General features: G+C 34.9%; 97 protein-coding genes and 1 riboswitch (2 of these 98 cut by a window edge). Of the genes, 85 read left to right on the top strand and 12 right to left on the bottom strand.

The features are described 5' to 3' along the window. Both F5ESL0230_RS03215 and F5ESL0230_RS03220 read left to right on the top strand, forming a co-directional pair. On the top strand, positions 1-7,274 hold the 3' portion of the coding sequence (locus F5ESL0230_RS03215) for an SLAP domain-containing protein (RefSeq protein ID WP_122021558.1). The gene continues 4,699 nt to the left of window position 1, outside the view; only the last 7,274 of its 11,973 coding nucleotides appear in the window; its start codon lies off the left edge, out of view; its stop codon occupies positions 7,272-7,274. Between the two features lie 930 nt (positions 7,275-8,204). Further along, positions 8,205-18,080 (top strand): SLAP domain-containing protein, encoded by a 9,876-nt coding sequence (locus F5ESL0230_RS03220; protein WP_158593052.1) that lies wholly within the window; start codon positions 8,205-8,207, stop codon positions 18,078-18,080. Between the two features lie 131 nt (positions 18,081-18,211). Here F5ESL0230_RS03220 and F5ESL0230_RS03225 read toward each other — a convergent pair whose 3' ends face one another. The 3 genes from F5ESL0230_RS03225 to rpsD form a co-directional block, all read right to left on the bottom strand. Beyond that, entirely contained in the window at positions 18,212-19,519 is a 1,308-nt protein-coding gene (locus F5ESL0230_RS03225) for a replication-associated recombination protein A (protein WP_122021560.1), read from the bottom strand. After that, complete coding sequence (locus F5ESL0230_RS03230) at positions 19,519-19,992, bottom strand: YueI family protein (RefSeq protein WP_122021561.1); 474 nt, start codon at positions 19,990-19,992, stop codon at positions 19,519-19,521. Before F5ESL0230_RS03230 ends, F5ESL0230_RS03225 begins: the two co-directional genes overlap by 1 nt. Positions 19,993-20,063: 71 nt before the next feature. Further along, positions 20,064-20,675, bottom strand: coding sequence for a 30S ribosomal protein S4 (rpsD, locus tag F5ESL0230_RS03235; RefSeq protein ID WP_090091726.1), 612 nt, complete (start codon positions 20,673-20,675; stop codon positions 20,064-20,066). A 372-nt stretch (positions 20,676-21,047) separates the two neighbouring features. Here rpsD and ezrA point away from each other — a divergent pair, with 372 nt between their 5' ends. Continuing rightward, complete coding sequence (ezrA, locus tag F5ESL0230_RS03240) at positions 21,048-22,763, top strand: septation ring formation regulator EzrA (RefSeq protein WP_122021562.1); 1,716 nt, start codon at positions 21,048-21,050, stop codon at positions 22,761-22,763. Positions 22,764-23,385: 622 nt separating this feature from the next. Here the strand turns inward: ezrA and F5ESL0230_RS03245 are convergent. Continuing rightward, positions 23,386-23,874, bottom strand: a complete 489-nt coding sequence (locus F5ESL0230_RS03245) for a hypothetical protein (RefSeq protein WP_122021563.1) — start codon at positions 23,872-23,874, stop codon at positions 23,386-23,388. A gap of 712 nt (positions 23,875-24,586) precedes the next feature. On the opposite strand from F5ESL0230_RS03245, the gene F5ESL0230_RS03250 reads away from it, so the two are divergent. The 9 genes from F5ESL0230_RS03250 (at position 24,587) to mreD (ending at position 35,007) form a co-directional block, all read left to right on the top strand. Beyond that, positions 24,587-25,744 (top strand): cysteine desulfurase family protein, encoded by a 1,158-nt coding sequence (locus F5ESL0230_RS03250; RefSeq protein ID WP_122021564.1) that lies wholly within the window; start codon positions 24,587-24,589, stop codon positions 25,742-25,744. Positions 25,745-25,750: 6 nt separating this feature from the next. Continuing rightward, positions 25,751-26,968, top strand: a complete 1,218-nt coding sequence (gene thiI, locus F5ESL0230_RS03255) for a tRNA uracil 4-sulfurtransferase ThiI (RefSeq protein WP_122021565.1) — start codon at positions 25,751-25,753, stop codon at positions 26,966-26,968. A 269-nt stretch (positions 26,969-27,237) separates the two neighbouring features. Next, a complete protein-coding gene (locus F5ESL0230_RS03260) occupies positions 27,238-29,877 on the top strand; it encodes a valine--tRNA ligase (protein WP_122021566.1) in 2,640 nt (879 codons plus the stop codon). Between the two features lies 1 nt (position 29,878). Next, positions 29,879-31,159, top strand: a complete 1,281-nt coding sequence (locus F5ESL0230_RS03265; protein ID WP_122021567.1) for a folylpolyglutamate synthase/dihydrofolate synthase family protein — start codon at positions 29,879-29,881, stop codon at positions 31,157-31,159. Continuing rightward, on the top strand, positions 31,137-31,814 hold the full coding sequence (locus F5ESL0230_RS03270) for an HAD family phosphatase (RefSeq protein ID WP_122021568.1): 678 nt from the start codon (positions 31,137-31,139) through the stop codon (positions 31,812-31,814). Before F5ESL0230_RS03265 ends, F5ESL0230_RS03270 begins: the two co-directional genes overlap by 23 nt. A 37-nt stretch (positions 31,815-31,851) precedes the next feature. Further along, a complete protein-coding gene (locus F5ESL0230_RS03275; protein ID WP_122021569.1) occupies positions 31,852-32,475 on the top strand; it encodes a RadC family protein in 624 nt (207 codons plus the stop codon). 97 nt (positions 32,476-32,572) lie between these two features. Beyond that, a complete protein-coding gene (locus tag F5ESL0230_RS03280) occupies positions 32,573-33,577 on the top strand; it encodes a rod shape-determining protein (protein ID WP_122021570.1) in 1,005 nt (334 codons plus the stop codon). 48 nt (positions 33,578-33,625) lie between these two features. Continuing rightward, complete coding sequence (gene mreC, locus F5ESL0230_RS03285; RefSeq protein ID WP_122021571.1) at positions 33,626-34,477, top strand: rod shape-determining protein MreC; 852 nt, start codon at positions 33,626-33,628, stop codon at positions 34,475-34,477. Continuing rightward, a complete protein-coding gene (mreD, locus tag F5ESL0230_RS03290; RefSeq protein ID WP_122021572.1) occupies positions 34,477-35,007 on the top strand; it encodes a rod shape-determining protein MreD in 531 nt (176 codons plus the stop codon). The genes mreC and mreD overlap by 1 nt, the downstream gene beginning before the upstream one ends. Positions 35,008-35,034: 27 nt before the next feature. Here mreD and F5ESL0230_RS03295 read toward each other — a convergent pair whose 3' ends face one another. Next, positions 35,035-35,166, bottom strand: coding sequence for a DUF4044 domain-containing protein (locus F5ESL0230_RS03295; RefSeq protein ID WP_090091749.1), 132 nt, complete (start codon positions 35,164-35,166; stop codon positions 35,035-35,037). A gap of 98 nt (positions 35,167-35,264) precedes the next feature. Between F5ESL0230_RS03295 and F5ESL0230_RS03300 the strand changes: the two genes are divergently transcribed. From F5ESL0230_RS03300 to F5ESL0230_RS08615, 34 genes are all read left to right on the top strand, one after another. Continuing rightward, positions 35,265-35,591, top strand: a complete 327-nt coding sequence (locus tag F5ESL0230_RS03300; RefSeq protein WP_118896404.1) for a DUF3397 domain-containing protein — start codon at positions 35,265-35,267, stop codon at positions 35,589-35,591. Between the two features lie 147 nt (positions 35,592-35,738). After that, complete coding sequence (mraZ, locus tag F5ESL0230_RS03305; RefSeq protein WP_122021573.1) at positions 35,739-36,170, top strand: division/cell wall cluster transcriptional repressor MraZ; 432 nt, start codon at positions 35,739-35,741, stop codon at positions 36,168-36,170. 6 nt (positions 36,171-36,176) lie between these two features. Next, positions 36,177-37,124 (top strand): 16S rRNA (cytosine(1402)-N(4))-methyltransferase RsmH, encoded by a 948-nt coding sequence (gene rsmH / locus F5ESL0230_RS03310; protein WP_122021574.1) that lies wholly within the window; start codon positions 36,177-36,179, stop codon positions 37,122-37,124. Between the two features lie 15 nt (positions 37,125-37,139). After that, positions 37,140-37,502 (top strand): cell division protein FtsL, encoded by a 363-nt coding sequence (gene ftsL / locus F5ESL0230_RS03315; protein WP_122021575.1) that lies wholly within the window; start codon positions 37,140-37,142, stop codon positions 37,500-37,502. Beyond that, positions 37,502-39,667 carry a penicillin-binding protein gene (locus tag F5ESL0230_RS03320; protein WP_122021576.1) on the top strand — a complete coding sequence of 722 codons (2,166 nt, stop codon included), beginning with the start codon at positions 37,502-37,504 and terminating at the stop codon, positions 39,665-39,667. The genes ftsL and F5ESL0230_RS03320 overlap by 1 nt, the downstream gene beginning before the upstream one ends. Positions 39,668-39,672: 5 nt before the next feature. Next, positions 39,673-40,635 carry a phospho-N-acetylmuramoyl-pentapeptide-transferase gene (mraY, locus tag F5ESL0230_RS03325; RefSeq protein ID WP_122021577.1) on the top strand — a complete coding sequence of 321 codons (963 nt, stop codon included), beginning with the start codon at positions 39,673-39,675 and terminating at the stop codon, positions 40,633-40,635. Between the two features lie 4 nt (positions 40,636-40,639). Further along, on the top strand, positions 40,640-42,022 hold the full coding sequence (gene murD / locus F5ESL0230_RS03330; protein ID WP_122021578.1) for a UDP-N-acetylmuramoyl-L-alanine--D-glutamate ligase: 1,383 nt from the start codon (positions 40,640-40,642) through the stop codon (positions 42,020-42,022). Continuing rightward, complete coding sequence (gene murG / locus F5ESL0230_RS03335; RefSeq protein WP_122021579.1) at positions 42,019-43,119, top strand: undecaprenyldiphospho-muramoylpentapeptide beta-N-acetylglucosaminyltransferase; 1,101 nt, start codon at positions 42,019-42,021, stop codon at positions 43,117-43,119. The genes murD and murG overlap by 4 nt, the downstream gene beginning before the upstream one ends. Before the next feature lie 17 nt (positions 43,120-43,136). Further along, the gene (locus tag F5ESL0230_RS03340; RefSeq protein WP_122021580.1) at positions 43,137-43,988 is read left to right on the top strand and encodes a cell division protein FtsQ/DivIB; all 852 of its coding nucleotides are present in this window, start codon (positions 43,137-43,139) and stop codon (positions 43,986-43,988) included. 61 nt (positions 43,989-44,049) lie between these two features. Further along, positions 44,050-45,396 (top strand): cell division protein FtsA, encoded by a 1,347-nt coding sequence (gene ftsA, locus F5ESL0230_RS03345; RefSeq protein ID WP_122021581.1) that lies wholly within the window; start codon positions 44,050-44,052, stop codon positions 45,394-45,396. Between the two features lie 15 nt (positions 45,397-45,411). Next, positions 45,412-46,737: a cell division protein FtsZ gene (gene ftsZ, locus F5ESL0230_RS03350; RefSeq protein WP_122021582.1), complete on the top strand. Its 1,326-nt coding sequence runs from the start codon at positions 45,412-45,414 to the stop codon at positions 46,735-46,737. A 13-nt stretch (positions 46,738-46,750) separates the two neighbouring features. Next, on the top strand, positions 46,751-47,191 hold the full coding sequence (locus F5ESL0230_RS03355) for a cell division protein SepF (protein WP_090091771.1): 441 nt from the start codon (positions 46,751-46,753) through the stop codon (positions 47,189-47,191). Beyond that, positions 47,188-47,493, top strand: coding sequence for a YggT family protein (locus F5ESL0230_RS03360; RefSeq protein WP_090091773.1), 306 nt, complete (start codon positions 47,188-47,190; stop codon positions 47,491-47,493). The genes F5ESL0230_RS03355 and F5ESL0230_RS03360 overlap by 4 nt, the downstream gene beginning before the upstream one ends. 175 nt (positions 47,494-47,668) lie before the next feature. Further along, positions 47,669-48,481 (top strand): RNA-binding protein, encoded by an 813-nt coding sequence (locus tag F5ESL0230_RS03365; protein ID WP_122021583.1) that lies wholly within the window; start codon positions 47,669-47,671, stop codon positions 48,479-48,481. Continuing rightward, on the top strand, positions 48,457-49,227 hold the full coding sequence (locus tag F5ESL0230_RS03370; RefSeq protein ID WP_122021584.1) for a DivIVA domain-containing protein: 771 nt from the start codon (positions 48,457-48,459) through the stop codon (positions 49,225-49,227). The genes F5ESL0230_RS03365 and F5ESL0230_RS03370 overlap by 25 nt, the downstream gene beginning before the upstream one ends. A 221-nt stretch (positions 49,228-49,448) precedes the next feature. Beyond that, entirely contained in the window at positions 49,449-52,238 is a 2,790-nt protein-coding gene (gene ileS / locus F5ESL0230_RS03375; protein WP_122021585.1) for an isoleucine--tRNA ligase, read from the top strand. Further along, a complete protein-coding gene (locus F5ESL0230_RS03380) occupies positions 52,238-52,447 on the top strand; it encodes a cold-shock protein (RefSeq protein ID WP_090091777.1) in 210 nt (69 codons plus the stop codon). The genes ileS and F5ESL0230_RS03380 overlap by 1 nt, the downstream gene beginning before the upstream one ends. 13 nt (positions 52,448-52,460) lie before the next feature. Continuing rightward, the gene (locus F5ESL0230_RS03385) at positions 52,461-53,024 is read left to right on the top strand and encodes an NUDIX hydrolase (RefSeq protein ID WP_122021586.1); all 564 of its coding nucleotides are present in this window, start codon (positions 52,461-52,463) and stop codon (positions 53,022-53,024) included. A gap of 1 nt (position 53,025) precedes the next feature. Then, positions 53,026-53,343: a hypothetical protein gene (locus F5ESL0230_RS03390; protein WP_122021587.1), complete on the top strand. Its 318-nt coding sequence runs from the start codon at positions 53,026-53,028 to the stop codon at positions 53,341-53,343. Positions 53,344-53,357: 14 nt separating this feature from the next. Continuing rightward, a complete protein-coding gene (locus F5ESL0230_RS03395; RefSeq protein WP_122021588.1) occupies positions 53,358-54,053 on the top strand; it encodes a 5'-methylthioadenosine/adenosylhomocysteine nucleosidase in 696 nt (231 codons plus the stop codon). A gap of 3 nt (positions 54,054-54,056) precedes the next feature. Continuing rightward, the gene (locus tag F5ESL0230_RS03400; protein ID WP_122021589.1) at positions 54,057-55,211 is read left to right on the top strand and encodes a cysteine desulfurase family protein; all 1,155 of its coding nucleotides are present in this window, start codon (positions 54,057-54,059) and stop codon (positions 55,209-55,211) included. Positions 55,212-55,259: 48 nt separating this feature from the next. Continuing rightward, complete coding sequence (locus F5ESL0230_RS03405) at positions 55,260-55,601, top strand: DUF1831 domain-containing protein (protein WP_122021590.1); 342 nt, start codon at positions 55,260-55,262, stop codon at positions 55,599-55,601. A gap of 6 nt (positions 55,602-55,607) precedes the next feature. After that, a complete protein-coding gene (gene mnmA / locus F5ESL0230_RS03410) occupies positions 55,608-56,729 on the top strand; it encodes a tRNA 2-thiouridine(34) synthase MnmA (RefSeq protein WP_228150126.1) in 1,122 nt (373 codons plus the stop codon). Between the two features lie 175 nt (positions 56,730-56,904). Next, positions 56,905-57,558: a histidine phosphatase family protein gene (locus F5ESL0230_RS03415; protein ID WP_122021591.1), complete on the top strand. Its 654-nt coding sequence runs from the start codon at positions 56,905-56,907 to the stop codon at positions 57,556-57,558. Then, positions 57,558-58,205, top strand: coding sequence for a tetratricopeptide repeat protein (locus tag F5ESL0230_RS03420; RefSeq protein ID WP_369931597.1), 648 nt, complete (start codon positions 57,558-57,560; stop codon positions 58,203-58,205). The genes F5ESL0230_RS03415 and F5ESL0230_RS03420 overlap by 1 nt, the downstream gene beginning before the upstream one ends. After that, positions 58,198-60,552: an ATP-dependent RecD-like DNA helicase gene (locus F5ESL0230_RS03425; RefSeq protein ID WP_122021593.1), complete on the top strand. Its 2,355-nt coding sequence runs from the start codon at positions 58,198-58,200 to the stop codon at positions 60,550-60,552. The genes F5ESL0230_RS03420 and F5ESL0230_RS03425 overlap by 8 nt, the downstream gene beginning before the upstream one ends. Positions 60,553-60,570: 18 nt before the next feature. Beyond that, positions 60,571-60,960: a DUF1828 domain-containing protein gene (locus F5ESL0230_RS03430; RefSeq protein WP_122021594.1), complete on the top strand. Its 390-nt coding sequence runs from the start codon at positions 60,571-60,573 to the stop codon at positions 60,958-60,960. 122 nt (positions 60,961-61,082) lie between these two features. Beyond that, positions 61,083-62,315, top strand: a complete 1,233-nt coding sequence (locus F5ESL0230_RS03435) for an MFS transporter (protein ID WP_122022036.1) — start codon at positions 61,083-61,085, stop codon at positions 62,313-62,315. 142 nt (positions 62,316-62,457) lie between these two features. Continuing rightward, positions 62,458-62,970 (top strand): GNAT family N-acetyltransferase, encoded by a 513-nt coding sequence (locus tag F5ESL0230_RS03440; RefSeq protein ID WP_369931598.1) that lies wholly within the window; start codon positions 62,458-62,460, stop codon positions 62,968-62,970. Between the two features lie 163 nt (positions 62,971-63,133). Next, entirely contained in the window at positions 63,134-64,198 is a 1,065-nt protein-coding gene (locus F5ESL0230_RS03445) for an SLAP domain-containing protein (RefSeq protein ID WP_122021596.1), read from the top strand. Between the two features lie 374 nt (positions 64,199-64,572). Beyond that, positions 64,573-65,196 carry a peptidoglycan-binding protein gene (locus F5ESL0230_RS03450; RefSeq protein ID WP_122022037.1) on the top strand — a complete coding sequence of 208 codons (624 nt, stop codon included), beginning with the start codon at positions 64,573-64,575 and terminating at the stop codon, positions 65,194-65,196. A 12-nt stretch (positions 65,197-65,208) separates the two neighbouring features. Next, the gene (locus tag F5ESL0230_RS03455) at positions 65,209-65,844 is read left to right on the top strand and encodes a hypothetical protein (RefSeq protein ID WP_122021597.1); all 636 of its coding nucleotides are present in this window, start codon (positions 65,209-65,211) and stop codon (positions 65,842-65,844) included. Positions 65,845-65,970: 126 nt separating this feature from the next. Then, positions 65,971-67,413, top strand: coding sequence for an SLAP domain-containing protein (locus F5ESL0230_RS03460; protein WP_122021598.1), 1,443 nt, complete (start codon positions 65,971-65,973; stop codon positions 67,411-67,413). A gap of 506 nt (positions 67,414-67,919) precedes the next feature. Continuing rightward, complete coding sequence (locus tag F5ESL0230_RS08615; RefSeq protein WP_255409261.1) at positions 67,920-68,045, top strand: hypothetical protein; 126 nt, start codon at positions 67,920-67,922, stop codon at positions 68,043-68,045. 160 nt (positions 68,046-68,205) lie between these two features. Here F5ESL0230_RS08615 and F5ESL0230_RS03465 read toward each other — a convergent pair whose 3' ends face one another. The 4 genes from F5ESL0230_RS03465 to def all read right to left on the bottom strand — a co-directional run bounded on the left by F5ESL0230_RS03465 (position 68,206) and on the right by def (position 71,853). Beyond that, positions 68,206-69,156 (bottom strand): diacylglycerol kinase family protein, encoded by a 951-nt coding sequence (locus F5ESL0230_RS03465; RefSeq protein WP_122021599.1) that lies wholly within the window; start codon positions 69,154-69,156, stop codon positions 68,206-68,208. 32 nt (positions 69,157-69,188) lie between these two features. Then, positions 69,189-70,868, bottom strand: a complete 1,680-nt coding sequence (rnjA, locus tag F5ESL0230_RS03470; RefSeq protein ID WP_122021600.1) for a ribonuclease J1 — start codon at positions 70,866-70,868, stop codon at positions 69,189-69,191. 12 nt (positions 70,869-70,880) lie between these two features. Next, the gene (locus F5ESL0230_RS03475) at positions 70,881-71,102 is read right to left on the bottom strand and encodes a DNA-dependent RNA polymerase subunit epsilon (RefSeq protein ID WP_122021601.1); all 222 of its coding nucleotides are present in this window, start codon (positions 71,100-71,102) and stop codon (positions 70,881-70,883) included. Between the two features lie 196 nt (positions 71,103-71,298). Further along, a complete protein-coding gene (gene def / locus F5ESL0230_RS03480) occupies positions 71,299-71,853 on the bottom strand; it encodes a peptide deformylase (protein ID WP_122021602.1) in 555 nt (184 codons plus the stop codon). Positions 71,854-72,110: 257 nt separating this feature from the next. On the opposite strand from def, the gene typA reads away from it, so the two are divergent. The 9 genes from typA (at position 72,111) to holA (ending at position 81,805) form a co-directional block, all read left to right on the top strand. After that, on the top strand, positions 72,111-73,952 hold the full coding sequence (typA, locus tag F5ESL0230_RS03485; protein ID WP_090091814.1) for a translational GTPase TypA: 1,842 nt from the start codon (positions 72,111-72,113) through the stop codon (positions 73,950-73,952). A gap of 88 nt (positions 73,953-74,040) precedes the next feature. Continuing rightward, positions 74,041-75,219: an FtsW/RodA/SpoVE family cell cycle protein gene (locus tag F5ESL0230_RS03490; protein WP_122021603.1), complete on the top strand. Its 1,179-nt coding sequence runs from the start codon at positions 74,041-74,043 to the stop codon at positions 75,217-75,219. Further along, positions 75,216-75,548 (top strand): YlbG family protein, encoded by a 333-nt coding sequence (locus tag F5ESL0230_RS03495; RefSeq protein WP_118896430.1) that lies wholly within the window; start codon positions 75,216-75,218, stop codon positions 75,546-75,548. The genes F5ESL0230_RS03490 and F5ESL0230_RS03495 overlap by 4 nt, the downstream gene beginning before the upstream one ends. A gap of 2 nt (positions 75,549-75,550) precedes the next feature. Next, positions 75,551-76,102 (top strand): 16S rRNA (guanine(966)-N(2))-methyltransferase RsmD, encoded by a 552-nt coding sequence (gene rsmD, locus F5ESL0230_RS03500; protein ID WP_122021604.1) that lies wholly within the window; start codon positions 75,551-75,553, stop codon positions 76,100-76,102. After that, complete coding sequence (coaD, locus tag F5ESL0230_RS03505; RefSeq protein WP_122021605.1) at positions 76,102-76,596, top strand: pantetheine-phosphate adenylyltransferase; 495 nt, start codon at positions 76,102-76,104, stop codon at positions 76,594-76,596. The genes rsmD and coaD overlap by 1 nt, the downstream gene beginning before the upstream one ends. Next, positions 76,589-77,638 carry a SepM family pheromone-processing serine protease gene (locus tag F5ESL0230_RS03510; protein ID WP_122021606.1) on the top strand — a complete coding sequence of 350 codons (1,050 nt, stop codon included), beginning with the start codon at positions 76,589-76,591 and terminating at the stop codon, positions 77,636-77,638. The genes coaD and F5ESL0230_RS03510 overlap by 8 nt, the downstream gene beginning before the upstream one ends. 61 nt (positions 77,639-77,699) lie before the next feature. Next, on the top strand, positions 77,700-78,410 hold the full coding sequence (locus F5ESL0230_RS03515) for a helix-hairpin-helix domain-containing protein (RefSeq protein ID WP_122021607.1): 711 nt from the start codon (positions 77,700-77,702) through the stop codon (positions 78,408-78,410). After that, on the top strand, positions 78,379-80,658 hold the full coding sequence (locus F5ESL0230_RS03520; RefSeq protein WP_122021608.1) for a DNA internalization-related competence protein ComEC/Rec2: 2,280 nt from the start codon (positions 78,379-78,381) through the stop codon (positions 80,656-80,658). Before F5ESL0230_RS03515 ends, F5ESL0230_RS03520 begins: the two co-directional genes overlap by 32 nt. Positions 80,659-80,818: 160 nt before the next feature. Then, positions 80,819-81,805, top strand: a complete 987-nt coding sequence (gene holA / locus F5ESL0230_RS03525; protein WP_122021609.1) for a DNA polymerase III subunit delta — start codon at positions 80,819-80,821, stop codon at positions 81,803-81,805. Positions 81,806-81,852: 47 nt separating this feature from the next. On the opposite strand, the gene rpsT is transcribed toward holA, so the two are convergent. After that, positions 81,853-82,104 carry a 30S ribosomal protein S20 gene (gene rpsT / locus F5ESL0230_RS03530; RefSeq protein ID WP_090091831.1) on the bottom strand — a complete coding sequence of 84 codons (252 nt, stop codon included), beginning with the start codon at positions 82,102-82,104 and terminating at the stop codon, positions 81,853-81,855. Between the two features lie 198 nt (positions 82,105-82,302). On the opposite strand from rpsT, the gene rpsO reads away from it, so the two are divergent. The 7 genes from rpsO (at position 82,303) to yihA (ending at position 90,147) form a co-directional block, all read left to right on the top strand. After that, on the top strand, positions 82,303-82,572 hold the full coding sequence (gene rpsO, locus F5ESL0230_RS03535) for a 30S ribosomal protein S15 (protein ID WP_090091833.1): 270 nt from the start codon (positions 82,303-82,305) through the stop codon (positions 82,570-82,572). A 154-nt stretch (positions 82,573-82,726) separates the two neighbouring features. Further along, on the top strand, positions 82,727-84,493 hold the full coding sequence (locus tag F5ESL0230_RS03540; protein ID WP_122021610.1) for a ribonuclease J: 1,767 nt from the start codon (positions 82,727-82,729) through the stop codon (positions 84,491-84,493). A gap of 2 nt (positions 84,494-84,495) precedes the next feature. Then, positions 84,496-85,329, top strand: coding sequence for a tetratricopeptide repeat protein (locus F5ESL0230_RS03545; RefSeq protein ID WP_122021611.1), 834 nt, complete (start codon positions 84,496-84,498; stop codon positions 85,327-85,329). A 183-nt stretch (positions 85,330-85,512) separates the two neighbouring features. Next, on the top strand, positions 85,513-86,703 hold the full coding sequence (gene tuf, locus F5ESL0230_RS03550) for an elongation factor Tu (RefSeq protein WP_090091838.1): 1,191 nt from the start codon (positions 85,513-85,515) through the stop codon (positions 86,701-86,703). 143 nt (positions 86,704-86,846) lie between these two features. Beyond that, positions 86,847-88,172 (top strand): trigger factor, encoded by a 1,326-nt coding sequence (gene tig, locus F5ESL0230_RS03555; protein WP_122021612.1) that lies wholly within the window; start codon positions 86,847-86,849, stop codon positions 88,170-88,172. A 123-nt stretch (positions 88,173-88,295) separates the two neighbouring features. After that, positions 88,296-89,573, top strand: coding sequence for an ATP-dependent Clp protease ATP-binding subunit ClpX (gene clpX / locus F5ESL0230_RS03560; protein ID WP_122021613.1), 1,278 nt, complete (start codon positions 88,296-88,298; stop codon positions 89,571-89,573). After that, positions 89,563-90,147, top strand: coding sequence for a ribosome biogenesis GTP-binding protein YihA/YsxC (gene yihA / locus F5ESL0230_RS03565; protein WP_122021614.1), 585 nt, complete (start codon positions 89,563-89,565; stop codon positions 90,145-90,147). Before clpX ends, yihA begins: the two co-directional genes overlap by 11 nt. A gap of 39 nt (positions 90,148-90,186) precedes the next feature. Here yihA and F5ESL0230_RS08620 read toward each other — a convergent pair whose 3' ends face one another. Next, positions 90,187-90,300, bottom strand: coding sequence for an SPJ_0845 family protein (locus tag F5ESL0230_RS08620; RefSeq protein WP_255409262.1), 114 nt, complete (start codon positions 90,298-90,300; stop codon positions 90,187-90,189). A gap of 176 nt (positions 90,301-90,476) precedes the next feature. Between F5ESL0230_RS08620 and uvrC the strand changes: the two genes are divergently transcribed. The 8 genes from uvrC (at position 90,477) to F5ESL0230_RS03605 (ending at position 99,488) form a co-directional block, all read left to right on the top strand. Further along, complete coding sequence (uvrC, locus tag F5ESL0230_RS03570) at positions 90,477-92,279, top strand: excinuclease ABC subunit UvrC (RefSeq protein WP_122021615.1); 1,803 nt, start codon at positions 90,477-90,479, stop codon at positions 92,277-92,279. Positions 92,280-92,352: 73 nt separating this feature from the next. Continuing rightward, positions 92,353-93,657 (top strand): GTPase ObgE, encoded by a 1,305-nt coding sequence (gene obgE, locus F5ESL0230_RS03575; RefSeq protein WP_122021616.1) that lies wholly within the window; start codon positions 92,353-92,355, stop codon positions 93,655-93,657. Between the two features lie 23 nt (positions 93,658-93,680). Further along, positions 93,681-95,600 (top strand): acyltransferase family protein, encoded by a 1,920-nt coding sequence (locus F5ESL0230_RS03580; RefSeq protein ID WP_122021617.1) that lies wholly within the window; start codon positions 93,681-93,683, stop codon positions 95,598-95,600. Between the two features lie 12 nt (positions 95,601-95,612). After that, a complete protein-coding gene (gene rnz / locus F5ESL0230_RS03585; protein ID WP_122021618.1) occupies positions 95,613-96,551 on the top strand; it encodes a ribonuclease Z in 939 nt (312 codons plus the stop codon). Continuing rightward, positions 96,548-97,342, top strand: a complete 795-nt coding sequence (locus F5ESL0230_RS03590; RefSeq protein WP_122021619.1) for an SDR family oxidoreductase — start codon at positions 96,548-96,550, stop codon at positions 97,340-97,342. The genes rnz and F5ESL0230_RS03590 overlap by 4 nt, the downstream gene beginning before the upstream one ends. 8 nt (positions 97,343-97,350) lie before the next feature. Beyond that, positions 97,351-97,572 carry a lipopolysaccharide assembly protein LapA domain-containing protein gene (locus F5ESL0230_RS03595; protein ID WP_090091853.1) on the top strand — a complete coding sequence of 74 codons (222 nt, stop codon included), beginning with the start codon at positions 97,351-97,353 and terminating at the stop codon, positions 97,570-97,572. A 111-nt stretch (positions 97,573-97,683) separates the two neighbouring features. Continuing rightward, the gene (gene rpmF, locus F5ESL0230_RS03600; RefSeq protein ID WP_090091854.1) at positions 97,684-97,875 is read left to right on the top strand and encodes a 50S ribosomal protein L32; all 192 of its coding nucleotides are present in this window, start codon (positions 97,684-97,686) and stop codon (positions 97,873-97,875) included. Positions 97,876-97,943: 68 nt separating this feature from the next. Then, positions 97,944-99,488 (top strand): bifunctional UDP-sugar hydrolase/5'-nucleotidase, encoded by a 1,545-nt coding sequence (locus tag F5ESL0230_RS03605; RefSeq protein ID WP_122021620.1) that lies wholly within the window; start codon positions 97,944-97,946, stop codon positions 99,486-99,488. 30 nt (positions 99,489-99,518) lie between these two features. Here F5ESL0230_RS03605 and F5ESL0230_RS03610 read toward each other — a convergent pair whose 3' ends face one another. Next, on the bottom strand, positions 99,519-99,725 hold the full coding sequence (locus F5ESL0230_RS03610) for a DUF2929 family protein (protein ID WP_118896447.1): 207 nt from the start codon (positions 99,723-99,725) through the stop codon (positions 99,519-99,521). Between the two features lie 107 nt (positions 99,726-99,832). Between F5ESL0230_RS03610 and F5ESL0230_RS03615 the strand changes: the two genes are divergently transcribed. The 15 genes from F5ESL0230_RS03615 to F5ESL0230_RS03685 all read left to right on the top strand — a co-directional run. Continuing rightward, positions 99,833-102,961: a DNA polymerase III subunit alpha gene (locus F5ESL0230_RS03615; protein WP_122021621.1), complete on the top strand. Its 3,129-nt coding sequence runs from the start codon at positions 99,833-99,835 to the stop codon at positions 102,959-102,961. A gap of 156 nt (positions 102,962-103,117) precedes the next feature. Continuing rightward, positions 103,118-104,077: a 6-phosphofructokinase gene (pfkA, locus tag F5ESL0230_RS03620; protein ID WP_090091861.1), complete on the top strand. Its 960-nt coding sequence runs from the start codon at positions 103,118-103,120 to the stop codon at positions 104,075-104,077. 24 nt (positions 104,078-104,101) lie between these two features. Then, positions 104,102-105,871 (top strand): pyruvate kinase, encoded by a 1,770-nt coding sequence (pyk, locus tag F5ESL0230_RS03625; RefSeq protein ID WP_122021622.1) that lies wholly within the window; start codon positions 104,102-104,104, stop codon positions 105,869-105,871. 158 nt (positions 105,872-106,029) lie between these two features. Then, positions 106,030-106,917, top strand: a complete 888-nt coding sequence (locus F5ESL0230_RS03630) for a S1 RNA-binding domain-containing protein (RefSeq protein WP_122021623.1) — start codon at positions 106,030-106,032, stop codon at positions 106,915-106,917. Continuing rightward, a complete protein-coding gene (gene xerD / locus F5ESL0230_RS03635) occupies positions 106,910-107,809 on the top strand; it encodes a site-specific tyrosine recombinase XerD (RefSeq protein WP_122021624.1) in 900 nt (299 codons plus the stop codon). Before F5ESL0230_RS03630 ends, xerD begins: the two co-directional genes overlap by 8 nt. Positions 107,810-107,817: 8 nt before the next feature. Further along, on the top strand, positions 107,818-108,174 hold the full coding sequence (locus F5ESL0230_RS03640) for a reductase (RefSeq protein WP_122021625.1): 357 nt from the start codon (positions 107,818-107,820) through the stop codon (positions 108,172-108,174). Then, positions 108,171-108,908, top strand: coding sequence for a ScpA family protein (locus F5ESL0230_RS03645; RefSeq protein ID WP_199688762.1), 738 nt, complete (start codon positions 108,171-108,173; stop codon positions 108,906-108,908). The genes F5ESL0230_RS03640 and F5ESL0230_RS03645 overlap by 4 nt, the downstream gene beginning before the upstream one ends. Further along, entirely contained in the window at positions 108,898-109,503 is a 606-nt protein-coding gene (gene scpB / locus F5ESL0230_RS03650) for an SMC-Scp complex subunit ScpB (protein ID WP_122021627.1), read from the top strand. Before F5ESL0230_RS03645 ends, scpB begins: the two co-directional genes overlap by 11 nt. A 2-nt stretch (positions 109,504-109,505) precedes the next feature. After that, positions 109,506-110,225 carry a pseudouridine synthase gene (locus F5ESL0230_RS03655; RefSeq protein WP_122021628.1) on the top strand — a complete coding sequence of 240 codons (720 nt, stop codon included), beginning with the start codon at positions 109,506-109,508 and terminating at the stop codon, positions 110,223-110,225. Positions 110,226-110,253: 28 nt separating this feature from the next. Beyond that, a riboswitch (FMN riboswitch) is annotated at positions 110,254-110,368 on the top strand. A gap of 19 nt (positions 110,369-110,387) precedes the next feature. Then, complete coding sequence (locus F5ESL0230_RS03660; RefSeq protein ID WP_122021629.1) at positions 110,388-111,137, top strand: ECF transporter S component; 750 nt, start codon at positions 110,388-110,390, stop codon at positions 111,135-111,137. A 104-nt stretch (positions 111,138-111,241) separates the two neighbouring features. Continuing rightward, the gene (locus F5ESL0230_RS03665; RefSeq protein WP_122021630.1) at positions 111,242-111,691 is read left to right on the top strand and encodes a LysM domain-containing protein; all 450 of its coding nucleotides are present in this window, start codon (positions 111,242-111,244) and stop codon (positions 111,689-111,691) included. Positions 111,692-111,732: 41 nt separating this feature from the next. Next, on the top strand, positions 111,733-112,419 hold the full coding sequence (gene cmk / locus F5ESL0230_RS03670; protein WP_122021631.1) for a (d)CMP kinase: 687 nt from the start codon (positions 111,733-111,735) through the stop codon (positions 112,417-112,419). A gap of 60 nt (positions 112,420-112,479) precedes the next feature. Continuing rightward, complete coding sequence (rpsA, locus tag F5ESL0230_RS03675; protein WP_090091879.1) at positions 112,480-113,685, top strand: 30S ribosomal protein S1; 1,206 nt, start codon at positions 112,480-112,482, stop codon at positions 113,683-113,685. A gap of 64 nt (positions 113,686-113,749) precedes the next feature. Next, positions 113,750-115,060 carry a ribosome biogenesis GTPase Der gene (der, locus tag F5ESL0230_RS03680; protein ID WP_090091880.1) on the top strand — a complete coding sequence of 437 codons (1,311 nt, stop codon included), beginning with the start codon at positions 113,750-113,752 and terminating at the stop codon, positions 115,058-115,060. Positions 115,061-115,242: 182 nt separating this feature from the next. Further along, positions 115,243-115,343: the start of an HU family DNA-binding protein gene (locus F5ESL0230_RS03685; protein WP_090091881.1), read on the top strand. The gene runs 175 nt beyond the window's last position; 101 of the gene's 276 nt are visible here — the first part of the coding sequence; it begins with the start codon at positions 115,243-115,245; its stop codon lies off the right edge, out of view.

The following is a 115,343-nucleotide window of genomic DNA, read 5'->3' on the forward strand; positions in this document are numbered from 1 at the left end:
CTAAAGAACAAATTGAGGCAAAAACTGACACTGAATTATCGACAACTGATAAAGCTAATTATAAGAATTTGATTGATCAACATGAAAAAGCTGGTGAAATTAGCATTAACGCTGCTGATAAGGATAATGTTGATAATGCTGAGAATCTGGCTGAGCAGCAAATTGATAAGGACTTAGCTGCAGCTGAACTTGATGCCGCCAAGTCTCGGGCAAGTAAAGCTGTCAACGATCAATATCAAACAGATTTAAACACAATTAATGATTCTAAATTAGACGATCAAGCGAAAAAAGATTACATTAACAGTTTAAATCAAATTAAAGACGATGGTTTGGCGCAAATTAATACTGAACAGAGTCTTGATATGGTTAACCAGGCTAAGGCTGATACTATCAAAGGAATGGATCAACTGGTAGCTGGAATTAGTGATGATAAAGTTGCTCAAGAACTTGAGCAGCATAGAAAGACGGCAAGAGCCGATCTTGACCAAGCTGCTCAAGCAGTTCGGCAACATATTGAGCAAGATCCTAACTTATCGGATAATGAAAAGAATAAGTATTATCAGGATATTGACGTTGTGGTCGCAGATACTAACCGGGCTATTAATAGTGCTACGGATGGGTCTGCAGTTGATACTGCTGTAAGAGCAGGTAAAGGTAAATTAACACAAATTCAAGCTCAAGCTGACTTGCAATCAGCCAAAGAAGCTGCCCAGCATGACTTATTGGTAGAGCAGGGTAAAGTTATTAACCAAATTAATGCTTTGAAGAATATCAATAGTGATGAAAAGAATAGTTTAGTTAATCAGGTTAATGGGATTTACGATAATGCCAAGCAAGAGATTGATTCCCAAGACACGATTCAGCAAGTAGTTAAGTCTAGAGACCAAGGCATTGCTAAGATGGATGAGGTTGTTAAAGGTGCCCGTGATCGTGATCTTGCTGCAACAATTGATGCTGACTTAGGTAAGTTAGATGCTGCTGCCGAAAATGCTATTGCTGAAATCAATAATTCAACGTTGCCTAATACGGCTAAAACTCAGGTACAAAAGGACATTGAGTCTGCCCGTGATCAGGCTAAAGAGCAGGTCAAGAACTCTATTACTTCAGAAACTGCTAATGAAGCAGAGGCAACTGGTGAAACTAACATTAATCGGATTAAGAATGATGCTCTAAAACAAGACTTGGATGCTGCGAAAACTGCTGGTAAAAAGGCAGTTGACGATGCGGCAGAAGCAGCTAAAAATCGGATTAATGCTCAATTCGATAAACTTACTGACGCTGAAAAACTAGCAGCACAAAATGCTAAAGAAAAAGCACTTGGGGCTATTGATGACGATAAGACTAAAGCTGATCAGGCTATTGACCGGGCTATTTCTAAGACGGATATTAATAATTTAGTGACTGATGCAACTAATAACATTAACCAAGCAGAAAATGATTTCAACTTGGATATTATTAAGTTGCAAGCTAACAATGCAATTAGCCAACATGCCGAAGATGCAAAAGCAGGACTTGATCCAACCAATACCAATCAAAAAGCCACTATTGACGCTATTAATAATATCGTCAACGATGCTGAAAATAGCATTAATGGAACTACAGATGCTAATACCATTAGATTTATTAAAGAGGGTGCAATCAGTGCTATTGATGGTATTAAGCAGAGTGCGCAAGACCAAGCTTTAGCAGAAGCCAAAAGTAAAGCAATTGCCGAGTTAGACAAGGCTTTGAAGGGTGACGCGCAGGCTAATCCATCTGTTAGTGGAATTAAGGATAAAATTGCAGCCTTACATGAGTTATCTCCTGAGCAAAAGCAACAGTTTACCGACCAGGCCCAAGCTGCTCATGATCAAGCTGTTAATGAAATTAATGGGTCCAATTCTCTAACTGATATCAATGCTAATAAAGTTGCTGGATTGGCTAATATTGGTCAGGCATTAACTGATGCAACTTTGCAAAATGCTAAGGCAAAAGCTTCTAAAGACTTAAATCAATATGCTACAGAAGCTAAAGGTAGTTATGCCAATTCTACTAACTTGGATGATAAGCAAAAGCAGGCCTTAGATAAGCGGATTAACGACACCGTCGCTAATGCTCAGGCAGAGTTAAAACGCCCAATTACAGATACCACCGCAAAAGTTGATGCTATTGTGTCTGCTGCTAAGGGAGCCATTGACGGAATCAAAGCTGATGCGCAAGATACAAGCAATTTAAACAAAAATAAAGAGTCAGCTATCAACCGTTTAGAGGATGAGGCAAATAGACTCAGACAAAGGGTGAATGATGGCGGTATTAACCATACATTGGATACCGCACAAAGTAATCAATTACTTGCGGAAATTACTGCTGCCCTAAACGCTGGCAAGCAAGCCATTAATGCTGTTAAATCTGAAGCGGATCCAGCTAAGGCTGCAGCGGATTTAGTTACTGCTGAAGCAACTGGAATGGGTAAACTTGCCGCTGTTGATGCCCACATTACTTATGAAGAAACATTGACTGCTGATTTGCAACGAATTACTGCTGCCGCTACAGCAGCTAAACAAAAAGCCCATGATATTGCGCAAAATTCGACAGTAGAAGATAAAGCTAAATTAGAAGCTGAAATGGTCCGGCAAATTGAAGCCGAAGCTGCTAAAGCCTCTGCTGCTATTAATAAAGCTAAGACTGATGCGCGCAACAATAATGACCAAAATCCAACGGTTGAAATGAATAAGCAAACTGCTGCTGGTGAAGCCGCAATCGCACACTTAACGGAAAGCTTTGAGAAGAAGAGCGAAGCAATCAATACTTTGGTTGGTCATGCTAATGAAGTTAAAGATAATTTAAAAAATTACGGTACCAATAATGATGATTCGGCCCATCCATATTTGAGTGAAAAGGATCTTGCCGATGGACGTCAAGCTGTTAATGACGCTTTACAACACGGTATTACTGACATTCTTGGTACGCCAGTTCCTGAAAATGCTGATGTAAATCAGATAGATCAGATAGTTGATGGTGCATTGACTGCTGCTAAAACTAAGGTTGATCAAGCGACGTATCCAACCCAACTTTTAGCAGAGAAGAATAAGCAACTTGCCGCCATTAAAGCCGCAGCAGAAAAGGCTAAGAATTATATTGATAGTAAGAAAACTACAGAGGCTAATCCCAATGGCCTAGATGCAGATACTATCAATAATTTAAAAGGCCAAGTTGAAACTATTCTGGAAAATACGCTAGAGCTGATTAATAATGTTCAGATTAAAGATAATAATTTAGCTGCTGCTATATCTGAAGTTCAACAGAAAGAACAGGGGCCAAAAAAAGGGCAAAATGTGCCATTTAATTATGGAGAAAGTGGTTTTGATGCAATTAGAAAGTTAGCTGACCAAACAATCGCTGATATCAATAAAAAGATAGAAGCGATTGGGCAACTAGACCAATACAGGAAACAAAAAATTGCAAGCTTACCAAATATTCAAAATCGTCAAGACTATATTGATCAGATTAACCAAGAATTTGAATCTAAAAAATCACTGATTAATGCTGTTTCAAATAAGGATGATCTTGGTAATTATGACGATCCTACTGACAAAATTGACAAAATATTAACCAAATCTAAAACAAATATTGATAAAATTGTTACCCAAGCTAACAGACAAGCTGATAATAATAAAATTATTTCTGCTTTACAAAATCACAAAAATACTGCGCAGGATATCATTAATAATTCACAATTATCTCAAGACCAAAAGACAGAAGCTAAGGGTAAGATTGATCAAGCTTTCAATGACGCTAAAAGGCTAATTGATGAAAATACGGCAAAAGTTAATGATGAAACAACCCCTAGTGCCCCAATTACTACTGATCAAATTACCGGGTGGAACAACAGTATTGATACTATTTTGGCAAGTAAAGATTATGTGACTTCTGAAAAGGACAATGCTGTTAAAGGGCTTGGTCAAGAAGTTACCGGTTTACAAAGTGGTTTAGACAGTATTGATATTGATAATTTAAATGATCAACAAAAGAAAGATTATCAGGCTAATATTGATACAATAAAGCAGTCAATTGCCAATATCAACGATATCAATCCTGATCAAACGGATAAAGACACGCTTAAAAACGCCACTGCTGAATATGTCAAAGGTCTGATTGCCTTAAACAAGTTAAAGGCTAAGATTAAACTTGATCAAGCGGCAGCAGCAGCTAAAGAGAAGGCACCAAATGGTGGAAACAGTATAGACGATGCAACCAATACTGCCAAAGGTCAGATTGATAGCCTCCCTAATGATGTTTCTCCTACTGATAAAGTGGAAGATATAATTAAGGATATTGATAAGGCTGAACATGCTGGTGAAAACGATATTAATAGTGCAGAAAACAATTCAGTTGCTGATGATGTTAAAAATCAGCGTGAAACTGCCGCAGAAGAAGTTAGGACGCATTATAATGATGCTGTAACTCAACTTGGCACAGGTGCTCATGATAATACCGATAAAGCTTTGAACAATCACAAGGATAAAGACGGCAATATCATCATACCAGGAACCTCTATTGGTGCTATCAATGATAATAAGATAGCTATTGAACGTGAAATTTCCAAGGGTGCCGTTGAAGATGCAGCCGCTAACGCTAAGACTAAGGTTGAGAGTCTTAAGCGTCCAGACGGTAGTGACTACACCAAAATTGAAAAGCAAGCCATTATTAGTCAAATTGAACAAGAGCGTAAAGCTGCCACTAAAGAAAATGGGTCAATTGACCAAAGTAAGAGCGCAGAAGATGTAACTAGTGCCCAGAATACGGCAATTGGGAATATCGAGAATGATTTAGTTCCAGGTAATATTAAAAACATCTTGGATAAGGATCCAGCAGTACAACAAGAAAGGCGCCAAAAAGCTGAAGACGAATTAAAGCAAAAGTATCAAGATACTGTTGCACAAATTCACCAAGAATTCGGTAAACAAGCAAATACTTCAAACACCGACAAGGGCTTTAATGATCATAAGCAAATCACGGGTAACACCGAACAAGAAATCAATGATAATAAGTTAGTGGCAGAAAAAGAAATTGCCAAGGGTGCTGTAGATGATATCGCTACTAATGCTAAGAATAAGGTTGATAGCCTTAAGCATAAAGACGGTAGTGACTACACCACTAATGAAAAGCAAGCAATCAAGGACCAGATTAACCAGATTGTAACTGAAGGCAAGGGTAAGATTGATAATTCGAAGACAACTGACGAAGTTGACACAAACCGTGACGCGGCCATTAACCAAATTATCCAGGATAGTACCCAAGATAGTGACGCGGCTAAGGACATTTGGACTAAAGATCCGAAGGTTCAAAATGATCAAGCTAAGCAAAAAGCTGAAGACGAATTAAAGCAAAAGCACCAAGATGCAGTTGCGCAGATTCATAAAGAATTTGGTAAAGACGCAGACACTTCAAACACCGATAAGGGCTTTAATGATCATAAGCAAATCACGGGTAATAGTGAACAAGAAATCAATGATAATAAGTTAGCGGCAGAAAAAGAAATTGCCAAGGGTGCTGTAGATGATATCGCTAATAACGCCAAGACTAAGGTTGATGGCCTTAAGCACAAAGACGGTAGTGACTACACGGCTAATGAAAAGCAAGCAATCAAGGACCAGATCGACCAGATTGTAACTGAAGGCAAGGGTAAGATTGAAGCTTCAACTACAACTGACGAAGTTGACACAAACCGTGACGCGGCCATTAACCAAATTATCCAGGATAGTACCCAAGATAGTGACGCGGCTAAGGACATTTGGACTAAAGATCCGAAGGTTCAAAATGATCAAGCTAAGCAAAAAGCTGAAGACGAATTAAAGCAAAAGCACCAAGATGCAGTTGCGCAGATTCATAAAGAATTTGGTAAAGACGCAGACACTTCAAACACCGACAAGGGCTTTAATGATCATAAGCAAATCACGGGTAACACCGAACAAGAAATCAATGATAATAAGTTAGTGGCAGAAAAAGAAATTGCCAAGGGTGCTGTAGATGACGTCGCTACTAATGCTAAGAAGAAGGTTGATAGCCTCAAGCACCAAGACGGAAGTGACTACACTACTAATGAAAAGCAAGCAATCAAGGACCAGATCGACCAGATTGTAACTGAAGGCAAGGGTAAGATTGACAAATCAACTACAACTGGCGAAGTTGACACAAACCGTGACGCGGCCATTAACCAAATTATCCAGGATAGTACCCAAGATAGTGACGCGGCTAAGGACATTTGGACTAAAGATCCGAAGGTTCAAAATGATCGAAACCATCATGATTCAGGTAATATTCCAAATGTACCAGGCACCCCAGGTACACCAGGCACCCCAGGCACCCCAGGTACACCGGTTACACCAGGTACACCAAATGACACGGCAAACAAACCGAATTCATCAGATTCTGAACCAGGTCACAATTCTTCATCTAAAGATAATGCTCATGGTGTAGATGTAACCCTAATGCACAATGCTTATCTTTATGATCAAACAGGTAGTCGTTGCAATAAGGTTATTCTAGGGGCTGGTTCTGTAGTGACAACTTATGGGGTAACAACCATTAACGGACGTCAATTCTACATTTTGCATGATCAAAATGCTGCTAATAAACAGTATTACTTGGCACTAGGTAATGTTAAATATCGTGTCCAGAAGTTAGTGCATAATGCAGCTGTCTATGACCAATATGGTAGACGGATCAACTCGGCAGGATTACTACGTAAGGATAGATTAATTAATACTTACGGTAGTGCAGTTACCATTAGAGGTTCGTTATACTTTATCATTGCCAAGCATCGATACGTAAAGGCATCAAATGTTATGCTAAAGAAGATTGTTACTGAAACACAAGCAGAAGAGGTAGAACCAATCAATACCCCAACCGCTGACGCAGCTGTTGCAGTAAATGAAAAGCAAATTATGCATAATGCTTACGTTTATGATGAAAAGGGCACTCGTAGTAATCAATTAATCTTTAAGACCGGTTCAATTGTTAATACTATAGGTACTAAGACTATTAATAATCGTCTCTTCTATGTATTGGAAAACGGTATGTATATTGCAGCTGGTAATATAGATGCAAAGAAATTAAGATTGAAACACAATGCTTATCTCTATAGTCAATATGGTAATCGTCTTAACCATTCGGTTGTCAGAAAGTACAAGCTGGTTAGAACTTATGGAAGTCCAGTCAGAATTAAGAATGGTACGTATTACATTATTGCCAAGAATAAAAATATTAAGGAGGCTAACTTCATAACAAAGTAGAAATTAAGTAAAAAAGTTACTAAAAAAGGCTAATTCTCAATGTAGAATTAGCCTTTTTTTATATAATCTTAATATTAAACTTATTTAAAGCTGCCAAAGTAATAAAATATCACTATTCTAAATTTATTATTACATAAGACAAAAAATTGTAGTTATATGTATATTTTATATCTATAGAAAGGTTAATTTAAAACTAACGACCATCCACTACATTTTTGAGTAATAGCTATCAAATTTGCTGCATATCTGGTAATAAGCTAGCAAATAGTTTAACTGTTATTACCAGATTTTTGCTTATAAAATTAAGGGAAGTAACAGCTAAAAAACGTTATTATTATAAAGCTTTAGCATTTTTGGGTTTTAAAATATTTTTTATATATCGTATAGTATTGATTTGCTATTTGAAATAAAAAATAATTGTTACCAATTCAATTTAAAAGAAGCTTGTCAATAAAATATTAGCAATATACTATATTATTAATAATATATATAGTTTTAATAACCAAAATATTTTATTATTACTTTTTATCTACACGTAAAATAGTATTTTTTCACTAATTATTGTTCATCTTTTTAAAAAATATTCACATATACATATAAAATATTTATATGTATTGGTATTATATATTAAAAATATTTATATTTAAAAATATTAATTAATAAAAAATTATTATTTTTATTTTTTATATTATTATTTAAAACATTGCTATATCAATATAATATTGCATAAATAATATTAGCTATTTATAAAAAATATTATTTTTAATTAAATTATTATAAAAAATAATCAAAATAAATTATTAAAATTGATAATAAAATTTATAAGAACTACAATGTTTAAACGGTTACCGATCGGAGCCAACTAATTTGTGAAAGGATAGTTTTATGTTAGGAAAAAATAATTTTACCGAAAGACTTAGGAAGATGGAGATGCAAGCAAAGCAAGATCACTTCTCAATTCGAAAATTGAGTATTGGTGCTGCTTCTGTTTTATTAGGCTTTACTTTCTTTGGTTTAACTAGTCAAACTACCAAAGCGGATACCATTAATCCAGTACCAGCTGCTAGTGCTGCACCTAATGCAGACTCTACAGATACACAAAAGGCACAACCTGCAGCTGAGTCTGCAAATGCTCAAGCAAGTGCAAGTAAAGATGATTCTATGAATACTTCAGTAAGTATTCCCAAAACTGATTCTACAAAAGACCCAAAAAGTCCTGAATCTACAACAAATAGTAATGATAAAGCTGCTAAAACTGATTTATCAACTTACTCTGCCTTACAGTCGTTTTTAAAAGCACCTGCTACTGCTAAAGCAAGTGATACTCAACCAGATCCTAGTGATTCAGGTCAGTCAATTTCTTCTGCTGATTCTTCAGCCCAAAAATCAAATCAACCTGCAGGGAATGTTGCTCCCGATGAAAATACTGTAACCAAAACTGATAAGCCACTAGATTCATCCAATACAATTACTCAATCCAATGATAGTAAAAAGAGTGTTGCAATTAGCACCCAAGATGTTACTAGTAATGTTGCTCAGGTTCATAATTGGGACGAACTTACTAAAGCAATAGCAGATACTACTATTAGCGAAATTGATGTTATGAACGACATTTTAGACGCTCCTGTTGGTGGTACAGGCGAAAATACAATACCAATTAATTTTGTGGGTAGAAATCTTTTAATTAAGTCTAACGGTAATGGTTTAGATAGATATGTAATAGATTTCAAAGGTAATCATCCAACTGTTACAAGTGGGATCTTAAATTTAACTTTTCAAAATCTTATTTTGCATAGTGCTGATACCTATGGTGTAATTCGGTCTGACCAAGCTTCTAGTGCAATCATTAATTTTGAGAACGTGGATTTTAGTGGTTCTCAGATGATTTATGCTGGTAGTAACACTCACATTAATTTCAAAGGTACTAATACTGCTAGGACAATTGCAGTCGATGGGTTAGTAGATAATCGTCCATTATTAAGTATTTCTGGCTCGGCAAATGTTGTCGACTTTAATGGCTCTTTTACTGGGATTACTAGAAATGACAGTGTTATCGTGTTAGATGGTACGGGTAACAAGGTGATTGTTGAACCTAGTGCTAATGTTACTCTTTGGCCAGCTGGTAATTCTCCGGCAGGTGGTATCAACTTAATACCTTCCAAAGGTACCAATGCTAGGTACGGTATTATTGCGGTTGCACCTGGAAATGACAATAGCATTGATGTCAAAGGCAACTTAAAAATCAATGTTGGTAAGCTTGATTTTGATGGTATAAATGGTAGTACAGATTGGGCTCAAGCTGGAGCAATTTATATTGGAGGTAAGTCATCAACTCTTAATATTGATAGTGGTGCGTTGGTCAATGTGACTACTAATGGCAATATTACAACCTATCCGCTTGCAGCTAATAACTTGATTTCGATTAATGGGAACTTGAATATTGCCTCTAATGGTCAGTTAAATATTACTGGTCAGAATATGGGTAAGTATGCTGGGACATTAGTTAATATTGCTGGTAAAGCGGATATTAACAATGGTTCTTTAAGTATTAAGTTAGTAGGTAATGCTGGAACAGGTAACATAGTCTTACTCAATGTTCCAGGTAGTATGAATATTAATAACCCAACTTCATTAGTCTTAGATGCTCATTTAAATAAAAGCTTAGGAACAAGTATTGTAGGAAATAATGCATTTACTGTTACCAATGCGCGTCAAAAACTAGATCTTGGTTCAATAAATGGTGGAGTTATCACTCTGCCACCACTACATACTTTACAAGTTCGAAAAGGTACCCAGGGGGTTATTGTAGATCTTGTTCAATTACTTAATGGTATGAAAACATTCAACTTTGACACTTATCAAAGTATGATTTCAGATCCTAATATTAGTAGAATTTTACAATTGCCAGAATTAAAGGGGGTAGCAGCTGCTATACAAAAAGCTGCGACTACTGGAAATGTTACTTATGATAGTCTATACAAAACAATTTTTGAAAAAATATTTACTGATCCAACAGCTGTTGGCTATAATAACCTACAATTAATTCAAGCAAATCAAAGTGGCTTTTTAGATATTGATCCTAATAGTGTTGTTGTCACTACTAATGCGGATGGTTCACGTAAGATTAGTGGTAAAGTTACCAATTATAATCCCACTACCGATGGGCCTAACAGTGGTAGTCTACTTGATAAGTACCTTCCTAGTGGCACAGGGGCTTATATAATTGCTCAATATAAGGGTTCTAAATCTGGGCAGTATTTACAAGACACGAAAATTGCCAACCCGTATGGTTCTACTACTGCATCGGATTTACCCTCACAGTTTATCGCTAAAGTAAATGATGATGGAACTTTCGAATTTACTATTCCTTCAGTTGATGTAGCTCAATTAGCAAAGGGGGATGCAATTTCATTAATTCCTACAGCTAATTTTGTTAGTTACAATCCGGCTGATGTCCAAGCAGGAATTCGTCCAGTAGTTAAAGATTTAGGAATTACATCTTTAGCTGATGCTCAAGATAAAGCTGCTAAAGAAATCAATGATGCAATTGATGCTGCTAAAGCCAAGAAGCCGACCAATTTAACTTCAGATCAAAGTAAGGCATTTGATGATGTAATGACATCAACTGGTGCTGATGCAGTTAAACCGGTTAGTCCAGATCACACTGCTTCCTCTGTTTATACTGGTGATTCTGAAGCAGAAATTACTAAACGTAAGCAAGCAGCTCTTGATAAAATTGCTGCTGCACTTAAGCAATCAATCAAAAATTCAGCTATTAATGAAATAACTGATAAGGCTAATGCCGCAGATGCTGCTTATCCTGGTCAAAAACCAGTTATCGATGCTGCTAAAGATGCAGCTATTAATAATATTAATAGTATTCCAACGACTGGACCAGACGATACTGCAGATCTTGTACAAAGCAAAGTTAATACTGAAAAAACAACTGGGTTAAATGCAATTAATCAAGCAGTAACGGATTATAAAACGGGCATTAAAACTGAAATCAATGGCAAAATTGATCAAGCTAAACAAGGTATTGATAGTATTGCAGCTGACCCAATTTTAAATGCTGATGAAAAAGCAGCAATTGAAAAATTGAAGGATCAACTCAGTCGACCAACTGACATTGCTAAAGCTGGTGGTGACATCGATACTGATGCAAGCGAAGCTCAAGTTGAGCAGCATAGAAAAGAAGCGGAAGATATCATCAATGGTATCAATGCAAAAATTGATGCTATTAAAAAGGTCGAGCAAGCTGCTAAAGATCAAATTGCTAAGCATCCAGAAGACACTGATGATATTAAAGATAACTCCAATAAGGCAGTCGATGATATTATTAACGGTAAAGACCCAGACGGTTCTAAGGGTACTGATGATATTAACAATACTCATGCCACTAAACAGCAACAAAAAGTTGCAGATGATATAGGGAAAGCCGCTCAAGCCGCTAAAGATCGTGTTAATAATTCAGGCTTAAATCCAGTTGATAGAAAGCCATATCTTGATGCGATTAATGAAGCTGCTAAAGCTGCAACGGCTAAACCTGGAACAGATGGTTACGATCCAAGTAAGTCAATTTATGGTAAGAACACTGATGATGGTATTAATCAGGCTAAAACTATTGCACAAAACAAATTCAATAAAGAAGCTGCTAAAGCTGAAATTGCAGGTACTGGTAAGTTATATCAAGATGGATTAGGAATTCCTAATGATAAGACTATTGCTGATGCTGTCAAGAAAGAACAAGATAAGATTGATGCAATTGCTGATGGTACACCGGCAATTGATAATCGAGCCACTGCTGATAGTATTGAAAATACAGCTAAAGATAACTTGCTTGCAGCTGCTAAAGAAGCCGCTAAAGCTCAGGTGAAAGCGGAAGCTGATAAAGCCGAAAACAAAGATAATCTTAATGCACTAGATAAAGGCATCGATGACGCAGTAAAAGCAGCTGATACAAATATTGATAGCCATAATACAATTGATGAAATTAAACAAGATGTTATTAATGGTAAAAATGATATTTTAAATAAATATAAAGAGGCTGCTAAAGCTCAAATAAAAGCAGACTCTGATGTTGATAAGGCCGCTTTAGGTGTTACAACAAACCCAGCAATTGATAATGCGGTTAAAAATGCCAATACTTTGATTGACAATGCCGAATCTATTGATGGAGTTGGCAAAGCATTAAATACTAGTAAAAATGATGTGTTAAGTCAATTCAGAGAAGCAGCTAAATCACAAGTTAAAGCAAATGCCGATCAAGCTAAACAAGATATTGGTACAGGAACAGATACTTCAGGGATTGATAATGCATTAACTGCTGCTAGTGGTAAAATTGATGTTGATAAAGATCCTGCAGCTATCAAGCAAGATATCGCCGACGGTAAAACAGGTATTCTTGAGGCAGCTAAGAGTGCTAATAAAGCTAAATTAGATGCTTATGAAAAAGATATCGAAGATAAAATTGATAAATCTGGTTTAACTGCTGCCGGAATTGCCAATGCGAAAGCAAAAGCAAAACAGATTGTTAATAATCTGACAGATCCGCTAGGATATAATCAACAAATTGACAAAGCAGCAGATTTACCTGGAGTTAAGGATGCCTATGACAAGGGTAAAAATGCTCTAGATGCTTTACTTGGTGACTTATCGGTTGAACAAAGTAAGCAACAAGCAATAGATGATATTAAGAAAGCTCAAGAGGCTGCAAAGAATTCAATCGCAACTAAGTATCCTGATCTTAAGCCTGAAGATACTAAAGCTTTAAATGATAAAATCGATAATGCAGCTCAAACAGGTATTGATAAGATTAAGAATGAAATCAATCCTAATAATATTCCAGCTGAACATGCTGACACTATTAATAATATCAATAGTGTTGGTAAAGCTGCGGATGATTTAGCTTTGAATAAACAAAAAGCTGATGCAATTAATAAGCTTAATGCTAAAGCTGAAGCTGCTAAAAAAGCAATTGACAATATTCCAGCTGATCAGCTCAGTCCAACAAATAAAGAACACTTTAAAGATCAAATTAACGCTGATGTGGCTGATGCAACTGATAAGATTAATGCCGCTGACAAACTAGGAGTTGATCTTGCAGAGCAAGCAGGTGAAGCTAATATTAATAAAGATTTAAATGATGCTGATTTAACTGCATCTAGGGCTAAGGCTTTACAAGAATTAAAAGCTGAAAAAGATAAAGATTTGGCGGCAATTGATGCAAAAGCAGATCAAATGACACCAGATCAAGTAAAAGATCTGAAGCAAAAAATTAATGATATTTATGATCCTGCTGTTTCCCAAATTGCTGGCGACCAGACAATTGATGCAATTAATACAGATAAGACTAATGCTATTAATGGTATGAAGGGGATTGTTGATAGTATTGGCAATTCTATTGCCAAGAATCTTCAAGATGCTAAGGATAAAGCAATTAATGATCCTGATAATGGATTAGATGCGCTAGCCAAAAAAGTACGCGATAATATCAATGCCGATCCTAATTTATCTGAAACAGAAAAAGCAGATTTTGGTAAGAAAATAGATGATACATTAACTGCAGCTAAAAGTGCCGTTAATGGTGCAACTGACGAGGCAGGTGTAAAAGCTGCTGCTGCAGCAGGTCGTGATAATTTGAATCAAATTCAAACTGATGCAGACTTGCAAGCAGCTAAAAATGCTGCTAAAGCAGCATTATTAGCTGAAAAAGATAGAGTTAATACACAAATTAATGGCTTAAATACAATTGATGCTGCTGGTAAAAAAGCATTAACTGATAAAGTAAACGGTTTTTATACTGATGCAATTGGTAAGGTTGATGCTGCCAATACTATTAGTACGATTGACCAAGAAAAGCAAACTGGCCTCGATAACATGGACAATGTTTTAAAAGATGCAATGGATCTTAATCAAACAATTGCTGCTGATCAAGCTAAGTTAGATAGTGTAGCTAAAGATGCTATTGATCAAATTAATAGTTCTACTTTATCACCTGAAGATAAAGCAAACGCCCAAAAAGCGATTGAGAATATTCGCGATCAAGCTAAGAGTGATGTTGCAAAACAAGGAACTAAGGATCTAGCAAATCAAGTTGAAGCAAAGGGCGAGAGCGATATCAACGCTGCCAAAAATAACGCACTTAAAGCAGTTTTAGATCAAGCTAAGGCTAAAGCTAAAGCTGATATTGCCGAAAAAGCTCAAGCTGCTAAGGACAGAATCAATGCTGATTACAATAGTTTGCCTAAAGAGCAACAAAATGAAGCTCAAGCAGCTCATGATAAGGCAATTAGTGATATTGATAATGCTGTTGGTAAGGCCAATGCAGATATTGATAATGCTGATTCAGATCCAAATCCTAAGGGTAAAATAGATCAAATTGTCAAGGATACCACTAATGCAATCAATCAAGCTGAAAAAGATGCTAATTTAGCTGATGCTAAAGCCAAGGCCAAGGCTGAAATTCAGGCAGAAGCTGATAAAGTTAAGCCTGGATTAACTAATCAAGCAGATAAAGATGCAGTTGATACAATTGCTAATAATGCGATTAGTAAGATCGACGACCCAACAATGACTGATAGTGCAGCCGTAACTACAACTAAGGACAAGGCAATCGCTGATATTGATGCGGTTAAGGACAATGCTGGTAAGGCCGATGCAGATGCAATTAGAAAAGCTAAAGCTGATGCTATCAAAGAATTAGACAATGAATTAAATGGTAATGGTACAGCGGGTAATCCAGGAATTGCTAAACAAATTGATGGTTTAACTGGCTTAACTCCAGCAGAAAAGGCTAAGTTTAAAGAACAAGCCCAAAAAGCTCATGATGATGCTGTTGCTAATGTAAATGGTAGTGCTACAGTACCTGATATTAATGCTAGAAAGAATGAAGGGATAACTAATATTGATCAGGCTTTAACTGATGCCCAATTACAAGCGGCTAAAAATGCAGCTAAGAAAGAGCTTGATGACCACGCCAATAGTGCAATTGATGAAGCCAAAAAAGAAGGGCTCAAGCCTGAAGATGAAAACAAGGTTATTGATGATATTAATAATCATGCCAAAGATGCCAAGGATAAGATAGATAGTCCAACAACTGATACGGCAGATAAGGCTAACGGAATTAAGGATGATGCCAACAAAGCAATTGATCAAATTGTGACTGATAGTAAAGCCGCTAAGGACAAGGCTGATTTAGCTGATGCTAAAGCCAAGGCTAAGGCTGAAATTCAGGCAGAAGCTGATAAAGTTAAGCCTGGATTAACTAACCAAGCAGATAAAGATGCAGTTGATACAATTGGCAAAGATGCGATTAGTAAGATCGACGACCCAACAATGACTGATAGTGCGGCCGTAACTACAACTAAGGACAAGGCAATCGCTGATATTGATGCGGTTAAGGACAATGCTGGTAAAGCTGATGCTAAAGCAAAGGCCAAGGCTGAAATTCAGGCAGAAGCTGATAAAGTTAAGCCTGGATTAACTAACCAAGCAGATAAAGATGCAGTTGATACAATTGCCAAAGATGCGATTAGTAAGATCGACGACCCAACAATGACTGATAGTGCAGCCGTAACTACAACTAAGGACAAGGCAATCGCTGATATTGATGCGGTTAAGGACAATGCTGGTAAAGTTGATGAAGATGCAATTAGTAAAGCTAAAGCTGATGCTATCAAAGAATTAGACAATGAATTAAATGGTAATGGTACAGCAGGTAGTCCAGGAATTGCTAAACAAATTGATGGTTTAACTGGCTTAACTCCAGCAGAAAAGGCTAAGTTTAAAGAACAAGCCCAAAAAGCTCATGATGATGCTGTTGCTAATGTAAATGGTAGTGCTACAGTACCCGATATTAATGCTAGAAAGAATGAAGGGATAACTAATATTGATCAGGCTTTAACTGATGCCCAATTACAAGCGGCTAAAAATGCAGCTAAGAAAGAGCTTGATGACCACGCCAATAGTGCAATTGATGAAGCCAAAAAAGAAGGGCTCAAGCCTGAAGATGAAAACAAGGTTATTGATGATATTAATAATCATGCCAAAGATGCCAAGGATAAGATAGATAGTCCAACAACTGATACGGCAGATAAGGCTAACGGAATTAAGTATGATGCCAACAAAGCAATTGATCAAATTGTGACTGATAGTAAAGCCGCTAAGGACAAGGCTGATTTAGCTGATGCTAAAGCCAAGGCCAAGGCTGAAATTCAGGCAGAAGCTGATAAAGTTAAGCCTGGATTAACTAACCAAGCAGATAAAGATGCAGTTGATACAATTGGCAAAGATGCGATTAGTAAGATCGACGACCCAACAATGACTGATAGTGCAGCCGTAACTACAACTAAGGACAAGGCAATCGCTGATATTGATGCGGTTAAGGACAATGCTGGTAAAGCTGATGCAGATAAAACTAAGACGGATGCTGCAGCTGAGATAGCACAAAGTCACAAGGATGCTGTAGACAAATTGCACACAAACTTTGGACCAGATGCGGATACTTCAAAAACTGATAAGGCTTTTGAAGATCATAAAAATGCAACTGGATCATCGGCAGATGCTATAAACAAGGATAAATTAGCTGCTGAAAAAGAAATAGCCAAAGGTGCAGTGGCAGATGCTGCAGAGAATGCTAAGAAAAAAGTTGATGAGCTTAAGCATACTGATAAAACAGATTATACTAGTGAAGAAAAGAAAGCTATCAAGGATAAAATTGATCAAGAAGTAGGTAAAGCTAATGGGACAGTTACTACTCCTGGAACAATTGATCAAGCACCAAGTGCTACTGAAGTAAATAAAGCTCGTGATGAGGCAATTAAAAATATTGTTAATAACTTAGTACCAAATGCAGGTAACGGCAACGCCACCGGCACCGGTGGCACAGGTAACGGAGACGGAACTGGCAACGGCAATGGAACTGGTAATGGCACAGGAAACGGAACCGGTACAGGCAATGGCACAGACATTGATCAGGAAAAAGGTAAAGATATTACTTTAATTCATAATGCATATGTTTATGACAAAAATGGGCAACGTAGCAATAAGGTCGTACTTAAAGCTGGTTCGATTGTGACAACTTATGGCCTTGAAAATATTGCTGGGAGACAATATTATGTTGCTATAGATCAAGGTGCAAGTAATAGAAAATATTATATTGCAGCTGGTAATGCACAATACCTTGTACAGAAGTTAGGTCATAATTCTTATATTTATAATAAATATGGTAAGAGGATTAAAGCAGAACCAACTTTGAAGAAAGGTACGAAAGTGAAAACATATGGCGTTCCTGTAAAGATTAGGGGTAAAAAGTACTTTATAATCGCTACTAATCAGTATGTTAAAGCTGCCAATGTTCTGCGACCTCAGCTTGCTACTAAAATTGAACGTGTTGCAGTAACTTCTAATACACCAGTTGCTGACAATAATACTAAGCCATCAGTTGAAAAGACGCTTAAACATAATGCGTATATTTATGATGGGACTGGAAAACGTAGCAATAAGTTAATCTTAAATGCAGGCTCTGTAGTTAATACAACTGGTCAGAAGCAGATTAATGGGAACTCATACTATACTTTAGACAATGGTATGTACTTAGCTGCAGGAAATATTGACGGGAAAAAGTTAAGTTTAGGTCATAATGCTTATCTTTATAGTCAATATGGTAATCGGGTCGGCAAAAAGGTTTTAAAGAAAAATCATCTTGTTAAGACATACGGTAGTCCTGTTAAAATTAAGAGTAAGATGTACTATATTACAGACAATAATAAAAATGTTAAAAAAGCTAACTTTAAAGTAAAGTAGTTTCTTAATTAAGTAAAATACGCCTAAGATTTATGACTTAGGCAAATAAAAAGGGCAGAGAATTTAATTTCTCTGCCTTTTTATGTATTTTAGCTACTTAAATTTATTTAAAACGCAAGTCTAATACTTGTTTAACTATTCTGTAAGCCATTTTTTTGCATATCGTGAAGAATTTTATATTGCTTTTGCAAGCCTTTCTCAATTTTAGAATTGCCTTTAGGCATGAAATATTGTTTACCTAATAACTTATCAGGAAGATATTGTTGAGGCACCCAATCGCCAGGAAAAGAATGAGGATAAATATAATTTTTTCCATGTCCTAGATTTTTAGCACCTTGGTAGTGTGTATCTTTTAAATTATTCGGAATACTGCCATAATCCTGTGTACGTATATCGGCTAAAGCTGCATCAATTGCACTAATTGCACTATTACTTTTAGGTGACAAAGATAGTTCAATCACCGCATTAGCTAATGGTATTCTTGCTTCAGGCAAGCCTATACTTTGAGCTGTTTGAATCGCAATTACCGCATGCTGAACAGCTGCAGGATTAGCAAGACCAATATCTTCATATGCAATTACGCTGAGACGACGACAGATTGAAATCAAATCACCGGCTTCAACTAACCGAGCTAAATAATGCAGTGCAGCATCAGTATCAGAGCCGCGAATTGACTTTTGGAAGGCTGAAATGAGATCATAATGTCCGTCGCCATCAGCATCAAAATTTTGATTACGCATTTGGATTGAATTAGCCATTTCTTGTTGGTCAATTGTAAAACCTTTAGTAATATTTTTCTTTGCCGTAAGTAATTCCTGTTTGGTTGAACGAGTAGCTAATTCCAAGCCATTTAAAGTTGAACGTAAATCACCATTACCATTTTCAATTAATAATTTTTTGGCTGCAGGAGTTAACTGGACTTGATATTTGCCTAATCCATTTTCTTTGTTTGCTAAAGCGCGATCAATTGCTGCACTTATCTCATCAAATTCCAGTGGTCGCAATTCGAAAATTTGACAGCGAGAACGAATTGCAGGTGAAATTGATATATATGGATTTTCAGTAGTAGCTCCAATTAAAATGATTTCTCCTGATTCAAGCATTGGCAGTAGATAGTCCTGCTTAGTTTTATCTAAGCGGTGAATTTCGTCTAGCAGTAAAATCACAGTACCACTCATTCTGCCTTCTGTAGCTACCTGTTGCAATTGCTTTTTACCATCGGTAGCAGCGTTAAGCATGCGAAAGGCATATTTAGTTGAACCAGCAATTGCACTAGCAATACTTGTTTTACCAATGCCAGGGGGACCATAAAGAATCATTGAGGACAATAATTTTGCTTCAACCATACGCCTAATAATTTTCCCAGGTCCAATTAAGTGCGACTGACCTACAACTTCATCTAAGTTCTGAGGTCGCATTCTATAAGCTAACGGTTTCATTATTTATCCCCATTAAAAAGATGTCGCCAAAAGCCAATTTTTTTTTGCTTTGTCTTATTCTGAGGTAATGCTACTTTTTCCATTTCAGGAGCATAAACTTGTTTAATTTCAATTCTCATTTTATTAATTGCTGTTTTGGCAACAACTAAAACAGCAGTATCATCAGGATTTGTTTGAGCAGTTTCATTATTAATAAGTGTAAAAGTAATATTATATTTACTACAATTGGTTTCAATTTTACTTAAAAATTCATCTTTCACATTAGCATTTAATAAAATTTCATAGCCAATATAATCTTTAAAGTGAGACAAAAAAAGTTCCGTTAAGCTAATATCCTGAGTTTCAGCATTAGTCATTCTAACTAGAACTCGTTCACGTAAAGAACCTAAAAATCTTCTGCGTTCATCAGGCAGCGTTTGGGGACTAATACCTTGGGCAGCGTTAGCCACTCTAGTATTTAAATCTTCAGACATTAAGTGTTGTCTCCTTTCAAGTAAGAAAAAAACCCCTCCTAAATGGGAGAAGGGGCTTTCGTATAAAGAAATTAAAGTAACTTGTTGTAGTATTCAACAACTAGAGCTTCGTTAATTTCTGGTTCCATTTCATCACGTTCTGGAAGACGTACAAGAGAACCTTCTAACTTGTTCTCATCAAATGAAACAAATGATGGGCGAGCTACAGCTGCTTCAAGAGCATCCTTAACTTGTTGTAAGTTCTTTGACTTTTCCTTTAAGCTGATGATTTGACCAACCTTAACTTCATAAGAAGGAATATCAACGCGCTTACCGTCAACAGTAATGTGACCGTGGTTAACTAATTGGCGAGCTTGTTCTCTGGTGGTAGCTAAGCCTAAGCGGTAAACAAGGCTATCTAAACGGCATTCAAGTAAGCTCATAAAGTTAGTACCGTGTTCACCTTCACGAATCTTACCAGCGCGTTTAAATAATGTTCTAAATTGACGTTCGTTTAGTCCATACATCCAACGCAACTTTTGCTTTTCATGTAATTGCTCACCATATTCAGATAAGCGACCACGTGAATTAGGACCGTGTTGACCAGGAGCATAGTTACGACGACTAAGTTCCTTACCAGTACCAGAAAGTGAGATACCTAATCTTCTTGAACGTTTCCAACTTGGACCTGTATATCTTGACATAAAATCCTCCAATAAAATCTGATAACAGTTTTTGGAGTAAAATATTACATATAAGTTCAACATTCGTGCATCTTAATTTTCATTTTCGCCTGTTGCAGCGTCGGTTACTCGTTCACTAAAACGTATTAAGATGTTGACGTTCTTGTCACTTATAGCTGCAAATATTTTACACGTCCCATATTATAACGATTAAACTATGTTAAAGCAAGAAAAAGTCGTTAAGTTAGTATAATAAGGAAATTTTTATCCTTTTTGATTTAATCATGCTTTAGCTAAATTTTTTCGCCAACTAAATTCTTGTCTATTTTAATAAACTGTATAGCACAGTATTAAATAAATTTGGTATAATTGGGTTAGTTTTGGAGGAAAAATATGTCACCAACTCAGTCCATAGTTGTAATAATTACAATTTTAATCATTATTATTGTTATAGCATTTATGCTCGTTGTTAATCGAAGACAGCTACACGAAATTATTGAGCTTGATGATCTGATTGCTAAAATAGACCGAATGAACCTAGATGCAGATATTGTCAATCTTGATAAAATGGATTTAGCAGGTGAAAGTCTAACGACATTTAACACTTGGCGTAAAAGTTATGAACAAACAGCCAATAAGAGAATACCTCAAGTTCAAGAACTTCTGGATCAAGCTGCAGGGCAAAATACTTCCTATCACCTCATTAGGGCACACAAAAATATTAAACAAGCTCAAGCAATTATGCAGTCAACTTTTGAAGATGCCAAGAATACGAATGATGTTTTTACGGAATTGCTTGAATCAAACCGTGAAAATCAAATGCAGTATGAGGATTTAAATAAAAAATATCAAGAAATGCGTAAACAGGTTTTAGCTGGATCTTTTGAATATGGCTCTGCTCTTGATAAGTTAGAAGATGAACTAACTAATGTAGAGAGTGATTTTGCGGAAGCTAAAAGCTTGACTGCACAAGGGGATCAGGTTGAAGCTAAGCGAGTTCTGTCAAAAATTAGAGCGGCAATTATTTCTATTGACAATGTCTTGCCTAAAATTAGAGCTGATAGACGTGAACTTGACACAATATTTCAAAACCAGTTAAAGGAATTAACAGAAGTTTATAAGAAAATGAAAGCATCCAGGTTTTGTATTAATCAAGTTGATGTTTTAGCTGAAATCAAAAAAAATTATGAGCTGGTTGATAATGCAGGGCAGCTGTTGACCCATTTAAAAATTGAAGAATTAGACCAACAAATTAAAAGTATTAAGTCTAATATATCTGATTTATATCAACTTTTGGAGAATGAATATAAGGCGCGTCCATTTGTGGAAGACAATCAAGATAAGATTCAACGCTTGCTGTCACATCAACAGGTTGAGGCGAAAGATTTAATTCAAAAATTAAGGCACATTGATGAAAGTTATGAATTGACACATAATGAGCTCGAAGCTAGTCGTAAGCTTGAATTGGAAGTTAACGATATGAATCGTCAATATACAGTTGATACACAAAATCTTGCTGATGGTAAAGGCGTGTATTCAGAAATTAAAGCTTCATGGTTGCACATATTGGAGAGATTGCGAGTAATCAGTTCTAAACAAAAAGCGATGGCTCAAGATGTCGATGGCTTGTATGACGCTGAAAATGTTGCAATTGATTCAATTAACCGGTATAAGCAAGAAGTGTCATTGGTTTATCGACGCTTAGAACGTAAAGAATTACCTGGCATGCCTGATACTTTTGTGCAAATGTACACTTTAGTTGTTAATGAGATTGGTCATGTGGCTAAAGAGCTTAATCAAGTTCGAATTAACATGGAAAAAATTTCCAATGAATTAATTAATATCTCCGATGATGTTGAACGGTTAAAGCGTGAAGCTGATGATATTGTTAATTCGGCTAGTCTAGTTGAGTTAACTATGCAGTATTCTAATAAATATGCAACAAATAATGCAGTGAGAGTTGCACAAAAAACAGCATTACAGCTATATAGCCAAGAATATAATTATAAGGAAGCACTTGATACGATTGCGACAGCTATTGAAAGAGTAGAACCCGGTTCATATCAGCGCTTAGAAAATCTTTATTACTCAGAAAAAACAAACAGCTAATATTTAAAAGCAGACCTAATAATCTAGGTCTGTTTTTAAATAAAGAATGATTAATAAGATTTAAATCTGTTTTTCAACACATTATTATCAATAATTTAAGCCGAGGAACAGTTTTGACCCGTTTTTTAGAATCATATTATTGTACTTTTCAGATTGTTTGTTCGTTACATATAAATAAATTTCACGAGTGATTTTTTCGTTTTCGTGATCTATGCAGAGAGCCGAATAGTTGCATAACATGATTACGTTATAGGTATGAAGTACAATTGATACAGCTGAGAAATAAGGCATTTCACTAATAATGGATAACAAAAAGAAAAATATCTTAGGTCCAATTAATGGTGGTAAAGGATTAAAAATGCACACAAGACGCAATTCTGAAAGAAGCAGGCTTAAAATAAGCCTGCTTCGCTACATCTGTTATCCTTTAATAAGATAGATGAATTTTATTTTTTAGTAAAAAAGAATCCTATAAAATTAGGATTCATTAATGCCATCCGGCTTTGATTTTGCAAACTAATATTAGGGGAAAAAGATTTGTCTTAATTTAGTGAGACTTTTTGTTAACTTTATTTAATGGCTATTATGTAAAGTTGACAGTGGTCTAACTAATACTGATTGGCTATTTACCGATTTGTTGCATGTAGCCGGCACCTTTAACTTCATAAGAATAGTCATGCTTTATTTTATTTCTTGTATAGACAGTGAAATATCCCATATTGTAGTAAGACTTCATTACTCTTTTATCTTGTACTTTGCTTCTGGATAACCAGAACGAACCAATTTCTTGGTAATGATAGTTAGACTTATTCATGTCATAATAAGGTCTACCATTTTGCTTATAGCGCATTACATGCAATTTTCGAACTCCGTTTTTATTTAAACTACAACTAACTTTGCCGTCATATATAAATGCATGTTTAGTAATTTTTATATGAGTCCATTTGTTGTGTCCTTTATAGGCGTACCAATTACCTCTTAACTCTGTGGGAGTAGCATTATGTCCCACATATTTAGCCTGCAGCGTTGATGAAAATACCATTCCAGTTACGGCAAACATTAGTGTAGCAGCTAAAACTTTTAATATTTTTTTAAATTTCATTTTTTTCATTTTTTCTCCTCATTTCAACACTAAAATTTTAGCGCTTAAATAAAGCGCTATCAATTATTGATAATAAAGGGTATAGTTAAAATTACGGGTTTTATATAGAATAAATATACTATTAAATTCTAGTTGCAAGTGAGAAAGTCTTGTTGCTTAACTATATCTAACAACTTATTATATTTTTTTCTAAGTAGAAGTGGGTAAAGCGTCTATTTTACTGTAGGTTACTTCTTATTTTTCATTTGGTTTAGTTGATGAAAACTACTATAACTGGGTAGCAGTCGCTAAAAAGTATAGGGTAATGATAAAAAGTTAAGTATGTTAAAGTACAACTATGGTATTGAAGTTAACTGGTTCACCTTTGAAAGCTGATAAATTGAATAGAAGCTATTTGCTAATTGGAGCAGGTAAGGATAAATGATTATGGTGAAAAAAATATTATTAACTATCTTTTTTAAACAAGTCAGTCACTTTGGACCTTTGTCTGGAGTAACTTATTTTTGTGTGAGCTTCTATAAAAATTTTCCGATTTGTAAAAGACCATTAAGATGTTAGAATAACTATTGGCAAAAAATCCTGATGTTTCCCATTTGGGAAGCACAAAAGGGACCGAAATATCGATTTTTCACGAATTAAGTGAATTTATACGAAGTTAATTATGCTATAAAACACTGATATGAGCGAAAAGTGTAGAAATACATGGGGATGATTTTATTACATGATATATTTTGACAATAGCGCAACGACCAAAATTGATCAAGAAGTTCTAGATACTTATACTCAAGTTGCACAGAATATTTGGGGTAATCCGTCTAGTTTACATAAATTAGGTGATCGGGCATATCAATTGCTAGCAAGCTCACGTAAACAAATTGCTCAGCTGTTAGGTACTAAAACCAATGAAATTTTCTTTACTTCTGGCGGTACAGAATCAAATAATTGGGCAATTAAAGGAACGGCTTTGCAAAAACAAGCATTTGGGCATCACTTAATCACTTCTAGTGTTGAACATGCTTCAGTAGCAAATGCTTTTACTGCCTTGGAAAATTTGGGCTTTCGTGTAACCCGTTTACCCGTTGATAAAGCAGGACGCGTTAATGTCAATGATTTGCGTAATGCATTAGATTCGGAAACAACCTTAGTTTCCATTATGGGAGTTAATAATGAAATTGGTACTATTCAACCAATTGAGGAGATCAGTGATTTATTAACTAATTATCCCAATATTCATTTTCACGTTGATAATGTGCAAGCACTTGGTAAAGATATTTGGTCACAGGTTTTTACACCGCGAGTTGATTTTTCTAGTCTTTCGGCCCATAAGTTTCACGGTCCTCGGGGAACTGGTATTCTTTACAAGAAAGCGGGGAAGATGGTTTTGCCACTGCATGATGGTGGTGGTCAAGAAAAAGGTTTGCGTTCAGGTACTGAAAATTTACCCGCAATTGCAGGCATGGCTAAAGCAATACGTTTGCTTTTAGCTAATGAAAAAAGTAATGCTGTCAAAGAAGAGGCCATTAAAGATAGGATAGTTAACTATCTACAGGATAAACCAGGAATTAAAATTTTTTCACCAGTAAATGCGGGGTTTACACCGCATATTTTATGTTTTGCGCTGGAGGGAATTAGGGGTGAAACACTTGTTCATACCTTAGAAGAGCATGATATATATACGTCTACGACTTCTGCGTGTGCATCAACAAAAACTGATCAGGCAAGTACACTGGTAGCGATGCATGTGGATGATAAAGAAGCTACAAGTGCTATTCGTTTGAGTTTTGATGAAACTAATACTTTAGCTGAAGCTGATGAATTTATTAGTGTTTTTGACCAGATTTACCGTCATTTTGCCCCAATTAATCATTTAGGAGAATAAAATTTGATGAAATATACTGAAATTATGGTTCGCTATGGTGAACTTTCAACTAAAGGGAAGAATAGAAAGGATTTTATTGGTCGTTTAGCTGGTAATGTTACTAGGGTATTACGCGATTTCCCGCAAATTGAGCTTCATCCGCGTCATGATCGGATGCATATTGTCTTAAACGACGCACCTTTTGCGGAAATAGATCAGCGTTTAAAGAAAGTTTTTGGTATCCAAACGTATTCACCAACAGTTAAGGTAGAAAAAACACTGGCTAAAATTGAAGAAACTGCTCTTGCTTTGATGAAAGAGACTTACCAAGAGGGAATGACTTTCAAGGTTAATACCAAGCGTAGTGACCATAATTTTACCTATGATACCAATGAGTTAAATCAATTAGTTGGGGACTATCTTTTTAAAAATATGTCCAACTTAAAAGTAGAAATGAAACATCCTGATTTGGTATTAAGACTTGAAGTTCGTCAAGATGCAGTATATATTTCTAACCAGTTATTGCACGGTGCAGGTGGGATGCCTGTTGGAACTGGAGGTCGGGCGGTAATGATGCTTTCAGGCGGAATTGATTCTCCGGTTGCATCATACTTAGCCTTGAAGCGGGGGGTGGACATTGATATGGTTCATTTCTATAGTCCGCCATATACGACTGAGAAAGCCCTCAACAAAGCTAAAGAATTAACAGGAATATTGGCTAACTATGCAGGACGAATTAATTTTATTGCAGTTCCATTTGCCGAAATTCAAGAAACTATTAAAGAAAAGTTACCAGAAGGTTATTTGATGACAGTTCAACGTCGTTTTATGTTACGTTTAGCAGATCAAATCCGGGCTAAAAGAAAAGGACTAGCTATTTTCAATGGGGAATCTGTGGGACAAGTGGCCTCGCAAACATTGGAGTCAATGGCAGCAATTAACGATGTAACCACAACTCCGGTTGTGCGCCCAGTTGCTACAATGGATAAGACTGAAATTATTCGTTTAGCTGAACAAATTGGTACCTTTGATTTATCAATTCAACCATTTGAAGATTGTTGCACAATCTTTGCCCCACCCCGTCCTAAAACTAAGCCAAGAATTGATAAAGCACGCGAATTTGAAGCACGGCTAGATGTTGAGGGCTTAATTGAGCGCGCCCTAGCTGGTATGAAAATAACGACTATTTATCCTGGTGATAAATTCATAGCCGATAAAGCAGCAGAAGATACTGCACTGCTATAAAAAACATGCTATAATTCTATCTAAAGAAGTAATCAAGAGGTATTAATCTTATAAGTAGAGAAAGGTCCATAGTTGGTGAAAGACCGAATGAAGGTTAATTGGTAGCTTGATTTAATTGATTAGCTGAATTTAAAGTAGGCTAGTCCGGTATCAAGGTCCGTTATCACTAGATTAAGAGAAGCAATATTTTTGCTTAATGATAGGTGGTACCGCGGTTATTATATCGTCCTAGACAAGATTGTCTAGGACTTTTTTATTGGAGGAAATTTATGACAGATCTAGCACCTAAATACGATCCCCATGAGGTTGAGACTGGTAGGTATCAAGCATGGCTTGATCAAGACTTGTTTAAGCCATCAGGGGATAAAACAGCCCATCCTTATTCTATTGTAATCCCGCCACCAAATGTTACGGGAAAGTTACATTTGGGCCATGCTTGGGACACGGCAATTCAAGATACTTTAATCCGCTTTAAACGAATGCAAGGGTACGATACGCTATATTTACCTGGAATGGATCATGCTGGAATTGCTACTCAAGCTAAAGTTGAAGCTAAATTGCGTAAGCAAGGTAAAGATCGTCACCAAATGGGACGTGAAGCATTTGTTAAACAAGTTTGGGACTGGAAAGATGAGTACGCTAATATCATTAAAAGTCAATGGGCAAAGATGGGGTTGTCGCTTGATTATTCACGCGAGCGCTTTACTTTAGATGAAGGGCTATCTAAGGCTGTTAAGCGAGTTTTTGTTCAATTGTATAATGAAGGGTTGATTTATCGCGGTGAATATATTATTAATTGGGATCCGCAACTGCAAACAGCATTGAGTGATATTGAAGTTATTCACCAAGATGATAAAGGGGCTTTTTATCACATCAAGTATCCCTTTGCTGATGGCTCTGGTTTTGTCGAAATTGCAACCACTCGACCAGAAACTATGTTTGGTGATACGGCAGTAGCTGTGGCTCATGGGGATGAACGCTATAAAGACCTTGTCGGTAAGGATTTAATTTTACCAATAGTTGGACGTAAAATTCCAATTATTGAAGACCAACACGTTGATCCTGAATTTGGAACAGGACTAGTAAAAATTACGCCCGCCCATGATCCGAATGACTTTGCTGTTGGTAATCGCCACAACTTAGAACGAATTAATGTAATGAATGACGACGGGACAATGAATGAGCAAGCAGGAAAATATCAAGGCATGGATCGTTTTGCTTGTCGTGAAGCTCTAGTTAAGGACTTAAAAGAGCAGGGGTACCTTATTCAGATAAAACCAATTGTGCATTCAGTTGGTCACTCTGAACGTTCAGGTGTCCAAGTTGAACCGCGTCTTTCAACTCAATGGTTTGTGAAAATGAAGCCTTTAGCTGAAAAGGTATTGGCAAATCAAAAAACTGCCAACAAGGTTAACTTTGTTCCAGAACGATTTGAGCAAACGCTAGAGCATTGGATGGAAGATGTGCATGATTGGGTAATCTCACGCCAGCTCTGGTGGGGGCACCGCATCCCAGCTTGGTACAATAAAAAGACAGGTGAGATGTATGTTGGTGAAGAAGCACCGCATGATATTGAAAACTGGGACCAAGATACTGATGTTTTGGATACGTGGTTCTCTAGTGCTTTGTGGCCATTTTCGACAATGGGTTGGCCTGATACAACTGCCGCTGACTTTAATCGTTATTTTCCAACTAATGCCTTAGTAACTGGCTATGATATTATTTTCTTTTGGGTTTCACGCATGATTTTCCAAAGTTTACACTTTACCCATAAACGTCCATTTAAGGATGTAGTTTTACATGGCTTAATTCGCGATGAACAAGGACGCAAGATGAGTAAGTCATTGGGCAATGGGGTTGACCCAATGGATGTCGTTGATGAATATGGAGCTGATGCCTTAAGATGGTTTTTACTTAATGGGACTGCTCCAGGTCAGGATACGCGCTATAATCCAAAGAAATTATCGGCTGCGTGGAATTTTATTAATAAAATTTGGAATGCTGCTCGTTTTGTAATCATGAATTTACCAGAAAGTGCGCAGCCAGTTCATATGCCTGATACTAAGCAGTTTGATTTGGCTGACAGCTGGATTTTTGCGCAGTTAAATCATACTGTTAGTGAAGTGATTCGCTTATTCGATGAATATAAATTTGGCGAAGCTGGGCGAGAATTATATAACTTTATCTGGAATGATTTCTGTGACTGGTACATCGAAGTTTCTAAGGTTGCTTTAAACAGTAACGATGCCCAATTAAAGACTAGAAAACAAGATAATTTAATTTGGATTTTGGATCAAATTTTACGACTACTCCATCCGATTATGCCATTTGTAACTGAAAAATTATGGTTATCCATGCCACATGAAGGTAAATCAATCATGATTGCACCTTATCCAGAATTTCACGCTGAATTTGTAAATGATAAAGCCCAGCATGACATGGCTTTCTTGATTGAAATTATTAAAGCAGTGCGCAACATTCGTATGGAAGTTAATGCGCCTTTATCTTCACCAATTGATATCATGATTCAACTAGAGGATGCTAATAATGAAAAAATTTTGGCTGATAATGCTGAATATGTGAAAAACTTTTTACATCCGAAAGAATTAACGATTGCCACTGAAATTGTCGCACCTAAATTGGCTAAAACCGCTGTGGTGTCGGGAGCGCAAATTTTTATTCCGCTAGCTGATTTGGTAAACGTTGATGATGAAATTAAGCGTATGGAAAAAGAAGAAAAAGACCTTAGAGCTGAAGTTGAACGGGCAACTAAAAAATTAAGCAATGAGGGTTTTGTTGCCCATGCTCCTGCTGCTGTAATTGACAAAGAAAAAGCTAAGCTGGCTGATTATGAAAATCAACTAGCTAGTGTGCAACAGCGAATTCAAGATTTAAAAAAGAGTGAATAATGTGATTTTTAACAATTCTCAAGCCTTTTTAACTTATTTATATGCCTTGCCGAAAACCCATGAAAAAACTGATTTGACTTACATCAAGCAGGTTCTTAATTTACTAGGTAACCCGCAAAATCAAGTTAAAACAATTCATGTTACAGGTACTAATGGCAAGGGATCAACTTCGTATTATTTGAGCAACTTGTTACAAAAAGCCGGTCAAAAGACTGGCCTTTTTGTTTCGCCCTATGTTTTTGAATTTGGTGAACGAATTCAGATTAATGGTCAGTATATTAGTGAATCTGAATTACTTAGAATTGCAAACAGGGTCGAACAAGTTTTGGCACAACTGCGCCAAGATGATGCGTCTTTTTCATTAGTTACATTTGAATATGAAGTGGTACTGGCTTTTACTTATTTTGCTCAAGCTAAATGTGATTATGCCGTAATTGAAGTTGGTATTGGTGGTCAGCATGATAAGACCAATGTAATTGTACCGGAAGTCAGTATAATTACGACGGTTGGGCTTGACCATGAAGCTTTAATTGGACCAACAATTCAAGATATTGCACGTGAAAAAAGTGGCATAATTAAGTGCCAGCGACCAGTTATTTTAGGTAATGTTCCTAATGATGTATTACCGCTTATTAAGCAAAAGGCTTTAGTTGAAGCAGCTCCTTTATATCAGCTGGGCGTTGATTTTGATGTAACTCTTACTACAGCGGCAGTGTATACTGATCAAAAAAGGCAAGTAACGCTATCGCCCAGACCATTGGTTGAATGCTATGATTTAGCAGTTGCAATTAAAGCTTTTAGCCTTTTGCGGATTCCACTAGCCGATAATCAAATTGAATTAGCTCTTGATCAAACGGTTATCCCTGGGCGCTACCAAATTATTCAAAATAATCCCTTAGTTGTGCTTGATGGGGCGCATAATATTCAGGCAATGCAAAATTTATTGCATTTTGTTCACCAGCAACAACAAAGACGTCAAGGTAAAGTGCGTATTCTCATAATGTTAATGCGAGATAAAGATTTTACCCCGATTTTTTCTTTATTTGAAAAAAATGATGAGGTTCATATAACCACTATTGATTATCCTAGGGCTGCTAACAAGGCTGATTTCCCGCAGCAAATTAAAGATAAGTATCCCTACGAGGCAGATTGGCAAATTGCCTTTAAACAGCTACGTCAAAAAAGTCAGCCTAATGATATACTACTAGTAACAGGTTCGTTTTATTTGGTTGGCAATATTTTGCAATGGGAGCAAAAGTATGAAAATAAAAGGCATAAATAGTGAAATTAAAGGCGTTCTTTTTGATATGGATGGCTTATTAGTTAATTCGGAAGAATTATATTGGCAAGCAAATATCCAAGCGGCACGCAAAGCTGGGCTTAAGATGCCAGCTGATCTTTATTTGCAACTAGTTGGTGCATCAGCCACCAGTATGGCTGATTTTTATAAAAATTATTTCCAAAATGATCAGCAGAAAAGACAATTTATTCAGCAAACAGATGATTTAGTGTGGCAATGGACAGACGAAGGGAAATTAAAGTTAAAACCTGGTGTGCAAGCAATCCTTGACTATTTGCAAAAGTGCAAAATACCGATGGCAATTGTCACAAGTAATACTGAACAAGTTGTTGAACATAACTTATGGGTAACTGGTACCCGTAACTATTTTTATTTTCATTTGAATGCCGCAGATGTTAAAAATAACCAAGTCAATCCCAAACCGGCACCAGATATTTATCTTTTAGCTGCTGAAAAAATGGCTTTACCGAAAAAGAATTTATTGGCTTTTGAAGATTCATCTTCTGGATTGCAAGCAGCAGTCAATGCTGGTATTAAGTGTGTAATGATTCCTGACTTAGTACCGGCGACAAAGGAAGATCAAAAAATAGCTACGTTTATTAGATCAAGTTTTAAAGACTTTTTAGCTAAAATTTAGTTTTTTTGCGTATTAAGTAGTGAAAGGGATGATTTACATGGAAATTATTAAATCTAAGCACTATTTAATTAATACAGATTTTGAAATAATGAATAGTCTTTTTGATCAATTAACAGAACAAGGAATTACTCGCTTTGAAGAGCTCTCATCGAAACTGAAACAACTACATATTAATAATTTTAATGAGTTACTGAAATTTATTTCAAATGATGAATGTGATCAGAATATTTCTATTATTTGTGAGAATTTACTTGAGCGTCTACGCTTTGCAGTTCCTGATCGTGAAGCAGTCTTGACCTCAAGTAATGAGGTTGGGATGTATTTAACGGATAAATTAGCAGGACATAAACAAGAACAATTATGGGCAATTTATATTGACAATAGCAACCATATTGTTGCTGAAAAGTGTTTGTTTATTGGGACGCTAGATAAGTCGGTTGCACATCCAAGAGAAATTTTTCGGTGGGCAGTTATTTATGCTTGTGCGGGCTTCATAGTCGTTCATAATCATCCGAGTGGCAACTTGTTGCCGTCTAGGAGTGACATCGAATTAACTAAAAGTTTACATAGTTGTGCCGAAATGATGCATATTGATTTTTTAGATCACTTTATTGTAGGTAAGGGGCAATATTTCAGCATGCAGGAGCATCAATTGTTTTAAATTCATCTTAAACTTATTCTACAAATCTTTTTTCTGTTTCACTTTATGCTATAATTAACCAAGATTTAGAGACTGCAGTAATTAAGGAGAGATTTTCGTGTTTGGATTAGGAGCAAAAAACATTGGCATCGACTTGGGTACAGCCAATACTCTTGTTTATATGGAAGGTAAAGGTATTGTACTTAGAGAACCTTCAGTAGTAGCAAAGAATACGCAGACTAATAAAGTGATCGCGGTTGGTTCAGAAGCTAAAGAAATGATTGGTAGAACACCTGCAAGTATTGTCGCAATTCGGCCAATGAAGGATGGAGTAATTGCTGATTATGATACAACCGCCGCAATGTTGAAGTACTTCATTGAAAAAACAGTTGGTAATTCAAAGCCTTCAGCAATGATTTGTGTACCATCAGGGGTTACAGAAGTTGAAAAAAGAGCAGTTATCGATGCTGCTCGCGTGGCCGGGGCTCGTGAAGCTTTTGTAATTGAAGAACCATTTGCCGCTGCAATTGGAGCCGGGCTACCTGTAATGGATCCAACAGGTTCAATGGTAGTTGATATTGGTGGTGGAACAACGGATGTTGCAACAATTTCACTTGGTGGAATTGTTTCATCAACTTCTATTCGTCAAGCTGGCGATAAATTTAATGCCGCAATTATAAATTATGTACATTCCAACTTTAATTTATTAATTGGAGAACGTACTGCTGAAGATATTAAAATTCAAATTGGTTCTGCTTCAGTTGAAAAGGCGGAAACTATCGATTCAATTAATATTCGGGGTCGTGACCTAGTTACTGGTTTACCCAAGTCGGTTGATGTCAAAGCCGTTGATGTTGCAAAAGCAATTCAAGATGTTGTGCAAGATATTATTGTTGCTATTAAAGAGACGCTTGAGCAAACTTCTCCAGAAATTGCTGCAGATGTAATTGATCATGGAATCGTTTTAACTGGTGGAGGAGCGTTGCTAAAGAATTTACCTGATGTGATTTCAGAAGCAACTAAAGTGCCTGTATTTATTGCACAAGATCCACTTGATTGTGTTGCAATCGGTACTGGAGAATCACTTAAAAATATTGAAATAATGCGTAGAAGTCGCAAATAATATATAAAGTCGGCTCTTTTTGCCGGCTTTTTTAGGGATCAATTCCAGATGAAAAAGTTTCTACAAAATAAAAAACTATTATCAGTATGTATTGTAATTATTATTATTTTTTCGATTCTCGGCGCTAGTGTTAGTTTACGTAATAAAAGAAGTACGCCGCTAGTTATTCAAAGTTTTGGAAATGATGTAGCCGCAGTTGGTACAAGGTTGGTTGATTATCCAATTAGTTTAGTTTCGGGAACATTAAGTAATGTGCACAATCTTTTGCAAACACAAGACGAGAATAATTATTTAAAGAGTCGAGTAACGGAATTGCAGCAAACAGAAGCACGTAATTCTAGCCTTGAAACTGAAAATAAGCAATTAAAATCAGCACTGAAACTGAAAGAATCATTGACGGATTTTGATACTATTGAGGCTTCAGTCATTGCTCGCTCACCAGATAGTTGGAGTGATTTGCTTATCATAAACAAAGGAACAACTTCTGGCTTGGAAAAAAACATGGCGGTTATGTCTGGTGGAGGAGTTATTGGGCGGATTGTAGAAGTTAATGCAGCTAGCGCTAAAGTAGAGCTAATCACTACCTCCGATAAATCGGCCAATCGATTTGCTGTTGAAGCAAAAGCAGTAAATGGCAAAAAAGTGCATGGTATTATTACTGTTATTGGAACTAAAAGTTTAGCCTTTACTCAAGCCGTTGATGGGAAGAAGTTAAAGCGAGGGACTAAAGTATATACCAGTGGTATGGGTGGCAATTCACCTAAAGGATTGTTAATTGGTACGATTGCCACAACGACACATGATTCTTTTGGTCTATCTGACTTACTTAAATTGAGACCAGCCGGAGAATTAAATGATCCAACAGTGGTTTCGGTAATTAAAAGAAAGGTGACTGATTAATGCGTTCTCTGCAGAGATTTGTGTTAGCGATTGCACTTTATATTGCTTTAGTTATTAATGCCAGTTTAGCCCTTTATTTACACGAATTTTTTTCACTTGGTTCAAGTACTAATTTGTTATTACCAATAGGAGTAATGCTAATTGCTTTATTTGATGATACAAATAAAAATGAAATTTGGCTTGCGCTTGGTGCTGGAATAGTTAGTGACATTTATTTTTACGGTATTATTGGGCTCTATGCCGTTGCTTTACCTACGACATGTTGGCTTTTACAAAAGGTAGCTCGTTTTTTACCAGAAGTTTTTTGGGCAAGAATGCTAGTAATAATTATTGCTGTAGTTGGAGTAAATGCTTATAGTTGGCTAATTTTAAAAATTACTGGGGTAATAAATGTTTCTGTTTTAGATTTATTATGGAGCTTGCCCACAACGATTGGGTGGTCATTTTTATTCGCTTGTCTTACATACAAAATCTGGGGTAGTTTAGCAATTAAGTATCCGTTTTTGGTTAATTTGAATAATTATCAATAAAAAAAGTGGGAAGAGTTCCCACTTTTTTTATTCAAAAATTCCTGATGCACTAACTATTGGCATTGCAATAGCAGCTAATGTAAAAATTGCCATAAGCCAAGCCATAACAATTGTAAGTTTTTGAAAACCTGATTTTTTTTGTTTACGTTTGCGTGACATGATTAACCTCCTGCTTGAACAATATTTTATGCTACTTATTAGTTTTTTTCAAACAGTTGTTAAGCTAAAATATGGTTTAGTACTGAGGAGGCTAAAGTATGTTTTTGATATTTGGATTACCTTTACTAGGTTTAGTTTGTGCTGTTATTTTAAATAAACTATTTCCAAGAGCTAAATTTCGTGGATATGATATCTTACCCTTCTTTTTTATCTATGCTTGTCATTTAATTTCATTGAAGCAAAGTAAACCAGAATTTTTACCTTATGGTTTTTTCTTTTTTTTCATTTTAGTTATTATTTTGACAATTGCTGAGGCAATAAAAAATAAGAATATAGCACTAGATAAAATAATGCGTGAAATATGGAATTATCTAACCGTTAATACAATTTTCTGGTATATTGGTTTAATGTTTATGCTGATCTAATATATTTTAAAAAGACCGAAGATTTTAAATAATTTCGGTCTTTTGTTATTTTTTTAAAAGAAAATATAAATATTTAATGTTTTGTAACTAAAAAGTGGTAGGAAGTGGTGAATTGTGGTAAATTATTCTTTGGAAGGGGGCTAAGCCATGTTCATGGGTGAATATCATCACAATCTTGATAGCAAAGGTCGGCTAATTATACCTGCCCGTTTGCGTAATCAAATTGGTGATAAAATGATTTTCACTCGCGGCATGGAAGGCTGCATTTTTGGTTATACCACAGAAGAGTGGGCAGTCATGGAAGCAAAATTAGCCCACCTTCCATTGACTAAAAGGAATGCTCGTAGTTTTACGCGACTATTTTATTCTGGTGCAATGGAGTGCGAATTCGATAAGCAAGGACGTGTGAATCTGACCACGACTTTAAAGAAACATGCATCCTTGATTAAAGAATGTGTAATCGTTGGCGTTTCTGATCGAATAGAAATTTGGTCAAAAGAACGTTGGGATGAATTTAGTGTACAGGCTAATGAAAATTATGATGACATTGCTGAAGATTTCGATGATATTGAACTATAAATAATTATGGAATTTAAACACACCAGTGTACTTTTACACGAAACAATTGATAATTTAAAACTGAAGAATGATGGCCTGTATGTAGACGCAACATTTGGTGGCGGCGGGCATGCCAAATATTTATTAAGCAAGTTAAGCAATGGTACATTAGTTGGCTTTGATCAGGATGAGTATGCGATTCAAATGGCAAAAGCTAATTTTGCCGATGTACTAAAATCCAGTAGTAAGCCACAACTAAAGTTAGTACATAACAATTTTAGTCATGTAAAATCAGAAATGAATCAGTTAGGCTATGAAACTGGGATAGATGGTATTTATTATGACTTAGGAGTTTCTTCACCCCAATTTGATCAGGCAGGACGTGGCTTTTCGTATAGATTTAATGCTCGACTTGATATGAGAATGGATCAAAGCCAAAATCTGGATGCTTATCAGTTAATAAATAATTCAAGTCAAAAAGAATTGGCGGCTATTCTGTATAAATTTGGTGATGAAAAATATTCACGGCAAATTGCTAAAAAGATTATAGAGAATAGACAAAAAAAGCCAATCGAAACAACTTTTGAATTGGTTGAGATTATTAAGGCCGCAATTCCTGCATTTGCTAGAAGAACTGGGGGGCATCCAGCTAAAAAGACCTTTCAAGCTTTGCGGGTTGCCGTGAATCATGAACTCGAAGTATTAGAAAAATCACTTGAAGAAGCAATAGAATTACTTAAGCCAGGTGGGCGAATAAGTGTAATTACTTTTCAGTCTGATGAAGACAAAATTGTAAAAAATATCTTTAAGAAGTATTCGGAAGTTGAAGTACCGCGTGGAATGCCAATGATTCCAGATAGTATTAAACCAATCCTTAGATTGGTAAATCGCAAACCAATAACTGCTTCTTCTGAAGAGCTAAAAAATAATAACCGCTCACACAGTGCCAAGTTGCGGATTGCGGAAAAATTATAATAAAGGGAAATAACAATGGCTGATAATTTAGCAAGGGAAATAGAATATGATCCCAAAGAAGAACTTGAATCCAAACAGCAACAACACCAACCTATTACGCAACAGGAAGTCCCTTGGAGTGGATTTGAAAAAATAATATTGTTTTTAGGAACTATAATTACGATTAGTATGATGACCGTTCTTGTGTCGGCCAGTATTACTGCAACTTCAGCGCAACATGAATTAACCAGTATTCAACGCTCAGTTGATAGGGGAAAAAGTGAAGTTAGTGACTTACATCAAGAACTTGGAGAATTGACCTCAAGCTCGCGAATGAATCGAATTGCGCATAGTCAAGGACTAATTTTAATTGATAAAAACATTAGGACTATACACTAATGAATGAACAAGACAATAAAAAAAATAATCCCAATTCCAAAGCTCACGGGTACCGTATCATAGTTGGCAGATTTTTTCAGCTGGCTGTAGCTTTGGTTTTTCTTGTATTTACAGGCAGATTTTTGTATATAGGTATCTCTAAAACTGTTAATAGTCAGGATTTAACGCAAAAAACAGAACAATTATATAAGCGCAATCAAATTTTAAAAGCAACTAGAGGAACTATCTATGATTGTAACGGTTTAGCAGTTGCTCAAGATTCACACTTATATACGATTTATGCTATTTTAGATAAATCTTCAATCAATTATAAAAATAAGCCTGAATACGTGACTAATAAGACAAAAACCGCTCAAAAGTTGGCAAAGGTTTTACCTTTATCGGCTAATCAAATTTTACATTATCTTTCTCCTAAACATGTTGCTTTTCAAGTTCAGTTTGGAACTGCTGGAATGGGTCTAACTAAGAAACAAAAAGATAAAATTGAGCAGATGAAATTGCCAGGTATTAAATTTTTTGAAACGCAATCGCGTTTATATTTAAATGGAAATTTTGCCTCTCATATTATCGGAATTGCCACTCCAAAATATGACAAAAAGACCAAGTCAGAGTCCTTAGTTGGAACAATGGGACTTGAAGCGTGGTTTGATGATGTTTTATCTGGAAAGGATGGATATCAGATTTCTTCAGTTGATGCGGCTAATTATCAGATACCTAATAGTGTTCAAACATATAAGGCACCTGTTGATGGTAAAAATCTTTATTTGACAATTGATTCTCAATTACAAAATTATTTGGAAAATCGTTTATCCTATGTCCAAAGAAATTACCAACCAGTATCGATGACCGCAGTGGTGGAAGACATGAAAACTGGTAAAGTTTTAGCAGCTTCGCAACGTCCGACATTTAACCCGCAAACGAAAAAGGGAATTTCACATTCTTATCGTAATATCTTAGTACAAGATACATTCGAGCCAGGTTCAGTGTTCAAAGTGTTGACGCTAGCTGCTGCAGTCAATAGCAACAATTATCATCCCAATCAGTATTACAATTCAGGAGCAGTAACCGTTTCAGGATCAGTTATCCATGATTGGCAAGCACAAGGATGGGGTAGTATTCCCTACTCACAGGCATTTCCACGTTCTAGTAATACGGGGTTTGTTCATATTGAACAACAAATGGGAGCTAAGACGTGGCGTAATTATTTGGAAAAATTTCGGATTGGTAAAAAAACTAATGTCACTTTACCTGGTGAACAGCCTGGATTTATAACTTTTCAATCTCCAATTGATCAAGCTGTTACTAGTTTTGGCCAAGGAGTTAATGTCAATGTAATGCAGATGATGCAAGCATTTAGTAGTTTAGCTAATGATGGGCAAATGGTTAAACCACAGTTTATTGAAAAAACAACCAATTCTGCTGGTAAAGTAATAGATGGTTATCAAGTTAAAAATGTGGGTGAACCGATTTATTCAAGGAAAACCGCTCAAGTAGTTTTGTCCAATATGCAACGCGTGTTAAATAAAAAAATTGGTACTGGATCTATTTACCGCATCAATAAAGAAAGTATTGCAGCAAAAACAGGTACAGCACAAATAGCAAGATTAAAAGGTGGCGGCTATCTAAAGGGAAGTAATAATTATACCTTCTCAGTTGTTGGTGTTACGCCAGCAAAGCATCCGCGATATTGCATCTATATCACAATGAAACAGCCACAGCGAATGTCTAAGCCAGCAGAAGTTATACTGGCCTCGATATTTAAACCAATGATGAATCGTGTTATTTTAATGTCAAAAAATAGTGTGGACAAATCAATAGAGGTAAAAATTCCTAATCTACAAAATTTAACTGTTGCTGAGGCGAAGAAAAAAGCTCGTCAAACTGGCGTTAATCTGATTATCTTAGGAACAGGAAATAAAATAGCAAAACAAGCTCTTTCACAAGGAACTCAACGAGTATCTGGTAGCAATTTAATAGTACTGACAGCAGGCAATGTTAAGATGCCTAATTTGAAGGGCTGGAAAAGGGATGATTTATATCAATTATCAAGATTGATTACGAACAAAATAAATATTAGTGGGTCTGGAATAGTTTATAAGCAAAACATTACCCCAGATACTGTAATAGATCCATCAAGCAAAATTAAAGTAAAATTAAAGGAGTAGCATTTATGCTGATTATTAGCATTATCGCATTAGTTAGTTCACTAGTATTAACCGGAATTTTTCTTCCGTGGATGATTATTTTTATGTCGTCACATCATGAAGGACAAAAAATTCGTGATGAAGGCCCAAAGTGGCACCAAAAGAAATCTGGTACCCCCACAATGGGCGGTGTTGTTTTTGTAATTGCAGCCACTATTACAACTATTTGGGTTTCAATATGGCAAAATAAAATGAATAATTTGGTATATATTTTGCTAATTAGCCTACTAGGGTATGGAATTATCGGCTTTTTAGATGATGGTATTAAATTATTTTATAAGCGTAATTTGGGATTGAAAGCTTGGCAAAAGTTTGTTTTTCAAATTTTTATTGCTATTGCGATTATCTGCATTGCAATGAAAGATAATTTTAAGTTTGCACTTTTCTTGCCACTAATCGGAACTATCAGTAGTGTTGTTGTATTTACGGCTTTTGTTATTTTCTGGCTAGTTGGCTTTTCAAACGCTGTCAATTTATCTGATGGACTTGATGGTTTAGCAACTGGGTTGTCAATTATTGCCTATGCGACCTATGCTTATATTGCTTTAAAGCAAAAGAATTTTTCTATTTTAATTTTTTGTATGAGCATAATCGGTGGGTTAATCTCATTTTTTGTTTTTAATCATAAACCAGCAAAAATTTTTATGGGGGATGCAGGTTCGTTGGCACTAGGAGGCGGTCTTGCAGCTGTAAGTGTATTTTTACATCATCCTTGGTCACTCTTGCTAATTGGCATTGTCTTTGTTTGTGAAACCGCTAGTGTGATTATGCAAGTAATTTCTTATCAAACTACAGGCAAACGAATTTTTAAAATGACACCTATTCATCATCATTTTGAAATGATTGGATTTTCTGAGTGGAAAGTTGACTTTTTGTTTTGGACTGTTGGCTTAATCGGAAGTATTCTATATTTATTAATTTGGGGATAGTGTCATGAAAAAAGTTGCAAAGTATGCAAATAAAAATATATTAGTTTTAGGTTTAGGAAAAAGTGGTTTTGCAGTGAGTAGATTGCTACTTAAACTTGGTGCAAAGCTAACTTTGAATGATCAGGCAGATTTAGCTAAAAATGAATATGCTCAAAAATTAGTGCAGCTGGGTGTACGTGTAATTGGGGGTAAACATCCAGTTGAATTATTAAATCAAGAACATTTTGATTATTTTGTTAAGAATCCGGGTATCCCTTATGAAAACCCAATGGTAAAAAAGGCACAGGAAATTGGTCTGCCCATTATTACTGAACCAGAAATTGCTTTAAGTGCCAGTGAAGCACCCTACGTATGTGTGACCGGTTCAAATGGTAAAACTACAACTGTGATGCTTACGCAAGAAATTATGGAACATCATATGACTAAATTAGGTCATCACGCTTACGCAGTTGGCAATATTGGTACTCCTATCTCCGAAGTAGTAATGAAAGCTACTAGTCAAGATTTATTAATAGTAGAAATGTCCAGCTTTCAGTTACTAGGTGTAACTGATATCAATCCAGAAGTAGCGACAATTATTGATATTTATCACAATGTGCACCTTGATTATCATAAAACATTTAATAACTATGTTGATGCAAAATTAAATGTAACTAGAACGCAAACAGCTAATCATTATTTTTTGGCTAATCTTGACCAGCCTAATATTCTCAATGAAGAAAGAAAAATAACTCAAGCTCAAATCCAAACTTTTTCTGAAAACAATCAAGAAGCTGATTATTTTATTGCTGATGGTTACTTGCAAACTAAAAAGGAAAAGCTTATAAAAGCTAGTGATATGAAACTGCCAGGCATACATAACCAGCAAAATGCTCTGGTTGCCAGTGCCATTTCACATTTGATGGGGGCTGAAATTGATGACATTCGCGCAGTCTTGTCCACCTTTACAGGTGCTAAACATCGTTTACAATATGTAATGACACTAAATGAGCGTAGAATTTACAACGATTCAAAATCGACTAATATTGAAGCTGCTTCTGTTGCAATTCCCGCCTTTGATTCCCCTGAAGTTTTGATTGCTGGCGGACTTGATCGCGGATTTAATTTTGATTCCTTGATCCCTTTATTAAAAAAGCACGTTAGAGCTGTTGTCCTTTATGGTGAAACAAGGTATTTATTAGCAGATGCAGCAAGAAAAGCAGATATTAAGGAAATTGTAATTACTAGTACGCTTCAAGAAGCTGTACCCAAAGCATATGACTTAACTCTTCCAGGAGACGTTTTATTATTTTCGCCTGCTTGTGCTTCTTGGGATCAATTTAAGAATTTTGAAGATCGTGGCAACTATTTTATTAAATTTATTAAGGAATTGAAGAAAAATAAATGAGAGTTATATTTACTGGTGGTGGAACTGGCGGCCATATTTACCCAATTATGGCGATTATTGAACGCTTAAAAGAAAGAAATTTGGCAACAGATGATGAAATTTTATTTGTAGGTACTAAAAAAGGATTAGAGGCAAATATAGTTCCAGCAGCTGGGGTTAACTTTAAAACACTGGAAATTCAGGGCTTTAGTCGTAAGCACTTATTGAATAATTTTACAACTATTAAAAAGTTTATCAAAGCAACTAAAAATGCTAAAAAAATTATCAGTGAATTTAAACCTGATGTAGTAGTCGGCACAGGTGGGTATGTAAGTGGAGCAATTGTATACTCTGCTGCTAAGATGGGAATTCCAACTATGATTCATGAATCAAATTCAGTAGTTGGTGTTGCTAATAAATTTTTGGGTCATTTTGTTGATAAAATTTGTTACACATTTGATGATGCAGCTAAGCAGTTTAGTGAGAAAAAAAAACTTGTAAAAACAGGGAATCCCCGGTCACAACAAGTATTAAGATTATTGTCTGCAAGCGCAAATAATATTACAAGTAAATATGATTCTAAAATGCCCACAGTGTTAGTTTTTGGTGGTTCACGTGGAGCATTGACCATTAATAGAATTATGCTGCAATCACTAAAAAAGCTTAACCAAAAGCCATATAAAATCATTTGGGTTACCGGAATGTATTATTATGAAGAAATCAAAAAGAAATTAGCTGGTATTCAATATGATAATATTACTATTTTATCTTATGTAAAAGATATGCCGGCCTTGTTACCTAAGATGACTTGCGTTGTTTCTCGTTCTGGAGCAACCAGTATTGCTGAATTTACTGCTTTAGGTGTCCCAGCAATTTTGATTCCTAGTCCTAATGTTACACATAATCATCAAATGAAAAATGCACTTGATCTTGAAAAAGCAGGTGCAGCTACTGTAATTGCCGAAAATGATCTGAATCCTAACAATTTTATTTCGTCAATTGACCATATTTTACTGGATAGTAAATATGCTGACGCAATGAGTATTGCTTCTAAGCGATTAGGGGTTCCAAATGCTTCAGATCAGATAATTAAAGTAATGGAAGAGATTACTAAGTAATAAATAGGTGAAAACTGTTGACTAAAAAAAAGGTGACAAAGATTGATCCTGAAGAAAAATTATCTCGATATTTAAACTATCAATCTAATCAAAATAAGAGAAAAAATCAAGTAAAAATCTCTGCTTCTCTTTCTAAGTTGCATAGCGAGCGTAGGTCAGCCTTGTTCAAGCGAATGGGTTTGATTATTATTGTTTCGGTAATAGTCTTATTAGGCTTAGGTTACTATATATCTCCATTAGCCAATGTTAACAGTATCACAGTAACAGGTGAAAGTAGCCTTCCCATTAAGGAAATTGTGAACACTTCCGAAATTAAAGGCAGTGATAAGGTAATTGATTGTTTATTAAAGCAAAAAAAAATTAATAATAAGTTAGTTAATAAGTATAATGAAATAAAATTTATCAATATATATGTTGAACATTTTAATCACTTACAGTTGGAGATAAATGAATTTAAAACTATTGGGTATATAAAGAGAGAAAAAGGGTATTGTAAAATATTGTCAAATGGTAAACTAGGATCACAGTTACTTCCTTGGAATAGAGTAAGCCACAATAAACCAGTCTTTATTGATTATAACCACGAAGTTTCACTCGAAAATAATTTAAAATTATTTAATAGTCTACCAAGTAGTTTTCAAAGCCAAATAAAATTATTGAGTGGGAATACACGTCGTAAATCACAGGTGATTTTTGTCATGAAAGATGGGAATGTAGTTATTGGCGATATTTCAACACTCAAAAGCAAATTAAAGTATTATAATGAAATAAGAAATAAAGTTGGAAAAAATAGTTTAATAGATTTAGAAGTGGGTGCTTTCAGTCGCCCACTCACAGCAAATGAAAAGCGAATATATGGCTTAACATAAGCTGATTTTATGTTTCTTTTATGTTAAAATTTTAAAAGAACATAGACGGGGGGTTTAATTTTTGGACGATACAAATCTTTTAGTGGGATTGGATATAGGTACTACTACAGTAAAAGCTGTTGTTGCTGATGCAGGTAAGGTCATAGGTGCAGTTGCGGTCAATAATAAGGGCATGCGGCATGGTAATATAGTAGATATTGATGAAACAGCCAGCGCAATTAAACAAGCTTTAAAAGAAATTGCTACTAAGACCAACGCTCATATTTATCGCGTGGTAACTGGAATACCAGTTGGAATGTTGCAGTTAGAAAAAGCAAGTGATTTAATTAATGTGAGTGACAGTGGTCAAGAAGTTGGCAACAGTGATGTTAAGCGCGTTATCAGCATTGCAATTAGGTCTGGTGTAAAAAGTGATCGTGAACCAATTGCTTTTTTTCCTAATCATTTTGTGATAGATGGAACAGACGTTGTTGATGATCCCCGAAAAATGATTGCTCATTCATTAGCAGTACAAGGAATTGTCTTGACCGCGCCAACCAGCCCACTTCATAATATTAAGAAGGCAATTGAAAGAGCCGGCTATCAAAATAATTTCTTTGTTCCCACCCCGTTAGCAATCGCTAGTGTCGCTTTACAAGAAAGCGAACGAAAATTTGGCTCAATTATTCTTGACTTAGGTGGTGGAGTTACTACAGCAACGGTTATTCGCAATAATCAAATTGTCTATGCCAATGTTGACTATGAAGGTGGCAGTGACATTAGCGATGATATTTCTGTAGTTCTCAGTACTTCAAAAAAAGATGCAAATCAAATTAAGCTTGATTATGGCTATGCTAATCCAGCTTTAGCTTCTGTTAAAAATGAGTTTGCTGTTAATAGTGTTGGCTCAAATGGGCAACAAATGGTAGACGAAGTTTACTTAAGTAAAATAATTAATGCCCGCGTAATGCAAATAATTGGCCGAATAAAAAAGGGTTTGGCCCAACATGATGCATTAAAATTACCTGGTGGTGTAATCATTACCGGTGGAAGTAGTTTACTTCAGGGATATGCTGAAATCATTGCAAATGCAATGAATGTTAAGGCACGTGTTTACTATCCGGATCAAATTGGGATGCGCAACCCAGTGTATTCCGCAGCTTTCGGGATTGTCAATTATGCATATAAAATGTCAGATATTGATTTTTTGATTACTAGTTCAATATATGGAAATGATATACTTGATCAAAATGAAAAAACGGTAACAAAAAAATCAAAAAGACCGACTTCTGCTAATGAAACAAAAGTAAAAGAAGAATATAATAGACATGAGTTGTCTAAGCGAGAGACAGACTCGCAAAGCAAACTGAATAATATGCATAAAAATGAAAAAGGCATAAGGAATTTCTTTAAAAAGTTCTTTGATTAAAGGTGGTTAATTTAGATGGATTTTACATTCGATTCAGACGACAATAAAAATGCTGTCATCAAAGTAATTGGTGTTGGAGGTGCTGGTGGTAATGCGGTTAATCGAATGATCGATGATGGCGTACAAGGAGTGTCTTTTGTTGCGGCCAATACTGATGTTCAAGCTCTTAATAGCAATAAAGCAGATAATAAAATTCAATTAGGGCCCAAGTTAACTAGAGGCTTAGGTGCTGGATCACATCCAGAAGTTGGACAAAAGGCTGCTGAAGAAAGTGAACAGACGATTGAAGATTCACTTAAAGGTGCAGACATGATTTTCATTACTGCTGGTATGGGTGGCGGAACCGGAACTGGTGCCGCACCTGTAGTAGCTAAAATTGCGCGTGAAACAGGAGCTTTGACTGTTGGTGTTGTTACCCGTCCTTTTACTTTTGAAGGTCCCAAGAGATCCAAAAATGCAACAGAAGGGATTGCGCAATTAAAGCAGTACGTTGACACATTAGTAATTATTGCTAATAATCGGCTGCTTGAAATGGTTGACAAGAAGACACCAATGATGGATGCCTTTAAAGAAGCAGATAATGTATTAAAACAAGGCGTACAAGGTATCTCTGATTTAATTACCTCAACTGACTACGTCAATTTAGATTTTGCCGACGTAAAAACAGTTATGGCCAATCAAGGAGCTGCCTTAATGGGAATAGGTCGTGCAAATGGTGAAAATCGGACAGTCGAAGCTACTAAGCTTGCCATTTCTTCACCATTACTTGAGGTTTCCATTGATGGAGCAAAGCAAGTTTTACTTAATATTACAGGTGGTCCAGATTTAACCTTGTTTGAAGCACAGGATGCCTCAGAAATAGTGTCAAAAGCTGCCGGAGATGATGTCAATATTATTTTTGGTACTTCAATCAATCCAAACTTAGGTGATGAAGTAGTAGTGACAGTAATTGCCACAGGAATTAGCTCTCAAGCTGAAGAAGAAGCTTCAAAGCAACTTCCTGGTCGTAGTCATCAAGTTCAAGCTAAAGCAAAAGTCAATAATCATAGTCAAGAAAAAACAGTTATTGATGAAAATTTGCAAAATACGAATTCAGACCCTTCATTGGATCAACCTACTGTTCAACCAGCACCCAAGCATAAGGTAATGGTTGACCCTACTAGTGTATGGGGGTTGAATAGCGATGAGCAGACATCAACTCGAGTAACACCATCGATTGAAGAAAATGATCGAGAAGACTCATTTGATGATGAACCAAATAGTATTTCTCAAATTGAAACAAGTGCATTTGACGATGACACTGATGATATCCCATTTTTTAGACATCGTGGTGAAAACTAATAGGAGGTAAAAAATGTCATTCAGCAAATTAGGTAAATTTTTCGGTGTAACTGATATCGATGATGAAATTCAAGATGATGAAGAATATGAAGACACATTAAGACCTGATGATAACAGTGCATCAAATGGTGTTTACCATGATAATGTTGTCTCAATTAATTCTAGTGCAAGCGGTCACAAAAAAAGTAAGATAGTATTATACGAGCCACGAGTATATTCTGATGCTAAAGAAGTAGCACAAAATTTGTTAGATAATAAGGCCGTAATTATTAATTTTAGTCGAATGGAAGATGCTTCGGCTAAAAGAATTGTAGATTTTATTACGGGGACGGTCTATGCCTTAAATGGTAAGATACAACGAGTAGGAGATAAAATTTTTTTAGCAACCCCACCAAGATTTGTTACTGATGGCAAGATTAGTGAATTAGTCGATAAAAAAGATAACTTAGAATGATGACAGTAATGATTTATAATCTTATCAGTATTCTTGACTATCTTATTTATCTTTATAGTATTTTAATGGTAATTGATGCAATCATAAGTTGGATACCAGGACTACATGAATCAGCAGTTGCTAGAATTCTTAATCGTTTAATCGATCCCTATGTCAATCTTTTTAGAAAAGGTCCGATTGAAAGTTTATCTAATACAACGGGAATTGATATTTCATTTTTAGTTGGCGTCTTAGTACTATACTTTATTCAAAGTTATGTGATTAATTGGCTATTAAATATATTATTAAAGTTATTCGGTTAGTCTTTTCAAGTATTCTGCAACTAAAAATATATAGTTTAAAACAAACAATAAAGCATTGAACTTTTTTAGTTTAATGTTTTTTATTTGATAACAATTTTGTTTGTTAGTTATGTTATAATTATACCTACTATGTTTGCTAGCAAATTTTAAAAATATGGATTCTCGGTGAAATAATTTGGCTTTAGAAAATATTAATCAGCGAAAACACTATGTAGAAGGAATTTTAGGGGAAACTGAAAGTAGTAAACTTGTGGATAAACTACTTCATTACTATAAAAAAGCTCTTTATAGTAATCAACCAGTCTTGTCAGAATTTCTAAATCCAGGGCAAAGGGCAGTTTTAAAAATTCTTGTTGGTAGCGATATTTCTTTTCAAGAATTTGGTGGCTATCCTGCTGCTGAAAAGAAGCGTGTTCTTTTGTCTGAAGGTGCAAGTTATTCATTAGATGCTTTTCAAATAAGTATTTGTCAGATTGTTTATCCTAAAAAATTTGTTCGATTAAATCATAGTATGATTCTTGGTAGTTTAGCCAATTCAGGCATAAAAACTGAAACTTTTGGTGACATTATTACCGATAACTATGGAAATTGGCAGTTTATGGCAGATAACAAGTTACTCCCTTTTTTCCAAAGTGAGTTGCAGTATATTGGTAAAACAAAAGTCAGTATAAAGCAGCTACCACAGACCAGTGTATTAGTTCCAGCCGATGACAGTAAGATGGCAACTGTAATTGTCGCCTCTTTAAGATTAGATGCGCTTTTATCAGCAATTAGTAAGCTTAGTCGGTCACAAATAAAAGCTGCTGTTTCGGCCAAATTGGTTAAGTTAAACTGGTTTACAGTTACCGAAACTAATCTTATGCTACAAAGAGATGATGTTCTTAGTTTAAGGAAATTTGGGCGTCTGCAGATTACTGATATTGGTCAAACTAAAAAAGGTAAATATAAGGTGGTGCTAAAACTTTGGCAAGCAAAAAAATACAGATAGAACCATTAACTCCAATGGATATTCATAAACAAGAATTTAAAAAGCGAGGACTTAGTGGCTACGATCGCCATGAAGTTGATAGCTTTTTAGATCGCATTGTTAATGATTATGGAGATGCACTTGATCAGATTGCTGACTTGAAAAATGAGATAGTGCAATTACAAGGACAAGCTGATAAATTTAAAAAGCAAGTTGCAGAATATCATGCAATTGAAAGTAAAAAGCAAGCTATAATTACTGAGGCTAAAGAAAAAGCGCAAAAGATTATTGCAGATGCAACAATTGTAGCTGACAATAAAACTGCTCAAGCTCTAATTGATACAGATTATCAACGCCAACAACTTGAAACTATTAAATTCGATTATGAACGAGTTAAAAAAGAAGTAGCTGGTTATCGTAATTACATTCAAGAGCTTTTACAAAAGGCGATTGCAAACTTAGAGGATGAAAAATGGCAAAAAGCACTTGATCATTATTTTTCAACTGAGCGTTTTTATCCACCAGATGGTTCAGAGCCTTTAACTTTAACTGATGCAGATGAAGAGATTGATGAAGACGATGAGGTTGACAATGAAGCAGGGATTGAAGTAAACTTTGAGGAGAATATTGATGATTCGCATCATAGTTCGCAGCTAATTGAGGGCGATAGTCCGAATATTTCATTTAACGGTGTAGATTCAACCGGCATGAAGCATGCTGCAGATAAGGATATTATTTTCCCCGATAATTATAAGGATAATAACTAATAAACTGACAGTAAAATCGAAAAGCAAATTCAGCGAATTAGCGATGGTGTAAGGCTAATACAAAAGCTTAGAGGTTGATCAGCTGTCTGATTTGTTTATTACGTGATTTGCACGATACGCAAAATTTAAGTGGAGCTGAATAAGCTCAATTTAGGTGGTACCACGAATGAAACCTCGCCCTAATTTTGGACGAGGTTTTTTTTAACAGAAAGGAATATGAAATGAAGGTAAAAGATACACTTAACTTGGGTAAGACTAAGTTTAAAATGAGAGGCAATTTACCTGTTCGCGAAGCACAATGGGAACAAGAGTGGGATGATGATAAGCTATATGAACAACGGCTTAAATTGAACGAAGGTAAGCCAAGTTTTGATTTACATGATGGCCCTCCTTTTGCTAACGGGAATATTCATATGGGTCATGCTTTGAATAAAATTTCTAAAGACATTATTGTTCGCTTTAAGAACATGAATGGATATTATGCCCCCTTTGTTCCGGGTTGGGATACGCATGGGTTACCAATTGAACAACAACTTGCAAAAAAGGGAATTAAAAGGGAAAAGCTGGGTCGGGCTGAATACCGTCAACTTTGTGAAGAATTTGCCAAAAAAGAAGTAAAAAAACAGATGACTGATTTTAAACGATTAGGTATTCTAGCTGATTGGGACCATCCCTACATTACTTTACAACCTGAGTATGAAGCTGAAGAGATTCGCTTGTTTGGGGAAATGTATCAGAAGGGTTATATCTATAAAGGTAAAAAACCAGTTTATTGGTCACCTTCCAGTGAATCTACGTTAGCTGAAGCAGAAGTTGAATATCATGATGTAGAATCACCGTCAATTTATATTTCTTTCCCAGTTAAAGATGGCAAGGGTATCTTAAATACAACTGATACTTACTTTTTAATCTGGACAACAACACCATGGACGATTCCAGCTAATCAAGGAATTACGGTTAACCCAGCTTTTGATTATTCAGTTGTAGCGGTTAACGATAAGCGTTATGTCATTGGGACAGATCGACTGGAGTCTGTGGCTGAAGCACTAGGTTGGCATGATTATCAAGTTGTGCAACATTTAAAGGGTTCAGAAATGGATCGAATGCTAGCTACTCATCCATTATATGGTCAAGATGTTTTGCTGATGAATGCAATGCATGTAACCGCAGAAGATGGTACAGGACTGGTTCATACTGCATCAGGCTTTGGTGAAGATGATTATAATGTTGCACAGAAGTATGGCTTACCAGTCTTTAGTCCAATGGATAATAAAGGATGTTTTACTGAAGAAGTGCCCGATGCAGATTTAGTTGGCGTATTCTATGCTGATGCTAATAAATTAGTTAGTGATAAATTAAAAAAGTCCGGCAATTTGTTAAAATTGAGCTACTTTACGCACTCTTATCCTCACGACTGGCGGACTAAAAAACCAGTAATTTACCGGGCAACAACTCAATGGTTTGCTTCAATTGATAAGTGCCGCGAGCAAATTCTTGCTCAAATTAATCAAATTAATTTCATGCCATCATGGGGTAAGTTACGTTTGCATAATATGATTAAAGATCGTGGAGATTGGGTAATTTCACGGCAACGCGCTTGGGGAGTACCACTACCAATTTTTTATGCTGAAGATGATACGCCAATTGTTACACCAGAAACCATTAATCATATTGCTGAGATATTTAGTAAAGAAGGGTCCAACGCCTGGTATAAGCGTAGTGTTAAGGAATTGTTACCTGCAGGTTTCACTTCTGAACACTCACCTAATGGTGAATTTAGAAAAGAAACAGATATATTAGATGTTTGGTTTGATTCAGGGTCTTCGCATAGAGCTGTTTTAGCCCAAAGAACGAACTTACATTTTCCAGCTGATTTATATCTTGAGGGAAGTGATCAATACCGTGGTTGGTTTAACTCAAGTTTGATTACTGCAGTAGCAACTACGGAAAAAGCACCTTATCGTAGTATCTTGTCACAAGGTTTTGTGTTAGATGATCAAGGACATAAGATGTCTAAATCACTGGGTAATGTTATTGCTCCAAGTGATATCATTAAGAAAATGGGGGCCGAAATTATACGCTTATGGGTAGCTTCCGTTGATGCTACGTCTGATGTTGCCGTTTCTCAGTCAATTTTGAGTCAAACAGCCGAAAGTTACCGGAAAATACGTAATACTTTCCGGTATTTATTGGCCAATACTAGCGATTTTGATCCACATACTAATAAAGTTGCATATGAAGATTTGAATTCAATTGACCAATATATTGAAGTTCGTTTAAACGACTTAGTTCAAGATTGTCTTGCTAGTTACAACAAGTATGATTTTAATACAGTTTATAAACATATTTTTGCCTTTATTTCTAACGACTTATCGGCCTTTTACTTAGATTTTGCAAAAGATGTTTTATATATTGAAGGCAAAGATAGTCATGCTAGACGATCGATGCAAACAGTTATTTATGATGCAACTGTTAAATTAGCTAAATTATTAACCCCAATTCTACCGCATACTATGGAAGAAATTTGGTCGTTCACAAAGGAAAAAGAAGACCATATTCAATTAACCGATATGCCTAAGGTAGAGCAATATGATAATCGGGAAGAATTACTTAACAATTGGGGCGTCTTCATGAATTTACGTGATGATGTTTTGAAGGCTTTAGAAGAAGCTAGAAATAGCAAACTGATTGGAAAATCATTTGAAGCGGCAGTGACTATTTATCCAACTAAAGAAACTAAAGCGGTTCTTGATAAATTAGATGCAGATTTTAGACAAATTCTAATTGTTTCTAAATTAGTAATCACTGATAGTGCAGCTCCAGCAGAAGCGCTTAAGTTGCCAAATGGTTCCTTTGTAGTTGAACATGCAGAAGGTGAAGTGTGTCCAAGATGTCGCATGATTAGAACAGATATCGGGGCAGATAATGAATTGAGCATAATTTGTGGTCGTTGTACCAAAATTGTTAAAAATGATTATCCAGAACTAATACAAGAAGGTTTAGAAGAATAATGCGCCTAGGTACAGTAAAACAATTTGATCAAAATAGTAGCTTTGGTTTTATTGAAGATGACCAAAATCACAAATCATATTTTGTTTTTTATACGGCTATCAAAGAAGAGGGCTATCGCCGTCTTCAAGTCGGGCAAAAAGTTAAGTATCAACTGGCACAGGGGAAAAATGGTCTTCAATGTGTTAATGTTTATTTAACTAGTGTGTAGGGAAAGTGAATAGATGGATTTAACAGAAACTGAAATTTCTTCAAAACAGATATTTTCTGGTAGAATTGTTGACCTATCAGTAAGAACAGTAAAATTACCAAACAGTGAGGTTACTACTAGAGAGGTTGTAAAACATCAGCCTGCAGCTGCAGCAATTGCTGTTAATGATAAGCAAGAGATGCTTTTAGTAGAGCAATGGCGGGAACCAATTAAAGAATTGACTTTAGAAATACCTGCTGGGCTAATTGATGCAACTGATGCTAGTCCACTTGATGCTATGAAACGCGAGCTTAACGAAGAAGGTGGGTATCGCGCTGATTATTGGGAACAAATTACTGAATTTTATTCTTCTCCTGGGTTCACCAATGAAAAATTGTACTTGTTTTATTGTGATACTTTGACAAAATTACCTGAAAAAAAGCCACTTGATGCTGATGAATTCTTAACTAGTCATTGGTATAACTTAGAAGAATTAAAGCATTTAAGTGCTGAGGGCAAAATTGTTGATATCAAAACCCTTTATGCAATGAGTGTATGGGAAAATATGCTTTTAACAGGTGCCAAAGCTAAGGAATAATATGACTGAAAAACGATCTGATTACCAAAAAAAAATCAAAAATCAAAAAAGTAATGTTATTTTTGATTCGGTTAAGTCTGCTTTTAATAATGATGAAGAGGTTGTTGATGTTAATCCTGACTTTATGCGGTCAACACAAACCAATTCTAAAAGAGTAAATAATTCGCACCAAAAAAGAGAGCAACGCCGGAGTAATAATGCTCAAGAATATTTAAAAAAAGAAGACAAGGCCCTTAAACTAAAAAACAAATTAAACTTAGCAATTTTTATTGTATTGGTATTAATTATTTTGGTATTATTGGCATTGTTTCATTTATAATAAGTGAGGAAAAGATGAGAATAGCAATTATTGTCCCAATGGAAATTGAGGCAAAATATTATCGTAAATATTTTCATGCTGGTAACAAAGAAATGTTCGGATCAAGCGTATTCGAGCATTTTTGCGTTAAGCACAACGATATTTATATTGGATTAAGTGGTATTGGCAAAGTACAAGCTGCGATGAATTTAGCGAGTTTATTAACTAAGGTTGATATTGACTTGATTTTTATGACAGGAACTGCAGGTTCGCTGCAATCAAGTATTCGCAAAGGAGATTTACTTTTAGCTGATTCTTTTAGTTACCATGATGCACATAATACACTTGCTGGTAATTATGTCGAAGGACAAATTCCTGGCGAACCTGCATTGTTTGACTTAAAATCAAAGGAACAGGCAGCATTTGCAGATTTTTTACAAGAGCAAGGAATTCAATACAAAAAAGGATTAATTGTTACTGGAGATTCATTTATTGGGTCCAATGAGCAAAAAAAGAAAATTAACCAAGATTTTACTGGTGCATTAGGCGTTGAAATGGAAGGCGCCGCGTTTGCACAGGTTGCATACCATTTTCAGAAAAAACTAATTGCAATCAGGGCTATTTCAGATAATGGTGATGATAGTGCAAATGAAGATTTTGATAAATTTGCTCAAAAAGTCGGTGCCAAGGCTGCTAAGATAATTTGTGCATATATAGAAAAGATGAATTAATTAATGGATATATATCTTGATAATGCCGCAACAACACCAATGTCCCCAACGGTAATTGCTAAAATTACGCAAGAAATGAAAAAAGATTTTGGCAATCCGTCTAGTACATATGGTCTAGGGCGTGCGGCAAGACATACGGTTGACCAAGCTCGGACTAAAATTGCTAAGGTCATTAATGCAGCTGATAATGAAATAATTTTTACATCTGGTGGCTCTGAAAGTAATAATACGGCCATCTTTGGCACAGCCTATAGTAGGCAAAAAATTGGTAAAAAAATTATTACTACTAAAATTGAGCATCCATCAGTCCTTGAGCCGATAAAAAAGCTTGAGCGTGAAGGATATGAGGTAACTTATCTGGATGTAAATCATAATGGACAAATTTCACTAGTAGATTTAAAAAATGCGCTAACACCAGATACAATTCTTGTTTCAGTAATGGCAGTTAATAATGAAGTTGGCACGATTAATCCTCTAACGGAAATAGGAGCATTAGTTGCTCAAAGTAATGCATATTTTCATGTTGATGCAGTTCAGGGGTTAGGTAACATTGAACTTGATGTTAAAAAAATGAAAATTGATTTATTATCTACGTCAGCTCACAAAATTAATGGTCCTAAGTTTTTAGGCTTTTTATTTAAAAATAGCCAAATTAAGTTACCATCTCTTATTTTAGGTGGCGAACAGGAATTAAAAAGACGGGCTGGTACAGAAAATGTGCCCGCAATTGCCGGTTTTGGCGAGGCAATTAAAGAAATTGAGCAAATTGATAAAATAAAATTACAAGCAAAATATGCTCATTTTCAACATTTGATTTTAGCTGAACTTGATCAAGCAAAAATCAAATATCAAATAAATGGCGGAGCAGGTGCACATTGTTCGCATCATGTTTTGAATTTGCGAATAAATGGAGTTTCAACAACTCTTTTACAAGCAAGTTTGGATTTGGCTGGTTTTGCGGTATCTGGCGGTTCTGCTTGTACAGCAGGTTCGCTTGAACCTTCACATGTTTTAATTGCTTGTTATGGGGCAGATTCTATCCGCGTAGAGGAATCAATTCGTATATCATTTGGTCGATATAATACGGATGAAGAAATTGAATCTTTTGCTAAGCAATTAGTTAAAATTGCTAGTAAACTGCAAGTGAATGAAAATTAATTGCTTTTACAATTATTTTGACTTATTATTAGTAAGTGAGGTTAAATTATGTCAAATACAGTTATAATTAATGGTGATAATCGTGAGTATACACTTAGTTCAGATTTGAAACTTTATGCTTTAATCGATGTCGGTTTTATTAAAACTGCCAAGGGTAATTATAGTTATGAACACCCACTGTATAATGATTCACCTTATAATGCGCCAACTAAACTAAAAATTACAGTTGATAAAGATTTTTCGCATTTTACGATGGTTATTACTGATCGAAATGGTTTAAAAAAAGTAAATATTTTTAAAAACAAGCAATTAATAGCAACAGTTGAACTTTTAAATTATATTTTAAAAGATTTAATAGAGCGCAAAATTCTAGTTGAAGTAAAGGATTGATAAAAATTGACAAAAAAGACTCGAGTTGTAGTAGGAATGAGTGGAGGGGTAGACTCCTCAGTTTCAGCCCTACTACTTAAAGAGCAGGGTTACGATGTTATAGGTGTTTTTATGAAAAATTGGGATGACACTGATGATGCAGGAGTGTGCACAGTAACTGAGGACTATGAAGATGTTAAAAAGGTTGCTGATCAGATTGGGATTCCTTATTATTCAATCAATTTTGAAAAAGAATACTGGCATCGAGTTTTTGAGTATTTCTTAGATGAATACAAGAAGGGGCGTACTCCTAATCCTGATATTATGTGCAATAGTCAAATTAAATTCAAATCATTTTTGGAATTTGCTTTAAAGCTTGATGCTGATTATATTGCAATGGGCCACTATGCAAAAACATTGACCGATGTCAATGGAATTACGCATATGGTACGTCCCAAAGATGGTAATAAGGATCAAACCTATTTTTTAAGTCAATTAAGTCAAGCGCAAATTAGTAAGGTGATTTTTCCTTTAGCTAATTTGACTAAGCCCCAAGTTCGTGAGATTGCTATTAAAAGTGGGTTAGCTACTGCTAAAAAGAAAGATTCAACGGGAATTTGTTTCATAGGGGAAAGAAACTTTCGCAAATTTCTAAGTGAATTTTTACCAGCACAAGCAGGTAAAATGGTTACGCCTAAAGGTAAAGTTGTCGGTGAACATGCTGGACTAATGTATTACACAATTGGTCAACGATCTGGTCTTGGTCTTGGTTCCACTAAAGAATCAACTGCCCCCTGGTTTGTGGTAGGTAAGGACTTAAAAAATAATGAGTTAATTGTTGAACAAGGCTATGATAGTAAGTTGCTTTATGCCACCAAACTTGAAGCTAGTGATATGTCATTTTTTACTGGACAGCCTAAACGAGATTTTAAAAAGCATTGTAGTGCAAAGTTTCGTTATCGCCAAGCTGATGTAGGTGTGACAGTTGAGTATCATGCAAAAGAAAACACAGCGAGTGTTTATTTTGATGAACCAGCCCGAGCTGTTACTCCTGGTCAAGCGTTAGTTTTGTATGATGGTGAAGAATGTATGGGCGGCGGCAATATTGATTGTGCATACCAAAATAATGATAAGTTACAATTAGTTTAACGATAGTTAAGAAAGAAAAATATTGATTTTAAAAGCATCAAACTACAGTATAGATTGATGCTTTTAATTTTGCTTGTTAAATTTAAACATAAAGTTAGTTGGGTAGATGAATTAAATTTTTTCTTTGACTTATTAAATGCTAAACTAAAAGTAGAATAAGGAGAGAAAATTATTAATGCAAATTTATTTTATTCGACATGGAAAAACAGAGTGGAATAATATTAAACGATTTCAAGGAGCGCATGGGGATTCACCACTTTTACCCCAAAGCTTAATTGACATTACAAAATTAGGAAAATATTTACAAAAAGAAAAATTCGCTGCCATATATGCGAGTCCGTTAAAAAGAGCTTATGATACTGCAACTAGGCTAAAGCAAACAATGGGATTCACACATCCAGTTAACAAAGATGAGCGTTTACGCGAATTTGATTTAGGTGAACTGGAAGGACTAAAGTTTGAAGAAGCTACTTTAAAGTTTCCTGCCCAGGTAAATGACCTTTGGCAAAGACCAGATCAATATGATGGTAAAAGTATTGGTGGTGAGAATTATCTGGACGTAATTGCTCGTGGTAAAAATTTTGCCCAAGAAATCGTACAAAAATATGATCATGATGATAAAATCATTGCAGTTAGTCATGGAGCTGCATTAGGAGCAATTATGGGCGGCTTATTAGGCTATCCCTTAAATAATCTGCGCCAAAACGGCGGACTAAATAATACCAGTTTAACAATTTTAGAAACAACTAATCATTTTAATTTTAAACTAATTGTCTGGAATGAAACGAGTTTTTTAGAAAGAAAAATGGTGGAAACAGATTCATTATGATAAATAAAAAAAGTAGTCTAGCTAGTGAAAGTAATCAAACTAAAGACCAGATTCATACTCTAATTACAAAAATTGATGCGGCTCCTACTGAGACAGATAATTATCTAAAGTTAGCGACCATTCTAATCGAAAAAGGTAGTTTTGAGCAAGCGGTTCAATTGCTTGAACAAGCTAAAAAACTTGTTCAAAATCCTCAAGCTTTAGATTACGACTTAGCGGTTGGCTACTATATGCAAGGTGATTTTAATCATGCCTTAGAATTACTTAACCACATTCCTAATGATGATTTGGTATTGTATCAAAAAGCGTTAGTAATGCAGAAAGTAGGCCAGCATCAGAAGGCTCTGGCATACGCGTTGACAATTAAGCAGCTAGATGATCGTGTTTATGAATTATTAGGTGATATTTGGCTTAGTTTAGGCCAATTAGCGGAGGCACAAGCAAACTATGAAAAAATTTGTCCGACTAAAAGGGGGGCAAAAATAAATTTTTTACTTGGAATTACTGTTTTAGAACGCAATCGTGATTTGGCAGAAAAATATTTTAGTCAGGCAAAAGAAGAAGATCCCCAATTTTATCAATCTGTTCAAAAACAGTATAACGCCATTTTAAAAATGCTTAGTGATGTGGAGAAAGATAATGACTGAATTCACTGGAAAAGTAAAGCGTATCGTTTTTGAAAATGATCAAAATTTATTTAAAATATTAGATGCAACACTAATTAGTGAATTACCTGATTATGACCGGAAAGAAATTAAAATTACAGGTAATTTTGGCGATATTCAAGTGGGCGGTACATATCTTTTTCATGGTCAGCTAGTTGTTCATAATAAGTTTGGTCTACAATTTAACTGTGAAAGTTACCAGCAGTCGTTACCACATGAAAAAGATAGCCTAATTAATTTTTTAAGTTCTAGTAAATTTCCTGGAATCGGTAAAAAAGCCGCAGAAAAAATTGTTTCCGTTTTAGGTGATAATGCATTATCGGTTTTAAAGGATAAGCCAGAAAAAGTTGCCACCTTGTCTTTGACGAAAAAACAGAAGGATAGTTTGCTTAATGGTGTAAGCGCCATGGATTCCTATTCAGAAATTGTTTTAAAATTAGCACAGTATGGACTGAATAAAAAAGTTGCTAATCGCTTATATCAAATTTACCATGGTGAAACTATAAACAAGTTAAAAGAAGACCCTTATGCAGCAATTGCAGATGTTTCAGGCTATGCTTTTAAAAGTGCTGACCGCATGGGCACTAATTTAAATATTGCTAGGGATGATCCAAAAAGAATTAGCGGCGCAGTTTTTCAAATTATGCTTGATGAAGTTAATAAAGAGGGCAATACCTATATTAAATTAGCAGATCTTTTGACGCGTTCAAGTAAATTATTAGCGCTTGATCAATTTGATCAGATTGCCAACTGCATTAATAAATTACAGCATGAAGGAAAAGTTGTGGTTTCAGGTGATGAGGCAGCTTTACAAAATATTTTTCAGACGGAAAACGAAATTGCTCTGGCAATGAAAAATTTAGTTAACCGGCAAAATAGTGATCAGTTTAAAGAAAAAGATGTTCAAGCAGCAATTGAAAAAGCGGAAAAACAGTTAAAAATTGAATATGATGATACTCAAAAAATGGCAATTAAGAATGCTTTAACTAATCCGATATCAATTTTAACTGGTGGTCCGGGAACCGGTAAAACCACTATTATTAATGGAATTTTGATAGCTTTACAAAAATTAGCCGAAATTCCAGCTTCAACTTTATATAGTAGTGATCCACCATTTTTGTTAGCTGCTCCAACAGGGCGAGCAGCTAAAAGAATGGAAGAAATAACAGGGATAACTGCTAAAACAATTCATCGTTTGCTGGGATTAGGAATCGGTGAAAATGATGCAACTGATTTGAATGAACTTAACGGTGAAATTTTAATTATTGACGAAATGTCGATGGTTGATATGTTTTTATTTAAGCAATTAGTTAATAGTATTGATCAAACTAAACATATTGTTTTTGTGGGTGATAAAGACCAATTGCCATCAGTGGGACCGGGAAATGTATTTAGTGATTTAATTAAAGCTGATGTTTTTCCTACTACTGTTTTAGAGCAAATTCATAGGCAAGGCGATGATTCAAGCATTATTACTTTGGCTCATGCCATAAATGAAGGGCAAAATTCACAAATTATTTTTAAAAAAACTAAAAATTATTCTTTTATTTCTTGTCCAACACATGAAGTTGATCACGTTGTGCAACAAATTGTCGAAAAAGCTTTAAATCATTTTGATCAAGATGATATACAAGTTTTGGGCGCAATGTATCAAGGTGAAGGTGGCGTTATTAATTTGAATAACGTGATTCAGGCAATCGTAAACCCTGCCAAAGCAGAAAGTAAATTTTTAGAAATTCATGACGAAATTTTCCGAATTGGTGATCGAATTTTACAGTTACAGAATAATCCAGAAAAAGATATTTATAATGGGCAAATTGGTAAAATAGTCTCAATTGATAATACTAGTACCAAAAATTGTATGACTGCTGATTTTGATGGACGTGAAATCAGTTTTAGCAAAAAAGATATGTTTGACTTAACTAGAGCTTATGCAATTACTATTCATAAGGCACAGGGTTCTGAATTCCCATTAGTTATCTTGAGCTTAACTATGCAAAATTATGTAATGCTTAAACGAAATCTTTTATATACGGCAGTGACCCGGGCAGCCCAAAATTTAGTCTTAATTGGTGATCCACATGCTTACACAATGGCTTTAACTAATTCGGGAAATGATCGGCAAACTGGATTATGTAAGAAACTTAAGAAACAGCTAGCTAAAGATGAAGAAGCGACGTTAAGTCTTAAGGAAAAAGCAAAGATAAGAGCAACAGTAGTCAGTTCTGATTCCAAGACTTCGTATATTTTGACGCCCGAATTAATCTATTCTGGAGAAATTGACCCAATGATTGGTATGCAAGATGTCAATATTAAGCGCAAAAAATAATTAATAAGGAGTAATTTAATGACTAAGCAATCAAAAAGAGTGTGTACTGAATTAAAGCAAAAAATAATTAATTGGCTAGCTAGTAATATTAATGTATTGATATTTGATGAGAACACTATTGAAATTGCCACTTCACAAAGAGATGCACTGGGGGAAGAGGTATATTGTTTTGTTGAAAAGAAAGAAACTGCATTAAAAGTTACTGATGATGGTCGTTGTCTATTTAAACTCGACCCTAGTGCTAGTGATGAAGAATTGTTTGAATCTTGTGCCAACTTGATTTGGGAGGCAGGATTTGAAGTTAATCCTAGTACTGGTGTTATTTTTGCTGAAGTAGATTCAGAAGATTTAGTACCTAAAATTATCGAACTTGCGCGTTTACAGGTTGCAATTTCTTATTTAGTGTAAATATACTTCTGGAAGGAAATATAGTCATATTATCCTATTGTAAAAAGTGAAAAAACGAGTAGAATGTAATTCTGATGAAATAATTGAATGACAGAGAGCGTTCGTTTTGGAGGAAATAAATGATGAATACTATTAAACAGCACACTCAAGTACTAAGTAAAAATCAAAAGTGGACGATTGCATCTACTTCATCCGGATTTGCTTTAGAAAATATGGATGTGCTTTTTTTATCCTTTGCAATGAGTTCAATGATTGCTGATTTACATTTATCTGGTGGTGCTGCTGGATTAATTTCATCAGTGACCAATTTAGGTATGCTGGCTGGTGGTATTATTTTTGGTATTCTTGGTGATAAAATTGGGCGAGTGAAGACTTTTAGTCATACTGTAATTATCTTTGCAGTAGCTACGGCTTGCATGGCTTTTGCCAAGAATATTTATTTAATCTATGCATTGCGTTTTCTAGCCGGTATTGGTGCTGGTGGCGAATATGGGGTGGGGATTGCTTTGATTGCAGAAACTTTTCCGCAAGCTCAGATTGGTAAAATGACTTCGATTGCGGCCATTGGTGGCCAAGTTGGTGCCGTCTTAGCAGCTTTAATTGCCGCTTGGATTATTCCTAACGCTGGCTGGCATATGCTATTTCTAGTTGGAATTGTGCCGGTTGTACTAACAATTTTTATTAGAAAGCATCTTCATGAGAGTGAACAATTTTTAACAGCGAAGGCTAAAGAAAAAGGTTCATTGCTATCAAATGTCTTTAAAAAAATGTTTGCTACACCGCAGTTAGCATTGCAAAGTTTAGGCTTAATGTTGATGATGACAGTACAAATTGCTGGCTATTTTGGCTTAATGAATTGGTTGCCAACAATTGTCCAAAAGCAATTACATTTGAATGTTGCTAATTCCAGTTTATGGATGATTGCAACAATTATTGGGATGAGCATTGGTATGCTTACTTTTGGTTCTATTTTTGATTATTTTGGTCCTAGAAGAGCTTTTGGCATTTTCTTAGTTGGATCTGCTATTATGGTTTATACTCTCAGCTTAGCTACTAATATGCTAACTTTACTGCTAATTGGGGCAGTAGTTGGTTTCTTTTCTAACGGAATGTTTGGTGGTTACGGTGCTGTAATTAGTCGACTGTATCCAACTGAAATTAGGTCAAGTGCTAATAATATTATTGTTAATATTGGTCGGGCAATTGGTGGCTTTTCATCAGTTGTAATTGGTATTTTGATGGATCAATATAATTTAACCATTGTAATGGGTTTTTTGTCTGCTTTGTATATTATTAGTCTGATTGTTATGATTAATTTACCGGGCTTAAAGACTTTATCACGCAATAAGGCATAGTTTAATTTAGATGTATTGAGAAAAATTTTTTCTTAAATATTTCTTACTTACTTGGCTAATAATGTCATATTTGTTATGCTTTATCCTAGAGATCAAATTTAAAAATATAGAAAGTTAGGATATTATTTTACATTTTAAAAATATTAAGTGGCAAACTGAGGAATATCGAGAAGTAAAAGAATTATACGTAAAAGCTTTTCCTGAAGCTGAAAGGTTCCATACTTGGCAACTACTAGTTATGGCTTTGCGAAAAAAAGCTCGTTTTCAAGCTATTTACAACGAAACAGAATTTGTTGGTTTAATCTTTTTAGTTGAAGGAGAAACAGCGGTTTATTTAGCTTACTTAGCAATTATTTCAGATAAGCATGGTCAGGGCTATGGTACGAAAGTATTACAGGCTTTAAGAGAGAATTATTACAATAAAGATATTATTTTAGATATTGAACCAATTAATAGTAGGGCACTAAACTATAGTCAACGGGTAAAACGGCTTCATTTTTATGAACGCAATGGCTTTAAGCAAACTGGTAAAAAACTAATTGATGCTGGGGGTCAATATGCGGTTATGACTACGGGCACAGTATTTAAAGTGGAAATCCTTAATCAGTTATTACATTATATGAGTTTCGGTCTACATAAATTTAAGGTTGAATGATACCACTAATTGGATTTAGCAAGTAACATAACTTAATTTAAAGGGTAAGCAATTTTTAAAATTACTTACCCTTTTTTGCTTGCGCAATAGAAATTTATTATTTTCAAGTATAAACTATAATTTAGTAAATATATTATTTCTTTTTTATTATGAGGTATAAAAAATGAAAAAAAGCAAAAAATTAATAGTTAGTTTAGCGGCAGTTGCTTTGGCAGCCGTTCCAGTAATTACCACTAGTCTTAATCAAGTTCAGGCAGCACAAACCACTGACCAAACGCAAAATAAAATTGCAACAGACGGTACCTTAACATTAAACCACAACACGCGCATTTATAATCAAAGAGGGCAAAAATTGTACTCTTACCAGGGGAGTAATGGCTTACTTAAAAAAGGGGCGACAGTTAAGTATGCTGATCAGGTTAAAGCAATAACTAATCCGGATACAAAGCGTTACTCCTTCCATAAAGAAAATTTTCAGGACTGGTTCTATTTACCATATAAAACAATCAAGGGACAGGAATATTATAGTATTGGCCATGGTGGTTATATAAAAGCTGCTAATGTTCAAGAAATTGATAGTTATAGTTTGTATACAAATTATGCTACTGTTCGGCTAGCGAAGATAACAGAATCTGGAGTAGGCAGAAGTAATAATGCTAGAATAATTAATTCGCAAGGGAATTTTACTAATAAGTATATTAAGAAGGACTCCAAAATAGTAATTGACCGCACCTCCGATAGGGTTAGTTTAGCTGGTTCAATGGATATACTTGGTTTGTCAAATTCATATATGGAAGTATTTCGCTTAAAAAATAATAAGCAGCAATTCGTTTTGAGGGCAGATATTAAGAAAAGCTCAATACCAAGGCAAGTTATCCTACCATATAGTAATTTTACGAGTGTACGTATTATAAGGAAGAGTCCAATATATAATATTCATGGTATTCAGGATAGTGATAGTGCTTTTCCAACTATTGCAGAAGGTCACGAGACAGATGTCAAGAGTTTACGGTATATTTGGGTTCCGAGCTTAAATAAAGCAGAATTGTTTTATGAAGGAACAGAATTCTATAAAGATGCTGAGTTTAAGTATATTAAGGCTTCAGACGTTGAGTATCTTTTTGGTAAACATTTAACTCCAGTAAATACGGCAACTGATGTAACTCCAATTAACACTGCAGTTGATGTAACGCCAAAAAAAAACGATTTTGATAAGTCCAGCCTTTAAGATCAGTCATCTCAGCAGTTGTAAATACTAGCTTGGTCAGATAAGTTTTGGCAAGTTGGCGGTTTTCTTCTGGAATTAAGTGCAATTTGTTTTCGTATTTCATTAATAATGCCTTTTTTTATTATATACAATTATAAATTCAAAAAAAATTATTTATTGCCAAATTTAGTCTTGTGGCTCTATGATTTAGTAATACTTCGACTAATCTACACTATATTAAAATTATGTTGTTATATATTTAAAAAACATACACAAAATTAAAATAAGTGTTATAATGTTATTAAAAATAATGTGTAATTTATAATTACTTTTTTGAGAAATGAGGCGTAAAAATGAAATTTAAAAAAATTTTGGAAGTATGTTCTTCTGCAATTATGTTAGCAACAGTGCCAGCATCCATGATGCTGACCACTAGTACTGCGTCAGCAGAGTCGACAGCATTGCCTTCGATTTCTAAGAATGATATAGCTCCGGTTGCTAATAAAGATAATCAATCATTAAGACAAATTGCTGAAAACAATAATCTTGAGTTATCAGTAGTTGAGCAACTTAATAATAATCTTGATCCTGATACACCGATCCCTAGTGGAACACCAATTTACTTACCACAAAATGTTGAAAATGCTGCTGATTATAGTGAAGGTACAGTTAACGACAATACCATTTTAGATTTTGGCAATGATCTTTTACGATCTTATGGTCGTAATCCTGTTGGTAATCCGTATGCTAATGTTCCAGCAAGTATAAAAAGTAAGTACTATGATAATTTAAGTAGTGCAAATAGATCAGCAAAAGTATGGATTGCTTATAATGAATCAACCTATAGTTATACAGCCGTCAATGGTCAGTACTATGGGCGTTTTCAATTAACTAAGTCTTACCTTAATGGAGATTACAGTAAAGTAAATCAAGAAAAAACTGCAGATAGATATGTCAAAAATCGGTATGGTTCATGGGAAAAAGCTAAACAATTTTGGCAAGCACATCAATGGTACTAGTGAGAAAAGCATATGAAAAAAATAGTTAAAGTCTTGGTTGTTTTAACGATAGTATCGACGGGACAACTGCTGGCTACCACAAATAATACTACGGCCCAAGTTGCGCAAATAGAAAAGCCTAAGCGTGTAACTAATAAAGCTTGGACTAAGAAGTTAGCTAAAGCTGGGTATGTTTTTGTATTACCTCATGCTGGTAAAGGCGCATTATATAAGAATACAACAGCCAAGGGTGGTAAATCATACAGCCGAAAGGTATTAAAGAAGCTTGTTAAGAATCATACACTATTTAAGGTCAGAAAGCTGACAACCATTAAAAACAGTATTTCCGTTGATTTGATTTCTAAGGATGGAAAATATAAAGGTTATACCAATTATGTGAATGGTATTTATAACAAAAACCTATTTAATAAGGACTTACAACCACTAATTAATGCTGAACTAAAAGTAATGATTGCTAAAGATAATAACGAACCTACTTCGGCTTTATTAGAGCAAGCACAAACGTTAGCTAGCGAGTTAACTGGTAAGAATAAGCCAATAGCTGATACTTCAATTAAACAGTTAAACCGTTATTTAAAGCATAGAGACATATCAGAAACACCGGTACTTCTAATTGGTAAGCATCCAGGTGACTTATTAGCAAATTAAAAGAAGAGTGAGTAGCTATTTTTACTCACTTTTTTGTTTGGTCGCATAGTAGAAAACTTATTACTTTGAAGTATAAACTATAATTTAGTAAATATATTATTTCTTTTTTATTATGAGGTATAAAAAATGAAAAAAAGTAAAAAATTAATAGTTAGTTTAGCGGCAGTTGCTTTGGCAACGGTGCCAGTAATTACCACTAGTCTTAATCAAGCTCAGGCAGCACAAACAACTGACCAAACGCAAAATAAAATTGCAACAGCCGGTACCTTAACATTAAACCACAACACGCGCATTTATAATCAAAGAGGGCAGAAATTATACTCTTACCAGGGGAGTAATGGCTTACTTAAAAAAGGGACGACAGTTAAGTATGTTGATCAGGTTAAAGCAATAACTAATCCGGATACAAAGCGTTACTCGTTCCATGATGATAAATGGAATTGGTTCTACTTGCCATATAAGACAATTAGAGGGCAGGAATATTACAGCATTGGTCACGGTGGCTATATCAAAGCGGCAAATGTTGATAAAATTGATGGTGCTAGTTTGTATACAAATCAAACAACTGCCACTGTTGAGCATGTAACTCCTAATTCTAAGGGTGGATTAGATGTTTTTGATAGTCATCGAAATAATACTGGCCAAAAAATAAAAATAGGTAAAAAAGTGACTATTGATCGTGAAGCTGCACCATTTGCTTTAGATATGAATTATTATGAAATAGATGGAAATACTCCGTCAGCATTCTATGGTATAAAAAACCAAAATGAATATCTTTATACAGATAAAGTGAGAATTTCTGCACGTCAAATGTTATTGCCATATAGCAATTATACTACTGTAATGATAGGCAAAAATACTCTGGTTTACGATATTAATGGTAAACCAAAAAGCACAAATATAGTTCAAAAATATAAGGAACGGCCAGTTGATGAATTATTATATATATGGGTACCAAGTGATAATCGAGCTGAATTATTTTACAGATTAAGTGATAAACCTAATGAAGGATCGTTTAGTAATTCAACTGATTTTATTAAGGCTAATGATAATAAGTATATTTATGGGCCAAAATTAAAAGCAATAAATACAGCAGATGAAGCTAAAAATTTTGTGGCATTAGCTTCTAATGATGATAAAGAGAGTCTCCAAAGGTTGCTAGATAAAGAAACAAACATTAAAAACAGCGATCCATATAAATTTGGTAGTTACTTAGAAAAGAATACATATTTACATGCGGTTGATAATGGAAAAAAGGTTGTCCAAGAGTCACAGCCAACTCAAGCAGAAATAAATCAGGCTATTTGGAGTTTGCAAGATGCAACTGAAAAATTAAATGGAAAGAAAATAGTAGTTAAAAATATTAATAATCTAACGAAAGAAGAGACCAATCAAGTATATATGCTAGCTAAAAAGTCAATAGGAGAAGAGTATAAAGGGAAAAATATGAATATTGCAATCGAATTTAATCAAGACAGAACTAAACTTCTTCTTCATTTGTATGATAATATAACTGGTTTGAAATCGGAAAAGCAATTAAATATTTCTGATTATGTAACAAAAAAATAACAAAAAGTATACCTATATATTTTTAGGCCTTATGGCTTGCATAATTTAATTCAACAGAAATTTTTGTTTTATTACTAAATTGTTAATAAAAATACCCTAATTTCTTATACATGTAATAAATCGGAAGTATAAAAAACTAATATTGCTTTTTTGCACAGAATTCGATTAGCTTCAAGCTAAAAAATTAGCCCAGAAGTATTTCTGAAATCTGGTAATGATGCTAAAAGGACATACGAGCTGATACAATAAACAACGAATTTTAAGCTAAAAAAGTTGTTGTCTTTGTTTATTGATTAAAGTTAAACAAAAATTATTAAGTATGGCTTAGGGCAACTATTATAATTAAATAGACATGGCCAATTATTACCTAAGACTTTAAAGAGTGGGCAAAAATTAATTGTTGATATAATTGCTACTAGTGATAATTTTGGGGTAAACTTTGTACTCCTGCGTATCTAGATACATTTATTTGCAATTATGATTTTAAAAATACAGTGAGACAACAAATGACCTGGGCCAACATCTTTAATCAGTTATATGATGCACTATATTATGATAAGGACGATTATGGCGAAAGTGCTGCGAATATGATTCATTTTGGTAAAAAAGAAGATATGATAACAATAAAGTAGCATTATTTTATCAAGTTATAATTGGTGGCGGTATTTTGATGAAAGCTTCGGATGTAAAGTATCTAGCTGGTCCGGATTTACCAGTTCCTGAAAAGAAATAGTAATAAATAATTTAAATAAAAAAGCAAGAAACTTTAAAATTTCTTGCTTTTTATATTTTTTAATACCTGAACAAGTTAAATTGCTTGACGGCAAATTCTAGCTTAAAAGAGTTAAGCTTAACTTCTTCACCATCGACCTGTGCAAACTCTTTTTTATTGACAGTGACGGTAATTTTTTCTGCTTCAATATAATGAAATTGGGGATCGTGAATATGCGAACCATCCTTTAATAAGTTAATAAAAAGTTTGACTAATTTATTTAGACCAAATTTTTCAACGACTACGGTATCAATTTTATGATTGTCAATTCGAGCACTAGGTAATAGGGGAATACCACCCCCTAAATAAGGATGGTTAGTTGTAGTAACTAAAAAAGCTTTTTGATAATACCATTGTTGATGATCGCTCTTAATTTCAACATTAAAAGTGTCTTGTTTACGCAAGCCGAATAAAATATTTAGGCCATAGACAAGCTTACCTTTATCTAGCTTATTCAAGATTTTTTTTAATTCGGAAATATTGCTTAAATGATTAACACATGCATCAAAACCAATGCCAAAACTATTGGCAAAATAATAAAGTTGATTAAGATGACCATCTATTTGAAATGAGCCACAATCAACTTTATCGGGTATTAGGCTTTTCTTTAAGCGTAGCAACAAAAGTTTCGGATCAGAAGATAACTTAGCTGCTCGGGCAAAGTCATTACCAGTTCCAGCAGGTAAATAAGCAAAGGGGGTCTCGGGATTGCTTGAGCGTTTAATCCCATTAAGTGCCTCATTAAGTGAACCATCACCACCAATTACTATTAGTACTTCACCTTCATTATGTATATTGCTACCGTATTCTTGAGCAAGTTTAATCGTTTGTCCCGCATAGGTACTTTTCTTAATATCAAAATCAATATTTTCATTTATTAAGAGCAAAACCAATTGATAAAGTATTTTTTTGGCTCGTCCGTTACCGGCAGTTTCATTAACAAGCAGGTGTAATCTTAGTTTTTTGTTCATTAATCCTTATTTTTAAAGCAAAATCAGAAATTTTACTTCTTTTCAACTAGCATTGGTAAAATCATCGGTCGTCTTTTAGTTTTTGAATATAAAAAATCAGAAAGATTATCAACAATTGCCTTACGAATAATACTATCTTTGGGATTTTCAGTTTTATCCATTTCAGTTTTAAGAATATGATAAATATGTTTTTGTGTCTGACTGATTAAATCAGTAGATTCACGCATATAAACAAAGCCGCGACTTAAAACATCAGGTCCTGCTAAAACTCGTTTATGCTTATAGTCAACAGTGGCAACTACAACAACTAGACCATCTTCTGATAAAACTTGGCGATCATGAACCACTACATTCCCCACATCAGCTGTCCCGGATGTATCGACATAAACATCTCCAGCAGGAATGTGTCCAGCAATTCGTGAACCTTCTGGTCCAAAACAAATTACTTCGCCGTTCTCTAAAACAAAAGTGTGGTCTGCTGGTATCCCGGCAGCTTGTGCCAGTTCGGTATGAATTACTTGCATGCGGTATTCACCATGAACTGGAATCATATATTTAGGCTTAGTCAATCTAACCATGATTTTTAATTCTTCTTGCCCACCATGGCCAGAAGTATGTACATTATTTACTCGTCCATGGATAACAGTAGCTCCACCTTCCATTAATTTGTTAATCAGGTGGTTAACACTAAGCGTATTTCCAGGAATTGGGTTTGAAGAAAAAATAACAGTGTCTTCCGGTTGCAGACTTATTTGTCTATGAGTTCCATTTGCAATTCGAGAAAGGGCAGCTAATGGCTCACCTTGGGAACCAGTACATAAAATCATTACTTCATCAGGTGGAGTATGATTAATTTCATTAGCATCAACAATTAGCCCTTCAGGAACACTAAGATAGCCTAAATCAATGCCATTTTGTACGCCATTCTCCATACTTCGACCAAAGATTGCTACTTTACGTCCCGTATCAATTGCTGCTTGAATTGCAGTTGATACGCGATAAAGATTCGAGGCAAAGGTAGCGAAGATAATCCTGCCATGGATACCTGTAATAATGTCATGCAATGATTTGGCTACAAACCGTTCAGATTTAGTAAATTGGGCTACTTCGGCATTGGTTGAATCTGATAATAAAGCTAGCACTCCTTCATTACCTAATTGAGCCATTTGTTGAAAATTAGGTGCTGGCTGGTTCATAACAGGAGTTAAATCAAATTTAAAATCACCTGTAAAAATAACCGCACCTAATGGAGTGTGCACAGCAATTCCCAAGGTATCTGGAATTGAGTGAGTAGTTCTAAAAAAGCTAACGGATAATTTTTTGAATTTTAATACAGTATCTTCATGTTCTTCATGCAATTCTGTTGTTCGTAAGATTCCGTGCTCTTCTAATTTACCTTTGATTAAAGCAAGAGCAAATGGGGTAGCATAAACAGGAATTTCGGGTATTTTTTCAAGTAAAAAAGGTATTCCTCCGATATGATCTTCATGTCCGTGACTTACAACCAGTGCTTTGATTTTTTTTCGATTTTTGATTAGATAGGAATAGTCGGAAATAACATAATTAATACCAAGTAAATCATCTTCAGGGAATTTAATACCACAATCCATAATGACGATTTCATCTTGGTATTGAACACAATACATATTCTTGCCAATTTCGTGCAACCCCCCGATTGCTACGATAGCAACTTCATTATTTTTAATACGCACTTAAATTACTTCTTACTTTCTTTCAAAAGATGTTAATTTAAAATCAGCGTGTTCTTTTTCGTATTGCAGTGAATTGCCGGCTAATTCTTGGATGAGTTCGATATTATAGGGGGTATTGTCTTCAACCATTGTTCTAGCCGTAACCATATTTTCTGCCTCTAAATAAAGAGTTTGGGTTGTTTCACGTCGAGGATTGACAACCTTGTCTTTTTGATACAAAACTTTGTAGATCATATTTGTATTCTCCTTAATATTTTTTAAAAAACGTTCTTAATGTAGATACTCAAGGTATCTAACAGCTAGTAAGATTCTACCATAATTGTTATTTCAAGTATAGAAACAAGTTATCAGGATTAATTAAAAAAGCCGCCTGATACAAGTATAAAACTTAGAGTCTGTGAGGCTAAGATCTTAGTATTGGCGGCTTTAATTAGTAAACAATGACAGTATCGTCAGCTAGTTTAAATGGGTCTTGTTTATTAATTCGATCATAAAATAAATGTCCGCGTAAATGTTCAATTTCATGAGAAGCAACAATTGCAGGGTAATCTTTTAAATTAATTATTTTTTCAGTTCCATCAACTGTGTAATATTTTATTTTTAGTTTGTCAGGACGAGGCACATAGCCATCAATTACTTTGTCAACGCTTAAGCAGCCTTCCCCTTCACTTAAACAAGCCTGTTGAACAGATTCAGATAAAATTTCCGGATTAACAAATGTGTCTTTAAAAACTATTTCGCCCTCATTATTGGGTACAAGTAAAGCGGCCATTTGCACACTTTCTCCTACTTGTGGTGCAGCTAAACCAACACCAGCACGTAATTGGTGTTTTTGAGCAATTTTGGGATCTTGAGAATTAATTAAATATTCCATCATTCTGTCGGCTAATTTTTTATAGTGGTCACTTAAAGGGAAGGATAAAGGTTCAGCTACTTTCCGCAACACTGGATTGCCATCACGGGTTATGTCTTTCATTAAAATCAATTACATTCACTCTTTCACAAAAATTTATATATCTATATTTTTAACATAGGTTAGGCTAATTTGTCCTGTTTTTATTCTATACTAAAATTTTGATTTGAAAAAGAGGGATAAACGTTGACCGTTGTTATAGTTAGGTGTTAAAATCAATGAGCGTAAATATACAGATATGAAACACTTCGATTAGCATGTTTTTGACGTGCCGCCGAAACTGTGACCACGTCACAGTTTTTTTATTGAGGAGTGGAGGAGGAATACTTTTGTCAGAAAAAAGAAGAAACGATATTAGAAATATAGCCATTATAGCTCACGTTGACCATGGTAAAACCACTTTAGTTAATCAATTGTTGAAGCAATCTGATACTCTGTCTGAACACATGACTATAGAAGACCGAGCAATGGATTCAAATGATATTGAACGTGAGCGTGGTATTACTATTTTATCTAAGAATACTGCGGTAAAATTTGGTGACACTACCATTAATATTTTGGATACACCAGGACATGCTGATTTTGGTGGTGAAGTTGAGCGAATTATGCATATGGTTGATGGTGCCTTACTTTTAGTTGATGCATATGAAGGTACAATGCCGCAAACTCGTTTCGTTCTGAAGAAGGCACTGGAAGCTGGTGTTAAACCTGTTGTCGTTATCAATAAAATTGATCGTCCAGGAGCTCGTCCGAAAGAGGTATTAGATGAAGTACTTGAATTATTTATCGAACTCGGTGCTAACGATGAGCAATTAGACTTTCCAGTTGTTTATGCCTCAGCTTTAAATGGTACTTCTTCTTATGATGAAGATCTTTCAACCCAAAAAGAAACGATGGATCCAATTTTTGAAACTATCATTAAGACAATCCCAGCTCCTATTGATAATGTTGATGAGCCATTACAATTCCAGATTACAATGCTTGATTGGGATGATTATGTAGGCCGTATTGGTGTAGGTCGTATCTACCGCGGTCAAGTTAAAGTAGGCGATAATATCACAGTTATGAAGCGCGATGGTTCAAGTCAGAATTTCCGTGTTACTAAATTATTCGGTTTCTTTGGGCTTAAGCGTAATGAAATAACTGAAGCCAAAGCTGGTGACATTATTGCGATTAGTGGTATTAATGATATTTTTGTTGGAGAAACAATTGCTTCAGCTGAAGAACCTGAAGCATTGCCATTTCTTAAAATTGATCCACCAACCTTACAAATGGATTTTGTTGCTAGTGATTCACCTTTTGCTGGACGTGAAGGTGATAAAGTTACCCCAAAGAAATTAGAAGATCGACTAATTAAACAGACTCGGACTGATGTTTCATTGAAAGTTGAGCCCACAGATCAAATTAATGCCTGGACAGTTTCTGGACGTGGGGAATTACACCTTTCCATTTTAGTTGAAGAGCTACGTCGTGAAGGCTTCGAATTACAATTATCCCGGCCAAAGGTTATTTACCGTGAAATTGATGGTACGATGTGTGAGCCATTTGAAGCAGTTCAAGTTGATACTCCTGATGAATATGTTGGTTCGGTAATCGATTCTCTTTCCCAAAGAAAAGGTGAAATGAAGAATATGGCTTCAACCGGCAATAACCAAACTCGTTTAGATTTCTTGGTTCCATCGCGCGGATTAATCGGCTATAACAACGAATTCATGTCGCAAACAGGTGGTTATGGCATTATGAACCACAGTTTTGATTCATATAAGCCTGTGGTAAAGAATTGGGAACCTGGACGTAAAAACGGCGCTTTAGTTTCAATCAGTCAAGGTAAGTCAACTACATATTCTTTACAAACCGTTGAACAACGTGGTGAGTTATTTATTGGTGCGGGTGTTGAAGTCTATGAAGGAATGATTGTTGGTCAGTCTTCACGTGATCGCGACATTGCAGTTAACGTTATTAAGGGTAAGAATTTAACTAACACGCGGGCAGCTGGTAAGGACCATGCGGCTGCAATTAGAACACCGAAGAATATGACTTTAGAAGAAGCAATTGAATTTTTAAATGATGATGAATATTGTGAAGTAACTCCAGAATCTATTCGTCTTCGTAAAAAGATTTTAAATACTTCTGAACGACAAAAGGCTGATAAAAAGCGTAATCGTAATTAAGTAACAATATTAAAGGCACTCACTAATGAAGTGGTGTCTTTTTTGTTTTATAATTACAGAGACAACTTACTTAATAGGAGGTCTACTTGTGCGCCAAAAATTACATCATCTTGATTTTTCGATTTTGGTACCATATTTATTGCTAGTTATTTTTGGGATAATTATGGTATATTCTGCTAGTTCAAACATTATGTTAGTGAATGGTTTTAAGCCAAGTTTTTATGGTATACGGCAAGCTTGGTATGCCATAATTGCTATTTTTGTTTTTGCTAGCTTAAGTTTCTTTTTAAAATTGGAAATTTTCAAAGAGCGCAAATTTGTTATTTGCTTTTTAGAAATCAGCTTGATTTTATTACTATATTTAATTGCTTTAAAGATTATTAAAGGTTCTGACGCTGCCGTTAATGGGGCAGTTGGCTGGATTGATCTAAAAGTAATCAAAATACAGCCACTAGAAATTGCAAAACTAGCCTTGGTCATTTATTTGGCTTATTTTTTAGATCGACACGATGGCAGTTTTAGTAAGGGTAATATTGTTGAAAACTTATATCGACCTGCAATTTTAGCCGCATTTATGATGTTTTTAGTAGTTATTGAACCGGATTTAGGCGGTACGGCAATTTTAGCAATGATAGTCATTGTTATGTTCTCTTTATCAGGAATTCCGGTTAAAAATGCGTTGATTTTTTTATTTAGTATTGCTGCAACTGTTACTTTACTAGTTTTTTTAATTATTCATTGGAATCCTAAATTCTTACAAGATAATTATCAATATCAACGACTAATGTCTTTTATGCATCCATTTGAACTTGAGCAAAAGGGTGGCGCTCAATTGGTTAATTCCTATTATGCTATTCACAATGGTGGCTTGTTTGGTGTTGGTCTAGGTAATAGTATGCAAAAAAGAGGCTATTTACCGGAACCGTATACTGACTTTATTTTATCTATCGTAGCTGAAGAACTAGGTGTTATTGGTGCTTTGGTGGTATTAGGCATATTATTTTATTTAATGTGGCGGATTATGGAAGTTGGAATAAAGGCTAAGTCACAATTTAATGCGCTAGTGTGTTTTGGAATTACTACAATTATATTTACTGAAACATTATTTAATGTTGGCGCAGTTATTGGACTATTACCGATTACAGGAGTTACATTGCCATTTATTTCATATGGGGGGTCGTCCTTAATTGTTTTGTCTACGGCAATAGGACTTGCTCTTAATATAGCTGCTAACGAAAAGATAAGAAGGGAAATAGATAATAGATGAGTGTTAATCAAGACCTGGCTAATACCCAGTTAACTTCGAGACAAGGACTAATTGTTTATCTTAATTCCATAAGTAATCAATATAAGTTACGTCGTTTCGGTGATATTGTTTATTCTTCGAATAAATTGCGCTATTGTATTCTATATGTCAATCAAAATGATGTGGAAAAGATAATTACAATATTAGAGGCTCAGGATTTTGTCAATTGTATTGAAAAAACTATGGCAGATAATATTAATCTAGACAGTAAGCATATTGAACAACAAATAAGTGAAATGGCTAAGACTGCTGGAGAAGAATTAGAAAAAAATAAAGATATGGAAAATTAGCGATGAGAATTATTTCTGGTAAATTTGCAAAACGAAATTTATTTACTTTGAAGAGTCAAAAAACTAGGCCTACAAGTGATAAAGTCAAAGAATCGTTATTTAACAGTTTAGGCCAATTTTTTGCTGGTGGGCAAGTATTGGATTTATATGGCGGTAGCGGCGCATTAGCAATAGAAGCAGTCTCACGTGGCTATAGTCACGCAGCAATTGTCGATATTAACTATCAAGCAGTCGCGATAATTCGGAAAAATGTCGCCTTGACTGGTGAGGAAAACCGATTTGATGTGTATAAAATGTCAAGTAATTTAGCACTTAAGCAATTTTCTATTAAGGGACAAAAATTTGATTTGGTCTTCTTGGATCCCCCCTATGCTAAGCAGCAAATCAGTGCTGATATGCAAAAAATGGTTAGATTAGATTTGCTAGCTGAACAAGCGGTTGTTGTAGCAGAAACAGATGAAGGAAGTAATTTAGGTGAAGTTAGTGGCTTTAGTTTGGAAAAACAACATCACCTAGGACGAACGATAGTTAGCTTTTATCGAAAGGAAAAATAATGACTAAAGCACTCTTTCCTGGCAGTTTTGATCCAGTTACTAACGGACACGTTGGAATAATTAAGCAGGCAGCTAAGTTATTCGATCAAGTAGATGTATTAATAATGACTAATACTGCTAAACATTATCTTTTTTCACCTGATGAACGAGTAAATCTGGTTGAAGATGCAATAAGTAATTTATCCAACGTTCAAGTTATCAAAAGACCTGACCAACTAACAGTCAATGTTGCACGTCAATTAGATGCGACGGTAATTGTTCGCGGGGTACGAAACACAGAGGATTTCTTATATGAACAGCAAATTGCAGCCATGAATAAAGTGTTGGCACCAGAAATTGAGACAATTTTATTATTTACTCAACCTCAAGAAAGTTTTATTGCTTCAAGTATCGTTAAGGAAGTTGCGCGGTTTGAGGGAGAAGTTGAATCATTTTTACCAGCAACTGCTGCTCGGGAATTGAAGAAAAAAATGAGGTCAACTAATAATGAGTAATACGAAGCAACAAAATAAAAAAGGTAAGCAATCTACAATTAAATGGCTATTTTCAATTCTAGCAATATTGGCAATAATTATTGGCTTAAGTTGGCCAACCAATTATTATATTGAAATGCCTGGTGAGGCTGTGGCCACTAATCACTTTATTAAAAGCCAAAAAAAAGTACCCCAAAATTTTTATCTAGTTACGGTTAGTGAAACTAGTCAACCGGCATCAGTTTTTGAATATCTGCTAAGTTACACCCAAAAATTTGCTACTAGAGTACCCAAAGATGAGCTATTAGGCAATGCTACAAATAGTCAATATCAAGAATTACAAAAATGGTATATGCAAACTAGTCAGCAGAATGCCATTTATTATGCCGCTAAAAGAGCTAAGTTAAGGCCAAAGTTAAATTATGAAGGCGTCTATGTGATGCAAGTGCAAAAGAATTCTAGCTTTAAAAATAAACTTAAAGTTGGCGATACAGTCCTGGGCGCTGATCAGCATAATTTTCACTCAACTGCAGAAATGATGTCATACTTTCAAAAGAAAAAGATTGGTACAAAAGTTAAAATTAAAGTTTTACGAAACCAAAAGTACTATACTTTTTCTGGGAAAATTGTTAAAGTTGCCGGCACTGGCAAGGCCGGAATTGGCATTCAGTTAGTTGAACACATTAAAGTAACTACCAAGCCTAAACTTAAAATTGATGCTGGTGAAATTGGCGGACCATCAGCGGGCTTAATGTTTACGTTAACAAGTTATGAAATTTTTACTCAAGGTAAATTAGCTAAGGGACATAAGATAGCGGGTACTGGTACAGTTGCACCTGATGGTAAAGTTGGTGTCATTGGTGGAGTAGACAAAAAAGTTGTGGCTGCTGATAAAGCTGGAGCGGAAGTGTTTTTTGCCCCAACGGATACTTCGGTCGTTAAACAATCTGAAAGTAATTATGTAGTTGCTAAAAAAACTGCCCAAAAAATTGGGACTAAAATGAAAATAGTTCCAGTGCACACAGTCGATGATGCAATAAACTATTTGACAAATAATTATTAAAAAAAGCTCAGAAAAAATTCTGAGCTTTTTTTTCGTATATAACTTTAAGGAGGAAAGAGGAATGAATTGGGAAAAGATCAGGGATTGGCTCATTGAGCATAAGCAATACGTCATTATAGGGGTAATTTTTATTTTTATTGTATTTTGGAATAAATATGAAAATCGTGCACCAACCGTTGATGACCAGTTGGGTATTAAACAAACACATGTTCAAAAGAGTGCTTCAAATAAGCAAAAACAGCAGAAGAATGAAGTTGATAAGCCGCAATTTGTAGCAAGAAACAGTGATATAACTTGCGATATTTCAGGTGCTATTAAGCACCAAGGAGTCTATACTTTAAAAAATGGTGCAAGGTTACAGGAACTAATAACGGCAGCAGGTGGAATTGTAAGCAATGCCCAGCTAAAGAATGTAAATCGAGCATTAATTTTAAAAGATCAAGACAAGATTCACATTCCATATAAAGGTGAGAAAATCAAAATAAGTGAAATAATTATTTCTGCAAATTCAAGTCAAGGTGAAGCAGCAAGTACCTCTGCGACCGCAGTAGCAGCTACTAATTCTAATCAATCGGCTACGGGGAAAGTAAATATCAATACTGCAAACGAACAGGATTTACAAAAGCTAACTGGAATTGGTGAAAAAAAGGCAGCGCAAATAATTGCTTATCGTCAAAAAAATGGTCTTTTTAAAAGAATTGAAGATTTAAAGCAAGTTTCAGGTATTGGAGATAAAACTTTTGCAGCACTTAAAAATCAACTGGAAATTTAGGCAGCAGTTACAGCCAGGATTTTTTTTACTTACTGCGCTCTTATTTATTGACTTGAGTTTTTTAATATATCAGTGTTTCAAAATAGAACAAACAATTGTTTGTAGTTTATTCGGATTATATTTTATTTATTTATTATTAAAAAAATATTCAGCTTTAAAAAATGTATTAGCATTATTTTTGATTTTAGCAGCTGTAAGTGTAACTTTAAACAGGCACCATCCAACTTTTTCCCTTACTAGTAGTTCTTCAATTGAACTTTATCCTGATCAAGTAAACTTAAAGGATAATTGGCTTACTGGGGTAGGTAAGGTAAAAGGGACCCCAGTTTTAGTAACAGCAACTATTACGGATATGCAAAAAAAGCAACTGGAGCGTGGCTATCAAGTAGTTTTAACTAAGCTTAATGGGGAAGTTAAAAAAATTGATCAAGCAACTAATTATGGTCAATTCGATTTACGTAAATATTACTTAGGAAAAAATATAACGCAGCAGATTAATTTAAAGAGTTGTCATATTAAAACTCGAGTAGCTGGAATGATAAATTATTTACATTATTTACGCTTTTGTTTACAGTCTTATTTTAAAAAAATGCCACAATTACTATGCTTTTTTAGTAGTGAGTTGATATTAGGGGAAAATCCTAGTCAAGCTAATCAGCCGATTCTAGATAATTATCGCGATCTTGGCGTTATTCATATCTTGAGTATTTCAGGGTTACATGTAGGCATATATACTATACTTATTAGCACTATCTGCTGCTATTTTAAATTAACAGAATTTGAAACTTTTGCTTGCTGTGTGCCACTTTTATTAGGAGGAATTTTTTTTAGTAATTACCAAGCAGGCTTTATTCGGGCCAGCTTATCTTATTTTTTAAGCCAGATGTTCAAATTTCATCGCTTTCCAATTACTAAATTAGACTTACTAGGGCTGACATGCTTAGTCCATTTATTAATTGATCCACGTTTAATGATGCAAGCTGGGGCTCTTTTAAGTTATGTACTTAGTTTGGGCTTGGCTATTACAGATAAGCTACCTAATTTTAAACAGTCATTATTATTAAATATCTTTTTAGCCCCTTTGCTATTACTCTTCTTTTTCCAGTTAAATCTATTAACTGTAATTTTCAATTTGTTGATTGTGCCTTATTTTAACTACATTATACTGCCACTTACTTTTATAAATTTACTAACTTTTAGCCTTGTACCTAGCATGAGTACGGTTTTTGAAAAAATTTTAATGCTGGGAGAGCAACAAATCGGTAGCCTATCGGCTTCTAAAATTGGCCTATTAACTTTTGGTAAAATCAATTGGTGGCAATGCCTACTGCTAATTAGCTTAACAATAATTTTACTGTCTGATCAGAATGAGCCATATTTTAATCGGTTGCAACGAAAGTGGCTCTTTCAAAGTATAGGGTGGCTATACCTGATTTTGTTTTTAATAATTCATTTTCCGTTAACTGGTCAAGTAACTTTTATTGATGTTGGGCAAGGAGATAGCATTTTAATTACAACGCCTTTTCCTAGGAGAGCTTATCTGATAGATACTGGTGGTAAGCTTAATTTTAGTAAGCAAAAAGTGCAACCACAAATCAATAAAATTACGCTTCCCTTTTTAAAAGCTCAGGGAATTAGCAAACTTAATGGCATTTTTGTAACGCATAAGGATACTGACCATATTGGAGATTTAGGACCACTTATGAGTCAAATTCCAGTCGAAAGATTATATTTTGCACAAGGGTTGATGGCTAATCCTTCTTTTAAAAAGCGTATAGAAAAGCGCATAAAATTGAATCAGTTAGTGCAATTATTAGCGGGACAAGAAATTAAGGAACCACAAATTAAATTTAATATCGTTTATCCCTTTAAACCGGGACAAGGCGAAAATAAAGATTGCTTATCAATTTTTTTCAAAGTTGCAAATAAAAGCTGGTTATTTACCGGCGATTTAGACCAAGAAGGTGAACAAAAGTTGATGGCTAAATATAATTTACAGGCTAATTATTTCAAATTAGGTCATCATGGTAGTAAAACCTCGTCTAATCCTGATTTTTTACATAAATTAGCGCCAGAAATTGTCTTTATTTCAGCTGGTCGCAATAATCGCTTTGGACATCCTCATGTAGAAACTATTGCTACACTTAAAAAATTAGGCATTCCCTGGGTTTCAACACAGGATTGCGGTATGATTTCTTGGACATATGGTAAGTTTACTAAACCTAAATTTAATCGTTTTCTAAAGTAAAAATAAGTTAGCAATATTGCCGTTTTATTAACTTGGCTAAATTCTGATTTTGAATATATACTTTATTTCATCATAAATTAGGCGTGGGTTTCAACAGTAGACTATGATATGATTAATTAGATTTATACCAAATTTTAGGTTTTGATAATGGTGAGTAGCGATGACTTTACTTTCTTTATTTAAAAATTCAAGTAAGAATAATCCGCAAACGCTGATTACGGGAAATGATGCCTTTTTAAATGATTATTTGGCTGCCTCATTTACACATGAAGAAGCTTTTTCTGGCTTTGACTATCTAACTATTGATTGTGAAAATGATGGGCTAGATTTGTTGATAGCTGATTTAACTGAATCAAGTCTATTTAGTCAGAAAAAGGTAATTTTGGTGAAAAATCCATTTTTTTTAAAGGCTAAGGTTCCACAAAAATTAAAAAAGCAAACGGACCAACTACAAAAAATTTTTACTAATATTGAGCAGCTAGATGATATTGTTGTGCTAGTTGCTTCGTATGACAAACTTGATCGACGCAAAAAGTTAACGAAAACTGTCTTAAATAAGTTTAATGTTGTTGATACCACAGTAAAAAGTTACGAAGTTGGGAAAATAATTCAGGCAATTATGAATACCCAGGGTTATGAAATTTCAAGATCAGCATTACAATTGTTACTTGAACGAAGTGATCAAGTTTTAGATACTGCACTAAGTAATTTTAATAAGTTAAAGCTAGTTGCAGATAATGGCAAAATTACATCTGAATTAGTTGAAAAAAATATTGACCTTTCTTTGGCACAAAATATTTTTGCAATTTTGGAAGCTGCACTAAAACATGATTATCAAGAAGCAATTGATCGATTAGAAAATCAGTTGCGTGAAGGAACTAATCCCATCCAACTACTTGCTGTTTTTGAAAATCAGTTAGAATTAATTTTGGTAGTCAAAATTTTACAGCAGCGAAGCAGAACGGAAATGGAAATTGCTAAAACACTAGGGGTACATCCCTATCGGGTAAAGGTGGCCCTTAGCAATAAATTTGCAGTTACTCAGATAGAAAAGTTGCTTGAGCAGGCGATTGAGCTAGATTTCAATTATAAAAATGGTCAATATCGGGAAAGTGTTTTTTTGAAATTATTTATTTTAAGCATATAAAAAGCAAGAATGAACTCATTCTTGCTTTTTAATTTAGTTATACAAGTTTATTTGGCTAACTTAGCTAAGCGGCTCTTGTCACGACTAGCCTTGTTCTTATGAATAAGACCCTTTGAAGCAGCCTTATCTAATGCACGGGCAGCAGCAACATGTAATTCGGAGGCGTTTTCAGCACCAGCAGCTTGAGCAACCTTGAACTTCTTAACAGCAGTTCTTAATTGATTCAATTGAGCGGCATTGCGCTTTCTAGTAGCGTCTTGAGTTTTAACACGTTTAATAGCTGACTTGATTTGTGGCATAAAATTCACCTCCAATAATCGTAAATTCACTTAGTAAATTATACTGAAGAATAATTGCAGATGCAAGCTAATTTATACTTGCTTTTTAAAAAAATAATCTGTATTATACTATTGTTGTGAACCGTTAACGCTGTTTGCACGCTCACACCTGACGGTTAACGTTGTTAACGGCAATTATTTAATGAAAGGTGAAATATTATGGCAATTTCAAAAGCAGAAAAAGATGAAATTATTAAAAAGTTTGCGACTCATGAAGGTGATACTGGATCAACAGAAGTTCAAGTTGCAATATTAACAACAGATATTAACAATTTAACTGAACATATGCGTAATCATTCGCATGACCACCACTCATATGTTGGTTTATTGAAAAAGATCGGTCATCGCCGTAACTTGCTTCGTTATTTGCAAGATAATGATATTAATCGCTACCGTGAATTGATTAAGAAGCTTGGTTTACGTCGTTAATTTAATAAAATAAAAAGTCAGTTCGAACTAGGAACTGACTTTTTATTTTTCTCATCATTAATTTTTATGCTAGAATGAAAAAAGACACTTTTTTACGTTGTGATCGTAATGATCCATAAAATAACAATTGAATAGCAATAGAAAAGGAAATATGATGACTGATCAAGTTAAACTAATGATTTTGGGCGGCGTACGTGAGCAAGGAAAAGACATGTTTGCTGTCCAAGTAAATGACGAAATTTATATTCTTGATGCTGGTTTAAAATATCCTGATAGTACCTTGTTTGGAATTGATTTGGTTATCCCAGATCTTGATTTTTTTGAGCAGTATAGTGATCAGGTAGTTGGCATCTTTTTAACACATGGACATGCTGATTCTATCGGGGCATTGCCATATATATTACGTAAGTATGATATTCCGGTTTTTGGTTCGCAGCTCACAATTGAATTAGCAAAAATAAAAGTTAAACGTGAAAATAAGCGTCTAAAGACAAGTCTTTTTCATGTGATTGATGCAGATACAGAAATTGAATTTAAAAATTCTAATATTTCTTTCTTTCACACCACGCATTCAATTCCAGATTCTTTAGGAATTGATGTTCATACAAATGCGGGTGAGATAGTTTATACCGGTGATTTTAAATTTGATTTATCTGCAGCACCAAATTATCGGACTGATTTAGATAGATTGGCAGAAATTTCACAAAAAAATGTCTTGGCTTTGTTAAGTGACTCTTCTAATGCTGAAGCCACCTTACCAAATGTTTCGGAACAAGAAATTGGCGAATATGTGACTAATGTTTTCCGTAATGCAAAGGGAAGAGTGATTGTTGCAGCCAAAGCTTCTAATTTGATTCGTATACAGGAAGTATTAAATGCTGCTTATAGAACTGGTAAAAAAGTGTTGTTAACAGGCCGAGATGTTGCCAAAATTGTCCGTACAGCGATGGGCTTAGGTTATTTAAAAGTGCCGAAGGGGCTTTTGATACGTGTTAAAGACTTAAAGGAAATACCAGAAAATAAAGTGGTTATCCTTGAAACAGGTCAAATGGGCGAGCCCCTTAATTCATTACAGAATATGGCCAAGAAGCGCCATACGATGATTACCATTCATCCCGGAGATCTCGTTTTTATTGCAACTACTCCTTCTCATGCAGTTGAAACAACAGTAGCACAAACCAGTGATATGGTTTATCAAGCAGGTGGAAGGGTTATTGAATTAGGGCGTGCTAAAAGTACGAGTGGGCATGCTACAGGGACCGATTTACAAATGTTAATTAGTATCCTCAAGCCTAAATTTGTAATACCAGTTATTGGTGAATATCGCTTACTTGAAGCCCATAAAGACTTAGCAGTTAAAGCAGGAATAAGTCAGGAAAATGTAATAGTTACGCGTAATGGTGATTGTTTAAACTATGATTTTAAACAAGCTAAATTTTATTTGACTGACCCGGTTCCAGGTGATGATATCATGATAGATGGCTCTGGTATTGGAGATGTAGGTAATATTGTGCTACGTGACCGGGAGGTTCTTTCTGATGATGGGATTTTTATTGCAGTAGTAACTATTGATCGCCGAAAGAAAAAAATTATAGCTCAACCTCAAGTTACTAGTAGAGGTTTCGTTTATATTAAAGCAAATCGACAATTGATGCAGGATAGTGTTGAGTTAATTAAAAGCACAATTAAAAATAATTTTGAACATAAAAAGTTTGATTGGACTGAAATCAAACAGGATGTACGCAATGATTTAGAGAAGTTTTTGTACAAAAAAACTAATCGGCGACCGGTTGTTTTACCGGTGGTAATGGAAGTTAACCAAAACCGACACCGAGCTTTACAAAAACGCAACGGCAAAAATAACGATTACCACTCAGTTGATGTAAATAAATCTGGCAAGCGAATTATTAAGAAAGATTAATTATGACTACATTAAGTCAAAAAAATTTATTGCAGCTTGCAAGAAAAAATGAGTTAGATGGCAATGTGACACTAGCCATTCAAAACTTAGAAGAAGCACTACGTGATGGCTCAAGTCAAGAAATAGTTTTAATGCTTTGTGAATTATATTTAAAAGATAAGCAGGAATATGCTGCATATAGTTTGATTAAAGAAGAAAGAGATCTTTTTTCAGATAAAACTATTTTTACTGAATATAGTAAAATTTTAAAGGCTAATCATTTTGCTATTGAAGCTTTTGAAGTAACTAATTTGACCAAAGGAGAACTAGCTATTTCTGTTGAACCAGTAAGCATAACTGAACAACAAGAATTGATGCTTAAGTTTAAGCAACTACAACAGCCTACGCAATATGATTATCAGCAACTATTTAAATTAAGCTTAGCTAATTTTAAATTTTTTGCACAAAGTTTGTTAGTTGATCCAACTTTGAACTTTGCAGTAAGAATAGCACTCTGTGAAGATTTTGTACGGCTTGGTTTGAAAGATAAGATTAGCGTAGTCATTCTAGGTAATTTAGTGAAATTTATTCCAGCTGATACTAATTTATTAAAAGATGAGCCAATATATCGTGAAGTAATATCGGGCATAGGAGCAAAATATTATCATCGGCCAAGTCAATTACCAGTAGTTTTAGCTGAAGTTAACTTGATTTTAGGTAGTCTTTATCCTATGATAAATAAGTACGTTGATGAGCCTGATAGTTTCGCTAGCGATATTGCTTCTTACATTGATAACCACGATGGTAGGGGTAATCAAAAGCTGTTCGAAACAATCGAACTTAATTTGCCTAAATAATTTAAACAAAGGGGTTTACTTTTTGAAAACATTTAGTATAATAGCAAAGGATGTTTTCATTAGGCATGGCTCTATGCATTAAAATACTAGGCATTTGCCCATGAAAGTAGTACAATATTCAACAGAGAACTATCCGTTATTATCTCAACGGACTTCTTGCAAATTTACAGGAGGGTCATTTTAATGGCAGAAAAAGAACATTACGTTAGAACGAAGCCACACGTAAACATTGGTACTATTGGTCACGTTGACCATGGTAAGACCACTTTAACAGCGGCTATTACTAAAGTTTTATCAGAAAAAGGTTTGGCTAAAGCTGAAGATTATTCAGAAATCGATGCTGCACCAGAAGAAAAAGAACGTGGTATTACTATCAATACCGCTCACGTTGAGTATGAAACTGAAAAGCGTCACTATGCTCACATGGACGCTCCAGGACACGCCGACTATATCAAGAACATGATTACTGGTGCTGCTCAAATGGATGGTGCCATTTTAGTTGTTGCTGCAACTGATGGACCAATGCCACAAACTCGTGAACACATTTTACTTGCTCGTCAAGTTGGTGTTAACTACATCGTTGTCTTCTTAAATAAGACTGATTTAGTTGATGATCCAGAATTGATTGACTTGGTTGAAATGGAAGTTCGTGACTTGTTATCAGAATATGATTACCCAGGTGACGACATTCCAGTTATCCGTGGTTCAGCTTTGAAAGCTTTACAAGGTGACAAGGAACAACAAGACGTTATTATGAAGTTAATGGATACTGTTGATGAATACATTCCAACCCCAGAACGTCAAACTGATAAGCCTTTCTTAATGCCAGTTGAAGATGTATTTACAATTACTGGTCGTGGTACTGTTGCTTCAGGTCGTATTGACCGTGGTACTGTTAAGGTCGGCGATGAAGTTGAAATCGTTGGTTTAGTAGAAAAGGTTATCAAGTCAGTTGTTACTGGTTTGGAAATGTTCCACAAGACTTTAGATTCTGGTGAAGCCGGTGATAACGTTGGTGTATTGCTTCGTGGTATTGACCGTGACCAAGTTGTTCGTGGACAAGTTTTAGCTGCACCTGGCTCAATTCAAACCCACAACAAGTTCAAGGGTCAAGTTTATGTCCTGAAGAAGGAAGAAGGTGGACGTCATACTCCATTCTTCTCAGACTACCGTCCTCAATTCTATTTCCACACTACTGATATTACTGGTGAAATCGAATTGCCAGAAGGTACTGAAATGGTTATGCCTGGCGATAACACAGAATTTACTGTTACCTTAATTAAACCAGCAGCCATTGAAAAGGGTACTAAGTTTACTATCCGTGAAGGTGGTCGTACTGTTGGTGCTGGTCAGGTTACTGAAATCCTTGACTAGTTCATAAAAGGACAGTTTAAAAAGATGTACTTCTTCATAGAAGTACATCTTTTTTTGCCTAAATTTGTTTTTTTCAATCGTTTAATGTAAGATAATTTAGTATGTACGATGAAGTGATACTTGACATTGGAGGTATTTAATTAATGTCTGTAAATTGGAATAAAACTGGTGAAAATAACGGTGAACTTACTTTTGATATTCCCCAAGCTGAAGTTAAGCGTGGGTTAGACTCAGCTTTTAAGCGAGTAAAAAATAATTTACGTGTTCCTGGTTTTAGAAAAGGACATGTTTCTCGAGTAATTTTTAATCAATATTATGGTGAAGAAGCATTATATGAAGATGCGTTAAATATGGTTCTTCCAACTGCATATGCTACTGCAGTTAAAGAGGTTGGCATTGAAGCAGTAGGGCAACCACAAATTATCCCTGTTTCAATGGAAAAGGGTAAGGACTGGAGTGTAAAAGCACTTGTCAATGTTAAGCCTGAAGTTGAATTAGGTGACTACAAGGGTATTGAAGTTCCTAAACAAAATACGCGGGTATATGCTAAGGATATTGAGAATGAACTTGAGCAAGATCGCCAGAAGAATGCTGAACTTGTGCTTAAGAAAGATGCTTCTGCTAAAGGTGACACTGTAACTATTGATTATAAGGGTACAGTAGATGGCGCAGCCTTTGATGGAGGAACAGCTAATGATTACGCTCTTGAACTTGGCTCAAATACCTTTATTCCTGGCTTTGAAGATCAACTAATTGGTCATAAGGCTGGTGATGATGTAGACGTTGTAGTAACATTCCCAGAAGACTATGGTTCAAAAGATTTAGCTGGTAAGGAAGCACATTTTGCTACAAAGATTCATGAAGTTAAATCAAAGCAACTTCATAAATTAGACGATGAATTTGCTAAAGATATTGATGATTCTGTTGAAACGCTTGATGAATTAAAAGAAAAAATCAAGAAAGATTTAAAAGCTAAAAAAGAAGAAGAAGCTAAATCAGCGATTGAGCAAGCCGCAATTGAAGCAGCAGTTAACAATGCAAAGATTAAAGAAATACCTGATACGATGATTCAAGAAGATGTTAATACTCAAATGAATCAATATTTAGGTAATATGCAACGTCAAGGCATTAATCCAGAAACTTATTATAAATTAACTGGAACTACTGAAGAACAATTGCGTTCACAGTTTAGCAAGGATGCAGAAGAAAGAGTTAAGACTAACCTAGTTCTTGAAGCAATCGTTGAAAAAGAAGATATTAAAGCCTCAAAAGAAGAGATTGATAACGAAATTAAAGAGCTTGCAAAAGAGTACAATATGGATGAAAAGACTGTCCGTAATACTTTAACTGATGACATGCTTTCACACGATATCAATATTCGTAAGGCAATTGATCTTGTCACTGACAATGCAAAACAAGTTGCTAAATCCAAGATTAATGACGACGATAAGAGTTCAGACAACAAATAGAACTTAAATCGAAAGTAGAAAGGTAGTTTATTTAACTACCTTTTTATTTTTCTACAAGCAAATAATTCAAGTACCTAACATATTTATGATACTCTTAAACTTGTAGACATAAGGAGGAATAGAATGGCATCACAATTTACTGATCAAGAAGAAATTAAGTGCTCCTTTTGTGATAAAACACAAGATCAAGTTAAAAAAATGATTGCTGGTAATGGTGTTTATATTTGCAATGAATGTGTTAATTTATCTAAAAAAATTATCGACGATGAATTGAAATCAGATTCATTAAAAGAGGCAAAAGACTTACCAAAGCCGATGGAAATCAAGAAGCAGCTTGATCAATATGTTATTGGGCAAGAGAGAGCCAAGAAAATTTTGTCAGTATCTGTTTATAACCATTATAAACGGATTACCCAGATGGATATTGATTCTTCAACAGAATTGCAAAAATCAAATATTGCTCTTATTGGGCCTACTGGTTCAGGTAAGACCTATTTAGCTCAAACTTTGGCTCGTATTCTGGATGTTCCATTTGCCATAGCAGATGCAACAACTTTAACAGAAGCTGGTTATGTTGGTGAAGATGTTGAAAATATTTTACTAAAGTTATTGCAAAATGCTGATTACGACATTGAAAGAGCGCAACGTGGAATTGTGTATATAGATGAAATTGACAAAATTTCTAAAAAATCTGAAAATGTATCGATTACACGTGACGTATCTGGTGAAGGAGTGCAGCAATCGCTCTTAAAAATCTTAGAAGGCACTATTGCCTCAGTTCCACCACAAGGTGGACGTAAACATCCCCAACAAGAATTGATTCAGATTGATACCACTAATATTTTATTTATTGTTGGTGGAGCATTTGATGGGATAGAACAGATAGTTAAAGGTCGGTTAGGTAAAAAAGTTATCGGTTTTAGTGCAGAAAGTAAGTTAAATTCAATACAAGATGAAGAATGGACAGAGCACTTGACGACTGGTGATTTAGTTAAATTTGGTTTAATTCCAGAATTTATTGGACGTATACCGATTGTAGCTACCCTAAATAAATTAGATAATAAAGATTTAGTTCGTATTTTAACAGAACCCAAAAATGCTTTGGTAAAACAATATAAAAAATTATTTTCTCTTGATGATGTTGAACTAGAATTTACAGATAGTGCTTTAACAGCAATTGCTGATTTGGCAATTGAACGTAATATGGGTGCGCGTGGTTTAAGAACAATTATTGAAAATGCAATGATGAGCATTATGTATGAAATACCTAGTGAGACAGATATTGAAAGAGTTGAAATAACTGAAGATGTGATTACTAAGCAAGCTGAACCTCGAGTTGTTAGAAAAAAAGAAAGTGGTAAGCCACTTAAAGAAGAAATTAAGGTTGTAAATGATCATTAAGAGTAGTGACTATGCAATTAGTGCAGTTAAAGAAGAACAGTATCCTCAAGATAATTTAAGTGAGATTGCTTTAGCGGGTCGTTCTAATGTTGGAAAGTCCAGTTTGATTAATTCATTATTAGGACGCAAAAATTTAGCTAGAACATCTTCACAACCTGGGAAAACACAAACTTTAAATTTTTATATTGTTAATCAAGATTTTTATTTAGTAGATGTTCCAGGATATGGCTATGCGAAAGTTTCTCAGGCACAACGAGAAAAATTTGGCGAAATGATTCAAGATTACCTTGAAACTAGAGAAAACTTAAAGGGATTGATTATTTTAGTTGATTCAAGGCATGAACCTACTAAAAACGATGTTGCGATGTATAACTATGCCTTAGTTCTTGAATTGCCAATTTTGGTAGTTTGTACAAAAATTGATAAAGTAAAGAAAAGTCAGCAAAATAAAGTTATATCCAATCTAAAGAAAAATTTTGATTTAGCTCATGCTAATGTTAGTGTATTAACTTATAGCTCTGTGCAAAAAACGCATGTTAAAGAAGTATGGACTTGGATTGAACAATATTTGTAAGACTAAAGTAAATAAAAATGGCCCATTAATGAGCCATTTTTATTTTGCCTTTTTTTTATCTTTATTGCTTTTCTTTTTTTTATCTTCAGGAACTGTAGCAAACTTATCAAATAATCTTTCTAAATTGTCTTGCTTTTTAAAAGTTAATCCCATAATTATCTTCCTTTCGTTTGTCTTATTATAATAAAAAAAGAAAGATTCGGCTAGTGCTAACTTATTATTAGAAATAATTATTATTATGTAAAGTAATTGCTAATTTAAAACCCTATCCAGGCTCCCAGAAAGAAAGTTTGTGATAAAATTGATTCAGCAAATAAGGAAGTGAGTTTTTGGCAACAAAATTAATTGAAAATAAATTAAAGCTTTTGCCTGCTAAGCCAGGCTGTTATTTGATGAAAGATATAAACGGTAAGGTTATTTATGTTGGTAAGTCAAAAAATCTGAAGAGCCGCGTTCGGTCGTATTTTAAGAGTAAACAGGTTGGACGTAGGGCTGAATTAGTGCGTGAAATTCGAGATTATGACATTATCACTGTATCAACGGATAAAGAAGCATTTCTATTAGAAGTTACCTTAATTAAAAAATATCAACCCTACTATAATGTACAGTTGAAACAAGGAACAGGTTATCCTTATATTGAAATCACTAATGAACGCGATCCTCAAACTAAGTTAACTAGTATTGTGCGTAAGGATGGTGGATATTACTTTGGTCCATATCCTAATGTTTATGCGGCACAAGCAACATTAAAATTTATTCAAAAGCTTTTTCCTTTAAGAAGGTGCAATGGTAAACAGAAAAGACCATGTTTATATTATCATATGGGGCAGTGCTTAGGGGCTTGCTTTAAGGAAGTTCCCAAAGAAGAATACAGAGCACAAATTAAAAAAATCAAAAGTTTTTTAAATGGAGACATAACAGCAGTAAAACAAGATTTAAATAAGAGAATGGGTAAAGCTGCTGAAAATTTAGAATTTGAACGAGCAGCAGAAGTTCGTGATCAACTCGCATATATTGAAGAAACAGTCGAAAAGCAAAAAATAATTTCTAATGACAGTACTCAGCGTGATATTTTTAATTTTTATGTAGATAAATCATGGATTGCGATTCAAATTTTCTTTTTAAGACAGGCTAAGTTACTTAGAAGCGAAACAAGAATGTATCCCTTAACTGATGAAAGTGACCCCGAAGATGCATTTACTTCATTTATTGTGCAATTTTATGGTCAAAAAAATAGAGTATTACCAAGAGAAGTCTTAGTGCCAACTGGAATTGATAATGAAGCCTTAGGTGAAGTTTTACAAGTTCAAGTTAGAACTCCCATCAGAGGACAAAAGAAAGCATTATTAAAAATGGCAAAGGAAAATGCTAAACTTAAATTGGATGATAAGTTTAGATTGTTAGAACTTGATAACCGTAAGACTAAGGGGGCACAAAAAGAAATCTTTGATGCTTTGACTCTGCCCTATGGACATGTAATTGAAAGCTTTGATCACTCCCACATTCAAGGAACAGATCCAGTTTCAGCACTAGTGGTTTTTAAAGACGGAGAACCTGATAAAAATTCATATCGAAAGTATAAATTAAAAGGTGAAGTTGAACATCAAAACGGGGGTGATGAAGTTCGTAATACGCGTGAAGTTGTTCGTCGCCGATATAGTCGCCTTTTACGTGAACATAAAAAAATGCCTGATCTCATCTTAATGGACGGTGGACAAATTCAAATTGATGCTTGCCAGGATATTTTGCGTAATGAATTGGATTTAAAAATACCGGTTGCTGGTATGGTTAAGGATAATAAGCACCGAACAAATCATCTGCTTTATGGCGACCCAATTAATGGCATACCCATGAAATTGATTCCACTTGATCCTAAATCACAAGGATTTTATCTAATGACTAGGATTCAGGATGAAGTACACCGATTTGCCATTACTTTTCATCGGCGTACACATGCAAAAAATGCCTTATCAAGTAAGCTTGATTCAATTAAGGGAATTGGTCCAAAAAGTAGAAATAAGCTTTTAAGACAATTTGGATCTTTAAAGAAAATAAAGGAAGCAAGTATTGCAGAATTATGTTCAGCGGGATTAACTTTACCACAGGCGCAAACTGTTAAATTAACGTTGTGACGCTAATTTTATCGAATGTGCCAGAATTTTTGTGGTATAGTATTAAGGTTAGTGCAATTGGGAGGAAAAATACATGCCAACATTTGTCGATCAAACTAAGATTGAAGTTCAAGCTGGTAAAGGTGGAGATGGTATCGTTGCCTTTCGCCATGAAAAATATGTACCAAATGGCGGACCAGCCGGAGGTGATGGTGGTCGCGGTGGAAGTATTATTTTTGTTGCTGATAGTGGGTTAAGGACCTTGATGGATTTCCGTTATCGGCGCAAATTTAAGGCCGAGAATGGTGAAAACGGTCGTATAAAATCACAATATGGTCGTGGCGCTAAAGATCTCTATTTACGAGTACCGCTTGGTACAACTGTATACGACTTTAACACTAATGAAGAAATCGGAGATCTAACCGAAAATAAGCAAGAGTTAATTGTTGCTCATGGTGGTCGTGGTGGTCGTGGAAATATTCATTTTGCTAATAGTGTTAATACTGCTCCAGAAATTGCTGAAAATGGTGAACCTGGTGAAGATCGAGTTCTACGCTTAGAACTTAAAGTACTAGCCGATGTTGGTTTAGTAGGCTTTCCATCAGTAGGTAAATCGACTTTATTATCAGTAGTAACAAAAGCAAAACCTAAGATTGGGGCCTATGATTTTACTACACTTACTCCTAATTTAGGAATAGTCATTCTTCCTGATGGTCGTGATTTTTCAATAGCTGATTTACCTGGATTAATCGAAGGCGCCAGTCAAGGCGTTGGTCTTGGTATTCAGTTTTTACGTCATATTGAAAGAACTAAAGTGATTTTGCATTTGGTATCAATGGATCCAGATAATGGTCGTAGCGCAATTGAGGATTATCAAAAAATTCGTAAGGAATTGTTGTCTTATGACCAAAATCTAGGAAAAAGACGTGAAATAATTGTAGCCACGCAAATGGACTTACCTCAAGCTGCTGACAAGCTAGCTAAATTTAAGCAGGATTTAAAACAAGCTGCTATTAATGAACCGGTTTATCCAATTTCAAGTGTTACTCATCAGGGTATTGAGCAGTTGCTTAATAATACAGCCATTTTAATAGAGCAAGTCGAACAGGAACAGGCTAAAGAAAACATAAAGGTTAGCCAAGTTATTAAGGAATATCGATACGAAAAATCTAAGAAAGATGAATTCACGATCGAAAAGCTTGAAGATCATTTATTTGAAATTAAGGGTGAAGGTTTAGAAAAATTAGTTGCAAGAACCAACCTGGATTATCAAGATAGTATTATTCGTTTAGCTCGGCAATTAAAGAACTTAGGTGTAGATGAAGCACTACGTAAAAGTGGGGCTGTTGACGGTGATGACGTTGTTATTGGCACATTTAATTTTGAATTTGTTCAATAAATTTAATAGAAAAGTTTGAAAATATGGAAAAAAATCGGTTTATTACAGGATATTCTGGACTCAGAGCATTGGCAGTTATTGGGGTGATTTTATATCATCTTAATCCCGATACTTTTATTGGTGGCTATCTTGGTGTACCGATATTTTTTGTCTTATCAGGGTATTTAGTTACTTGTCAAATGTTAAAGTCATATGAAAAAGATGGTTTTTTTGATAACGTAAATTTTTATTGGAGTAGAATTAAAAAATTATATCCATCATTACTTTCGGTCTTATGGCTTTCTTCGGCGTATATATTATTATTTCAGCGCAATTTACTTGCTAATTTATGGCAAATCGTAGTTTCTAATGTACTAAGTGTTTATAACTTTTGGCAAATATTTAATGGGCAAAGTTACTTTGAACGATTTGCTGCTAATGAGTCACCTTTTGTCCATCTTTGGACAATGTCAATTAATGGGCAATTCTATCTTTTATGGCCATTGGTCGTTTATCTACTTGTCAAGTATGCAAAGAATAGAAAAGTAATGGTCAAAATGCTTTCAGGTCTTTCTCTACTTTCTGCTCTTGAAATGGCAATTATGTATCGAATTGGTGTTAATATTAATAGGATTTATTACGGTACTGACACACGTTTTTTTGCTTTAGGTATAGGAGCAGTATTAGCCGTATTATGGCCAATAAATAAATTGAAGACCGAAATTAAGCAAAGTGAAGCTTATTTTTTGGATGGCATGGGTTTTGTTGCCTTATTTATTATTTTATTGATGTTTTTTAGTCCAGCAATGAATGCTGAAGGGCCATTTCCTTATTATGGTGGGATGGTGTTATTTACGATAGCAACAACTATCTTTGTGGCTGTTATTGCTCATCCATGTAGTCACTGGAATAGATGGATGACCAATCCGGTTTTTAATTGGCTCGGTTCTAGAAGCTATGGTATATATTTATATCAATTTCCAGTTATGATCTTTTTCGAAGATAAAGTAGCTAATCTAGCTGAATATGCTTTTTTATACCATTTATTTGAAATTGCGATAATTCTTGTCTTAAGCGAATTGTCATATCGCTTTATTGAAAAGCCATTGAGTAAAATTAGTCTATCTTCCATCAAAAAATACCTAAAAAAAGTTTTAAATTTTAAGACAAAAAATTACGGTTCTAAAATCCAGGCTTTAGTAATAAGTTTAATTTTTATTTGCGGTAGTATTGCTATCATTGTTTCACCAATGGTTAAAGCTCAAGATTATAATCAGTCGCAGTTAGCTGTAAGAATTCGAAAGAATTGTCGGCAGCAAAAAAAAGATAATCAACTGGCAATTGCCAAAATAAAAAAAAGTAAGAAAAAAGATCAAAAAAGAGCTAAACTAATTAAAGTAGCTAATAAGACTGCAAAGAGCCACCCAGTCAATCGGTTATATAAAAAATATGGAATTTCACAACTTGATTTACAATTAGCACATAAAGTTCAATTAACGGCAATTGGTGATTCTGTTATGGCAAGTTCTAGTAACGATTTAACGCGGTTAATGCCTAAATCTATTATTGACGCGGCTGTTTCTAGACAAGTAAACGCATCTTTTGGGTTACTTGACCATTACAAGTCTCAGCATGTCTTAGCTGACAATGTATTAATTGCTTTAGGAACAAATGGAGCTTTTCCAATGTCTGACTTAAATCAACTAATGCAACTAATAGGATCTAAGCGGCAAGTTTTTTGGATTAATACTTATGTGCCCAATAGACCGTGGCAAAATCAGGTCAATCAATCTTTAACTAAAGCGGCTAGACGTTATCATAATTTAAATATTATTGATTGGTGCAACTATGCAAAAAGTCATCCCAATTGGTTTTATGATGATCATACTCATCCTACACCAATCGGCTCAAAATATTATAGCGCTTTTGTTGTCAAAGCAATCGTTAAGCATGCAAAATTTTAGAATGGGAAATTTATGGAGTTACAATTTTTAGGTACAGGAGCAGGGCAACCATCAAAGCAACGCAACGTATCAAGCATTGCCCTTAAAATGCTTGATGAATTAAATGAGATTTGGTTATTTGATGTAGGTGAAGCTACGCAACATCAAATTTTGCGGACTAATATTCGAATGCGCAAGATAACAAAAATATTCATTTCACATAATCATGGCGATCATATTTTTGGCCTGCCTGGCTTTTTGGCAACTAGATCATTTCAAGGCGATGTTGGTCCAATAACAATTTATGGTCCCCCAGGCTTAGAACAATTTGTTAGAACTTCTTTAAAAGTATCAAGAACAAAAATTTCCTATCCAATTAGGTTTGTACCGCTAGAAAAGGGTGGACTGATTTTTCAAGGCAATGGATTTAGAGTTTTCGCAGAAAAATTAGAACATCGAGTGCCTAGTTTTGGCTATCGCGTAGTTGAAGATCCTCATCAAGGTGAACTTTTAATGGATAAATTAGCGCAATATAATATACCTAATGGACCATTACTTGGTAAACTAAAAAATGGGGAGAAAATCGTTTTGGATGATAATACGATTTTGGATGGACACGATTTTTTAGGTCCATCTAAGGCTGGTCGGATAATTTCAATTATTTATGATACCCGTTCAACGGCAACAATTGCACAGCTAGCTAAAAATGCTGATGTCTTGATTCATGAGTCTACTTTTGCTGGTAACGAAGCAGATTTAGCGTATTCTTATTATCATTCGACTGCGGTAGAAGCGGCTAAGGTTGCGCAAGCTAATGGGGTAAAGCGTTTGTATTTAAACCATATTTCAGCTAGATACTTAGGTGCAAAAGCAAAAAAATTAGTGCAACAAGCGGAGAAGATATTCCCCAATACTAAATTGGCTAATGATTTTGATCGAGTTATAATTCCAATGAAAGGTGAAGAAAAATGAGCGATTCATTAAGAGATAAAGTGGTTGTTATTACAGGAGCTTCAAGTGGTATAGGTCATTCAATTGCCTTAGAGAGTGCTGGTCGTGGTGCTACAGTTGTTTTAATTGCAAGAAGAGAAGATGAACTTGATCATCTTGCAGCTGAGGCACATGAACTTTCTGGTGCTCCAGCTTACGCATTTGTCACTGATATGGGGGAGAGCGACGCAATTGATGCTACTTTTAAAAATATAATTAAGGTAACTAATCATATTGATTATTTAGTCAATTGCGCCGGATTTGGAAAATTTGGTAACTTTGTCGAGATGAATCGGCGCGAAATAACTGCCATGTTTCAAGTCAATGTATTGGGTTTAATGTATTTTACGAGACTAATTGGTCGAGTGATGATGGACCAAAAGGCAGGGCAAATTATAAACTTTGGTTCAATTGCTGGCAAAATTCCAACAGTTAAATCTGCGGCATACAGCGCATCAAAAGCAGCTGTTATTCAATTTTCTAATGTCTTGCGCTTAGAATTAAAACCCTTTGGCGTTAAGGTGATGACTGTTAATCCTGGTCCAGTTTATACTAACTTTTTTAATATTGCTGATAAAACTGGACATTATGTTGAAAATATTCAAGGATATATGCTTGACCCTGATGATGTTTCTTGGCAAGTGGTACATTATTTTGGTAGCAATAAGCGCGAACTAAATATTCCGATTAGTCTTGCTGTGTATGCGAAACTGTATAATTTGTTTCCAAGTATAGGTGACAAATTATCTATTAAGTATGCTTCCAGAAAGTAGTTCAACCAATGAAAAATAAAATTGATCAGTTAAAATTAATTTTAACTTTAATTCTTAGCTTGTTATCGGTAATTTTTGTAGTTATTAATACTGGCAATGTGGCAATCAATTTTGGTTTATTTAAACTCAATTTGCCCTTAATTATTATTTTAGTTTTAATGCTAATTATTGGCGTTTTAATCGGCTGGTTTTGGGGTTCAAATGGACATAATCATGATAAGAATAACTAATATATCTTGATTTATTTGGGATACAATAGTATCATTAACAAACGTGAAGTGTTTAAGGCCCTTATTAATAGTGACCGGAAAACCTAATTTACAATAAAGGAGATCAATTAAATGGCAGTTCCTAAGAGACATACTTCTAAGCAAAAGAAACGTTCACGTCGTGGTCATATCAAATTAACTGTTCCAGCAATGCATTACGATGCAACTACTGGTGAATACCGTTTGAGCCACCGCGTTTCACCTAAAGGTTATTACAAAGGTCGTCAAGTTGCTACAGAAGCTAATAGCAGTGACAACCAATAATATGAAAAAAACACCGATTATTGGTGTTTTTTTTTACCTAAAAGAATCTGTTGAGTAAGAGGAAAATGATGGAAATAGTATTTTTGAGTTCAAGTGACATTCATGGCTATATATTACCGACTGATTATCAAAATTTCGGAACTGAAGATGTTTCTTTTGGTTTAAGTCGAGTAAGTAGTGTAATTAAGTCAGAGCGAGCAAAATATGGCGCTAATAACGTTGTTGTAGCAGATACAGGAGATTGCTTACAAGGCTCTCCTTTAGCCGCATATGTTCATACAGCAGATGAGACTGCCCTAAAACAATATACTGACTTATATAATGCTATTGGCTATGATGTACGCTGTTTAGGAAATCATGATTTTAATTTTGGCCTAACTTATTTAAGACAATACATTAATTACAATCACTCAACTTTGTTAAATGCCAATATTTTAGCAAAGAAGACTGCTCAACCGGCTTTTGGTCAAGGCTACTGTATAATTACTAAAAATGGCATCAAGATAGGCATAATTGGAGTAACAACTAAACGAGTTCCTGCATGGGAACCAGCAGAGAATGTTACAGGCTTGAAATTTTTGTCTGCTTTTGATCAAGTTAGATATTATACACAAATTATACGAGCTGAAGTTGATATCTTAGCAGTTATTTACCATGGCGGCTTTGAAGCCGATATACATACTGGTCAAGCAACAGAACCAAAAACTGGTGAAAACGAGGGATATCGAATTTTAAAAGAAATTCCAGAAATTGATGTTTTTTTGACAGGTCATCAACACCAAAAAATGAGTTTAGAAGCTTTTGATACGGCAATTGTTCAACCTGGATATCGCGGAGAAGCTGTTGGTAAGGTTGTCGTTGAAATAGATGAAGACACTAAAAAAATCCAATCAACAACTGCAAGTTTAATTGATACAAAAGATTATTGCCCTGATAAAGAAATAATTTCTTTATGTTCAGATTTAAATAAGCAAACTGAAAACTGGCTTGATCAACCAATTGCTCATTTAGATGCTCCAGCCAAAATAGATAACGCTCAAAAAGCTAGACTTCAAGGAGCCCCTTTTGTCAATCTTTTACAACAAATGCAGCTATATTATACTCAGGCGGATATCTCGGCAACTGCAGTAATGAGTGAAACCGCAAAAGGATTCGAGCAAAAAGTAACAATGCGTGATATTTTGCTTAACTATCCGTATGCTAATCAGTTATGCCGTGTAAAATTAACTGGAAAAGAATTAAGACAAATTATTGAACATAGTCTTTCATTTTTAATTAAAAATGATCAAGGTAAAATTGAATTTGCTCCTAAGTATCAAAATCTACTTTTTAATTTTGATACGTTCTATCCTATAAATTATCAAGCTGAAATTGATCGTCCCATTGGGCAAAGGCTAACCAGATTAGAACTTGATGGACAAGAAATTGCAGATGGGCAAATTTACCGTTTGGCAGTCAATAATTATCGCGCAATGGGTGGCGGTTTTTATCCCGTCTATAATTTAGACAAAATTGAAGAGATATATGACAAGGATTATGTACAAATGTTTCAAGAATTTTTAACTCAGATTAAGCCGAAGATTGATTTAGTTAAAAATTATTCTTTCAAATAAAAAAGCAGGCGGTATTGCCGTCTGCTTTTTTTATTTTAAATTTGAATACTTACTTTTATCTTTAGTTGAATGAGCTGTAATTGTTGGGATAGTTGCTGCAAATAGTAGTCCAAAAATGATACCTACAACTATAGCTTCACCAAAATTAAATACGTTCTGTGTTAAAGGTGCAGCAATAAAACCAACGATTAACATATAAACAATACTCCAACCAATAGTTACAATATATCGCCCCATAAAAGTTCCCTCTTTCATAGATGAATTTTAACAAAGTTAGCGTTTGATTTCAAATCTTAAAGGTGGTTTTTGGTATACTTATATTAGTAAGAAAGGTGGCATGAAAAATGAAAATGGCTGCGCTGCAGAATATTAGTGCATTTACATTGTTAGAAAGTCCAACAAAAATTAAAGACTTGTTGCTAGCTGCCAAAAAACAAGGTTATGAGGCAATCAGCCTAACAGATATTAATGTTACTTATGGGTTAGTAAATTTTTTCGAATTAGCTCAAGAAGTAGGTATTAAACCACTTTTAGGAATGCAAATTCGAGTGAATGGCTTAATTGATACGTTTAATCAATATGATTTGATTGTCCTAGCAAAAAATGATGCTGGTTATCGTAATCTTTTACGCTTATCAAGCAGAATCAACCTAAAAACTGATAATGGAACTAATAAAAAAGTTTTGACTTTGACAGAGCTAACTAAAGATTTGACCAATTTAATTTTAATTGTTCCAGCAAATCCTTATAGTGAACTTTTGAATTTGCAAGGACAAGACGAACGATTGGGCAATGATTTTGTACGAAAACTAATTGGGATTATACCCAAATCAAGTGAATTGTATTTAGGAGTTTACGGGTCACCAAAACAAAAAGTTTATATTTCATATGTCAAAATGCTAGCTAAACAATTTAAACTACCCTTAGTTTGCGTTGAAGATACACGTTATTTAAAGCCCGAAAATCAATTCCTACGGCATACTTTAAAATCTGTTAAAAATGGTAGTGTATTACCCAATGTTCAATCTTTAGCAAAGCAAAGTGGCTCGCACTATTTACCTTCAACTGAGGAAATAAGTGAGCGCTACCATAGTTTAGACCTTGATCAAGCGGTCAGCAATACATGGGAAATAGCTAATAAATGTACAGCACAAATTACCTTTCAATTGCCAGTTTTACCTAAGTATAAACAGAATAAGTTTCAAACTTCTAAAGAATATCTTAATGAGTTAGCGCAACAGGGATTGAAACAGCGTTTCAGTGGACAAACTGTTCCAATGCAATATCAGCATCAATTAGACTACGAGTTAAAAGTGATTGATGAAATGGATTTTAATGATTACTTTTTAATTGTATGGGATGTTGTTAGCTATTGTCACCGTGTGAATATTGCTATGGGACCTGGACGTGGTTCAGCTTGTGGTTCACTTGTCTCGTATGCTTTGAAAATTACTGAAGTAGATCCAATTCAATATAATTTATTGTTTGAACGCTTTTTGAATCCTGCGCGGCATGAAATGCCAGATATTGATTTGGATATTCCAGATAATCGGCGTGATGCTGTAATTAAGTATATGTATGAAAAGTATGGCATGGACCACGCTGCTCAAATTCTTACTTTTGGTACTTTAGCAGCAAAGCAAGTTTTACGTGATACTGGAAGAGTTTTTGGTCTAAGTGAGGCCGAATTGAGTAAATGGTCAAATAGTGTTCCTTTTTCTAAAGGGAAGATTACCCTAAAACAAGCATATGAATCTTCTCCTGAAATGAAACTCTTGGTAAATGTAAATGAAAAAAATAAGCTGTTATTTAAAACAGCGCAAGAATTAGAAGGCTTACCGCGGCACTATTCCATTCATGCTGCAGGATTAGTTATTAGTGATAATTCAATTGCAGCAATTAGTGGCTTGCAAGCAGGTCAACTCGGGATACCTGTTACTCAGCAAACTAAGGCATATGTTGAAGCTTTAGGACTACTAAAAATTGATTTTTTAGGGTTGCGTAATTTAACTATTTTAGGCGAAACTGAGGAATTAATTCATGCTCAAGGGAAGAAATTTAATGCCAATCAAATTCCACTTGATGATTTTGAAACCATCAGGTTATTTCAAACAGGTAATACAGGGTTGATTTTTCAGTTTGAATCAAGTGGTATCAAAGAGGTGTTACGCCGGCTTCATCCAGATAATTTTGAAGACTTAGTGGCGGTGAATGCGCTTTATCGTCCCGGACCAATGCAAAATATTTCATCTTTTATTGCTCGAAAACAGGGAAAAGAGAAAGTAACTTATCCAGATGCTAGTTTAAAGAAAATACTAGCACCAACATATGGTATCTTGGTTTATCAAGAACAAGTTATGCAAACTGCACAAGTTTTAGCTGGCTTTTCTCTAGGAGAAGCCGATATCTTACGGCGTGCAATGTCGAAGAAAAATCAAGTTGTCATTGAACAAGAACGTAGTAAATTTATAGCTGGTGCAATAAAGAAAGGCCGTTCTAAAGACGTAGCTGAAAAAGTTTATAATTATATTGCAGAATTTGCTAATTATGGCTTTAACCGCTCACATGCGGTTGCTTATACCAAATTGGCCTTTTGGCTGGCTTTCTTACAGGTTCATTATTCGACTGAATTTTATACAGCAATGTTGAATTCCACAAGTGCCAATCAGTTGAAGACAAATGATTTAGTAATGCAAGCTCAAGAATTGGGGGTGAAAATTTTACCGCCAGATATTAATCAAAGCGGCTTAGATTATGAAATTAAAAATGGGAAAATAATTGTTGGCTTACGTGCCATTAAAAATATCCGTCTTGATTTTTTAAAGCAAATAATTGAAGTTCGAGCAAAAAGTAAATTTACATCTTTTAGTGATTTTTTACGGCAGGTTGATCCTAAATTCATTCAACCCAAAGTGATTCAAACGCTAATTAAAGCAGGTTGTTTTGATCGGCTGGATCCCAATCGCAATGAATTATTAGAAAATAGTCAAGAAATCATTGAAAATGTTGAACTAACAGGTAAAAATATTGCTCTTTCAGAAAGTCTAGGGGGTGTACCACTTAAACAAGCCTCCATGCCTTCGAAACAAGAAAAAGCGCAAATGGAAGAAGAAACCTTAGGCTTTTCAACGCTTACGTCGCCATTAATTGCTGTACAAAAATATGCAGTAAAATTTAATGCCAAGCCTTTGAGTCAATTTAACATAAATGAAACTGGTATCGCTGTTGGAAAATTAATGACTTTAAAATTAATTAAGACTAAAAAAGGGGCAACAATGGCTTTTAGTGTGTTTGCTGATTCAACTAGTCGCCAAGATATTGTTATCTTTCCTGGTGTTTATGACCAGTTTAAAGCAAACTTAAAGGTCGGCACTATTTATTTATTAGAAATAAAAGTTCAAAATGATCGCTATGATACAAGCCAAAAACAATATTTATTAAATAAATTAAAAATTGTTAATTTTAAAAGTTAGGGTATCAAATGGCAACTTATTAACTGTTAACGCTAACACATTAAAAGTTAGCTAAAACGGGATAATATATAATTTTTTTGAGATTTTTTTATAAATTAATGTTAGAATTTAACTGATGTGAGAAATTACACAATAAAATCTTGATGAGGTGAATTCATGAAACGAATTGGTATTTTAACAAGTGGCGGGGATGCTCCCGGTATGAATGCAGCTATTAGAGCTGTTACTAAAACTGCTATTCATCATGGACTTGGTGTTGTTGGTATTCGTTATGGTTTTGCCGGGTTAGTTGCAGGAGATTTTGTTACACTAACTGCTGAAAATGTTGACCACTTGATTAATTTAGGTGGTACATTTCTTTATAGTGCTCGTTATCCAGAATTTGCACAAAAAGATGTGCAAGAAAAAGGTGTGGAGCAATTAAAGAAGCACGATATTGATACTGTTATCGTAATTGGCGGTGATGGATCTTATCATGGTGCACTTGCTTTAACTCGCTTGGGCATTAATTCAATTGGCTTGCCAGGTACTATTGACAATGATATTCCATATACTGAATATACAATTGGATTAGATACTGCATGCCAAACAGCCATGCAAGCTATTGATAAAATTCGTGATACGGCAAGTAGCCATCATCGCGTGTTCATTGTTAATGTGATGGGCCGCAATTGTGGTGATATTGCCATGCGGGTAGGTTTAGCAAGTGGTGCTGATGCAATTGTTGTTCCTGAGCAATCATATGATATTAAAGAAATTGCTGAAACGTTGAAACGCGGCTTTGCAGATGGCAAGGATAATGGTATTATCGTATTGGCTGAAGGTGTGATGACTGCCGATGACTTTAGAAACGAGCTTTTAAAGTATGGTGATTTTGATGCCCGAGCTAATATCTTAGGTCATATGCAACGTGGTGGTTCACCATCTGTTTTGGATAGAATCAATGCTACAAAGATGGGAAATTATGCGGTTAAGTTACTTCTTGATGGTAAAGGCGGTTTAGCTGTCGGTATGGAGAATGGAAAGCTTGAAACTCATGATATCCTTGATTTATTTGATGGAAAACATGACAGTGATGAAACATTAATAGATATTAATAAAGAAATGACTAAATAGTCAATTTGAGGAGATTTTTAGATAATGAAGAAAACTAAAATTGTTAGTACGTTAGGACCAGCTTCCAATGATGTTGCAACTATTACAGCTTTAGCTAAGGCTGGTGCAAATGTATTTCGTTTTAACTTCTCACATGGGGACCATGCTGAACACCTTTCACGGATGAATATGGTTCGCCAAGTTGAAAAGGAAACTGGTTTAGTTCTAGGTATTGCATTAGATACTAAAGGGGCTGAAATTAGAACTACTGACCAAGAAGGTGGCAAGTTTACTATTAATACTGGTGATGAAATTCGTGTTTCAATGGATGATTCACAAGCAGGTAACAAAGATAAAATTCATGTCACTTATGAAGGATTATACGATGACACTCATGTTGGGGGACACGTTTTAATCGATGATGGTTTGGTCGACTTGTTAATCAAGGAAAAAGATGATGCTAACAAAGAATTAGTTTGTGAAGCTCAAAATACTGGTGTCATTGGATCAAAGAAGGGTGTTAATGCACCTGGAGTTGAAATTCGTCTTCCAGGAATTACTGAAAAAGATGCTGATGATATTAAATTTGGTCTTGAACATGGAATTAACTTTATTTTTGCCTCATTTGCCCGTAAGGCACAGGATATTTTAGATATTCGCAAGCTTTGCGAGGATGCTGGTTGTGATTACGTTAAGATTTATCCTAAGATTGAATCACAAGAAGGTATCAATAATGCTGATGAAATTTTACAAGTTTCAGATGGTTTAATGGTTGCTCGTGGTGACATGGGAGTAGAAATTCCATTTATCGATGTCCCATTTGTGCAAAAGGATTTAATCAAGCGTGCTAATGCTCTGGGTAAGCCAGTTATCACAGCCACACAAATGCTTGATTCAATGCAAGAAAATCCACGTCCAACTCGTGCTGAAGTCTCTGATGTTGCTAATGCAGTTTTAGACGGAACAGATGCTACAATGTTATCTGGTGAATCAGCTAATGGTCTTTACCCAATTAATGCTGTTAAAGCGATGGCCGAGATCGATGAAAGAACTGAAGATGAATTGCTTAAGCGTAATACTTTGGCTTTGCAAAGATTTGAAGAGTACAAGGGTTCTAATGTTACTGAAGCAATTGGTGAATCAGTAGTTCGGACAGCTCAAGAATTAGGAGTTAAAACAATTATTACTGCTACTAATTCTGGTTATACTGCAAGAATGATTTCTAAGTATCGTCCAAATGCAAATATTTTGGCTTTGACTTTTGATGAAAAGATTCAACGTTCATTGGGAATTACTTGGGGTGTACAAGCACTACTTACTGACAAGCCTTCATCAACTGATGATATGTTTGAAGTAGCTGCTAAGGTTGCTAAGGAACAAGGTTATGTTAAAGATGGTGATTTAGTAATTATCGTTGCTGGTGTACCGGTTGGTGATTCAGGTACAACTAACTTAATGAAGTTGCAAATTATCGGTAGCAAACTAGCTCAAGGATTGGGTGTTGGTAACGGTTCCGTTGTAGGAAAAACATTAGTAGTTAACAGTGCCGAAGAAGCGAATAGCCAAATTAAAGAAGGCGATATTCTTGTTGCTAAGACCACTGATCCTGATTACTTGCCTGCAATTAAAAAAGCTTCTGGTTTAGTAGTTGAAGCTTCGGGATTGACTTCTCATGCAGCAATTGTAGGATTATCGCTTGGAATTCCTGTTGTAGTTGGGGTAACTGAAGCAACTGAAAGAATTGCAAGTAATATAACTATTACTGTTGATGCACGTCGTGGTGCCATTTATCAAGGTGAAATTGCTAACCTTTAATTAGCAGTAATAAATAATTAAAATAGTCAGCCGATTGGCTGGCTATTTTAATTTTAATCAAGTATTCGCCCTTAATTAATATTGACTTATATCACTTTACTATTCTAAAATGTTATACTTAATGAAAAGAAATATTATATTTTAGGGGAGTGCAGATAATGCTGGGCACGGTTGCAACAGGTAAGATAATTGACCAAAATGAGAACTCATTTTATGTTCAAGTTGAAGGAATAACTTATGAATTAAAGCAAAAAGAACTTACACAAGACGAAAGACCTAATTTGGGTGATCAAATTCAAGGCTTTTTATATGATGATAAACAACATAATCGCCAAATGACGCAGTTTTTGCCCTTTGTTCAAGCTGATCAATATGGTTGGAGTAAAGTAACTGAGGTGAAATATGATTTGGGGGTTTTTGTTGATATAGGATTACCTGATAAAGATGTAGTGGTATCAGTGGATGACTTGCCCTTTGATAAAAGCCATTGGCCCCATAAAGATGACCAACTTTTGGTTCATTTAGAAACAGATCATAAAGATCGTATTTGGGCCAAATTAGCTGACGAAGATATTTTTAATCAGCTATCGACGCATTTTCCCAATAATATGGAAAATAAAGATATTTTTGGCACCGTTTATTCAAGCCGCGAGGTAGGGGCCTTTGTTATTACTAGCGATTATTATCTTGGCTTTGTTCATTCTTCCCAAATGGGAAGACCATTACGTTTAGGGGAACAGTTCAAGGGTCGCGTAATTGGAGTGAGTCAATACGGCCGTTTAAATTTAAGCAGTTTACCACGAGCCTTTGAAGAAATTGATGAAGATGCTGAGATGATTTTAATGAGTTTGCGCCGAAAAGGTGATTTAACTTTGCCTTTTTACGATAAATCAGATGCTCAAGAAATTAAGAATTATTTTGGTATATCTAAGTCTTCTTTTAAACGGGCAGTAGGTCATTTGCTTAAAGCAAAATATATTACAGAAGATAAGGTAGCTGGAACAATCACGTTAATTAAAGATCCTAAAGCAATTGAAAATGAATAATTTACAGGAAAATGTTGATGATTATTTGCGACATTGTCAAATTGAACGGGGCTTAAGTAATAATACTTGTATTGCTTATCGGCAGGATTTAACTGATTTTTTAATATTTCTAAAAAAAGAGAAGATGACTTCTTGGCCAACTAGTGCAATTGATATTGATGCATTTTTGGCTGAATTACGGGATGAAAATAAAGCAACCAGTTCGATTAGTCGTATGATATCTAGTTTGCGCAAATTTTATCAATGGCTTGTACGCCAGCATATTCAAAAGTTAAATCCGATGCAAGAAATTGATTCACCTAAAAAGCAACACTTATTACCAGTCGCTTTAAGTGTCAAAGAGGTAACTACCCTTTTAGAACAACCAGATATAAATAAAAAATTGGGCATACGTGACCGTGCTTTATTAGAAACGCTATATGCAACTGGTATTAGGGTTAGTGAATTGATTAATTTAAAATTTACCGACTTACATGCTGATTTAGGATTGTTAAAGGTATTTGGAAAGGGATCAAAGGAACGTTTAATTCCAATCAGTGAGGTGGCTATCTCCTGGATTGAAAAATACCAAAAAGAGGTGCGTGATGGACTGCTTTTGCGTGTTGGCAAATATAATGATTACATTTTTCTTAATAACCGTGGTGGATCGTTAACTAGACAGGCTGTCTGGCAAATAATAAAGCATTATTGTCAAACAGCCCAAATTCCAAAAAATGTAACACCGCATACTTTGCGCCATACTTTTGCTACTCATTTGTTAGAAAATGGGGCCGATTTGCGTGTGGTTCAAGAAATATTAGGACACACTGACATTAGTACTACACAAATTTATACTAATTTGTCACAAAAGCACATTTTAGAAGTATATTCAAAGACGCATCCGCGAATTTAGGTAATTATATGCTAATTGAATGTAAGAATGACAATGAAAAAATTGCTATGGGACTTTTGTCTTATTTAGATGATTTTAAAAATATTAATGTTTTAAAAGAAGAAATTGAACTAAATAAAAATAGTAGCGAGTTTCAGCTTTATTTGTATCGTGAGTTAAATTCAAATTTTATTGGTGTAATCGGCATTCAAAATTATAAAGATTTTATTGTCATTCGGTATCTTTCATTGTCTCCCAACTACCGCCAACTTAGGTATAAAGGTAAAATTATACATGAACTGGCATGCAATAATCCTGATAAACGGATTACGGCACTGCCTGAATTTACTAAATTAGTTGAATATTTTAAAAATAAGGAATTATGAGTAATAATCTAACTTTAGAATTACCAAATTTTGAAGGTCCACTTGACCTACTGTTACATTTGATTAAATCACAAAAAATCGATATTTATGATATTCCGATTGCTCAAATTACTAGCCAATATTTGGCATATCTCCATGAAATGCAACGACTAAATTTGAAAATTGCTGGTGAATATTTTGTGATGTCTTCTATATTATTGCGGATAAAATCACAATCACTTTTGCCACAAAATGATTTTGTCAATGAAGATGAACCAGAAGAAGACCCTAGAGAAGAATTAGTTCAGCAATTAGTTCAATACTCTGTTTTTAAAAAAATTTCGGCATACTTTAAAGAACGTAATGAAAAAGTACCAATTACAGCATCTAAAGAAGAGAGTGTGCCCCAAACTAAAGAAATTCAACCTCTGCCTTTAGGACAAATAACTTCATCTGACTTAGCTAATACTTTTATTGTAGTTTTACAACGTTTAAAATTACGCCAGCCTAATCTTGCTTCAGTCAAAGTAAATGAAAAATCTATAACGCAAATGATTGATTTTTTGCGAGAAAAACTCGCTGAGAATAAAGTTATTAGTTTTTTTTCTTGTACAGATCAGTTACAAAATCTATCTGATTTTATTGGTTTATTTTTGGCATTACTTGAACTTTGCAAGAAGAAGGAGATTAAGGTTAAACAAGCTTGTACTTTTGGTGATTTAAAATTAGAAAGAATTGATAATAATGGTAAGTAAAATAGCTCAACTAGAAGCATTATTGTATCTTGCTGGTGATAACGGGATTGAGAGTGAAAATCTTTGTGAGTTATTACATGTGGAGCAATCTGCCTTACGTGAAATGGCTACCAAATTGACTAGCCAGCTTAAATCAAACGTTGATTCTGGATTACAAGTACTACATGTTAATCATAATTATAAGCTAACTACTAGACCTGAAGTTAGTAAAACTGTTACTAGCTTTTTTCAAAGAGATTTAACTAAAACTTTGAGTCAATCAGCGCTTGAAATATTAGCTATTATTGCATATAGACAGCCTATCACGCGTATTGAAGTTGATCAAATTCGGGGAGTTAATTCATCAGGCGCATTACAAACGTTAATTTGGCGCGGATTAATTAAAGTTCAAGGTAAAAAGGATGTTGCTGGCCACCCCAATTTATATGTTACTAGTGATTATTTTTTGCAATATTTTGGATATCAAAGTTTAACTGATTTACCGTTAATTGAAGATTTTGAAGTTAACGAAATTAATGCTGACGGAGAAATTGACTTATTTACCACTAAAGGACAAGCAGATAAAAATTTGGCGAAATTGCCAAAAGGAGAATAACAATGGTTTTAGAACGTTTACAAAAAGTAATTGCCGAAGCTGGAATTGCCTCGCGCCGCAAAGCCGAAAAAATGATTGAAGAAGGTAGGGTAACAGTTGATGGCGCGATTATTACTCAACTCGGTACCAAAGTAGATACCTTCAGTAATATAACGGTTGACGGTGAACCAATTGAACGTGAGAGTTTGCATACGTATCTTTTTTATAAGCCGCGAGGTGTAGTTTCAACCGTAAGTGATGATAAAGGCAGAAAAACGGTAGCTGATTATTTCGAAGATTTACCGTATCGTTTATACCCCATAGGTAGGCTTGACTATGATACATCTGGGTTATTGTTAATGACAAATGATGGTCAGTTAGCCAATTTACTAATGCACCCACGCAGTGAAGTAGCAAAGGTCTATGTAGCAAAAATTAGTGGCCAGCTACTGCCTGAAGAAATAAGTCTGCTTAAACGGGGAATAATGATTGACCATCAAAAATGTGCTCCAGCAAAAGTTAAAATTATTCGGACGGATAAAAAGAAAAATATGCAAATAGTTCAATTAACGATTCACGAAGGTCATTATCACCAAGTGAAGCGGATGTTTAAAGCTGTTAATCATCAAGTAAGAAAACTTTCACGTGAAAAATATTCCTTTTTAACCTTAGATTCATTAATCTCTGGTAAGTACCGTGAATTAAGTCATGCTGAGGTTGACAGATTAAAGCAGGTAGATTAGTATTATAATTGTAGTTAAATATCGAGTTTGTTGTCTTCATGGCAGGGTGAAAATCCCGACCGGTGGTGAAAGTCCACGACCCACGTAAGTGGTGGAATCGTTTAAGATACCGATAGTTAAAGTCTAGATGAAAGAAGACAGACTAAGCTAAGAGCCAAGATGATGCTTACTTTTAATTGGTCTGTTGCTAGAAGCAACAGACCAATTATTTTTTTGGAGGTAAGTTCATTGAAAACAAAGGATGGAAGTAATTTGGCCAATATTATTGCTTATGCATTGATTGGTACAATTGCATTTATTTTGATGTTTATTGCATTTCCACTACCAGTAGCAAGTTTTTTAAAGTTTGACTTTTCAGATGTAATTGTTACTATTGGGATGTTCTTATTTGGTTCTGGTCCAGGAATATTTATTGCTTTTATTAGAATGTTTATTTCTTTAATTTATAAAGGTTTTTCCTTGCCAAGTATAGTAGGTCAATTAGCAGCTTTTGTGGCAACAATTTCATTTGCATTACCTTTTTATTTTTTCACTAAAAAAATTGATGTTCATGAAAAAAGTATGGTAAAAAGACATCTGCAGCCAATTTTAGGAGTTATTTTAGGAATTGTTGCAATGACTTTGGTTTTGTCTGTACTCAATGCATTAGTTTTGACCCCTGTTTATGCTGTAACAACTGTGCCCAATTTACCAAAAATTGATGGTTATTCAGGTTTATTAAGTTTTACAGAAAAAGTTTACTTAGGGCAATTGCTTCATATTCCGTCAATGAGTAGCTATATTGCAGAAATTATTGTTCCCTTCAATTTAATTAAGGGTGCCATTAACGGCACAGTAGTTTATTTACTTTTTGAAACAGTTTTGGGTAGTTTAAAGCCGTTTGTACAGCGCTATTTTAATTTGAAAAATTAATTTTTTACTAGATTTTAATCGACCACATATGAGGTCGATTTTTTTATCCAAAATAATAATTAAATATGCTAAAATAAAACAAGCTAAGTGAAGGAGGTTTTTAGATGAGCCATAAACCCAAGGGACCGTATTTACATTACGAGCGTCCGAATGAATCTAGAACAGTGATCCATAAAGCAACATCAAGAGGGTGGATTGTGTGGATGGTTATTCTGATTCTTAGTATTATTGCACTTGTACCGGTTGTTCATCACTTAGCTACAAATGGGCCAATTAATGAACGAGTAGTTGAATTAAAAAAATCGGTAAAAAAGCATGACAAGCTAAAAAAATCGGTTGTACCTCAAAACCGGCTTCAGCCAAAAGCTGAACAAAAGAAAAAAAGGCAACCCCCAAAAGTGCAAACTAAGCCTACACAGTATGTAGCAAAAAGTGGAGATTCATTATCAAGTATTGCCGAAAAATTTAATTTAAGTATTGAAGAGCTCGCAAGTCTAAATCAGCTTAATGTAGATAGCCAAGTTAAAGTTAATCAAATACTTAAAGTGAAATAAATATAGAAAGGATAGGGACTGAATGTCCCTTTTTTATTGGAATGCAAGTAGCAATTGATGGTCCAGCTTCAGCTGGAAAAAGTACAGTGGCAAAACTTATCGCACAAAAATTAAATTTTATTTATATTGATACTGGAGCAATGTATCGTGCATGTACGATAATTGCCCAGAAGCATGGTATAGATTATAGTAATGAAGCAGAAATTTTAAAAGCAGTTGAAGCAGAAGGAATAGAATTTCAAACTATTAATAATGAGCAAAGAGTTTATGTTGGTAAGCAGGATGTTTCACAAGAAATTAGGACTCCCGAAATTTCAGCTAATGTTTCACAAGTTTCAGCTTTAGCTGGAATTCGTGCAAAAATGGTCGATCTTCAAAGACAAATGGCTGGAAAAATGGACGTGGTAATGGATGGACGTGATATTGGAACTACTGTTTTGCCTAATGCTCAGGTGAAGATATTTTTAATTGCTTCAGCTTATTCTCGTGCCAAAAGGCGAATGTTAGATTTTAAAGAACGTGGTATCAAAAATTCCCAAACAATTGAAGAAATTGAAGCAGATATTACCGCTCGTGATTATAAAGATTCTCACCGCAAAATCTCTCCTTTAAGAAAAGCTGCCAGTGCAATTGAAATTGATACAACAAATATGACAATTGCCCAAGTAGTTGATGCAATTTTGACAGAAATTAAAAAAAGTCAAAAAAAACTAGAAAAAAGGGGATAAAACAGTAGAAAAATATCTAACTTTCATTTAAAATTAGGTTATGATATCGGGAGGTAAATAATGTCAGAAAATAGTAATCAATTTTTAGATGCATTAAAGCAAATGCAAGGGGTTGAGGTCGGAGATATTGTAGATGTTGAAGTGTTGGATGTTGAAGAAGGCCAAATCGATGTCGGTGTTGTAAATGCCGGTGTTGAAGGTGTAATTCCTCGTCGTGAATACACTTCAGATCGCAACGTCGATCTACGTGATGCTGTTAAGCCAGGTGATAACTTTAAGGCTTTAGTTTTAAGAAAAGCTGGTGGCGATAAAGAAAACGGTGAATTTTTCTTCTCAGTTACTCGCTTAAAGGAAAGAGAAGCATACGAAGAACTAAGAAAAGATTTTGAAGCAGGCAATCCAATTGAGGGTACTGTAACTTCTTCAGTTCGTGGAGGTTTACTAGTTGACGTTGGTACTAGAGGATTTTTACCAGCTTCACTTATCTCAAATCGTTACGTTTCGGATCTTAAGCCATATATTGGTAAAACAATGAAACTTAAGATTACAGAGATTGACCCAAGTAAGAATCGTCTGATTCTTTCACACAAAGATTTAATTGAAGAAGAGCGTGAAGAAGCTTTTGACAGTGTTGCATCACAATTAGTTGTGGGAGACATCGTTGAAGGTAAGGTATCTCGTTTGACTAACTTTGGTGCTTTTGTTGATGTTGGTGGAGTTGACGGATTAGTTCATATTTCCGAAATATCATACAAGCATGTAGATAAACCAAGTGATGTTTTAAAATCTGGTCAAGAGGTTAAAGTTAAAGTAATTGGTATTGATGATGACAGACATCGCATCTCCCTTTCAATTAAGCAAACTGAACCATCCCCATTTGAACAAGCCACAGCAGAACTTCATGAAGGTGATATTTTTGAAGGTGAAGTTAAGTCTTTAACTAATTTTGGTGCTTTTGTTGAAGTAGCTGATGGAATTCAAGGTTTGGTTCATGTTTCTGAAATATCATATAAGCATGTAGATAAACCAAGTGATGTTTTAAAAGTCGGCGAAACAGTTAAAGTTAAAGTACTTAACATTGACCCTAATGATCGTCGAATTTCACTTTCAATGAAAGCTACTGAAGCTAAGAGTTCAGATAGTGAAAGTACACGTTCACACAATTCTTACAATAGAAGTGCAGTTAATAAAAAGTATATGAATAGCGATGACAGTGGCTTTGCTTTAGGTGACATTATAGGTGACCAATTAAAAGATCGTCGTTAGTTTTAATAAAAAATGCCGACTTAACTTAAAGTCGGCATTTTTATTTTTAAGGGAGGCTGGAAATATGGTTTTACCTGTAGTTGCAATTGTAGGACAACCCAATGTTGGTAAATCTACTCTTTTCAACCGGATAATCAATGAGCGTTTAGCAATCGTTGAAGATAAGCCTGGTGTTACTCGTGATCGTAATTATGCTCAAGCTGAGTGGATGGGGCATAAATTTGATTTGATTGATACAGGTGGAATAACCTGGGAAAATAGTCGAATTGAAGATGAAATAAGAGCGCAAGCAGAGATTGCAATTGAAGAAGCGGATGTTATTGTCATTCTGACAAGTGTTACTAATCATTTAACTGACTTAGATGAACGGATTGCACAGATGCTTTATCAAACTAAAAAGCCAATTGTTCTTGCTGTAAATAAGGCCGATAATCCTGAACAAAGAATGGATATTTATGATTTTTATAGTTTAGGATTAGGAACACCAATTCCAATTTCAAGTGTTCATGGGACTGGAATTGGAGATTTACTTGATTGTATAGTGAGTGAACTACCTAAAGACCTAGACCAACAAAATGATGATCAAATACGTTTTAGCGTGATTGGTCGTCCCAATGTTGGTAAGTCGTCAATTGTTAATAAACTAGTTGGTGAAAAGCGGGTAATTGTTAATAATGAAGAAGGCACAACACGAGATGCTGTAGATACTCCATTTATTGATGAAGAAGGCACTAAGTTTCGAATTGTCGATACAGCTGGAATTAGGCGTCGTGGTAAAGTTTACGAAAAAACTGAAAAATATTCTGTCATGCGAGCAATGAGTGCAATTGAACATTCTGACGTAGTTTGTCTTGTATTAGATGCAAGTACTGGTATTCGTGAGCAAGATAAGCATGTTGCAGGTTATGCTCATGAAGCTGGTTGCGGTATCATTATTGTAGTCAATAAATGGGACTTGCCCAAAAAAACTAGTAATAGTGGTAAAGAATTTGAACAAGTAATCAGAGAGGAATTTCAGTACTTAGATTATGCGCCAATTTTATTTGTTTCGGCCAAAACTGGACAAAATCTTGATCAAATAGCAAAACTAGTTAAATTGGTGCATCAAAATCAAACTCAACGTATCCAATCAAGTATTTTAAATGATTTATTACTTGACGCAAGTAAATTAGCCCCTGCACCAATGATAAAGGGTAAGCGACTTAGATTATATTATATGACTCAGGTTGCTACAGCACCACCTACATTTGTGGTATTTGTGAATGATCCAGAATTAATGCACTTTTCATATCAACGCTTTTTAATCAATCAGTTGCGTAATAATTTCAATCTTTCTGGAACTCCAGTTAAGATTATTGCACGTAAAAGAAAATAGTTTGTATTTAGCAAATAATAAAAAACACAAATTTTGATTAAATTGCTTGTTGTACTAAGGGTTTTGTGCTATTTTAAGAACAGAGAAATGATGATTTAAATAATCATTTATTCCTTATTCTTTTTTGAAGGATAAGTTGAGAATCTCTAGATGGAGATTTTATTTTGGGAGGTGAATTCCAGATGGCAAATAAAGCTGATATAGTTAATGAGGTAGCATCAAAAACCGATTTAACTAAAAAGCAAATTGCTGCAGCTATTGATGCAATTTTTAGCTCAATTCA

The sequence above is a fragment of the Lactobacillus sp. ESL0230 genome, from assembly GCF_003692805.1.
GTDB classification, from domain to species: Bacteria; Bacillota; Bacilli; order Lactobacillales; family Lactobacillaceae; genus Lactobacillus; species Lactobacillus bombicola.

Coding starts and splice junctions, on each gene's coding strand:
- F5ESL0230_RS03220 (WP_158593052.1), top strand. CDS start 8,205: ATGCAAGCAAAGCAAGATCACTTCTCAATTCGAAAATTGAGTATTGGT.
- F5ESL0230_RS03225 (WP_122021560.1), bottom strand. CDS start 19,519: ATGAAACCGTTAGCTTATAGAATGCGACCTCAGAACTTAGATGAAGTT.
- F5ESL0230_RS03230 (WP_122021561.1), bottom strand. CDS start 19,992: ATGTCTGAAGATTTAAATACTAGAGTGGCTAACGCTGCCCAAGGTATT.
- rpsD (WP_090091726.1), bottom strand. CDS start 20,675: ATGTCAAGATATACAGGTCCAAGTTGGAAACGTTCAAGAAGATTAGGT.
- ezrA (WP_122021562.1), top strand. CDS start 21,048: ATGTCACCAACTCAGTCCATAGTTGTAATAATTACAATTTTAATCATT.
- F5ESL0230_RS03245 (WP_122021563.1), bottom strand. CDS start 23,874: ATGAAAAAAATGAAATTTAAAAAAATATTAAAAGTTTTAGCTGCTACA.
- F5ESL0230_RS03250 (WP_122021564.1), top strand. CDS start 24,587: ATGATATATTTTGACAATAGCGCAACGACCAAAATTGATCAAGAAGTT.
- thiI (WP_122021565.1), top strand. CDS start 25,751: ATGAAATATACTGAAATTATGGTTCGCTATGGTGAACTTTCAACTAAA.
- F5ESL0230_RS03260 (WP_122021566.1), top strand. CDS start 27,238: ATGACAGATCTAGCACCTAAATACGATCCCCATGAGGTTGAGACTGGT.
- F5ESL0230_RS03270 (WP_122021568.1), top strand. CDS start 31,137: ATGAAAATAAAAGGCATAAATAGTGAAATTAAAGGCGTTCTTTTTGAT.
- F5ESL0230_RS03275 (WP_122021569.1), top strand. CDS start 31,852: ATGGAAATTATTAAATCTAAGCACTATTTAATTAATACAGATTTTGAA.
- mreC (WP_122021571.1), top strand. CDS start 33,626: ATGAAAAAGTTTCTACAAAATAAAAAACTATTATCAGTATGTATTGTA.
- mreD (WP_122021572.1), top strand. CDS start 34,477: ATGCGTTCTCTGCAGAGATTTGTGTTAGCGATTGCACTTTATATTGCT.
- F5ESL0230_RS03295 (WP_090091749.1), bottom strand. CDS start 35,166: ATGTCACGCAAACGTAAACAAAAAAAATCAGGTTTTCAAAAACTTACA.
- F5ESL0230_RS03300 (WP_118896404.1), top strand. CDS start 35,265: ATGTTTTTGATATTTGGATTACCTTTACTAGGTTTAGTTTGTGCTGTT.
- mraZ (WP_122021573.1), top strand. CDS start 35,739: ATGTTCATGGGTGAATATCATCACAATCTTGATAGCAAAGGTCGGCTA.
- rsmH (WP_122021574.1), top strand. CDS start 36,177: ATGGAATTTAAACACACCAGTGTACTTTTACACGAAACAATTGATAAT.
- ftsL (WP_122021575.1), top strand. CDS start 37,140: ATGGCTGATAATTTAGCAAGGGAAATAGAATATGATCCCAAAGAAGAA.
- F5ESL0230_RS03320 (WP_122021576.1), top strand. CDS start 37,502: ATGAATGAACAAGACAATAAAAAAAATAATCCCAATTCCAAAGCTCAC.
- mraY (WP_122021577.1), top strand. CDS start 39,673: ATGCTGATTATTAGCATTATCGCATTAGTTAGTTCACTAGTATTAACC.
- murD (WP_122021578.1), top strand. CDS start 40,640: ATGAAAAAAGTTGCAAAGTATGCAAATAAAAATATATTAGTTTTAGGT.
- murG (WP_122021579.1), top strand. CDS start 42,019: ATGAGAGTTATATTTACTGGTGGTGGAACTGGCGGCCATATTTACCCA.
- ftsZ (WP_122021582.1), top strand. CDS start 45,412: ATGGATTTTACATTCGATTCAGACGACAATAAAAATGCTGTCATCAAA.
- F5ESL0230_RS03355 (WP_090091771.1), top strand. CDS start 46,751: ATGTCATTCAGCAAATTAGGTAAATTTTTCGGTGTAACTGATATCGAT.
- F5ESL0230_RS03360 (WP_090091773.1), top strand. CDS start 47,188: ATGATGACAGTAATGATTTATAATCTTATCAGTATTCTTGACTATCTT.
- ileS (WP_122021585.1), top strand. CDS start 49,449: ATGAAGGTAAAAGATACACTTAACTTGGGTAAGACTAAGTTTAAAATG.
- F5ESL0230_RS03380 (WP_090091777.1), top strand. CDS start 52,238: ATGCGCCTAGGTACAGTAAAACAATTTGATCAAAATAGTAGCTTTGGT.
- F5ESL0230_RS03385 (WP_122021586.1), top strand. CDS start 52,461: ATGGATTTAACAGAAACTGAAATTTCTTCAAAACAGATATTTTCTGGT.
- F5ESL0230_RS03390 (WP_122021587.1), top strand. CDS start 53,026: ATGACTGAAAAACGATCTGATTACCAAAAAAAAATCAAAAATCAAAAA.
- F5ESL0230_RS03395 (WP_122021588.1), top strand. CDS start 53,358: ATGAGAATAGCAATTATTGTCCCAATGGAAATTGAGGCAAAATATTAT.
- F5ESL0230_RS03400 (WP_122021589.1), top strand. CDS start 54,057: ATGGATATATATCTTGATAATGCCGCAACAACACCAATGTCCCCAACG.
- F5ESL0230_RS03405 (WP_122021590.1), top strand. CDS start 55,260: ATGTCAAATACAGTTATAATTAATGGTGATAATCGTGAGTATACACTT.
- F5ESL0230_RS03415 (WP_122021591.1), top strand. CDS start 56,905: ATGCAAATTTATTTTATTCGACATGGAAAAACAGAGTGGAATAATATT.
- F5ESL0230_RS03425 (WP_122021593.1), top strand. CDS start 58,198: ATGACTGAATTCACTGGAAAAGTAAAGCGTATCGTTTTTGAAAATGAT.
- F5ESL0230_RS03430 (WP_122021594.1), top strand. CDS start 60,571: ATGACTAAGCAATCAAAAAGAGTGTGTACTGAATTAAAGCAAAAAATA.
- F5ESL0230_RS03435 (WP_122022036.1), top strand. CDS start 61,083: ATGAATACTATTAAACAGCACACTCAAGTACTAAGTAAAAATCAAAAG.
- F5ESL0230_RS03445 (WP_122021596.1), top strand. CDS start 63,134: ATGAAAAAAAGCAAAAAATTAATAGTTAGTTTAGCGGCAGTTGCTTTG.
- F5ESL0230_RS03450 (WP_122022037.1), top strand. CDS start 64,573: ATGTTAGCAACAGTGCCAGCATCCATGATGCTGACCACTAGTACTGCG.
- F5ESL0230_RS03455 (WP_122021597.1), top strand. CDS start 65,209: ATGAAAAAAATAGTTAAAGTCTTGGTTGTTTTAACGATAGTATCGACG.
- F5ESL0230_RS03460 (WP_122021598.1), top strand. CDS start 65,971: ATGAAAAAAAGTAAAAAATTAATAGTTAGTTTAGCGGCAGTTGCTTTG.
- F5ESL0230_RS08615 (WP_255409261.1), top strand. CDS start 67,920: ATGACCTGGGCCAACATCTTTAATCAGTTATATGATGCACTATATTAT.
- F5ESL0230_RS03465 (WP_122021599.1), bottom strand. CDS start 69,156: ATGAACAAAAAACTAAGATTACACCTGCTTGTTAATGAAACTGCCGGT.
- F5ESL0230_RS03475 (WP_122021601.1), bottom strand. CDS start 71,102: ATGATCTACAAAGTTTTGTATCAAAAAGACAAGGTTGTCAATCCTCGA.
- F5ESL0230_RS03495 (WP_118896430.1), top strand. CDS start 75,216: ATGAGTGTTAATCAAGACCTGGCTAATACCCAGTTAACTTCGAGACAA.
- rsmD (WP_122021604.1), top strand. CDS start 75,551: ATGAGAATTATTTCTGGTAAATTTGCAAAACGAAATTTATTTACTTTG.
- coaD (WP_122021605.1), top strand. CDS start 76,102: ATGACTAAAGCACTCTTTCCTGGCAGTTTTGATCCAGTTACTAACGGA.
- F5ESL0230_RS03510 (WP_122021606.1), top strand. CDS start 76,589: ATGAGTAATACGAAGCAACAAAATAAAAAAGGTAAGCAATCTACAATT.
- F5ESL0230_RS03515 (WP_122021607.1), top strand. CDS start 77,700: ATGAATTGGGAAAAGATCAGGGATTGGCTCATTGAGCATAAGCAATAC.
- holA (WP_122021609.1), top strand. CDS start 80,819: ATGACTTTACTTTCTTTATTTAAAAATTCAAGTAAGAATAATCCGCAA.
- rpsT (WP_090091831.1), bottom strand. CDS start 82,104: ATGCCACAAATCAAGTCAGCTATTAAACGTGTTAAAACTCAAGACGCT.
- rpsO (WP_090091833.1), top strand. CDS start 82,303: ATGGCAATTTCAAAAGCAGAAAAAGATGAAATTATTAAAAAGTTTGCG.
- F5ESL0230_RS03540 (WP_122021610.1), top strand. CDS start 82,727: ATGACTGATCAAGTTAAACTAATGATTTTGGGCGGCGTACGTGAGCAA.
- F5ESL0230_RS03545 (WP_122021611.1), top strand. CDS start 84,496: ATGACTACATTAAGTCAAAAAAATTTATTGCAGCTTGCAAGAAAAAAT.
- tuf (WP_090091838.1), top strand. CDS start 85,513: ATGGCAGAAAAAGAACATTACGTTAGAACGAAGCCACACGTAAACATT.
- tig (WP_122021612.1), top strand. CDS start 86,847: ATGTCTGTAAATTGGAATAAAACTGGTGAAAATAACGGTGAACTTACT.
- clpX (WP_122021613.1), top strand. CDS start 88,296: ATGGCATCACAATTTACTGATCAAGAAGAAATTAAGTGCTCCTTTTGT.
- yihA (WP_122021614.1), top strand. CDS start 89,563: ATGATCATTAAGAGTAGTGACTATGCAATTAGTGCAGTTAAAGAAGAA.
- F5ESL0230_RS08620 (WP_255409262.1), bottom strand. CDS start 90,300: ATGGGATTAACTTTTAAAAAGCAAGACAATTTAGAAAGATTATTTGAT.
- obgE (WP_122021616.1), top strand. CDS start 92,353: ATGCCAACATTTGTCGATCAAACTAAGATTGAAGTTCAAGCTGGTAAA.
- F5ESL0230_RS03580 (WP_122021617.1), top strand. CDS start 93,681: ATGGAAAAAAATCGGTTTATTACAGGATATTCTGGACTCAGAGCATTG.
- rnz (WP_122021618.1), top strand. CDS start 95,613: ATGGAGTTACAATTTTTAGGTACAGGAGCAGGGCAACCATCAAAGCAA.
- F5ESL0230_RS03590 (WP_122021619.1), top strand. CDS start 96,548: ATGAGCGATTCATTAAGAGATAAAGTGGTTGTTATTACAGGAGCTTCA.
- F5ESL0230_RS03595 (WP_090091853.1), top strand. CDS start 97,351: ATGAAAAATAAAATTGATCAGTTAAAATTAATTTTAACTTTAATTCTT.
- rpmF (WP_090091854.1), top strand. CDS start 97,684: ATGGCAGTTCCTAAGAGACATACTTCTAAGCAAAAGAAACGTTCACGT.
- F5ESL0230_RS03605 (WP_122021620.1), top strand. CDS start 97,944: ATGGAAATAGTATTTTTGAGTTCAAGTGACATTCATGGCTATATATTA.
- F5ESL0230_RS03610 (WP_118896447.1), bottom strand. CDS start 99,725: ATGGGGCGATATATTGTAACTATTGGTTGGAGTATTGTTTATATGTTA.
- F5ESL0230_RS03615 (WP_122021621.1), top strand. CDS start 99,833: ATGAAAATGGCTGCGCTGCAGAATATTAGTGCATTTACATTGTTAGAA.
- pfkA (WP_090091861.1), top strand. CDS start 103,118: ATGAAACGAATTGGTATTTTAACAAGTGGCGGGGATGCTCCCGGTATG.
- pyk (WP_122021622.1), top strand. CDS start 104,102: ATGAAGAAAACTAAAATTGTTAGTACGTTAGGACCAGCTTCCAATGAT.
- F5ESL0230_RS03630 (WP_122021623.1), top strand. CDS start 106,030: ATGCTGGGCACGGTTGCAACAGGTAAGATAATTGACCAAAATGAGAAC.
- xerD (WP_122021624.1), top strand. CDS start 106,910: ATGAATAATTTACAGGAAAATGTTGATGATTATTTGCGACATTGTCAA.
- F5ESL0230_RS03640 (WP_122021625.1), top strand. CDS start 107,818: ATGCTAATTGAATGTAAGAATGACAATGAAAAAATTGCTATGGGACTT.
- F5ESL0230_RS03645 (WP_199688762.1), top strand. CDS start 108,171: ATGAGTAATAATCTAACTTTAGAATTACCAAATTTTGAAGGTCCACTT.
- scpB (WP_122021627.1), top strand. CDS start 108,898: ATGGTAAGTAAAATAGCTCAACTAGAAGCATTATTGTATCTTGCTGGT.
- F5ESL0230_RS03655 (WP_122021628.1), top strand. CDS start 109,506: ATGGTTTTAGAACGTTTACAAAAAGTAATTGCCGAAGCTGGAATTGCC.
- F5ESL0230_RS03660 (WP_122021629.1), top strand. CDS start 110,388: ATGCTTACTTTTAATTGGTCTGTTGCTAGAAGCAACAGACCAATTATT.
- F5ESL0230_RS03665 (WP_122021630.1), top strand. CDS start 111,242: ATGAGCCATAAACCCAAGGGACCGTATTTACATTACGAGCGTCCGAAT.
- cmk (WP_122021631.1), top strand. CDS start 111,733: ATGCAAGTAGCAATTGATGGTCCAGCTTCAGCTGGAAAAAGTACAGTG.
- rpsA (WP_090091879.1), top strand. CDS start 112,480: ATGTCAGAAAATAGTAATCAATTTTTAGATGCATTAAAGCAAATGCAA.
- der (WP_090091880.1), top strand. CDS start 113,750: ATGGTTTTACCTGTAGTTGCAATTGTAGGACAACCCAATGTTGGTAAA.